106 protein-coding genes (2 of these 106 only partly in view) are annotated in these 115,343 nt (G+C 61.9%); 65 read left to right on the top strand and 41 right to left on the bottom strand.

What is annotated here, in order from left to right; genetic code table 11:
- A protein-coding gene (locus RI103_RS21530) for a M48 family metallopeptidase (RefSeq protein WP_310817482.1) crosses the window boundary here: on the top strand, positions 1–813 show its 3' end. Its footprint begins 822 nt before the window's first position; 813 of the gene's 1,635 nt are visible here — the last part of the coding sequence; its start codon lies off the left edge, out of view; it ends in the stop codon at positions 811–813.
- A 364-nt stretch (positions 814–1,177) separates the two neighbouring features.
- Positions 1,178–1,354, top strand: a complete 177-nt coding sequence (locus tag RI103_RS21535; protein WP_310817483.1) for a hypothetical protein — start codon at positions 1,178–1,180, stop codon at positions 1,352–1,354.
- Positions 1,355–1,406: 52 nt separating this feature from the next.
- Here the strand turns inward: RI103_RS21535 and RI103_RS21540 are convergent, their stop codons facing one another.
- The 4 genes from RI103_RS21540 to RI103_RS21555 all read right to left on the bottom strand — a co-directional run bounded on the left by RI103_RS21540 (position 1,407) and on the right by RI103_RS21555 (position 3,577).
- The gene (locus RI103_RS21540) at positions 1,407–1,856 is read right to left on the bottom strand and encodes a hypothetical protein (protein WP_310817485.1); all 450 of its coding nucleotides are present in this window, start codon (positions 1,854–1,856) and stop codon (positions 1,407–1,409) included.
- A gap of 15 nt (positions 1,857–1,871) precedes the next feature.
- A complete protein-coding gene (locus RI103_RS21545; protein ID WP_310817486.1) occupies positions 1,872–2,585 on the bottom strand; it encodes a M35 family metallo-endopeptidase in 714 nt (237 codons plus the stop codon).
- Positions 2,578–3,108, bottom strand: a complete 531-nt coding sequence (locus RI103_RS21550; RefSeq protein ID WP_310817487.1) for a hypothetical protein — start codon at positions 3,106–3,108, stop codon at positions 2,578–2,580. Before RI103_RS21550 ends, RI103_RS21545 begins: the two co-directional genes overlap by 8 nt.
- Before the next feature lie 148 nt (positions 3,109–3,256).
- Positions 3,257–3,577 carry a hypothetical protein gene (locus RI103_RS21555; RefSeq protein ID WP_310818644.1) on the bottom strand — a complete coding sequence of 107 codons (321 nt, stop codon included), beginning with the start codon at positions 3,575–3,577 and terminating at the stop codon, positions 3,257–3,259.
- 114 nt (positions 3,578–3,691) lie between these two features.
- Here RI103_RS21555 and RI103_RS21560 point away from each other — a divergent pair, with 114 nt between their 5' ends.
- The gene (locus tag RI103_RS21560; protein WP_310817488.1) at positions 3,692–3,871 is read left to right on the top strand and encodes a hypothetical protein; all 180 of its coding nucleotides are present in this window, start codon (positions 3,692–3,694) and stop codon (positions 3,869–3,871) included.
- 103 nt (positions 3,872–3,974) lie between these two features.
- Positions 3,975–4,235 (top strand): hypothetical protein, encoded by a 261-nt coding sequence (locus tag RI103_RS21565; protein WP_310817490.1) that lies wholly within the window; start codon positions 3,975–3,977, stop codon positions 4,233–4,235.
- Between the two features lie 55 nt (positions 4,236–4,290).
- Here RI103_RS21565 and RI103_RS21570 read toward each other — a convergent pair whose 3' ends face one another.
- The 3 genes from RI103_RS21570 to RI103_RS21580 form a co-directional block, all read right to left on the bottom strand.
- Positions 4,291–5,628, bottom strand: coding sequence for an ATP-binding protein (locus RI103_RS21570; RefSeq protein ID WP_310817492.1), 1,338 nt, complete (start codon positions 5,626–5,628; stop codon positions 4,291–4,293).
- 108 nt (positions 5,629–5,736) lie between these two features.
- Positions 5,737–6,459 (bottom strand): WHG domain-containing protein, encoded by a 723-nt coding sequence (locus RI103_RS21575; protein WP_310817494.1) that lies wholly within the window; start codon positions 6,457–6,459, stop codon positions 5,737–5,739.
- Positions 6,456–6,722: a hypothetical protein gene (locus RI103_RS21580; protein WP_310817496.1), complete on the bottom strand. Its 267-nt coding sequence runs from the start codon at positions 6,720–6,722 to the stop codon at positions 6,456–6,458. The genes RI103_RS21575 and RI103_RS21580 overlap by 4 nt, the downstream gene beginning before the upstream one ends.
- Before the next feature lie 233 nt (positions 6,723–6,955).
- Here RI103_RS21580 and RI103_RS21585 point away from each other — a divergent pair, with 233 nt between their 5' ends.
- From RI103_RS21585 to RI103_RS21605, 5 genes are all read left to right on the top strand, one after another.
- Entirely contained in the window at positions 6,956–7,162 is a 207-nt protein-coding gene (locus tag RI103_RS21585) for a hypothetical protein (protein WP_310817498.1), read from the top strand.
- Between the two features lie 315 nt (positions 7,163–7,477).
- Positions 7,478–8,989 (top strand): sugar ABC transporter ATP-binding protein, encoded by a 1,512-nt coding sequence (locus RI103_RS21590; RefSeq protein WP_310817499.1) that lies wholly within the window; start codon positions 7,478–7,480, stop codon positions 8,987–8,989.
- A 17-nt stretch (positions 8,990–9,006) separates the two neighbouring features.
- Entirely contained in the window at positions 9,007–10,032 is a 1,026-nt protein-coding gene (locus RI103_RS21595; RefSeq protein WP_310817500.1) for an ABC transporter permease, read from the top strand.
- Between the two features lie 85 nt (positions 10,033–10,117).
- On the top strand, positions 10,118–11,056 hold the full coding sequence (locus RI103_RS21600; protein ID WP_310817501.1) for an ABC transporter substrate-binding protein: 939 nt from the start codon (positions 10,118–10,120) through the stop codon (positions 11,054–11,056).
- Positions 11,057–11,164: 108 nt separating this feature from the next.
- Positions 11,165–12,463 carry an L-fuconate dehydratase gene (locus tag RI103_RS21605; RefSeq protein ID WP_310817503.1) on the top strand — a complete coding sequence of 433 codons (1,299 nt, stop codon included), beginning with the start codon at positions 11,165–11,167 and terminating at the stop codon, positions 12,461–12,463.
- A gap of 173 nt (positions 12,464–12,636) precedes the next feature.
- Here RI103_RS21605 and RI103_RS21610 read toward each other — a convergent pair whose 3' ends face one another.
- The 3 genes from RI103_RS21610 to RI103_RS21620 form a co-directional block, all read right to left on the bottom strand.
- Entirely contained in the window at positions 12,637–13,707 is a 1,071-nt protein-coding gene (locus RI103_RS21610; protein WP_310818531.1) for a rhodanese-like domain-containing protein, read from the bottom strand.
- 193 nt (positions 13,708–13,900) lie between these two features.
- The gene (locus RI103_RS21615) at positions 13,901–14,557 is read right to left on the bottom strand and encodes a peroxiredoxin (RefSeq protein WP_310818532.1); all 657 of its coding nucleotides are present in this window, start codon (positions 14,555–14,557) and stop codon (positions 13,901–13,903) included.
- Positions 14,558–14,883: 326 nt separating this feature from the next.
- Entirely contained in the window at positions 14,884–15,726 is an 843-nt protein-coding gene (locus tag RI103_RS21620; protein WP_310817505.1) for a DMT family transporter, read from the bottom strand.
- 230 nt (positions 15,727–15,956) lie between these two features.
- Between RI103_RS21620 and gcvA the strand changes: the two genes are divergently transcribed.
- The 8 genes from gcvA (at position 15,957) to RI103_RS21660 (ending at position 23,559) form a co-directional block, all read left to right on the top strand.
- Entirely contained in the window at positions 15,957–16,865 is a 909-nt protein-coding gene (gcvA, locus tag RI103_RS21625; protein WP_310817506.1) for a transcriptional regulator GcvA, read from the top strand.
- 267 nt (positions 16,866–17,132) lie between these two features.
- Positions 17,133–17,228, top strand: a complete 96-nt coding sequence (gene kdpF, locus RI103_RS21630) for a K(+)-transporting ATPase subunit F (RefSeq protein ID WP_007176795.1) — start codon at positions 17,133–17,135, stop codon at positions 17,226–17,228.
- On the top strand, positions 17,225–19,033 hold the full coding sequence (gene kdpA, locus RI103_RS21635; RefSeq protein WP_310817508.1) for a potassium-transporting ATPase subunit KdpA: 1,809 nt from the start codon (positions 17,225–17,227) through the stop codon (positions 19,031–19,033). Before kdpF ends, kdpA begins: the two co-directional genes overlap by 4 nt.
- Positions 19,034–19,118: 85 nt before the next feature.
- Positions 19,119–21,182 (top strand): potassium-transporting ATPase subunit KdpB, encoded by a 2,064-nt coding sequence (kdpB, locus tag RI103_RS21640; protein WP_310818533.1) that lies wholly within the window; start codon positions 19,119–19,121, stop codon positions 21,180–21,182.
- 19 nt (positions 21,183–21,201) lie between these two features.
- Positions 21,202–21,783, top strand: a complete 582-nt coding sequence (gene kdpC, locus RI103_RS21645; protein WP_310817509.1) for a potassium-transporting ATPase subunit KdpC — start codon at positions 21,202–21,204, stop codon at positions 21,781–21,783.
- A 20-nt stretch (positions 21,784–21,803) separates the two neighbouring features.
- Positions 21,804–22,502 (top strand): response regulator, encoded by a 699-nt coding sequence (locus RI103_RS21650; protein WP_310817510.1) that lies wholly within the window; start codon positions 21,804–21,806, stop codon positions 22,500–22,502.
- A 195-nt stretch (positions 22,503–22,697) separates the two neighbouring features.
- Positions 22,698–23,021: a hypothetical protein gene (locus RI103_RS21655; RefSeq protein WP_310817511.1), complete on the top strand. Its 324-nt coding sequence runs from the start codon at positions 22,698–22,700 to the stop codon at positions 23,019–23,021.
- Positions 23,022–23,151: 130 nt separating this feature from the next.
- Positions 23,152–23,559, top strand: a complete 408-nt coding sequence (locus RI103_RS21660) for a universal stress protein (RefSeq protein ID WP_409077018.1) — start codon at positions 23,152–23,154, stop codon at positions 23,557–23,559.
- Positions 23,560–23,577: 18 nt separating this feature from the next.
- On the opposite strand, the gene RI103_RS21665 is transcribed toward RI103_RS21660, so the two are convergent.
- Positions 23,578–24,543: a D-2-hydroxyacid dehydrogenase family protein gene (locus RI103_RS21665; protein ID WP_310817513.1), complete on the bottom strand. Its 966-nt coding sequence runs from the start codon at positions 24,541–24,543 to the stop codon at positions 23,578–23,580.
- A 138-nt stretch (positions 24,544–24,681) separates the two neighbouring features.
- Positions 24,682–25,608 carry a LysR family transcriptional regulator gene (locus RI103_RS21670; protein WP_310817514.1) on the bottom strand — a complete coding sequence of 309 codons (927 nt, stop codon included), beginning with the start codon at positions 25,606–25,608 and terminating at the stop codon, positions 24,682–24,684.
- Positions 25,609–25,952: 344 nt separating this feature from the next.
- Between RI103_RS21670 and RI103_RS21675 the strand changes: the two genes are divergently transcribed.
- Both RI103_RS21675 and RI103_RS21680 read left to right on the top strand, forming a co-directional pair.
- Positions 25,953–27,284 (top strand): MFS transporter, encoded by a 1,332-nt coding sequence (locus RI103_RS21675; RefSeq protein ID WP_310817515.1) that lies wholly within the window; start codon positions 25,953–25,955, stop codon positions 27,282–27,284.
- A gap of 85 nt (positions 27,285–27,369) precedes the next feature.
- The gene (locus tag RI103_RS21680; protein WP_310817516.1) at positions 27,370–28,119 is read left to right on the top strand and encodes an Asp/Glu racemase; all 750 of its coding nucleotides are present in this window, start codon (positions 27,370–27,372) and stop codon (positions 28,117–28,119) included.
- A 15-nt stretch (positions 28,120–28,134) separates the two neighbouring features.
- On the opposite strand, the gene RI103_RS21685 is transcribed toward RI103_RS21680, so the two are convergent.
- Together RI103_RS21685 and RI103_RS21690 are read right to left on the bottom strand one after the other, a co-directional pair.
- Positions 28,135–28,536: a nuclear transport factor 2 family protein gene (locus RI103_RS21685; protein ID WP_310817517.1), complete on the bottom strand. Its 402-nt coding sequence runs from the start codon at positions 28,534–28,536 to the stop codon at positions 28,135–28,137.
- Between the two features lie 37 nt (positions 28,537–28,573).
- Positions 28,574–29,695 carry an alkene reductase gene (locus tag RI103_RS21690; RefSeq protein ID WP_310817519.1) on the bottom strand — a complete coding sequence of 374 codons (1,122 nt, stop codon included), beginning with the start codon at positions 29,693–29,695 and terminating at the stop codon, positions 28,574–28,576.
- Positions 29,696–29,872: 177 nt separating this feature from the next.
- Here RI103_RS21690 and RI103_RS21695 point away from each other — a divergent pair, with 177 nt between their 5' ends.
- From RI103_RS21695 to RI103_RS21750, 12 genes are all read left to right on the top strand, one after another.
- Complete coding sequence (locus RI103_RS21695; protein ID WP_310818534.1) at positions 29,873–30,478, top strand: TetR/AcrR family transcriptional regulator; 606 nt, start codon at positions 29,873–29,875, stop codon at positions 30,476–30,478.
- 109 nt (positions 30,479–30,587) lie between these two features.
- A complete protein-coding gene (locus tag RI103_RS21700) occupies positions 30,588–31,481 on the top strand; it encodes a LysR family transcriptional regulator (RefSeq protein ID WP_310817520.1) in 894 nt (297 codons plus the stop codon).
- Positions 31,482–31,583: 102 nt separating this feature from the next.
- On the top strand, positions 31,584–32,258 hold the full coding sequence (locus RI103_RS21705) for a histidine phosphatase family protein (protein WP_310817521.1): 675 nt from the start codon (positions 31,584–31,586) through the stop codon (positions 32,256–32,258).
- 21 nt (positions 32,259–32,279) lie between these two features.
- Positions 32,280–33,299 (top strand): phosphotransferase, encoded by a 1,020-nt coding sequence (locus RI103_RS21710; RefSeq protein ID WP_310817522.1) that lies wholly within the window; start codon positions 32,280–32,282, stop codon positions 33,297–33,299.
- A gap of 48 nt (positions 33,300–33,347) precedes the next feature.
- Positions 33,348–34,112, top strand: coding sequence for an SDR family oxidoreductase (locus RI103_RS21715; protein WP_310817524.1), 765 nt, complete (start codon positions 33,348–33,350; stop codon positions 34,110–34,112).
- A 67-nt stretch (positions 34,113–34,179) separates the two neighbouring features.
- Positions 34,180–35,424, top strand: coding sequence for an acyl-CoA dehydrogenase family protein (locus tag RI103_RS21720; RefSeq protein WP_310817525.1), 1,245 nt, complete (start codon positions 34,180–34,182; stop codon positions 35,422–35,424).
- A gap of 417 nt (positions 35,425–35,841) precedes the next feature.
- On the top strand, positions 35,842–37,485 hold the full coding sequence (locus RI103_RS21725; RefSeq protein WP_310817527.1) for a fatty acid--CoA ligase: 1,644 nt from the start codon (positions 35,842–35,844) through the stop codon (positions 37,483–37,485).
- A 22-nt stretch (positions 37,486–37,507) separates the two neighbouring features.
- Positions 37,508–37,972, top strand: a complete 465-nt coding sequence (locus RI103_RS21730) for a MaoC family dehydratase (protein ID WP_310817529.1) — start codon at positions 37,508–37,510, stop codon at positions 37,970–37,972.
- Positions 37,973–38,019: 47 nt separating this feature from the next.
- Positions 38,020–39,735, top strand: a complete 1,716-nt coding sequence (locus RI103_RS21735) for an alpha/beta fold hydrolase (protein ID WP_310817530.1) — start codon at positions 38,020–38,022, stop codon at positions 39,733–39,735.
- 67 nt (positions 39,736–39,802) lie between these two features.
- A complete protein-coding gene (locus RI103_RS21740) occupies positions 39,803–40,222 on the top strand; it encodes a phasin family protein (protein ID WP_310817531.1) in 420 nt (139 codons plus the stop codon).
- 71 nt (positions 40,223–40,293) lie between these two features.
- Positions 40,294–41,127: a poly(3-hydroxyalkanoate) depolymerase gene (gene phaZ, locus RI103_RS21745; RefSeq protein WP_310817532.1), complete on the top strand. Its 834-nt coding sequence runs from the start codon at positions 40,294–40,296 to the stop codon at positions 41,125–41,127.
- Entirely contained in the window at positions 41,124–42,413 is a 1,290-nt protein-coding gene (locus RI103_RS21750; RefSeq protein ID WP_310817533.1) for a DUF445 domain-containing protein, read from the top strand. The genes phaZ and RI103_RS21750 overlap by 4 nt, the downstream gene beginning before the upstream one ends.
- A gap of 40 nt (positions 42,414–42,453) precedes the next feature.
- Here the strand turns inward: RI103_RS21750 and RI103_RS21755 are convergent, their stop codons facing one another.
- Complete coding sequence (locus tag RI103_RS21755) at positions 42,454–45,189, bottom strand: LuxR C-terminal-related transcriptional regulator (RefSeq protein WP_310817535.1); 2,736 nt, start codon at positions 45,187–45,189, stop codon at positions 42,454–42,456.
- A 245-nt stretch (positions 45,190–45,434) separates the two neighbouring features.
- On the opposite strand from RI103_RS21755, the gene RI103_RS21760 reads away from it, so the two are divergent.
- The 11 genes from RI103_RS21760 to RI103_RS21810 all read left to right on the top strand — a co-directional run bounded on the left by RI103_RS21760 (position 45,435) and on the right by RI103_RS21810 (position 58,117).
- Positions 45,435–46,691: an acyl-CoA dehydrogenase family protein gene (locus RI103_RS21760; protein ID WP_310817537.1), complete on the top strand. Its 1,257-nt coding sequence runs from the start codon at positions 45,435–45,437 to the stop codon at positions 46,689–46,691.
- Between the two features lie 52 nt (positions 46,692–46,743).
- Positions 46,744–47,859, top strand: coding sequence for a DUF5938 domain-containing protein (locus RI103_RS21765; RefSeq protein WP_310817538.1), 1,116 nt, complete (start codon positions 46,744–46,746; stop codon positions 47,857–47,859).
- A gap of 66 nt (positions 47,860–47,925) precedes the next feature.
- On the top strand, positions 47,926–49,167 hold the full coding sequence (locus tag RI103_RS21770; protein ID WP_310817539.1) for a thiolase family protein: 1,242 nt from the start codon (positions 47,926–47,928) through the stop codon (positions 49,165–49,167).
- A gap of 72 nt (positions 49,168–49,239) precedes the next feature.
- A complete protein-coding gene (locus RI103_RS21775; protein ID WP_310817540.1) occupies positions 49,240–50,844 on the top strand; it encodes an AMP-binding protein in 1,605 nt (534 codons plus the stop codon).
- A 131-nt stretch (positions 50,845–50,975) separates the two neighbouring features.
- On the top strand, positions 50,976–51,725 hold the full coding sequence (locus tag RI103_RS21780) for an electron transfer flavoprotein subunit beta/FixA family protein (protein WP_310817541.1): 750 nt from the start codon (positions 50,976–50,978) through the stop codon (positions 51,723–51,725).
- Between the two features lie 18 nt (positions 51,726–51,743).
- Positions 51,744–52,691 carry an FAD-binding protein gene (locus RI103_RS21785; protein WP_310817543.1) on the top strand — a complete coding sequence of 316 codons (948 nt, stop codon included), beginning with the start codon at positions 51,744–51,746 and terminating at the stop codon, positions 52,689–52,691.
- Positions 52,692–52,706: 15 nt separating this feature from the next.
- Positions 52,707–54,497, top strand: coding sequence for an acyl-CoA dehydrogenase C-terminal domain-containing protein (locus tag RI103_RS21790; protein WP_310818535.1), 1,791 nt, complete (start codon positions 52,707–52,709; stop codon positions 54,495–54,497).
- 64 nt (positions 54,498–54,561) lie between these two features.
- Complete coding sequence (locus RI103_RS21795; protein WP_310817544.1) at positions 54,562–55,329, top strand: OmpW family outer membrane protein; 768 nt, start codon at positions 54,562–54,564, stop codon at positions 55,327–55,329.
- 56 nt (positions 55,330–55,385) lie between these two features.
- Positions 55,386–56,213, top strand: a complete 828-nt coding sequence (locus tag RI103_RS21800) for an SDR family oxidoreductase (RefSeq protein WP_310817545.1) — start codon at positions 55,386–55,388, stop codon at positions 56,211–56,213.
- Positions 56,214–56,437: 224 nt separating this feature from the next.
- The gene (locus tag RI103_RS21805) at positions 56,438–57,478 is read left to right on the top strand and encodes an alpha/beta hydrolase (protein ID WP_310817546.1); all 1,041 of its coding nucleotides are present in this window, start codon (positions 56,438–56,440) and stop codon (positions 57,476–57,478) included.
- Between the two features lie 78 nt (positions 57,479–57,556).
- Positions 57,557–58,117, top strand: a complete 561-nt coding sequence (locus RI103_RS21810; protein WP_310817548.1) for an SRPBCC family protein — start codon at positions 57,557–57,559, stop codon at positions 58,115–58,117.
- A gap of 22 nt (positions 58,118–58,139) precedes the next feature.
- Here the strand turns inward: RI103_RS21810 and RI103_RS21815 are convergent, their stop codons facing one another.
- On the bottom strand, positions 58,140–59,099 hold the full coding sequence (locus RI103_RS21815; RefSeq protein WP_310817550.1) for a LysR family transcriptional regulator: 960 nt from the start codon (positions 59,097–59,099) through the stop codon (positions 58,140–58,142).
- Positions 59,100–59,228: 129 nt separating this feature from the next.
- Between RI103_RS21815 and RI103_RS21820 the strand changes: the two genes are divergently transcribed.
- Positions 59,229–60,395, top strand: a complete 1,167-nt coding sequence (locus RI103_RS21820; RefSeq protein ID WP_310817551.1) for a mandelate racemase/muconate lactonizing enzyme family protein — start codon at positions 59,229–59,231, stop codon at positions 60,393–60,395.
- A 166-nt stretch (positions 60,396–60,561) separates the two neighbouring features.
- Here RI103_RS21820 and RI103_RS21825 read toward each other — a convergent pair whose 3' ends face one another.
- Positions 60,562–61,491, bottom strand: a complete 930-nt coding sequence (locus RI103_RS21825) for a LysR family transcriptional regulator (RefSeq protein ID WP_310817553.1) — start codon at positions 61,489–61,491, stop codon at positions 60,562–60,564.
- A 145-nt stretch (positions 61,492–61,636) separates the two neighbouring features.
- Between RI103_RS21825 and RI103_RS21830 the strand changes: the two genes are divergently transcribed.
- The 8 genes from RI103_RS21830 to RI103_RS21865 all read left to right on the top strand — a co-directional run bounded on the left by RI103_RS21830 (position 61,637) and on the right by RI103_RS21865 (position 72,089).
- Positions 61,637–63,052, top strand: a complete 1,416-nt coding sequence (locus RI103_RS21830; RefSeq protein WP_310817554.1) for an MmgE/PrpD family protein — start codon at positions 61,637–61,639, stop codon at positions 63,050–63,052.
- Positions 63,053–63,061: 9 nt separating this feature from the next.
- A complete protein-coding gene (locus tag RI103_RS21835) occupies positions 63,062–64,402 on the top strand; it encodes an MFS transporter (protein ID WP_310817555.1) in 1,341 nt (446 codons plus the stop codon).
- A 43-nt stretch (positions 64,403–64,445) separates the two neighbouring features.
- Positions 64,446–65,864 carry an MmgE/PrpD family protein gene (locus RI103_RS21840; protein ID WP_310817556.1) on the top strand — a complete coding sequence of 473 codons (1,419 nt, stop codon included), beginning with the start codon at positions 64,446–64,448 and terminating at the stop codon, positions 65,862–65,864.
- Positions 65,864–67,231, top strand: coding sequence for an MmgE/PrpD family protein (locus tag RI103_RS21845; RefSeq protein WP_310817557.1), 1,368 nt, complete (start codon positions 65,864–65,866; stop codon positions 67,229–67,231). The genes RI103_RS21840 and RI103_RS21845 overlap by 1 nt, the downstream gene beginning before the upstream one ends.
- Before the next feature lie 184 nt (positions 67,232–67,415).
- Positions 67,416–68,807 (top strand): MFS transporter, encoded by a 1,392-nt coding sequence (locus RI103_RS21850; protein ID WP_310817558.1) that lies wholly within the window; start codon positions 67,416–67,418, stop codon positions 68,805–68,807.
- 27 nt (positions 68,808–68,834) lie between these two features.
- On the top strand, positions 68,835–70,334 hold the full coding sequence (tcuA, locus tag RI103_RS21855; protein ID WP_310817559.1) for an FAD-dependent tricarballylate dehydrogenase TcuA: 1,500 nt from the start codon (positions 68,835–68,837) through the stop codon (positions 70,332–70,334).
- A gap of 27 nt (positions 70,335–70,361) precedes the next feature.
- Complete coding sequence (locus RI103_RS21860) at positions 70,362–71,465, top strand: NAD(P)-binding domain-containing protein (RefSeq protein ID WP_310817560.1); 1,104 nt, start codon at positions 70,362–70,364, stop codon at positions 71,463–71,465.
- Between the two features lie 372 nt (positions 71,466–71,837).
- On the top strand, positions 71,838–72,089 hold the full coding sequence (locus RI103_RS21865; protein ID WP_310817561.1) for a hypothetical protein: 252 nt from the start codon (positions 71,838–71,840) through the stop codon (positions 72,087–72,089).
- Between the two features lie 136 nt (positions 72,090–72,225).
- Here RI103_RS21865 and RI103_RS21870 read toward each other — a convergent pair whose 3' ends face one another.
- From RI103_RS21870 to RI103_RS21900, 7 genes are all read right to left on the bottom strand, one after another.
- Positions 72,226–73,986, bottom strand: a complete 1,761-nt coding sequence (locus tag RI103_RS21870; protein WP_310817562.1) for a winged helix-turn-helix domain-containing protein — start codon at positions 73,984–73,986, stop codon at positions 72,226–72,228.
- Complete coding sequence (locus RI103_RS21875) at positions 73,983–75,272, bottom strand: MFS transporter (protein ID WP_310817564.1); 1,290 nt, start codon at positions 75,270–75,272, stop codon at positions 73,983–73,985. Before RI103_RS21875 ends, RI103_RS21870 begins: the two co-directional genes overlap by 4 nt.
- 323 nt (positions 75,273–75,595) lie before the next feature.
- Positions 75,596–76,099 carry a lipocalin-like domain-containing protein gene (locus tag RI103_RS21880; protein ID WP_310817565.1) on the bottom strand — a complete coding sequence of 168 codons (504 nt, stop codon included), beginning with the start codon at positions 76,097–76,099 and terminating at the stop codon, positions 75,596–75,598.
- A gap of 206 nt (positions 76,100–76,305) precedes the next feature.
- Complete coding sequence (locus tag RI103_RS21885) at positions 76,306–78,543, bottom strand: xanthine dehydrogenase family protein molybdopterin-binding subunit (RefSeq protein ID WP_310817567.1); 2,238 nt, start codon at positions 78,541–78,543, stop codon at positions 76,306–76,308.
- A gap of 24 nt (positions 78,544–78,567) precedes the next feature.
- The gene (locus RI103_RS21890; RefSeq protein ID WP_310817568.1) at positions 78,568–79,566 is read right to left on the bottom strand and encodes a xanthine dehydrogenase family protein subunit M; all 999 of its coding nucleotides are present in this window, start codon (positions 79,564–79,566) and stop codon (positions 78,568–78,570) included.
- An 11-nt stretch (positions 79,567–79,577) separates the two neighbouring features.
- Positions 79,578–80,126, bottom strand: a complete 549-nt coding sequence (locus RI103_RS21895) for a 2Fe-2S iron-sulfur cluster-binding protein (RefSeq protein WP_310817569.1) — start codon at positions 80,124–80,126, stop codon at positions 79,578–79,580.
- Positions 80,127–80,408: 282 nt separating this feature from the next.
- Positions 80,409–81,356: a phosphodiester glycosidase family protein gene (locus tag RI103_RS21900; RefSeq protein ID WP_310817570.1), complete on the bottom strand. Its 948-nt coding sequence runs from the start codon at positions 81,354–81,356 to the stop codon at positions 80,409–80,411.
- A gap of 320 nt (positions 81,357–81,676) precedes the next feature.
- Here RI103_RS21900 and RI103_RS21905 point away from each other — a divergent pair, with 320 nt between their 5' ends.
- Positions 81,677–82,426 (top strand): DUF4258 domain-containing protein, encoded by a 750-nt coding sequence (locus tag RI103_RS21905; RefSeq protein ID WP_310817572.1) that lies wholly within the window; start codon positions 81,677–81,679, stop codon positions 82,424–82,426.
- Positions 82,427–82,512: 86 nt separating this feature from the next.
- Here the strand turns inward: RI103_RS21905 and RI103_RS21910 are convergent, their stop codons facing one another.
- From RI103_RS21910 to RI103_RS21930, 5 genes are all read right to left on the bottom strand, one after another.
- Positions 82,513–82,953, bottom strand: a complete 441-nt coding sequence (locus tag RI103_RS21910; protein WP_310817573.1) for a YciI family protein — start codon at positions 82,951–82,953, stop codon at positions 82,513–82,515.
- Positions 82,954–83,058: 105 nt separating this feature from the next.
- Positions 83,059–84,303: a citrate synthase gene (locus RI103_RS21915; protein ID WP_310817576.1), complete on the bottom strand. Its 1,245-nt coding sequence runs from the start codon at positions 84,301–84,303 to the stop codon at positions 83,059–83,061.
- A 106-nt stretch (positions 84,304–84,409) separates the two neighbouring features.
- Positions 84,410–84,799 (bottom strand): VOC family protein, encoded by a 390-nt coding sequence (locus tag RI103_RS21920; RefSeq protein ID WP_310817577.1) that lies wholly within the window; start codon positions 84,797–84,799, stop codon positions 84,410–84,412.
- A 26-nt stretch (positions 84,800–84,825) separates the two neighbouring features.
- Entirely contained in the window at positions 84,826–86,142 is a 1,317-nt protein-coding gene (locus tag RI103_RS21925) for an MFS transporter (protein WP_310817578.1), read from the bottom strand.
- Between the two features lie 55 nt (positions 86,143–86,197).
- Positions 86,198–86,956 carry an SDR family oxidoreductase gene (locus RI103_RS21930; RefSeq protein ID WP_310817579.1) on the bottom strand — a complete coding sequence of 253 codons (759 nt, stop codon included), beginning with the start codon at positions 86,954–86,956 and terminating at the stop codon, positions 86,198–86,200.
- Positions 86,957–87,267: 311 nt separating this feature from the next.
- On the opposite strand from RI103_RS21930, the gene RI103_RS21935 reads away from it, so the two are divergent.
- Positions 87,268–88,230 carry a D-glycerate dehydrogenase gene (locus tag RI103_RS21935; protein ID WP_310817581.1) on the top strand — a complete coding sequence of 321 codons (963 nt, stop codon included), beginning with the start codon at positions 87,268–87,270 and terminating at the stop codon, positions 88,228–88,230.
- A 52-nt stretch (positions 88,231–88,282) separates the two neighbouring features.
- On the opposite strand, the gene RI103_RS21940 is transcribed toward RI103_RS21935, so the two are convergent.
- A complete protein-coding gene (locus RI103_RS21940; RefSeq protein ID WP_310818536.1) occupies positions 88,283–88,420 on the bottom strand; it encodes a winged helix-turn-helix transcriptional regulator in 138 nt (45 codons plus the stop codon).
- 242 nt (positions 88,421–88,662) lie between these two features.
- Here RI103_RS21940 and RI103_RS21945 point away from each other — a divergent pair, with 242 nt between their 5' ends.
- Entirely contained in the window at positions 88,663–89,067 is a 405-nt protein-coding gene (locus tag RI103_RS21945; protein WP_310817582.1) for a cupin domain-containing protein, read from the top strand.
- 277 nt (positions 89,068–89,344) lie between these two features.
- Here the strand turns inward: RI103_RS21945 and RI103_RS21950 are convergent, their stop codons facing one another.
- Genes RI103_RS21950 through RI103_RS21960 form a run of 3 tightly spaced genes read right to left on the bottom strand, consistent with a single transcriptional unit; the run spans position 89,345 to position 93,301 of the window.
- Positions 89,345–91,585 (bottom strand): xanthine dehydrogenase family protein molybdopterin-binding subunit, encoded by a 2,241-nt coding sequence (locus RI103_RS21950; protein ID WP_310817584.1) that lies wholly within the window; start codon positions 91,583–91,585, stop codon positions 89,345–89,347.
- Between the two features lie 26 nt (positions 91,586–91,611).
- On the bottom strand, positions 91,612–92,619 hold the full coding sequence (locus RI103_RS21955; RefSeq protein WP_310817585.1) for a xanthine dehydrogenase family protein subunit M: 1,008 nt from the start codon (positions 92,617–92,619) through the stop codon (positions 91,612–91,614).
- Between the two features lie 13 nt (positions 92,620–92,632).
- A complete protein-coding gene (locus RI103_RS21960; protein WP_310817586.1) occupies positions 92,633–93,301 on the bottom strand; it encodes a 2Fe-2S iron-sulfur cluster-binding protein in 669 nt (222 codons plus the stop codon).
- A gap of 769 nt (positions 93,302–94,070) precedes the next feature.
- On the opposite strand from RI103_RS21960, the gene RI103_RS21965 reads away from it, so the two are divergent.
- Entirely contained in the window at positions 94,071–95,063 is a 993-nt protein-coding gene (locus RI103_RS21965; protein ID WP_310817588.1) for a LysR family transcriptional regulator, read from the top strand.
- A gap of 137 nt (positions 95,064–95,200) precedes the next feature.
- Here the strand turns inward: RI103_RS21965 and RI103_RS21970 are convergent, their stop codons facing one another.
- The 4 genes from RI103_RS21970 to RI103_RS21985 all read right to left on the bottom strand — a co-directional run bounded on the left by RI103_RS21970 (position 95,201) and on the right by RI103_RS21985 (position 99,399).
- Positions 95,201–96,172 (bottom strand): ornithine cyclodeaminase family protein, encoded by a 972-nt coding sequence (locus RI103_RS21970; RefSeq protein WP_310817589.1) that lies wholly within the window; start codon positions 96,170–96,172, stop codon positions 95,201–95,203.
- 48 nt (positions 96,173–96,220) lie between these two features.
- Entirely contained in the window at positions 96,221–97,564 is a 1,344-nt protein-coding gene (locus tag RI103_RS21975) for an MFS transporter (protein ID WP_310817590.1), read from the bottom strand.
- A gap of 76 nt (positions 97,565–97,640) precedes the next feature.
- Complete coding sequence (locus RI103_RS21980; protein WP_310817591.1) at positions 97,641–99,197, bottom strand: M81 family metallopeptidase; 1,557 nt, start codon at positions 99,195–99,197, stop codon at positions 97,641–97,643.
- A gap of 64 nt (positions 99,198–99,261) precedes the next feature.
- Positions 99,262–99,399: a hypothetical protein gene (locus tag RI103_RS21985; RefSeq protein ID WP_310817592.1), complete on the bottom strand. Its 138-nt coding sequence runs from the start codon at positions 99,397–99,399 to the stop codon at positions 99,262–99,264.
- 170 nt (positions 99,400–99,569) lie between these two features.
- Between RI103_RS21985 and RI103_RS21990 the strand changes: the two genes are divergently transcribed.
- The gene (locus tag RI103_RS21990) at positions 99,570–100,373 is read left to right on the top strand and encodes a class II aldolase/adducin family protein (RefSeq protein WP_310817593.1); all 804 of its coding nucleotides are present in this window, start codon (positions 99,570–99,572) and stop codon (positions 100,371–100,373) included.
- Positions 100,374–100,397: 24 nt separating this feature from the next.
- Here RI103_RS21990 and RI103_RS21995 read toward each other — a convergent pair whose 3' ends face one another.
- The 3 genes from RI103_RS21995 to RI103_RS22005 all read right to left on the bottom strand — a co-directional run bounded on the left by RI103_RS21995 (position 100,398) and on the right by RI103_RS22005 (position 103,867).
- Positions 100,398–101,348 carry a LysR substrate-binding domain-containing protein gene (locus RI103_RS21995; RefSeq protein ID WP_310817594.1) on the bottom strand — a complete coding sequence of 317 codons (951 nt, stop codon included), beginning with the start codon at positions 101,346–101,348 and terminating at the stop codon, positions 100,398–100,400.
- Between the two features lie 80 nt (positions 101,349–101,428).
- Entirely contained in the window at positions 101,429–102,721 is a 1,293-nt protein-coding gene (locus RI103_RS22000) for an MFS transporter (RefSeq protein WP_310817595.1), read from the bottom strand.
- Positions 102,722–102,958: 237 nt separating this feature from the next.
- Positions 102,959–103,867 carry a LysR family transcriptional regulator gene (locus RI103_RS22005; RefSeq protein ID WP_310817597.1) on the bottom strand — a complete coding sequence of 303 codons (909 nt, stop codon included), beginning with the start codon at positions 103,865–103,867 and terminating at the stop codon, positions 102,959–102,961.
- Between the two features lie 102 nt (positions 103,868–103,969).
- Between RI103_RS22005 and mdlC the strand changes: the two genes are divergently transcribed.
- The 4 genes from mdlC to RI103_RS22025 all read left to right on the top strand — a co-directional run bounded on the left by mdlC (position 103,970) and on the right by RI103_RS22025 (position 110,127).
- On the top strand, positions 103,970–105,589 hold the full coding sequence (gene mdlC / locus RI103_RS22010; RefSeq protein WP_310817598.1) for a benzoylformate decarboxylase: 1,620 nt from the start codon (positions 103,970–103,972) through the stop codon (positions 105,587–105,589).
- A 53-nt stretch (positions 105,590–105,642) separates the two neighbouring features.
- Positions 105,643–107,094 carry an aldehyde dehydrogenase gene (locus RI103_RS22015; RefSeq protein ID WP_310817599.1) on the top strand — a complete coding sequence of 484 codons (1,452 nt, stop codon included), beginning with the start codon at positions 105,643–105,645 and terminating at the stop codon, positions 107,092–107,094.
- 399 nt (positions 107,095–107,493) lie between these two features.
- Positions 107,494–108,765 (top strand): MFS transporter, encoded by a 1,272-nt coding sequence (locus tag RI103_RS22020; protein WP_409077032.1) that lies wholly within the window; start codon positions 107,494–107,496, stop codon positions 108,763–108,765.
- 225 nt (positions 108,766–108,990) lie between these two features.
- Entirely contained in the window at positions 108,991–110,127 is a 1,137-nt protein-coding gene (locus RI103_RS22025; protein WP_310817602.1) for a porin, read from the top strand.
- Positions 110,128–110,611: 484 nt separating this feature from the next.
- Here RI103_RS22025 and RI103_RS22030 read toward each other — a convergent pair whose 3' ends face one another.
- A complete protein-coding gene (locus RI103_RS22030; RefSeq protein WP_310817603.1) occupies positions 110,612–110,911 on the bottom strand; it encodes a hypothetical protein in 300 nt (99 codons plus the stop codon).
- A 991-nt stretch (positions 110,912–111,902) separates the two neighbouring features.
- Between RI103_RS22030 and RI103_RS22035 the strand changes: the two genes are divergently transcribed.
- From RI103_RS22035 to RI103_RS22055, 5 genes are all read left to right on the top strand, one after another.
- Positions 111,903–112,712, top strand: coding sequence for an AraC family transcriptional regulator (locus RI103_RS22035; protein ID WP_310817604.1), 810 nt, complete (start codon positions 111,903–111,905; stop codon positions 112,710–112,712).
- 108 nt (positions 112,713–112,820) lie between these two features.
- Positions 112,821–113,858: an aminotransferase class I/II-fold pyridoxal phosphate-dependent enzyme gene (locus RI103_RS22040; protein ID WP_310817605.1), complete on the top strand. Its 1,038-nt coding sequence runs from the start codon at positions 112,821–112,823 to the stop codon at positions 113,856–113,858.
- 98 nt (positions 113,859–113,956) lie between these two features.
- Complete coding sequence (locus tag RI103_RS22045; RefSeq protein ID WP_310817606.1) at positions 113,957–114,340, top strand: nuclear transport factor 2 family protein; 384 nt, start codon at positions 113,957–113,959, stop codon at positions 114,338–114,340.
- 178 nt (positions 114,341–114,518) lie between these two features.
- Entirely contained in the window at positions 114,519–115,013 is a 495-nt protein-coding gene (gene phaP / locus RI103_RS22050) for a TIGR01841 family phasin (RefSeq protein WP_310817607.1), read from the top strand.
- Between the two features lie 160 nt (positions 115,014–115,173).
- Positions 115,174–115,343, top strand: partial view of a hypothetical protein gene (locus tag RI103_RS22055; RefSeq protein ID WP_310817608.1) — the 5' portion only. 346 nt of this gene lie beyond the right edge of the window; 170 of the gene's 516 nt are visible here — the first part of the coding sequence; its start codon is at positions 115,174–115,176; its stop codon lies off the right edge, out of view.

Consider the following 115,343-nt stretch of genomic DNA (forward strand, 5'->3'; position numbering starts at 1 on the left):
ATCGGCGAACTGCGCGACGCGGTTGCGCAATACACGTCCGCGCGTGCGGGCGCACAGGCGAGCGTCGCGGAGAATCTCTTCGACGCCCGCGCGGTGATCGACGACCAGATCTCGGCTCAACTTGAAACCTTGCACGACGATCACGGCGATCCAGCGGCTCGCGAAGATAATCTGACTGAACTCGTGCGCCCGATGCTCGGAGACAAACGGCCCGACCCGCGCATCGAGCCGTGGAACGCTGCGCGCAAACGCGGTTCTACGCCACTCATTCTGGCCCACTACAAATCCATCTCCGACATGCAGGATCTGCAGGCCGCAGGCAACTATTCGCAAGCACTGCAAGTCGCGACGACGATCGCATCCGGTCCCACAGCGGACCACGCGTACCCCGTGTTTCTGTTGTCGAATCTGATGGCACTGTCGCGGTCGGGCCAGCCGGATGCGCAGACGCAAGTGCTGCGGCGCAATCTGACTTCACGCGACCGCTCATGGGCGGTGCAGACCAATCTTGCCAATCGCATAGGGCAGAAAGACCCGAAGCAAGGCGAAGCGTTTTTGCTGCAACAGTTCGATTATTTCGGCCGGACGTCGGTGACCTGGCCCAGCGTTGTCGCGTGGTATCGCGAGCATGGGGATATCAACCGCGCCAAGCAGTTGGCTACCACGTGCTGGACGGAGCATCCGGAAATGCGTGCTGCCTGCGTCGCCGCTTCGCAGGCACCCGCGCAAAAGAAGAGCGACGATCAGGCGGGCGGGTTCAGCAAGGCGGTCGACAAAATGCTCGATCAGGCGAAGGGGCTGTTGCCGAAGTGATGGATAGAGTCGTCTCTCGATTGTTGACTGTCGCCTTGTCAGATTGAAACCGACTACGAAAGAGGGGCGCCGACTATTCCAGCGCGCTCTGATTTGCCGGCGGTCACCTGACCGTCGACATTCTCTCGCCCTCAGTTTCCCGAGACCAACGGTATTGCCGCCGGCGAAGTCTGGCCAGAGTTTTACAGTCACCCGGTGCGGGTGCGGTGCCAGCGCCCGCTGATCGCGTGCTCGCATATCAGGAAAGGCCGCAAGCTGTGGACTATGGCATGGTGATCATCACGCGAGATAACTCGTTTTTTTGGTGCGGGAAGCGCCACGACAATGAGAATCGGCGGCAAGCCGGTGGCGGAAGTGAGAAGTAGTGAGCGCGTTCGGTTATATGTGCCGGCTGGTGATCACATCTTCAGCGCGAAACATGTCTATGCTGCCGCGCAAGGATGTTGAAGCGATCATCAAGCCGGGTGTGACGCGTCACAGCCGGCCAACGATTCACTCTTCAGGCGATATCGGCCTTGATCCGACATTGCCGGATGAGTGAGGGAAAAACGTAACAGCTACAACAGAAAACCCCGCTGAAGCGGGGGCAAACACTACTGCCCGTCGCAACAATCATTCGGACAACCAGGGCTAATCTCGACGGTGACTTCCCGGCTCTCAGCACCTGCCTGACCGGGATTGGCGACTGGATAGATCTGCGTTTTGACCTGAAGCGGGGCGCTTACCAGTCCGTCAGCCAGTGCGTCTTGTGCGACCGTCACGGCGCGCTTCATGGCTAGTGCGTTGGTGTTTCTTTCCGCTTGTGACGCGCTACCGACCACCGTAACCCACTTCTGTATAGCGTATTTCGCGTTCGCTTTCGACACCCATTCGCCAAGTCGTACCCGTTCCGCCACATCAACCTTGTGGCTGTTCATGCCGAATGCGATGTGAATCTGTTCGGAAGGTTGATTTTGAGGACCGTTGCATTCCGCGTGGGTATCGAAGCAAACGACAAGCGCTGTAATGAGTAAAGAAATGCGAATCGCTGTTTGCGAAGCCATATTTTTTCTTCCTTTTTAGACGGCGAAGAGTGGTTCGCCGTAGATTACATAGCCAGCAAGCGTATCCGCATTGCGCAATGCCTGATCGGGGTGATTCCTGGCCCATTCCGCAGAAACCGGATCAAGCCCATATCTGGCATCGCCGCTGCCGAACGTATCACTAAAATGCGTCACCTCGTGAATGAGGGTGGACAAACGTGAGTCACCGTACATATTCTGATCGCGTAGGCCGTCACAGAACTTCATGCCAATGCTCACAAGCCTGCGCTGCGTGTTAGGACCACAGACGTGAGCCGCTTCCCTGTCGACGTTCTTCAGATTTGGACTACACCCTAACAACTTGTCCAGCTTCGGATCAGAACGCACCAGGCTTGTGGGCGCAAGAGATTTGAGTGTTGCCAGATGACTTGTGAAGCCGGTTGTGAGGTATCGCCGCGTATTTTCATCGCTTCGGTTGAACCAGTACTGCATGCGTTCCTTCGTTGCGGCGTCATAGCGGCTTAGATCCACTAGCCGACGATCAACGGCGGAGATTGCCCACGCTAACAATTGTCGCGCAATCGCCCTAAATTCCTTGTCGATCATATTGGGGCAGATTGGTGTGGTATCAATTGACACATAGACCATTGAACCGGGATTGGTATTTGTAACCGCGCCAGAGTGAACTTCGAACCACTCCTCGTTTTCATATTCACGGAATCCGTAACTCTTGTTACCCGCATCACTCATTTTTAGCTTCTCCTGTTGTATAGAGACTTATTTCTTCTGTTCCGCCAGTAGTGGTCCGCTTCGTTTTACTCAGGCTATTGGTTGTACCGGCGACTACTCGCCCACGACTCGTGACGATGCGATAGCGTGCGTTAGGACGTGGACCGTGTGCGTGATCGAGCAAGGTAAATTGCTCGTCATACTGGGTGGCGCGCGCGGGTTCGCGCGAGGAATCAGCGGTTCTGGCAGCGCTCGAAGCGTTAGCGTCCTCATGAATAAAGCACCCAACATCTTGACCCGCAAAAAACTCGATTCTTGCCACACGGGCATAGCACTCGATCGCCTTAGATACAACTTGGGTTTCGTGGTCGCTCATCCCTTCGCCGGTGTCAAACCTCGGCCACGAACCTTTGCAGTTGCCGGACGTTGCATGGTCGCCGCGAAGCGCGATCTTTTTTCCCTTGTCGTGAAGGTTCGCTCTTAACGCCAGAACTTTCCCGCCCGTGGTGGCGGGGTCGCCAAAAATGACTACGGGAATACGCATCAGGTGCCCCCGCTATTTTCGAGTGTTAGCTGCCCCGCGTCATCGGTGTTGATTCGCCGTGTGCGCCCCCCGGCGTCAAATGTGGTCCATTTCCGTTCCTGCTGATGCGACATTTCCCAAGCCTTCCGAAGTGGACGAACACGACCGGTCACCAAAGCAACCGGCGCGAAGGCGGCGGCTCTTTTGCCGGGCGAATCCGAAGGATCAGCGCTAACTGATGCAGGCAAACATCAGCCAACTCCGAAAGAAGGGCCGGATTATGCGATGTTGCATCGCGACGCGCATCTGATCGCAAACGTTTAGAAAAAACGGGCACACGTCGCGCGCCGAGGCGTGCCCAGATTTTTCGAGGAAACGCATCCAGGGCGGGCAGACCCATTTGAAACGGCCAGATCGACTCCGGACGAAAACCAGGCGCGGCAATGCTGCTATCGGGCCGGGGCGGTGCCGATCGCCAGCTTTCGCTCATTCAGCGCTAATTCCAGGCGCTCAATATGTCCTTGTGGCTGGCCGAGTTACTTCGCAAGGAACAGGTCGCCGCCGTTTATCCCGCGCTTGAACATCGAACGGTTGAGGACCTGAAATGAGCTTTCATCCATCTCTTTTGTTTTTTCTGGGCGTCGGCCTGTGTGGCATGACCGTCGCCGGCTTGTTAACGATCGTCGTGGAAAAAATCGGTGCCGCGTTGACTTCGCGGCACCGAACTGCTGACACGGATTCACGGACGACATCGGATTTGATCTGGCCGGCGACGCCGCGATAGTACGGACTTTATCGGCATACCGTTGAGCTGGGCTGCACGGTCGATGCTTTCCACACAATGTCCCCGGCCCAGAATGAAGCTGCAACTCCGAAGGAGAGTAACCATGAACACGATTTTCCGCACTACACTGCTCGCCGCCATGGTCGTTTTGCCGACCGCGGCGTTCGCACAACCTGTCGCGCAAGTCGATGAAATGCAAATCGAGATGGTGACTTATGAAGTTGTCGGTATCGATTCGCCGCCGATGTCCTCACACGCCGCTCCGGTCATCGGCAACAGTGGCACGCATGCCAGCGCACTTCCAGCCGAATTGTTGCGTCCAGGCTCTGACGTGGGCTTGAAGTCGATCTACGTTCGTCACTGAAGCGACGTTGGGTGCGAACGTCCCCGGCGTCTTCGGCCGCCGGCTAGACCACGCCTCAAGCAGCACCGTCCGGTTCAATCGGAAAACTGACCGTCGCAACGATGCCAGACTGTCCATCGTTGCGATTTCGCAGCGTCACGGTCCCGCCATACCGCGTGACGATCGCCTTTACAATCGACAACCCAAGCCCACTGCCTTCAATCTCCGTATTGGCCCGAAAGAAACGATCGAACACTCGGGGCAGCAGGGTTTCGTCGATACCTGGACCGGTGTCCGTCACTTCGACATCCACCATTCCGTTCTGCACACGGGTCGACAAATCGATTGTGCCGCCGTCGGGCGTATAGCGGACCGCATTGCTGACGAGGTTCTTGATAACCGTGCCGACGTCGAGTTCGATTGCGTGCACACTGGCGGTGGCCATTTCGTCCGCGCCGATATCGATGCCACGCTGCATGGCAATGGGCAGCACATCGGAAATGGCGCTGACCACGGCGGCTGCAATGTCGACGCTGACCATCGCACGTGTCAAGGATTGGCCGACGGGCGGCGCGTCCGCGCGTGCGAGCCGCAACAACTGCGAAATCAGATTGCTGCTTCGTGTTATGCCGCCTTGGAGCGCGCGAAACCGTTCCTGATTGCTTGGCACGATATCGCGTTGCAAATTATCGGCCTGCAATTGCAAGGCGGTAAGCGGCGTTCTCAACTCGTGCGCCGCATCGGAAATGAATTTGCGTTCGCTCTCGATGGAGCGGGCGAGTCGCTCGATCATCAGATTGATCGAACGGATGAACGGCAGCAGTTCGGTTGGCACACCCGCGAGCGGCAGCGCTTGCAGATGGTTCACATCGATCACGCGGACCTCGTTGCCAAGCCGGTTCAGCTCCCGCAACGAACGACTCACGACGAAAATAACAGCGGCCCAGACGAGCGGAATCAGCACGACGATCGGCCATAGCGTTTTGGTCGCTGCGGCCTCCTCGATCTCATGACGCACGGACAGGCGCTGCGCGACCTGGACAGTCTGAGCGCCGTCGCGAGCCGTGTAGATCCGCCACCGTTCGCCATTGACGAGTGGCGACGAGAAGCCCGTGGCGGCATCGCGCGGCAGAAGCAACGAAGGCTCGGTAGACCGCGCGGGCTGTGTTTCGCCTTCTTTCCAGATGACGATGAAAATATCGCGGGCGTCTTGCGATCCGCGCGCGGGGACTGTGGGAATGCCGTCGCCGAAGCCGACTCGCAAACGCGATGCGACCTGTTCCATGCGCAGGTCGAGCACCGCGCTCATACCGGCCACGCAGAACTGGTAGGAGCTCACGCCCTGCAGAATGGCGAACAGGCTGACCACGGCGCCGATTGCGATAACGAGTTGGTTGCGGAGCGATTTGAGCATGGATGTGAACGTCAGGGGGAGCGAGTGGCCGGGCCGCGAGAGGAAGCATGCCTTCCTGTCATCGACTTCAGGATGAACGTTGCTTCATCGTGATGAGGGGCATCGAGTTCATTTGCGGCCCTTGCCCGCGGGCTCGGCGGGAACGATCTGGACGTGCTCGATCGCGGCTTCCACGAGATCTTCGGCGCTTCGTATGCCTTCGGCGGATGCGGCCAGCGCATTCAGGCGTCCGTCGATCAGAAGCAACGCGAGCCCGTGAACGTAGGCCCAAGCCGCGGTCATGGCGATGGCCTGGGCAGCGGTGATTCGGCCGAACGCGGTTTTATCCTCGTCCGCGCACTCGGCCGGCGCGCTGAATACGCCGGCCAGGGCGCGCGCCGACACTTGGCGCGCCTGCGCGAGAGCAGGGCGCGCCGCGTCGAGCATTTCGTTGCGCGACATGAGGTGCAGCAAGTCTGGATTGGCCACCGCGAAGCTGACATAGCCGCGAGCGATGGCTTTGCGCTGCGCCTGGCCCGCTTCGATACCGTCCGCCTGCTCCGCCATGGAAGCGGCGAGCCGCCGGTGCCCGCTGGCAGCCAGTTCGCTCAGCACCCCAGCCGTATCGCCGAAATGATGTTGGGGCGCCGTATGCGATACGCCAGCCTCGCGCGCGATGGCGCGCAACGTCAAGCCACGAATGCCGTCGCGCCGTAGGACGACTTCCGCAGCTTCAAGCAACGCGTGGGGTAGCGCGCCGTGATGATAGGGCTTGTTGTGTGCTGATTGGTAGGCTTGGGTTGTGGCTTTGGGCGGCGCGGATGCTTTGCGGCGTGACGATGCTTCTTTCATGGTTGTGAATTGCGGTCGATATTTTTACAGTGAAAAGATATGTTCACCGGCTGAAAGGGAAAAGTCAAAATCTTCGCGCGATCCAATCGCACCGGTTCGCCAGGGCGCTTCGCTTTCGGCATCCGGGCAACCGCGCGATGTTTGACGACATGCCGGCGCGTTTCGCCGGCCACGCCGACCAGCAGCAGGAAGATCGAACCGGTGGCCGCGGCACTCGCGCTCGCCACAGAGATATCTATCAGCCATTCAAGCACGTCAGACATGGGTCATCCCCTTCGTTACCGTGACGACGAGGGTATCGGGCTTGAATTAGCGATGAATTAGCACGGTTTCAGGCTGCCGTAAGCTTCGCGACCTGCGGCCGATGCACGGCGAGGCCATGGTACGCGCCGCTAGACGACCTGGACCATTGCCGGCCAACCTGGTAGCATCACGCGCAGAGACGCCGTGAGAGTCGGCGGCCCTGCAACACGCTGGACATCGAGATAGATTGGGTATGGAAAAGAAACGATCGCGGATTCGCCGGGAAGCGCTATGCCCGCCGATTGGCGCGCTGCTGTGCTACCGGGCGCGCATCGTGCGCGTCGTCGCCGAAGCGCGCGGCCAACGGGCGATGATCGAATCGCTCGACACAGCGGGCCGCACTTTTGTCAGCACCGTGAAATGGAACAGCCTGCGCGAGCTCGGCGCTCAACTGTTCTGATAGTGAAGGCCAGCGCATCGGCCTGAAATCGGCGACAAGTCAAATAGTGAGCAAATAGTGGGAAGCTGACGTGCGACGCATTCGCCTCATGATATTAGGGAATGCCTAACCTTGAGCCTGCGAGGTCCAGCGTCGTAAAATCGTGGCACATCGATTTGAGGGCCCAGCAATGTGTCTGGCTTCTCGTTGCGATTTCAACCGCGCTTTGCACCGTGATACCTGGCGGCGCCCGGCCAAGCGGCGCTCCACGCTTTTTCGATCCGCTCCTCGCAATGAGGCAAGCGGCGCTCGCGGAATTGTCATTCAATCCGCGTCATGAACCCGCTCATTTCCGTCAAACGGCTCAGCAAGCGCTTTCCCGGCGTGAGGGCGCTTCATGAAGTCCAGTTCGACCTCGTGGCGGGGGAAGTCCACGCGCTAATGGGTGAAAACGGCGCCGGCAAGTCGACGCTGATGAAAATCCTCGCCGGCGTGTACACCCGGGATACCGGCGAAATCCTCTACGACGGCCAGCCGGTCGATTTCCAGAGCCCGCGCGAGGCGCAGGCCGTGGGCGTCGGCATCATTCATCAGGAACTCCAGCTGATGAACCATCTGACCGTGGCGCAGAACATGTTCATCGGCCGCGAGCCGCGCGGGCGCTTCGGCCTGTTCCTCGACGAAGACAAGCTCAACGCGCAAGCGCACGACATTCTCGCGCGCATGCATGTGAATCTCGACCCGCGCGCGGTGGTCAGCACGCTTACCGTCGCGAAGCAGCAGATGGTGGAGATCGCCAAGGCTTTGTCCTTCGATTCGCGCGTCCTGATCATGGACGAACCGACCTCGGCCCTGAACGACGCCGAGATCGCCGAGCTGTTCCGTATCATCCGCGAGCTGAAGAACCGGGGCGTGGGGGTCATCTACATCTCGCACAAGATGGACGAGCTGAAGCAGATTGCCGACCGCGTCACAGTGTTGCGCGATGGCGAATATGTGGCCACCGTCGTGGCCAAAGACACCAGCGTGCAAGCAATCATCGGCATGATGGTCGGGCGAACCTTGACCGATGCCGCGCCTTCCCAGCACATCGCCAACCAGGGCGAAGTCGCACTCGAAGTCACCAATCTGAACGCCGGCCCGCTGGTCAGAGACGTGAGCTTCGCGCTGCGCAAGGGCGAGATACTGGGCTTTGCGGGCTTGATGGGCGCCGGTCGCACCGAAGTCGCGCGCGCGGTGTTCGGCGCCGATCCGATCGAATCGGGCGAGATCGTCGTGAAAGGCGTGAAGGCGACGATCAGGAATCCGAGCGATGCAGTGGCGCGCGGCATCGGCTATCTCTCGGAAGACCGCAAGCGTTTCGGCCTCGCCACGGGCATGAGCGTCGAATCGAACATCGTGATGTCCAACTTGCGCAAATTCCTGTCGCTGAACTTTTTTCTGCGCCGCACGCAGATACGCAAGACCGCCGCGCATTTCATCAATCTGCTCGCCATTCGCACGCCTTCCGCGACGCAGGAAGTACGGCTGCTCTCGGGCGGCAATCAGCAGAAAATCGTCATTGCGAAATGGCTCGAGCGCGACTGCGACGTGCTCTTCTTCGACGAGCCGACGCGCGGCATCGATGTCGGCGCCAAGAGCGAAATCTACAAGCTGCTGCGCGCGCTCGCCGACCAGGGCAAGGCAATCGTAATGATCTCGTCGGAACTGCCGGAAATCTTGCGCATGAGCGACCGCATCGTCGTGATGTGCGAGGGCCGCATCACCGGCGAACTTCCGGCGACGGGAGCCACCCAGGAGCGCATCATGCAACTGGCGACGCAACGCGAACCCCTAAACGCGGCGTGAGCCGCGAGAGATCTCTCATGACATTGCAATCGGATACGTCGGCGCTGGGGAATAAAAAGAGAGCCTCGGGCCTTCGAGCCCGCGTCTTCACGCCGACTGCTTTGCAAAAGCTGCTCGCCTTCGGGAGCCTGATCCTGCTGTTGGTGTTTTTCAGCTTCGCGTCGCCTGCTTTCATGCAGATGGACAACATGCTCGGCATTCTGCAGGCGACGGCGGTCAACGGCGTGCTGGCGATCGCCTGCACGTTCGTCATCATCACCGGTGGCATCGATTTGTCGGTCGGCACGTTGATGACCTTCACGGCGGTCATTTGCGGCGTATTCCTGACCTACTGGCATTTGCCGATGTGGACCGGCGTGCTTGCCGCGATCGGCACGGGCGCGATCTGCGGGACTGTTTCGGGCACCCTCACGGCGAAGATGAAGATACCGCCGTTCATTGCCACGCTGGGCATGATGATGTTGCTCAAAGGGCTGTCGCTCGTCGTCTCCGCCGACAAACCGATCTATTTCACCGACACCGAAAACTTCTACATGATCTCGCAGGATTCGCTGATCGGTGACCTATTGCCGAGCCTGCCCGTTCCGAACGCGGTCCTGATTCTATTCTTCCTGGCTGTGGTGAGTTCGATCACGCTCAATCGCACGGCGCTCGGCCGCTATACCTTCGCGCTCGGCAGCAACGAAGAAGCGGTGCGCCTGTCCGGCGTGAATGTCGACCGGTGGAAGATCGCCATTTACGGCCTGAGCGGAGCGATTTGCGGCGTCGCCGGTCTGCTCATCGCCTCGCGCCTGAATTCGGCGCAACCGGCGCTAGGCCAGGGCTACGAACTCGAAGCGATCGCGGCTGTCGTGATCGGCGGGACCTCGCTGAGCGGTGGCGCGGGCACGATTCTGGGCACGATCATCGGCGCGTTCATCATGAGCGTGCTGACCAACGGTCTGCGCATCATGTCCGTCGCGCAGGAATGGCAGATCGTGGTGACCGGCCTCATCATCATTCTCGCGGTCTACGGCGATATTTTGCGGCGCAAGAAAAGCTGACGCGACGCGGGGCAGGATAAGGAATGGAGCGCCATAAGCTCCCCAACGGCTGAAGTCGATAGCCCATCTTAGGAGGAGAAACACCATGTTGAAAAGAAAACTAATCGGTGTCGTGGTTGGTGTTGGCGCTCTCATCGGCGGGACGAGCGTGACGTATGCGGACACCTACATCCCGCTCATTTCCAAAGGCTTCCAGCATCAGTTCTGGCAAGCCGTCAAAGCCGGCGCGGAACAGTCGGCCAAGGAGCACAACGTCAGGATCACGTTCGAGGGCCCGGAAACCGAGGCCATGGTCGACAAGCAGATCGACATGCTTTCGGCCGCGCTTGCCAAGAAGCCTCAGGCACTCGGCATCGCCGCGCTCGATAGCAAGGCGGCTATTCCACTGTTAAAGCGCGCACAGGCCGGCAAGATACCCGTGATCGCTTTCGACTCCGGCGTGGACAGCGATATTCCACTGACGACGTGTGCAACGGATAACCTTGCCGCGGCCGCCCTCGCCGCCGACAAGATGGCCGAGGCGATCGGCAATGCCGGCGAAGTCGGCGTGATCGTGCACGACCAGACGAGCCGCACGGGTATCGATCGCCGCGACGGCTTCCTCAATGAAATGAAAACGAAGCACCCGAACATCAAGATCGTCTCGGTCCAGTACGGCGGCGGCGACCATTTGAAGTCGGCGGAAATCGCCAAGACGATGATTCAGGCCAATCCCAATCTCAAGGGCATTTTCGGGGCGAATGAAGGCTCGGCCGAGGGTGCCGCCATCGGCGTCAAGGAATCGGGCAAGAAGCTGGTGCTGATCGGCTACGACTCGGGCAAGGAGCAGAAGGACGACATCAATTCGGGTTTGATGGCCGGCGCCATTACGCAGAACCCGGTCGGCATCGGCAAGTGCGTGGTCGACTCCGCGGTGAAGGCGCTGAAGGGAGAGAAGCTGCCCAAGAAAGTCGACACGGGCTTTTACTGGTACGACAAGACCAATATGACCGATCCCAAGATCGCAGCAGTACTCTACGATTGACCGTCGTCTGTTAAGCGTCGAGAGGGAAGGGTCGCGGCGTCGTTCGATACCACGACCCTCTTTGCATTTAGAACGAAGTCGATGGCTGTCGTAGAGGAGCGTGTTCAGATGCCCACGATCACCAAACTGTCCGTCCGTGACATTCGGTTTCCCACTTCGCGTTCACTGGATGGTTCCGACGCGATGAACGCCGCGCCGGATTACTCCGCCGCCTACGTGACGCTCGAAACCGATTCGTCCGACGCGCTCACTGGCCACGGCCTCACCTTCACGATCGGACGCGGCAACGAAATCTGCGTGACCGCGGTGGAGGCGCTTGCTCCGCTGATCGTCGGCAAACGGCTCGAGGATATCGCGGCGAACATGGGCGCTTTCTGGCGCGCGCTGACGTCGGATAGCCAGTTGCGCTGGATCGGTCCGGACAAGGGCGCGATTCATCTGGCGACCGCCGCTGTCGTGAACGCGGCCTGGGATTTGTGGGCCAAAGCGGAAGGCAAGCCTGTGTGGAAGCTGCTCGTCGACATGAGCCCCGAAGAACTCGTGCGGTGCCTCGATTTCCGCTACGTGACCGATGCGATCACGCCGCAGGAAGCCATCGCGATGCTGCATCGTCATGCGACGACGCGGGCCGAACGCGAACAGGAAATGCTCACACGGGGCTATCCCGCGTATACGACGTCGGCGGGCTGGCTCGGTTACGACGACGACAAAATTCGCCGGCTCGCGCGTGAAGGCGTCGCGCAGGGCTGGACGCACTTCAAGCAGAAGGTGGGCGGCAATCTCGAAGAGGATATGCGCCGCGCTCGCATCCTGCGCGAAGAAATCGGCGAGGATCTGAAGTTGATGATGGACGCGAACCAGGTATGGGATGTCGACGAAGCGGTCGCGAACATGCGGCGCCTGGCGCAATTCGATCCGTGGTGGATCGAGGAGCCCACGAGTCCCGACGACATTCTCGGCCACGCGGCCATCCGCGAGCGGATTCGGCCTATCGGTGTCGCGACGGGCGAGCACTGTCATAACCGGGTGATGTTCAAGCAGTTGCTGCAGGCGCAGGCCATCGACTTCTGTCAGGTCGATAGCTGCCGCCTGGGCGGTCTGAACGAGGTGATCGTCGTCCTGCTGATGGCGGCGAAATTCGGCGTGCCAGTGTGCCCGCATGCGGGCGGTGTCGGTTTATGCGAGTACGTCCAGCATATTTCGCTATTCGACTATATCTGCGTGTCCGCGTCGCTGGAAAACCGGGTGCTCGAATACGTGGATCATCTGCATGAGCATTTCGTCGATCCTGTCGTGATCCGTAGTGGCCGTTATATGCCGCCGCAACGTCCGGGTTACAGCATCGAGATGCATGCGGCGTCGCTTGATCAATATGACTTTCCGGAGGGGGCTGCGTGGAAGGAGTGAGGCACTGGCTCCCCTGGCTCCCCTGGTTCGACGATTAACGCAACCCAACCTGCGGCTCGAAGCCGGGTTTCGCGCACAGCGCGAGCGTCTGCCGCGAAACCGCCGCGCCCGCGGCGCGCGGATACGCGGTAAACGGCTCGTTGCGAAGATCCTTGAATCAGTCGAAGACACCGCTACATACTGCCGTTTTCAACGACGCGCCCCTCCGCGCGCCAGCGCAGCATGCCGCCGGCAAGGTTGGCAACCCGCTCGAACCCGGCCTGCCGCAGCATGACCGTGGCTTGAGCCGACCGTCCGCCGGCCCGGCAGACCGTGACGATCGGGCGGTCCTTCGTGAGTTCGGCGGCGCGCCCGGAGAGCTCTCCCAACGAAATGAGCCTGGCTGACGGGATACGCCCCAGCGGTCCATTGAACTCGTCGGGCTCCCGCACATCGATGATCTCGACCGCGCGCAGATTTTCCTCGAGCCACTGCGCGTTGATTTCCCAGATGCCTGCGAAGCTGCATGTCAGCGGCGCCCAATCGGGCTCCGTCATCTGCGCGGGGACGCTCGTCGCCAGGCCGCATTTCAGGTTCGCGGGCACGGCTATGTCGATCTGCTTCGGATGCGGCAGGTGCAGGTTCTTCATGTAGCCGGTGAAATCGTCTTCACACAGTTCACCGCCAAGGCGTGGATTGAAGCGCCGCTCCTCGCCCACACTCGTGACCGTCAAACCGCGGTAGTCGTGTGCCGGGTAGAGCAGACACGCGGCGGGCAGTGTGAAAATCTGCCCATGCACCGCGCGAAACATGGCGTGCGCGTCACCGCGCTGGAAATCCGTGCGGCCAGTGCCTCTGATCAACAGGCAATCGCCGGTGAACGCCATGGTCTCATTGTCGAGTACGAGCGTGACGCAGCCATCGGTATGACCCGGTGTCGCGCGGACCGTCAGGTATCTCGCGCCGAACTCGACTTTGTCGCCGTGGCTCAGATAGCGGTCCGCGCCTTCGGCGCCGCTCGCGGCCGATATCGCAATCCGGCTGCCTATGCGGCGATTCAACATCCATGCACCGGTTACGTGATCGGCGTGGACGTGGGTGTCGATGGTGTAAAGCAGATGCAATCCGAGTTCTTCGATCAGGGCGGCATCTCGGCGCACCTGTTCGAATACCGGATCGACCAGCACCGCCGCTCGCGTCGTGCTATCGGCAAGAAGATACGTGTAGGTCGACGATTGCTGATCGAATAGCTGCCGGAAGATCAACACGATTTCGCTCCGCGGCCCGCTCCTGCGAGCGCTTGAAGATGACGGACCGCGCGGCCTCGCCAACCGCCGTGCAGGCAGTTAAATCGGACGCTGCCCCGCTCAGAAGGCCGGGCGCATCGATGCGCCCGGACTCACGTCGGGCGCCGGACTTCGCACTGTCCGGCGCTCGCCGCTCCAATCAAGGAGCGCTTTACTTCGGTTGCGCAACGTACCGCAGATAAGGCTTCACGGTTTTGAAACCCTGCGGATATTTTTGCATCGCGGCATCGTTGGAAACGGATGTGGGAATGATCACGTCTTCACCCGGTTTCCAGTTCACCGGCGTCGCCACCGTGTGCTTTGCGTTGAGTTGCAGCGCATCGAGCAACCGCATGACTTCGTCGAAATTGCGGCCGGCGCTCATCGGATAGACGAGCATGGCTTTGACCTTCTTGTCCGGTCCGATGAGAAACACCGAGCGTACGGTGGCGTTGTCCACTGCGGTGCGCGGGCCGCCGCCGCTCGCTTCGGGGTGGATCATGTCGTAGAGCTTCGCGACCTTCAGATCCGCGTCGCCGATCAACGGGTAGCCGACCTCGTGGCCCTGCGTCTCGGCGATATCCTTGACCCACTCCGTATGATCGCTGACGGGGTCGATGCTGAGCCCGATAATTTTCGTGTTGCGCTTATCGAATTCTGGCTTGAGGCCCGCCAGGTATCCGAGTTCCGTGGTGCAAACGGGCGTGAAATCCTTCGGATGCGAAAACAGGACCGCCCAATGGTCGCCAATCCATTCGTGAAAATGAATCGTCCCTTCGGTGGTTTCCGCGGTGAAATCGGGAGCGTCTTCTCCTAGTCGAATCGACATCATCAGTCTCCTTAAGTTGGGTGCACCAGGATTCGAGTGCCGCGGTCGGAGCGACGCTCGCCGGGCTACCTGGGTTGAATGGCGATGGGTCTGGCTCGAGATCTCCTCCAGCCGGTTGCACCGTACCGCGCTGGAGGACCATCTACGGGTGCAGCAGATTCAGAGGCTCGCCGAGTTAGCCGTGATGCCGGACAGACATCGGGACGCGCTGCGGGTCGCACCTATAGCGTAGAACAAAAAAGACTTTCGCAGTTGGCAGACTGTAGGGAGAATCCGCCGTGCCGGCAAAAAGCTTGCCTGCATTCAGAAGAAAGGAACTCGCCGCATCAAAGCCCCAGGCAAACTGCCCCGGCCGCGACGATCACGCATGCGAGCCAGCGCCATCCAGTCACCGCTTCCCGCAGGAACATGCGCCCGATCAGCACCGCGAACACCACGCTGGTTTCGCGCAGCGCCGATACCGTGCCCATCGCGCCCGACTGCATCGCCCAGATCACGATGCCATACGCCGCGATCGACACCAGGCCGCCGGCGAGCGACGAGCCGACGGCAATGGGCTCCGCTTGGACCCGTGTCCACAGCGCCGCGAGCCCGCGCATCGCGACGAACAGCACCGGCATCAGCCAATAGAACAGAAACATCCATGCGGTGTAGGCGAGCGCCTGGCCGCCGGATAAACGCACGCCGATGCCGTCGATCACGGTATAGAGCGCGATCGACGCGCCGGTCGCCAGCGCGGCCAGTGCGCCCGGGCGCGACACGCGCCCGCCCTGCAGCGCGAGCGCGATGATGCCGCCCGAGATCATCGCGATCCCGAGAGCGTGCACGGGGCCGATCGTCTCATGCGCGAAGAGTGCCGCGCCGAGCGTGACGAGCAGCGGCGACGAGCCGCGCGCGATCGGATATGCCTGCGCCAGATCGCCACGGCGATAGGCCCGCACGAGGCTGACGTTGTAGACGATATGCACGAGCCCCGATGCGACGATATATGGCCAGGCTGCGTCGGCGGGCCACGGCGTGAACAGGACCACGAGCGTGGCGACCGCCGCGATGGCGATGCTCATCCACGTCATGGACAGGAACCGGTCGCGGTTGCCATGCAGCATCGCGTTCCAGCTCGCGTGGAGCAGGGCGGCAAAGAGGACGAGACCGCCGGTATAACTGAGCATGCAGGTTCAACGCCGGAAAGAGTGCGGGAGATCATGCTCCACGTGCGCAAGCGCCACGTGCGAGCGCGAGATGTCAGCGGACCGGCCGCGCTGGAAAATGCCTTCCAGGTCCGCTCGGCGGCTGGTGACCGCCCACGCCAGGATCGGCGGCACAGCAAGAAGAATATCTATCTTGTCGGCGCGCGACAAACCAGATAAATTGCGGACTCGCGTTAGATAAACTCTTGCGAATGAAGCGAAACTTGCCGCCTCTCAATGCATTGCGCGCCTTCGAGGCCGCAGGCCGTCTCGGCAGCTTCAAGGAAGCCGCCGCGGAACTGCACGTGACTCACGGTGCCGTGAGCCAGCACGTGCGCGCGCTCGAAGCGTGGCTCGGCGCGTCGTTGTTCGAGCGGCACAACCGGCGCGTCGCGTTGACGCCGGCGGCGAAGGCCTATCTGACGGAAATCGGTCCTTTGTTCGAGCAGCTCTCGCAGGCCACCGCGAGATATGGTTTCCCCGAAACGGTCTCCCGGACGCTGTCCGTGAATGCGCCCGCGACATTCACATTGCGTTGGCTGGTGCCGAGACTGGCGAAATTCCGCGCCACGCATCCCGATGTGGACGTCAGGGTGGAGACGTCGAACGAGTCGCTGGAAAGTCTGAAAGAGACCTTCGACATCATCGTCCGGGGCGGCCCGGACACGTTCTATGGCTATTCGATGCGGCCTTTCCTGTCCGAGGAGCGAATCCCGGTTTGCAGCCCGGCGCTCATGCAGCGACTGCCGCTTCGAGCGCCCGACGACTTGCGGCAGCATACGTTGCTGCATACGTCGAGTCTTCCGCGTGTTTGGCCGGACTGGCTGACGAGTGCCAGGATTCCCGCACTCAGGCCGGCTGCCGCGCTGACCTTCGACCATTTCTATCTGACGTTGCAAGCGGCCGTCGACGGGATCGGCATCGCGATGGGGCCGACCGCGCTGGTCGCCGACGATCTCGCGGCCGGCCGGCTCGTCGCGCCATTCACCGGCCCACGTCTGCCGTCACGGAGCTATTGCACTTATGTTCCGGATGGGAAGTCGGCGGATGAGCTGATCGTGTTGTTCCGCTCGTGGCTCGAGTGCGAAGGCATGCGCTCACAAACGGAGACGGCCCCTTAGACGCGGCCTCACCGCGGCCTCGCGATGTCCAATCTGGCCATCCACGCACAACGTTTCCTCACACCAGGTCTACGTTTTTTACGAAACTCCGCGCTCTCTTAACAGTGCGTTTACGCGGAGTCTCCTAAATTCGATGGTGCGGAAATCCGTTGTGGGAGGCCACGCCATGGATCTGCTTTACCTCATTGCAATCGTTGCATTCAGCGGCCTCGTGGCCGCGTTCGTGGTTGGCTGCGACAAGCTTCGCCGTGCGCCGGGAGGCCGTCCATGACTACCTGGATGACCTGGCTTGCGGCGGCCTCGACGCTGATTCTGTTCGTGTACCTCGTCTACGCTTTGTTGCGCGCGGAGGCACTCGAATGAACTTCAACAACCTGTTTCAGCCCGGCGTTTTCATCGTCGTGCTGATCGCGCTCGCCATTCCACTCAGCCGCTACATGACGGGGGTGGTCGACGGTTCGTCCGTCGTCGTTCGCCGCATTGGACGGCCGGTCGAAACGATGGTGTACAAGCTGGCGGGCGTGGACCCCGAGGCTGAGATGTCGTGGAAGCATTACGCGCTAGCCGTACTGGTGTTCAACACGCTCGGCGTGCTAGCGGTGTATGTTTTTCTGCGCATCCAGCAATGGCTGCCCGCCAATCCGCAAGGCTTCGGCCCCATGACGCCGGACGCGGCCTTCAACACGGCAATCAGCTTCGTGACCAACACGAACTGGCAGGACTACACGCCGGAATCCACGGTCAGCTATCTGACGCAGATGGCGGCTTTGACGGTGCAAAACTTCTTGTCGGCCGCCACGGGTATTGCGGTCGTGGTCGCATTGATTCGCGGCTTTGCACGTCATACGACAGCGACGATCGGCAACTTCTGGGTCGATCTGACGCGTATCACGCTGTATATTCTCGCGCCGCTCGCGACTGTAATCGCACTCGTCTTCGTCAGTCAGGGGGTGATCCAGAACTTCGAATCGTACCAGGACGTGCCGACCCTGCAGGCCACGACCTACCAGACCCCGAAGACCGATGCCCAAGGCAACGCCGTCAAGGACGCGAAGGGCAATCCCGTGATGGTGGACAACAAGGCCGACAAGCAGACTATCGCAATGGGTCCGGTTGCGTCGCAGGAAGCGATCAAGATGCTCGGTACCAATGGCGGCGGCTTTTTCAACGGCAATTCGGCGCACCCGTACGAGAACCCGACGCCGTTCGCCAACTTCGTGCAGATGATCGCGATGCTGCTGATTCCGGCTGCGTTGTGCCTCGTGTTCGGCCGGATGGTCGGCGACCGGCGTCAGGGCTATGCAGTACTCGCCGCGATGACGATCGCTTTCGCGGTGGCCTGCTGGGGTGAGATTGCATCGGAGCAGAGCGGCAATCCGTTGTATTCGACGCTGCATGTCGACCAAAGCGCGTCGGCCACGCAGTCCGGCGGCAACATGGAAGGCAAGGAAACCCGCTTCGGAATCGCGCAATCGGGCATCTTCACGGTCGCGACCACGGCGGCTTCGTGCGGCGCGGTCCTCAATACGCACGATTCGCTCACGCCGATGGGCGGCTTCGTCCCGCTGCTGCTGATCGAACTCGGCGAGGTGATCTTCGGCGGTGTCGGCTCGGGCCTCTACGGCATGCTTGTGTTCGCGTTGCTGGCGGTGTTCGTGGCCGGGTTGATGATCGGGCGAACGCCGGAATACATCGGCAAGAAAATCGAATCGTACGAGATGAAGATGGTGTCGATCGCCGTGCTGCTGACGCCGCTGCTCGTGCTGGTCGGCGCGTCGATCGGCGTGCTGGCGGCCGCCGGCACGGCGGGTATCTCCAACCCAGGGCCGCACGGCTTCTCCGAGGTTCTCTACGCCTACAGTTCCGCGGCCAATAACAACGGCAGTGCGTTTGCCGGCTTGTCGGTGAATACGCCGTTCTATAACTCCACGCTCGCCATCGCCATGTGGTTCGGCCGCTTCGGCTCGATTGTGCCGGTGCTGGCGATCGCCGGCTCGCTCGCCGCCAAGAAACGTATCTCCGCGACCGCCGGGACCTTGCCGACACACGGCCCACTGTTCGTCGTGCTGCTGCTCGGCACGGTGGTGCTGGTCGGCGCGCTGACGTATGTGCCGGCCCTCGCGCTCGGCCCTGTCGTCGAACATCTGATCATGGTTGCAGGACATTGACTGAGAGGACAGCATGACTAACGGACTCCAACCACCGGTTCATCAGCCGGGCAACATCGGTCAGGCACGCAACGCCGCGCGCTCGATGTTCGACCCGGCCATTGCCCGGCCGGCGCTGGTCGATTCGTTCAAAAAGCTTGCGCCGCGCCACCAGTTGCGCAATCCGGTGATGTTCTGCGTGTACGTGGGCAGCATTCTGACGACCGTTCTCTGGATCGCCGCGCTCGCGGGCCAGGCCGAGGCGCCTGCCGGTTTCATTCTCGCGATCGCGCTCTGGTTGTGGTTTACCGTGCTGTTCGCCAACTTCGCGGAGGCGCTCGCGGAGGGACGCTCGAAAGCCCAGGCCGCGTCGCTGCGCGGCGCGAAGCGCGACGTCATGGCGAAGAAGCTGCAAGACTCCCATCCCAAGTCACCCATCCGCATCATGACCGCGACCGATCTGCGTAAAGGCGACGTCGTGCTGGTCGAAACCGGCGACGTGATCCCGGCGGACGGCGAGGTGATCGAAGGCGTGGCATCGGTCGACGAATCGGCGATAACCGGCGAATCCGCGCCGGTGATCCGCGAGTCGGGCGGCGACTTTTCGTCGGTGACGGGCGGCACGCGCGTGCTGTCGGACTGGATCGTCGTGCGGGTCAGCGTGAATCCGGGCGAGGCGTTCCTCGACCGCATGATCGCGATGGTGGAAGGCGCGAAGCGTCAGAAGACGCCGAATGAAATCGCGCTGACGATTCTGCTCGTCGCGTTGACGCTCGTGCTGCTGTTCGCGACCGCCACGCTGTTGCCGTTCTCGATGTTTTCGGTCGAAGCGGCGAAAGCGGGACATGTCGTCACGATCACCGCCCTGGTCGCGCTGCTGGTGTGTCTGATTCCGACCACCATCGGCGGGCTGCTGTCGGCCATCGGCGTGGCGGGCATGAGCCGCATGATGCAGGCGAACGTGATCGCCACTTCAGGGCGCGCGGTGGAAGCGGCCGGCGACGTTGACGTGCTGTTGCTCGACAAGACCGGCACCATCACGCTCGGCAACCGCCAGGCGTCGGCTTTCACGCCGGCGCCTGGCGTCACCGAGGAAATGCTCGCCGACGCCGCGCAACTCTCCTCACTCGCGGACGAAACGCCGGAAGGCCGCAGCATCGTCGTGCTCGCGAAGCAGCGCTTCAATATCCGCGAACGCGACATGCACGCGTTGCAGGCCACCTTCCTTGCGTTCAGCGCGCAGTCGCGCATGAGCGGTGTCGATCTGCCCGACCGCCAGATTCGCAAGGGCGCGGCCGATGCGATCAAGCAATTCGTTGAAAACCATGGCGGCCGCTTTCCCGCTGAACTGACGGCGGCGGTCACGGAAATCGCGCGGCGCGGCAGCACGCCGCTGGTGGTCGCCGAGAAAAGCCATGGCGAGAGCGCCGCACGTTGCATGGGCGTGATCGAGTTGAAGGACATCGTGAAGGGCGGCATCAAGGAGCGCTTTGCCGAACTGCGCAAGATGGGCATCAAGACCATCATGGTGACGGGCGACAACCGGCTGACCGCGGCAGCCATCGCCGCCGAAGCGGGGGTGGACGATTTTCTCGCGGAGGCCACGCCGGAAGCCAAGCTGACAACAATTCGCACGCATCAGGCCGAAGGGCGCCTCGTGGCCATGACCGGCGACGGCACTAACGACGCCCCCGCGCTCGCGCAGGCGGATGTCGCGGTGGCCATGAACACCGGCACGCAGGCCGCGAAGGAAGCGGGCAACATGGTCGACCTCGATTCGAATCCGACCAAGCTGATCGAGATCGTGGAGATCGGCAAGCAGATGCTGATGACGCGCGGCTCGCTCACCACGTTCTCGATTGCCAACGACGTCGCCAAGTATTTCGCCATCATCCCGGCGGCATTTGCGACCACTTATCCGCAGTTGCGCGTGCTCGACGTGATGCATCTGAGTTCGCCTTCGTCGGCGATTCTGTCGGCGGTGATTTTCAACGCGCTGATCATCGTGGCGCTGATTCCGCTTGCGCTCAAGGGCGTGAGGTACCGGCCGTTGGGCGCCGCGTCGCTGTTGCGCCGCAATCTTCTGATCTACGGGCTCGGCGGGATTCTGCTGCCGTTCCCGTTCATCAAGCTGATCGATATGGTGCTGAACGTGTTCGGCTGGGTTTGACCGCAACGGAGTGGAGATCATGAAAACGCTGATTCGCCCGGTACTCGTCCTGTTCATCCTGATGACCGTGATCACGGGCGTGATCTATCCGGTCGTCGTCACGGCCCTCGGGCGCGGTGCCTTCGCGGCCCAGGCCAGCGGCAGTCTGATCGAGAAGAACGGCAAGCCGGTCGGCTCGACACTGATCGGTCAGCAGTTCGACGCGCCGTACTATTTCTGGGGACGCCTGTCGGCCACCAGCCCCATGCCGTACAACGCGCAGAGTTCGGGCGGCTCGAATCTCGGGCCGACCAACCCCGCGCTCGCCGACGAAATCAAGGGCCGTCTCGATGCCTTGAAAGCCGCGGGTAACGACATGTCGCAACCGGTGCCGGTGGATCTGGTGACGTCCTCGGGCAGCGGGCTCGACCCGCAAATCAGCCCGGCCGCCGCAGCCTATCAGGTCAAACGCGTGGCGAAAACGCGGGGTCTGACCGTCGATCAGGTTCGCGATCTTGTCGCCGGCAATACGCAGGGGCGGCAGTTCGGCATTTTCGGCGAGGCGCGCGTGAACGTGCTTCAGCTCAATCTTGCGTTGGACGACCTCAGGCCCATGCATTGACGTCGACGCTCGCGGCCTCTATGAGGGACCCCACCATAACAGTCGTTGTGATAGACGATGACAGAACCATAAGCCGGTTCATTCGCGCGCACCTCGAAGCGGACGGGATGAGCGTGTTCGGAGCGCAGACCGGTGCAGAAGGCCTGGCGCAGGCCGCGACGCGGCTGGCGGATCTGGTCATTATCGATCTGGCGTTGCCTGACATGGACGGCCTCGACGTGATCCGGCAGTTGCGCGCCTGGTCGGCGATGCCGGTGATCGTTCTGTCGGCGCGCAGCCGCGAGGAAGACAAGGTCGCCGCGCTCGACGCCGGCGCCGACGATTACCTGACCAAGCCGTTTGGATTGCCCGAGCTAGGCGCACGGATTCGTGCCCACTTGCGCAGGCAAGCCGCATGCGGGAGGCGCGGCTCGCCGCAGGTCCAATTCGGCCTGGTCACGGTCGATCTTGGCGAGCGGCAAGTGCTGCGCGATTGCCGTGTCGTCCATCTCAGTCCCATCGAATACCGGCTTCTCTCAGCGCTGGTGCGTCATCCGGGGCGGGTATTGACGCATGCACAACTGCTCGGCGAAGTATGGGGTCCGTTGCAAACCGATAACCACCATTACCTGCGCATCTACATGGGACATCTGCGGCACAAGCTCGAAAGCAATCCGGCGCGCCCCGAGCACATCATCACCGAATCGGGCGTGGGATACCGGCTGGTCGGCGTGAGGTGAAATTCACACAATATTTACGGCATCTCCAGCAATCGTTGCGTGGTCTTTACTGCGCACTTCGTATAGTGGGTGACTGGCTTTGCGCTGCAAAGAGAAGAACCGATCTATTGGAGTCGATATGGCATTCAAACAAACGAAGGGTAGCGTGACTGTCGAGTTCGGCGTGTGACATCCATGACTCCCTCAAGAAACGCAATGATGTTCAGGGGCCTGTGCAAGGTGGTGGCCATCGCCTTCGTCACCAACCAGCTTCTGACGACGATTTTCACGTATTTCGCGCAGCAACTCGCGTCCGCGCCACCGCATGAAGCCGTTTGGCTTTTCAGCTGTGTGACTTGCGGGATGGTGACGTTATGGCTGCAGGCCGACGCGCGGCGCGCATTCGGCTTGGCGCGCGCGACGGGATTCGTGAAGAAGGGCGGCGCGGGCATGCAGGACGTGCAGATCGCGCAGGATTGCCCGAAGCGGTGGCTGGTCATCCTGCATATCGAGTTGAATCCCGCGGCGATACAGAGCTAGCGGGGCGGCACGTCGAGTTGGCCGTATCGATGTCATTGCGCCCTCAAGGTCTCGTACTTTTACACCGCATTAACAGTGCTTTAGCTAAGCTGAAAGCGGTACTCACCTCCAGGAGTTCTGGATGATACGAATGCTGATCCCCGTCCTCGACCGCGGCGGTGCGGTCGAAGCTGCGCGCTATGCTGCGTTCATGTTTATCGAGCACGGCGTCACGGAGGTCGAACTACTCGAAGTTCTCGAGCCCGTCGCACAAGGGCGTGCGGCAGCTTTCCACACCTGGAGTTCACTGGTGCGCGACGAGAAGCACGCCATGCTGACGGCTTTGATCGACGCTCGAACCATTCTCGATGAAGCAGGGGTGCCATACCGCTGGAAGCGCGTCTTCGGTCACCCCGCCAAGGCGATTGCCGACTATGTCGCCACGACCCGGCCCGACGTCATGGTGATCGACGCCAGTCGTATGGGTTTCTTCCGCAGGCTCGCCATGCTCGCGTCTTTATCGAGGCGAACGGTCACGCCGGTGACAATGGTTCACTGAAAAGCACCATTTCCTCCGTTAGCCTTGCGCGGAACCTCCGCTTTCATCAAGCCACTGAACGATATTGCGTACCGTATCGCCATAGAAAGTGCGATATAGCTCCTTCGATACATATCCGACATGAGGCGTCGCGAGCACGTTGGGCAACTCGCGCAGCGGATGCGGATTGTCGAGCGGTTCGACGTCGTAGACGTCCAGCGCGGCGCCGGCAATCTGACCGGTCGTGAGTGCCGAAAGCAGGGCAGCGGAGTCGACGATCGGACCTCTCGACGTATTGATCAGCCGGCTCGTGGGTTTCATCTGCGCGAATTCCGTTGCACCGACCAAACCTGCGGTTCGCTCACTGAGCCGCACATGGATCGACAGGAAATCTGCCGTGGAGAACAGCACGTCTCTGCTGACTCGCTGCACGCCCTTTTCCGCGGCGCGTTCCTCGGTGAGGTTCTGGCTCCACGCGATGACGTTCATTCTGAATGCCCGCCCGATGATACCGACAGCCGAGCCGACGCGGCCAAGACCCAGCAATCCGAGCGTCTTGCCCGAGAGTTCATCGCCAAGCGAAAGCTGCCAGCCTCCCTGACGCAGTGACTGGTTCTCGAGCGGAATATTGCGGGCCATCGCGAGAATCAGCGCCCACGTCAGTTCGATCGTCGGCGTGGACGAATAGCCCGTGTGACGAATCTCGATGCCGCGTTCCGCAGCCGCATTCTGATCGATCGACGTATTCCCTGCGCCGGTCGAGGCAATCAGCTTCAGGTTCGGCAGGCTTTCGATGATCTCGCGGGGCAACGGTGTGCGTTCCCGCATCACGCAGACGACGTCGAATGGCTGCAGGCGCTGGATCAGGAGCTCGATATCGGCGACGTGGTCATTGAATACCGTCACGTCCGCGCGGTTCTCGAGGGGCGACCAGTCTGCCATGCTCAGCGCGACGTTCTGATAATCGTCGAGGATCGCCACCTTGATAGGGGATTGGGGGTTCATGTTGCGCACTCCAGGAGTTGATACGCTTGGTACCGTGATCTGAACTTCGGAACTGAATGCTATGAAACCCGGCTGACGACGTAAATCAACAACTCGCGACGCCACCCATCGCCAACCGCGATGGCGCAGTCGGTGCGCTCACGAGTCGTTCCGATGATGCGCTTCGAGGTGATCGACCAGCATGCGCGCAGGAAGCGGCAGGGTGTCAAAATTGCGCGCAATGATTGAGAGCGGCCGCAGCGACCAGGGTTCGTCAAGCTCGACGACGCGAAACGGCGCCGAATGCACATAAGGTGTCACGCTTCCCGTCGGGAGCACGCCGATGCCGAGTCCCGCGCTGACCATGTTGCGCACGCCCTCGAAGCTTGTCACCTCGATGCGTACGCGTAGCCGTCTGCCGTCACGTTCAGCGGCGGCGCGACACAATTTGGAAATGGACGTCCCGTACGGCATGCTGACGAAGTCGTCCTCCAGCACCTGCGCGAAGCTCACGCTTGCGCGCCCCGCGAGCCGATGATCCGCCGGCACGATCACGACCAGCTTGTCCACGCTGTACGGGCGCCACTGCAGATCGCCGAGGGAGTCCTCGGTGGCCGCGCAGATGCCGAGATCGGCGACGCCGCTTGCGATCGCCTGCACGACCTCATCGCTCGACTTTTCGACCATGTCGATCCCCACGTTCGGATTGGCGCGTAGAAAGGAGCGCAGCACGCCGGGCAGATACTGGACCATGGCGGTAAAGTTCACATAAATGCGCGTATGGCCCCTCAATCCCGCCGAATATTCGGACAGTTCGTCCGAGATTTGCTGCAGGTGCTCGCCCAGCCGCTTGGCGTGATGATAGAGCGCCTCGCCCGCAGGTGTAGGTTGAACACCGCGGCTATGCCGGTATAGCAGCGGCGTGCCGGCGTCGTCTTCGAGATCCGATACGCGCTTGCTGACGGCCGATGCCACGATGTGCGTGCGGGCCGCCGCCGCGGCGATGCTGCCTTCCTCGATGACCGCCACGAAAATGCGCAGGGACTCCATGTCGAGTCGCAACGGCCGATCTGCTGAAACGCGCATCCTCACTCCTTCTGGTGGAAAATCCGGCCGGTTGGCACCCATCGCGTTTGGCGATGCCTGTATTGAACATTGGGAAGTTTTCAATAAGCCCGGCAACCGGCATCCTGTGTGTCATGGAGGCGATCCTCGCAGATCAGCTCAGGACGCGGGGCCGCCGGCGTGCATCGCGATTTTATGTCGAGGGTGGCGGCGCTGTCCTGGCCAACGCCGGTGGAACATGGTACACCGCCGTCAATCGCAGGATATGTTGCAGCGCCGCGCGTACCGGCGCTGTGAGGCCGGACCGCCTGAAAACTCTGTTGAAAATATGAAGGAGACGAGAGATGGAACAGAAGCAGCTAGCTATGAGTTCGCGAACCCACTGGTACGACGGTCTCACGACGATGCACTGGCGTGTACTGAAAGCCAGTTTTCTCGGCTGGATTTTCGACGGCTACGAGGCACTGGCGCTCGTCGTTGTTCTTGGGCCGATGCTGCATTCGGTGCTGTCGCCCGCGCAAGCCGCGTCCCCCACGACTTACGCCGGTCTGGTAATCGGCATCACGTTGCTCGGCTGGGGAGCTGGCGGTCTGATCGGCGGGATTCTCGCGGACTATGTCGGACGCAAGCGGATGATGCTCTGGTCCGTATTTCTCTATGCCATGTTTTCGGGGTTGACTGCGTTCTCGCAGACTTTCTGGGTGTTGTGCGGGCTGCGTTTCCTTACCGGCCTCGCAATGGGCAGCGAATGGAGCACGGGCGTTGCGCTGCTGTCGGAAACCTGGCCGGAGCGGGCTCGCGCGAAAGGGGCCGGCTTCCTGCAATCGGGCTTCGGCTGGGGCACGCTGATCGCGGCGGTCGTGTGGTATGCGCTTTCGTCAATGCATCCGTTGGGTGCCGAAACCTGGCGGCTGATGTTCGTGCTCGGCGCAGTCCCGGCGTTCTTTGTGCTGTACATTCGCCGCGGAGTCAACGAGTCGGAGAAATGGCAACGCGCGGTGCGCGAGAAGCGCTGGAGCGCGACGAGCGCCGGGCAGGTTGCAGGCGACGCAGCCGCATCCGGGAAGCGGCCGTTCACGCTCACGCAGCTGTTCAATGAGCCCGAAGCGCTGCGCCGCACGCTGCTCCTGCTCGTGCTGTCGATCGTCACGACCGTCGGCTGGTGGGCCATTTCAAGCTGGCTGCCGACCTTCACCGTTTCGCTCGCCAAAGCCGAGGGGATCCCCGACGCGTTGTCGTGGGGCTCGAAGATATCGATCGTCTACACCGTTGGCGCGATTGTGGCCTACATGATCGCCGGTTTCGTGGTGGATGCCATCGGGCGGCGGGCCTTTCTGTCGCTGACGTTCGTCGGTTCGCTGATCACGACGTTCATCACATACAAGCTGACGACAAGCGTCGAAGCAATGATGGTCGTGGCGCCGATCAATGGTTTCTTCACCCTGGGCTGTGCCTATGTCTGGATGGCGATCTACCCCTGTGAGCTCTTCGGTTCCAGCGTGCGTTCCACTGCGATCAGCTTTGTGTTCAATGCGGCGCGCCTGATCGCGTGGGTCTTCCCGATCATCGCGGGCAGCATGATCAAGTCGTTCGGTGGTGTGTCGCAAGCGGCGTTGGCACTTGGCTCCGTGTATCTGCTCGGTATCGTGCTGCCCTGGTTCTTGCCCGAGACGCGTGGCGCGGGCATGCCGGACTGAGGCAGAGATCTTCCGCGCCGATCAGGATGTCATGAGAATCCTTTAATAGTTTTGGATGCCTAACGTTATTTCGGAGATTTGAAAAATGCCTCAAAATTTTCGTATTGGACAGATCGTTCCAAGTTCGAATACGACCATGGAAACTGAGATTCCCGCCATGTTGCGTGCCCGTGAAGCCATCCGCCCCGAGCGGTTCACTTTCCATTCGAGCCGGATGAGAATGCACAAGGTCACGAAGGAGGAACTGGTCGCGATGAACAAGGAAGGCTTGCGCTGCGCGGCGGAACTTGCCGACGCTCGTGTTGATGTCATGAGTACGGCGTGCCTGGTCGCGATCATGGCGATGGGGCCCGGCTATCATCGTGAAACTGAACGCGAACTGTTGGAGGTTGCGCGTGCCAATCATTGCCTCGCGCCAGTCATGACGTCCGCGGGAGCTTTAGTGGAAGGTCTGAAGATCATGGGCGCTCGTCGGATTTCGCTGATGGCGCCGTATATGCGCCCGTTGACTGATCTGGTTGTCGCTTACATCGAAAATGAAGGAATCGAGGTCATCGATTCGCTCTGCTTTGAAATTCCCGACAACCTCGAAGTCGGTCTGCGCGATCCGATGCAACTGGTCGACGACGTTCGGCGCCTGAACACGGAAGGCGCGGACGTCGTGGTGGCGTCCGCGTGCGTCCAGATGCCTTCATTGCCGGCGATCCAGCGTATCGAAGACATGTTGGGAATCCGCACCGTCTCGACTGCTGTGTGCACGGTGCGGCGCATGCTGGATCATCTCAAGCTGGAGCCGGTTGTCCCCGGCGCGGGCGCGTTGCTTTCCGGCGCGTGATCGGCAACGGCCGAATCAGCCCGGAAAACTAGTCCCGAACATGGGCAGGCCGCTATTCGATTCGGCTTCGGTTGCCTCGTCCTGCAGCACGTCCCAATGCTCGGCAAGCACGCCGTCCGCGATGCGCAGGATGTCGGCAGCAATCCATGCGGCGGGACGCCCATGACCTGAAAAGCGCCCGTGCACGATCACGTAATCGCCATCCGCGACGATCACGCCGGGTTCGTATCGCAACGTCGGAGGTACGGTCTTGACCAGGTTGAACAGACCGTCACGCCCCGGTGCAATATGCGCGCTGTGCTGGATATAGTCGGGCGACCAGAAACGCTCGGCGGCGGCGTAGTCGCGTCGGTTGAAAAGCGTGTCGAACGCTTCGAGTACAAGGGCCTTGTTGGCTGCTTCGGTCGTGCTGGTCATGATGGTTCTCCTGAGAGGTGGGTGGCGTGCCGGCGCGTCATGCCGGCACAGCCTGAAAAGACGGATAGTCGGTGTAGCCCTCGGCTGTCGCGCCATAAACCTTCGGCCAGTCGATTTCGGCAAGCGGCGCATCGGCGGAAAAGCGCGCCGGCAGATCCGGATTCGCAATGAACGGTCGGCCAAAGGCGACCATATCGACCAACCCTGCTTCGACCAGCCGATTGCCGCGTGCACGATCCATATCCACGCTAGCGATGATGTTGCCGCGGTAGAGGTCGCGGAAGTGGCGGAACATGCCGTCTCCGGCCAACGCGGCCAGCGGCGTTGCCGACAGGTCGGCCATTGCGCCCATCAGCAGCAGATGAGAGAGATCGAATTCGTTGAGCCGGCCGATGACATATTCGAAAGTGGCAAGCGTTTCCTCATTGGAAACGAACGCGCCGGTCTCCGATGTTGCAGGTCCCGTCTTGATGCCGGTGCGCTGCGCCCCGACTGCCTCGACCACCGTTTCCACGACCTCGAATAGAAAGCGCGCCCGGTTCTCCGTCGAACCACCGTATGCATCAGTACGCAGATTGGTGCGAACGTTGAGGAACTGATTGAACAGGTAGTGATAGCCGCCCTGGATCTGCACGCCGTCAAAGCCGGCCGCGATCGCATTACGCGCAGCGTGGCCAAAATCGGCAACCGTGCGGCGGATCTGGTCCCTTTCCATGGAGCGCGGGACCACCGTGTCCTTGCGGCCGTCCGCCGTCACGCTCTGCTGCTCGGGATTGACCGCGGAAGCGGACAACGGCGCCTTGCCGCCGTGGAAGTCCGGATCCCCCAGCGAACCGGTATGCCAGAGTTGCGCGGCGATCCGGCCGCCCGCGCGATGCACGGCGTCCGTCACCACGCTCCAGCCACGCACCTGGGCTTCGCTCCAGAGTCCGGGCACGTCTGCCCAGCCGACCGCCTCGGGGCTCACGAAAACGCCTTCGCTGACAATCAGCCCCACCGAGGCGCGCTGCGCATAGTACTCGGCGTGCACGCCTGTCGGCACAAGCCCGGAATTGGCTGCGCGCATGCGCGTCAGGGGCGCCATGACGACGCGGTTGGGCAAATCGAGGTTTCCCAAGCGGATTGGTTTGAGCAGGGGCTGATTGGTGTCCATGTTCATGGATATTTCCTACGACGTTTGAAGGGTTCACCCAACATGATGGTGATCGACATCGAGTTTGATGGCCCGATCATGAAAAGTCAATGTCGATCACCATTGTATTTCTCGAAGACGGCTATAATCGCGCTGACAACGGCGTGGGAGCATTGAACGATGGGCGTTTCAAAACAGCAGGCGATGCAGAACCGAAAGACCATCATTGCGGCTTCGGAGAAGTTGTTCCGTGCGCATGGAATCGACGGTGTTGGTCTGAGCGCGCTGATGAAGGCCGCGGGCTTTACGCAGGGCGGGTTCTACAATCACTTCGAATCGAAGGAGGCGCTGGCCGCCGAGGTTGTGGCGACTGCGATGGACAAGTCCAACCGCGACCTGCAGGAAGCGATTGCCGTGCCGGTCGAGCCGGGCGGGAACCGCTTGAAGCGACAGCTGGACTTTTACCTGTCCGGGACGCATTGCGACGATATCGAACAGGGTTGCGCGATAGCCGGCCTCACCGCGGACGTGCGCCGACTTGGCCATGAAGCACAGTCGCCCTTTGCAAGCGGCCTGCAGACGATGCTTGAAACGTTGACAGCGCTCGTCGCGGAACAGCGCGCCGAAAGCGGAGATACGGACGAAGCGCGCCGCGAGGCAATTGCGCTCTACAGCGAGATGGTCGGTGCGCTCATCCTGGCGCGGGCAGTAGCCGGCGCCAATCCCCTGCTCGGAGAGGAAATACTGAACGCCAACCGTCAGACGCTTCTCAGGAAGTTCGCGCTGGAAGCGGGGCAGGACAAGCGCTGACTTCCGGCATGATGAAGCGCATTGGACCGCGCGAACTCATGCGGGAAGGAGTCGGGATCAGCGTGCGAAAGAGGGAATTTCACTTGAGGTAGCGTCAAGGAACCCGAAAATGCGTCTATCAAAGATTGATCTAAATCTGTTTGTTGTTTTCGAAGCAGTCTATAAAACGCGAAACCTGACGCGTGCAGCGGAGATGCTATTCATCACCCAGCCTGCTGTCAGCAATGCATTGGCGCGTATGCGCAAGGCGTTCGACGATCAGCTCTTTGTAAGCACGCCGGCCGGCATGGTGCCGACACCGGTTTCCGAGAACATCATTGGGCGCGTCCGCGATGCGCTACAACTGCTCGACTCGAGCACCCATGCCGGAGAATCATTCGATCCGGCGTCGTCCGAACGGACATTCCGACTCAGCATGAACGACCTGACTGAGGCGTTGCTGCTCCCCGCGCTGGAGGAAGTTCTGCAGCGCCTCGCACCTGGCATACGCATCGAAAGTTATTTCACGACGCGCAGAGAGGTGCCTGAAGCATTGGCGAGTGGCGCGGTCAATCTCGCGATCGATGCACCTTTGATTGACGACCCATATCTCGAGCAGGAGCCTTTGAGCCGCGACCGCTATGCATGCATGCTGCGGCACGACCACCCGTTTTCGAAGAAGAAGCTAAAGATCGATGACTACCTCGGTTTCGGTCACATCCACGTGTCCAGCCGGCGGCAGGGACCCGGTCTCGTCGACGCGGAACTCAACAAGCTCGGTCTCAGGCGCTCGATTCAGACTCGGGTGCAGCACTATCTGGTCGCCCCCTTGATCGCGATGCGGACCGATCTCGTCCTCACCGCACCTCTTACGCTCCTTCAGCGTTATGACGCACGTGTCCTGGAGTTGCCATTCGATCTGCCCAGTCTCGAGTCGCATTGCTACTGGCACCGGAGCGTCACGGGGGATCCGGCGCATCGCTGGCTGCGCGAACAGATCGGCCGTCTCATGCGGGTAGCGTAGACATCAGGTGTCACGAAAATTTATCGTCAGCTATCACTACAATAAATTTCCTGAATGAAGCGAGGCTCGGTATTGTTCTAGCCATGTTTAGACGAGGATGGCATGGCGGAACTCTACCTTGTACGGCATGGTCAGGCGTCGTTCGGCGCGGACAACTATGACGAGCTATCACCTTCCGGTTATACGCAATCACGCTGGCTCGGGGAGTATTTCGCGCACAGCAAACTGGCGTTCGATCGGGTTGTCATCGGCACGATGCGACGGCATGAACAAACCGCTGACGAAATTCTCGCAGCGATGCGAGGTTTGCAAGTCGAGGTCGTGCAAGACGCGGGTTTGAACGAATACGACTTCCAAGGTTTGTTTGCAGCGCTCGGCGAAGACGGGTTTTCACCGGACCCTTTGGCTGACGATTCGAAAAAGAGCTTCTACAAACGGCTCAACAAGGTGCTGCAGCTTTGGTCCGAAGATCGCTTGCCCGGGCGAGTTCCCGAAACATGGCGACAGTTCCAGGCGCGCATCGAGGGCGCGCGTCTCGCAATCCAGCGAGTTGGCGGCAGGCGGGTTCTGGTGGTGAGTTCCGGTGGGCCGATTGCGGTCTTTGCCCAACAGATTCTGCAGGCGCCGGCGGCCGCCGCCATTGCGCTCAACCTGCAGATTCGGAATAGCAGCGTTTGCCAATATGTCTTCAACGACACCGCCATGTCGCTAGTCAGCTTCAACTCGCTGCCTCATCTCGATCCTATCGAGAGGCGCGAATTCGTCACCTACGGTTGATTCGAATGGGACTCCTGCAACATGATGAATACTGGCCTTCAATTCGATGTCGAAAAGCTCACGCGTTATTTGACGGCGCACGTGCCCGGGTTTCATGGGCCGTTGTCCGTCGAGAAATTTGTTGGCGGACAATCCAATCCCACTTATCTCCTGAAAGCGCATAGCGGCAACTATGTCTTGCGGCGTCAGCCGCCCGGCGTGCTGCTCAAGTCCGCGCATGCGGTCGACCGTGAATTCCGCGTGCTAACGGCCCTCGGTCAAACGCCGGTCCCTGTCGCGCGCGCATTGCACCTTTGCGAGGATCGTGAGGTCATCGGCAGCATGTTCTACGTCATGAGTTTCGAGGGCGGACAGATCTTCTGGAATCCTGCGTTGCCGGAAGTGGCCGTTCAAGAGCGCGGCGCCATTTATGACGCTCTGCTGGGGACGATGGCCGCACTCCATGACGTGGATGTCGAAGCGGTTGGCCTGGCCGACTACGGTCGCCCCGGAAACTATTTCGCGCGCCAGATCGACGTATGGACCAAACAGTATCGCGCAGCGCAGACCGACGTGCTGGAATCCGTCGAGGCACTGATCGATTGGCTGCCGGCGCACTGCCCCGTCGAAGCCGGAAAGCCTTCGCTCGTGCACGGCGATTTCCGTATCGACAATCTTATTTTCGAGCGTGGCTCATCACAGGTTCGCGCGGTTCTCGACTGGGAACTCTCGACGCTCGGCAATCCTCTGGCCGACCTCGCTTACTTCTGCATGTGTTTGCGACTCCCTCCGCACGGTCACATCGCCGGGCTTGAAGGGTTGAATAGAGCAGAGTTGGGCGTGCCGGATGAGCCGGCGATCATCGAACAGTACTGCCGGCTGCGAGGAATCGCGTCGATTGAGAACTGGAACTTCTATCTTGCGTTCAGCTTCTTCCGGCTCGCTGCCATCGCGCAGGGCGTAAAGAAGCGGGCGTTAGGCGGCAATGCGTCGAATGACAAGGCTCGCCAGGTTGGAGAGATGGCTGGAGCGCTCGCGAAGATGGGCGTTGAGCTGATCTGACAGCAGGCGCAAGACTGGAAATCTGAAAAAAATACATGGAGGCAGATTGTGACTACCAATTTATTTAATCTGAAAGGAAAGATTGCACTGGTGACCGGTGCAAGCCGAGGAATCGGTGAGGAGATTGCCGGGTTGCTCGCCGAGCAGGGCGCACACGTCATCGTATCGAGCCGCAAGCTGGAAGATTGCGAGGCGGTGGCGAGGGCGATCAGGAACGCGGGTGGCAGCGCGGAGGCAAAACCCTGCCACGTTGGCCGTGTCGAGGACATTCTCGCGATCTTCGAGCATATCCGTGCGCGGCATGGTCGTCTGGATATCCTGGTCAACAACGCGGCGACGAATCCCTATTTCGGCCACATTCTCGATACCGATCTGGCGTCGTTCGAAAAGACGGTGGAAGTCAACTTGCGCGGTTACTTCTTCATGTCCGTGGAGGCCGGCAAGTTGATGCGGGAGAACGGCGGCGGCGCGATTGTCAACACGGCTTCCGTCAACGCGTTACAGCCGGGCGACAAGCAAGGGATCTACTCGATCACGAAAGCCGCTGTCGTCAACATGACGCGGGCATTCGCGAAAGAGTGCGGGCCGTTGGGGATTCGGGTGAATGCGCTGCTCCCAGGCTTGACCAAAACCCGATTTGCCGGGGCGCTGTTCGACGATCAGGCCACGTACGAAAGCTGGCTGTCCAAAATTCCGCTGCGCCGTCACGCGGAGCCTCGCGAGATGGCGGGTACCGTGCTTTATCTGGTCTCCGATGCCGCGAGCTATACCAATGGGGAGTGCATTGTCGTCGACGGTGGACTGACGATCTAATCACCAGGTCGATGCACGGTATTGGACGATGCATCGACGACATTTACCAGGAATCAGGAAGATCAAAATGGACTTTTCATATACCCCGAAAATGGAAGCGCTGCGCGCGCAGGTGCGCGCATTCATGGACACGCATATCGTTCCGCGCATCCGGGAATGGCACGAAGAAGTGAGCGCGGGTCAATATCCCGTCTCCTTCATGGAAAACTTGAAGGAGCAGGCGCGTGCGGAGGGCCTCTGGAATCTTTTCCTTCCGCATCTGCGGGATGACGAGCCCGGCACGCGGCTGACCAATCTCGAGTACGCCCCGTTGGCTGAGATCATGGGGCGCGTTTCGTGGGCGTCCGAGGTCTTCAACTGCAATGCTCCGGACACGGGCAATATGGAACTGCTCCATATGTTCGCCACACCGGGTCAGCGCGAAGAGTGGCTCGAGCCTCTCCTCGACGGCAAGATCCGCTCGGCGTTTGCAATGACGGAGCCGGCAGTGGCTTCCTCGGACGCGACCAATATCACCACGTCGATTCGGCGTGATGGAGACGACTATGTCATTGATGGCCGAAAGTGGTTCATCACGAACGCGGCGCATCCGAACTGCAAGCTCTTCATCGTGATGGGAAAGACGGATCCTGACGCACCGGCCCACCGTCAGCAAAGCATGATTCTCGTGCCTCGCGATACGCCGGGCGTCAAGATGATCCGGAATATCACGGTGGTCAATCACGTGGCGCCGGAAGGACACTGCGAGATCGAGTTCAAAGGCGTGCGCGTACCTCGGTCGAATCTGCTCGGCGAAGAGGGCAGCGGCTTTGCGCTCGCCCAGGCGCGTCTTGGACCGGGACGGATTCACCACTGCATGCGTTCCATCGGCGCCGCTGAACTCGCGCTCGAATTGATGGTGGAACGCGCCCAGGCGCGCACGGCATTTGGCAAGGCGCTGCATCAGCACGGTACGGTCGCCGAATGGATCGCGAAGTCGCGGATCGAAATCGATCAGGCGCGGCTGCTGGTTCTGAAGGCCGCGTGGATGATCGATAACGTGGGCGCGAAAGAAGCACGCAAGGAAATCGCGATGATCAAGGCGCTCGTACCGGGCGTTCATACCGCCGTTTGCGACCGGGCGATGCAGGTGTTCGGCGCGATGGGCTTGAGTCCCGATACGCCTCTCGCGGACAGCTGGACTTGGGGACGTGCGCTGCGCTTTGCCGACGGCCCGGATGAGGTTCACCTGCAGAGCATCGCTCGCATGGAAATCAAAGCCCAGCGGTACGAGCCAGGTAGCGCAAACCCCTACCTGATGACGTCCGAGTAGCGCATAGGCCGAGCCTTTTCCGACATCCTCCGCGGGCGACGCAACGTCGCCCCAGCTCTACACGCCGAAGCATCGCGATCTCGCCGAAAGCCTTCGGCATCCTGACGACGCGAAGCAGGCGATCCACGCCCGCGTGGTCCATCTGGTCCGGTCCATTCTGGCTGAGGCCGATCTGCTCATCGCCGTCGACTGATTTCCCCGGCCTGGCGGCGCTCCGAGCCGCCGGCGTGCTTCGCACGCGCCCGTAGTTTTCCCGCGGCGTGCCGGCCGCACCCCATCGATCTCCCCCGTTCAGGGGATAGTCCCGAATGTCCGATCGCCGCGATCATGGCACTACTCGGGGATGCCACCGTATGCGAGATGCAACGACGAGCCGGTGCCAGCCCGCTATCCATATACCGACGTGAGGAGACACAGATGCAGGACACCGTACAGAACGCGACGCCATCCGCCTATGCCTATCCATTGTTGATCAAGCATTTGCTGCACACGCCGTTCGTGCAGGCGCCGAATCAGGAAATCGTCTACCGCGACCAGCTGCGGATGACCTACAGCCAGCTGCAGGAACGGATCGCGCGGCTCGCCAACGGTCTGGCCGGGCTGGGCGTGGGCCACGGCAACACGGTCGCGGTGATGGACTGGGACAGTCATCGCTATCTGGAGTGCTACTTCGCCGTGCCGATGATGGGCGCCGTGTTGCAGACGGTCAACGTGCGGCTGTCGCCGGCGGAGATTGTCTACACGATCAATCACTCGGGTGCGGAAGTGCTGTTCGTTCATACCGATTTTCTACCCGTCGTCGAAGCGATCAAAGATCAGCTCGAAACGGTGCGCAAATTCATCTGGATCGACGAGCCGGATAGCGAGGCTTGCGAGCACACCATTGCGTTCGTGACGGAATACGAAGCGATGTTGGCGGCAAGTGCAACGACTTACGACTTTCCAGACTTCGACGAAAACACCCGCGCCACGACGTTCTATACGACGGGTACGACGGGCCTTCCCAAGGGCGTGTACTTCTCGCATCGTCAACTCGTTCTGCACACCATCACGCTGATGGGGGCGCTCGCGAGCCCGGTGTCGGGGCAGCGCTTTCATCGCGGTGACGTTTATATGCCGCTGACGCCGATGTTTCATGTGCACGCCTGGGGCATGCCGTACATCGCGACTGTACTGGGCGTAAAGCAGGTCTATCCCGGCCGCTATATACCGGAGCGGCTGGTGAAACTGGTGCGCGACGAGGGCGTCACGTTCTCGCATTGCGTGAGCACGATTCTCCACATGCTGCTGAACTGCCCGGACGCGGAGTCCACGGATTTCAGCAAATGGAAGATCGTGATCGGCGGAGGCGCGCTGCCGCACGGCATCGCCCTTGCCGCGATGGAACGCGGCATCGACGTGTTCACCGGCTATGGCATGTCCGAAACCTGTCCCGTGCTGAGTCTCGCGCAGCTTCCGGCGGGCTACGAACAGCTCGACACCGAAGAGCAAGTGCGCCTGCGCTGCAAGACCGGTCTGCCGGTTCCGCTCGTCGACCTGCGGATCGTCGACGATGCGTTGAACGATGTCGCGCACGACGGCAAGGCCTATGGCGAGGTTGTCGTGCGTGCCCCGTGGTTGACCCAGGGATACTTCGGTAATCAGGAAGCGTCGGAACAGCTCTGGGCGGGCGGCTATCTGCACACGCAGGACATCGCGAACATCGACACGACCGGCAATCTGCAGATCACCGACCGCATCAAGGACGTGATCAAGTCCGGCGGCGAGTGGGTCTCGTCGCTCGAGATCGAAAGCCTGATCTCGCTGCATCCAGGTGTCTCGGAAGTGGCGGTGATCGGCATCAAGGACGAGAAGTGGGGCGAAAGGCCCGTGGCGCTGGTGGTGCTCAAGGCGGGCGCCGCGCTCACCGAGGACGACATCAAACAGCACGTTCTCAAGTTCAGTCACACCGGGCGGATCTCGAAGTACGCGGTGCCGCAGATCGTCAAATTCATCGACGCGCTGGAGAAGACGAGCGTCGGCAAGATGAACAAGAAGTGGCTGCGCGAACAGTTCGCGTAACCGGTCACGAGGAGCAATCACGATGAGCATCAAGGACTATCGCATCGCGACGATCGACGACTTCGTTGGCCGCGAGCTGGGTGTGTCGGACTGGGTCACGGTCGATCAGGCGCGTATCGACGCGTTCGCGCAATGCACGGGCGACAAGCAGTGGATCCACGTGGACGTGGAACGCGCGAAGCGCGAAAGCCCGTTCGGCGGCACGATCGCCCACGGCTATCTGACGCTCTCGCTGCTGGCCGCGCTGGCCATCGAGATCGGTCTCATTCCCGAGGACGCGTCGGCCGGCCTCAACTACGGGCTGGACAAGGTGCGCTTCATGACACCGGTGAAGGCCGGCGCGCGGGTGCGCAACCGCGTGACCCTCGCGTCCGTGGAAGCGAAGGGCGGCGGCCGGATCATCGTGAAGACGATGAACGAACTGCAGATCGAAGGCGAGGACAAGCCGGCGTTGATCGCCGAATCTCTGGCGATGCTCGTGGCATGAACTCTACAACTGTTGACAATCCAAAGCGTCGTTCGAGGAGCATCAAGATGGCGGAGACAACTGACAACGCGTCGCGAAACGATCCGACGGACGATCTCGCGGCATCGGCCGCCGAAGGCATGCTGGGCCCCAACCCGTTCGTCGGGCTGCGCCCGTGCGACATTCTGGCGACCGCGCAGCAGATCGGCACCCAGGCGCTGCGGCAACCCGCGCTGGTCGTCGAGCAGGAAGCGGCGCTCGTGCGCGAACTGATCGCCGTGCTCTACGGTAGCGCCCGCGACGGCGAGGAATCGAGTCCGCCGCGCGACAGGCGTTTTGCCGACCCCGCCTGGCGCGACAACTCGCTCTACCGCGTCACGCTGCAGAGCTACCTGGCATGGCGCAACGCGCTTGCCGGATTTGTCGAGCGCTCGGCGCTGGATCCGAAATCGAAGGAGCGCGCGCAGTTCGTGATGTCGCTTTTCACGGAAGCGCTGTCGCCGACAAACACATTGTTCGGCAATCCCGAGGCATTGAAGAAGATTGTCGACTCGGGCGGCGCGAGTCTCATGGGCGGCATGAAGAACCTCATGACGGACTTGCTGCAGAACCAGGGCATGCCCGCGCAAGTCGACAAGGCCGCGTTCCAGGTCGGCAAGAATCTCGGTACGACGCCGGGCGCCGTGGTGTTTCGCAACGAGGTGCTCGAGCTGATCCAGTACACGCCGGCAACCGCGCAGGTCTACAGCCGCCCGCAGTTGATCGTGCCGCCGCAGATCAACAAGTTTTATGTGTTCGACCTGTCCGAAGGCAAGAGCATCGTGGACTACCTGGTCAAGAGCGAGTTCCAGGTGTTCATGGTGAGCTGGCGCAATCCGACCGCGGCGCAGAGCCACTGGGATCTCGACACGTACGTCGGCGCGCTCCTCGAAGCGATCGCGGCGGTGCGCGACATCACCGGTAGCGACGATGTCAATCTGCACGGCGCGTGTTCCGGTGCGATGACGATCTCCGCGTTGCTCGGCCACCTCGCAAGCCGCGGCGAAACGACCGTCAACGCCGCGACGCTGATGGTCGCCGTGCTGGACAACAAGGCCGACTCGCAGCTCGGCCTCTTCGCCACGCCCGAAGCCATTGCGGCGGCGAAACAGAACAGCCTGTCGAAGGGTGTGCTCGCCGGCGAGGAGATGGGACGCGTGTTCGCATGGATGCGGCCCAACGATCTGGTGTGGAACTACTGGGTGAACAACTACCTGCTGGGCAAGACGCCACCCGCGTTCGACATTCTCTACTGGAACAACGACGCGACCCGGCTGCCGGCGCGCATGCATGGGCAACTGCTCGACATCTTCGTGGGCAATCTGTTCAGCAGGCCGCGTGCGCTGTCGGTGCTGGGCACGCCGATCGACCTGTCCGGCGTCACGTGCGACAAGTACGTGGTGGCGGGCATGACGGATCACATCACGCCGTGGAAAGGCGTGTACAACACGGCGCGGACGTTCGGCGGCGACACGCGGTTCGTGCTGAGTTCGAGCGGCCACATTCAGAGCCTGATCAACCCGCCCGGCAATCCGAAGGCGAAGTTCTTCCTCAACTCTAGCTTGTCCGCGAATGCCGACGCATGGCTGGCCGGCGCGCAGGCGCAGAAAGATTCGTGGTGGGGCAATTGGGCGGAGTGGCTGCGCGAGCGGTCCGGCGAACGGCGCGCGGCGCCGGCCGCGCCCGGCAACGAGCGGCACCCGGCAGGCGTCGAGGCGCCGGGAACCTATGTGATGGAAGCATGATGCACAGCCTTTCGGCCGGGTGATGGCCGTCCTTTTCCTGATGCAATTTTTTTTTGGAGAGTCGATCATGGATTCAACCAACGCTAACAGCATTTTCACCGAGTACACGAAGCTCATCGGTCAGTTCAAGCTGCCGGGTATCGACGCCGCCGCGATCCTCGAGTCGCGCCGCAAGGACATCGAGGCGCTTGCCGAAGCCAACACCACCGCACTCGCGGGCTTCCAGTCGCTTGCCAGCAAGCAGGCGGACATTCTGCGGACGACGCTCACCGAACTGCAGTCGCTGGTTGGCCGCTTGAGCGCGTCGGGCGGTCAGCCCGCAAAAGCCGGCGAAGTGGTTCAACAGGCACTGCACAAGGCGCTGACCGACATGCAGGAACTCGCGGACACGGCGTATCGCGCGCAGTCGGACAGCGTTGCGGTGGTCACGAAGCGCGTCGCGGAACACGTCGAAGAGTTGAAGACGCTGCTGCAGCCGAAGAAGTAAGGCGGGCTCGCGTTGCGACGCGCCCAATCCCCGATGTCGTGCTCCACCAGAGGGTCGTCCGGATGATAGATATGGAACCCACTCCCGCGTCCGTCGGCGGCATGCAAATCCAGATGGTCGATGTCAACGGCCAGTTGTTGCGTGTCGCGACACGGCAGGGCAGCGACGCGTCGCCGCCGCTGCTCATTTTCAACGGCATCGGCGCCAACCTCGAACTGGTGGAGCCGTTCGTCACCGCGCTCGACGACGTGAGCGTGATCATCTTCGACGTCCCCGGCGTGGGCGGCTCGCCCGCACCCGTCGTGCCGTATCGCTTCTCGACCCTGTCCGTGCTGAGCGAGCGGCTGCTGTCGCGGCTCGGCTACGACGGGCCCGTCGACGTGCTCGGCGTTTCGTGGGGCGGCGCGCTCGCGCAGCAATTCGCGCGTCTCTATCCGGTACGTTGCCGCCGGCTGATTCTCGCGGCGACCTCGCCGGGCGTCGTCATGGTGCCGGCGAAACTGTCGGTGTTGTCGAAACTGATCGGCCCGCGCCGCTATACCGATCCAGCCTATCTTCAGGAGGTGGGCGCGGAAATCTACGGTGGTGCGTACCGGCGGGATCCGTCGTTGCTGCGCGATCACTCCCGGCACATTCAGGCGCCACGGGGCCGCGGGTACCTCTATCAGCTGCTGGCCGCCGCGGGCTGGAGCAGCTTGCCCTGGCTCGGCGCGTTGCGCCAGACGACGCTCGTGATGCACGGCAACGACGATCCCATCGTCCCGCTCACCAACGCGAAGATTCTCGCCGCCCGCATCCGCCAAGCGACGCTGTATGTGATCGACGACGGCCACCTGTTCCTCGTCACGCGCGCCAGGGAGGTGGCTCCCGTGGTGCGCCGGTTTCTACGGCAGGAGGCGGGTTGAGTGCCGTCGCGAATGGCGACGAAGGCGCGCGGCGTGCCGCGGCCGCTGCGCCGGAATACCTGAAAACGCAGCGCCTGAAGCGGATGCGGCGAACCGCGACGTGTTTGCTCGCGGTGCTGATCGCGCTGCTGCTCATGTCCGTCGTCTGGCAGGGCGAGTATCCGTGGCTGGCATGGTTGCGCGCGTTCGCGGAAGCGGGCACGGTCGGTGCGATCGCGGACTGGTATGCGGTCGTCGCGCTGTTCCGGCGTCCGTTCGGTTTGCCGGTCCCGCATACGGCCATCATTCCGCGGAACCAGCAGCGGATCGCCGAGAGTCTCGGCAACTTCGTCGAAGAGAATTTCCTGACGCCCGAGCTCATCATCGGCAGGCTGAGCGGCCACAACGCCGCGCGGGCGCTGGCGCAGTGGCTCGCCGTGCCGGCCAATAGCCGGGCGATCGCCGAGGTCGTCGCGGATTCGCTGCCGGGCTTGCTGAACGGGATCGACGAAGCGAACGTCGAACGCTTCTTCGAGCGTACGGTGATACCGCAATTGCGTACGCTCGACGTGTCGCGTGCGGCCGGCAGCGTGCTGCAAGTGCTGACGGACGGGGGCCGCCATCAGCCGCTGCTGGACCGCGGGCTTCAGGCGCTGGAGAAGTGGCTGACGGCCAACGTGGACATGATCAAGGCCAGATTCAGCGCGGCCTCGAGATACACGCCCGTGCAGCTCGATGCATACATCGTCAGGAAATTCGTCGAAGGCATCGTCGCGCTTCTTCATGACGTGACGGCGAATCCCGATCACGAGCTTCGCCAACAGTTCGACGACGCGGTGCAGGATCTGATTGTCCAGTTGCAGACCTCGGCGGTGCATCGCCGCGCCGGCAAATCATTGATGCGCGACTGCATTCGCTACTTCAGGAACGGCGACAACTATCGCGTGCTGCTCGACTACGTGTGCACACGCGTGAGCGCCGATCTCGCGCACGAGCATTCGGCGCTGCGCGGCGCGCTGGCGGGCATGCTGGTCTCGCTCGCGAGGAGCGTGGACAGCGAGCCCGCGATTCAGCACAAGCTGAACGCCTGGTGGCTCGCGCTGGCTCACGAACTGGTCGTGCGTTATCGGCGCGAGTTGTCGGCGCTGATCACCGAGGTCGTAAAAAGCTGGAACGCGGATGAAGTGAGCGGGAAGATCGAAGCGGAAATCGGCCGCGATCTGCAATACATCCGGATCAACGGCACGTTCGTGGGCGGCATGGTCGGCGTGCTGCTCCATGCGGCCGCGCTTGTCGTCACGCGGTGAAACGCATGGACCAGGGCTCGTCAGATGCGCAATCAGCCCGCTAGCCGTGCTGCACGAGTCCCAGCGCCTGCGCGCGCGCAACGGCTTGCGCGCGCTTGTCGACCGCGAGCTTCATGAAGATGCTCTTGACATGAGACTTGACGGTTTCCGGCGCGATGCCGAGGGTGCGCGCGATTTCCTTGTTCGACTGCCCGTCGGCAATCAGCTCGACAATGTTGCGTTCGCGCGCGCTGAGCGATTCCCGTTCGGTGTCCCGCGCGGGTTTGCTGGCGGGCTGGTAGAGCGCCCGCCAGCCGTCGAGCAGGCGATCGACATAGCACAGCAGCGCCTTCGTCTGCGCGCTCGCGCGCGTGTCGTCGCGAACGGCCTGCAGCAGCGCGCCGATTTCCGGAAACAGGTCGATGATCGACTGGTAGATGCCCGCGGCCGCACCTTCCTTGAGCACGCCGCGGAAGATCTCGACGGCGCGGTCGCGTTCGTCGGCGCCCAGACAGATCAGGGCGAGCACGCTTCGCAGGCGTAGCGCGAGGTAGTGCTCGTGCCGTGCCTCGACGACCTGCAACGCGGCTGTCACGATTTCAATGCCGTCTTGCGTCCGCTTCTGGGCCATCGCGAGATAGGCGGCCGCGAGCGAGCGGTAGGTTCCGATCTCCGGCGAGACGGCAGGCGAACCAGCGGGGCCGGGCGCGGCGAGATGTTCCAGTTGCGCGACACATCCCGCGGCTTCCGAAATGCGTCCTTCCAGCAGATAGAGCCGAGTGCGTTCGACGAGGCCACCCGCGATCAACCGGTTCCAGTGGCGAGCATGGCCGAGCGCCTCGCCCTGATTGAGCAGCGCGTAGGCCTGCACGGCATTGGAACGCGCGGCTGCGATCCGGATGAGCATCCGGTAGGCGATCAATGCGCTGTCGAGCAGGACCGCCAGATCGATCACCGGCATCAGATCGACGAGCAATGCCTCGGCCTCGTCGAGCCGGCCCTGCTCGTAGCGGATCTGCGCGATCATCGGCGCGCATAGCGCGGCGGAGATGGATTGCGCACCGGAATGACGCTCGGCCAACTGCATCGCCTCGCTGAAATACCGCTCGGCCAGGCCGAAGTGCATCTGCTGCATCTCCGCATGGCCGAGCAGGCACAGCCGGTAGGTCGAAGCGAACACATTGCGCTGGTCCTCTTCGATCGAATAGGGGATCCACGGCGTCGCGTACAGCGCTTCGAGGTTGCCCGCCTTCCAGTGGCTGAAGCGCACGACGTTGGAGGCGACATTGGTGCTCCAGATATCGGTCGACGGCCGGTCTAGGCACGGCTGCGCGATCGCGAGCGCCCCTTGCGGATCGTCCTGCAGCGCGACCACGACCGAGCGGATCACCCGGCATTCCCAGCGGATGCTGTCGGGGTCGGCATTCGCGTGCGCATCGCGCTCGATCGCATCCAGCATGGCGAGCGCATCGCTCGAACGTATCGCGAGCGCCATGCCCCAGGCGATCGCCAGCGTGACCTCGACCTGTCCGCGCATCAGGTGCGCCGGAAAATGGCGCTGCCAGCCGAGCAGTGTCAGCAGGTCGCCTTTCTTGACAAGCGCCATCGCGCAGTTGCCGATCAGGGTGATCGCATCGTCCGTGTCGCCCGCGGCGATCGCGTGCTTGACAGCGTGTGTCCAGATTTCCTGCGACGCATACCACCGGCACGCGCGCCGATGCAGATCCGCCAGTTCGTCGCCCGACTGCGCGCCCAGCCGTTGGCGCAAGTACTCGCCCAGCAGCGGGTGATAGCGGAACCAATGCCCTTCGAGATCCATCGGCTCCAGCAGCAACTGGCGTGCGGCGATTGCTTCCAGCATGCCCTGACTCGCCTTGATGCCGGTTACCGCCTGGCACAGCGGGGCAGTCAGCCGATCGAGTATCGCCGTGCGCAGCATGAAGGCGACCATGTCGTCGGGCAAGCGCATGAGCATGTCTTCGAGGTAGGCGGCGAAGGGCCGTGAAGCGCCGGACGCCACACTCGACTCCCCGCCCGGCCTGGGTTCTTCGCGCGACAGCACCGACGCGGAAATGCGCAACGCCGCCGCCCAGCCCTCCGTGCTCGCGTGCAGCGATTTCACGCCGGGCGTGCCCAGCCTGCCAGGACATTCGCGTTCGACAAAGCACCGTGTCTCGTCGAAATTGAAACGCAGTGTCGACGCGTCGATTTCCAGCAGTTCGTTTTGCGCTCGGAGCCTCGCGAGCGGCAGCGCGGAATCCGCACGGGTGCAAACAATCACATGCACGTGCGACGGTGCGTGCGTGATGAAGAACGACATGGCGTCGTGAATCGCCGGGAGGCTGATCAGATGGTAATCGTCGAGGAACAGGCACACCTCGTCCTCGACTTCCACGAGGTCGTTGATCAGCGTCGAGACGACGGCGTGCGCGGGGACCAGAGAGGTCCCGGCCGTCAGGCCGATCGCTGACGCGCCGACGTTGTTGCAGGCATGCCGCAACGCCTGGGCGAGGTGATGAAGGAAGCGCGCGGGTTCGTCGTCTTCGTCACCGAGCGACAGCCACGCTACGCGCGCGCCGCTTACGCGCAGCCGGTTGAGCCAGGTGATCGCCAGCGAGGTCTTGCCGAAGCCGGCGGGCGCCTTGATCACGGTGAGCCGTCGGTCCTCTGCCTGAGCCACCAGATCGAACAGGCGCGGACGATCGATCAACCCCGGCGGCAGGCGCGGTGGCAGAACCTTCGTGGCGAGCAGGAGTGGCAGCTTCTCGGAGGGCATCGGTTCCTCGGTCAGACGCATGAACTGCTTCGGGCATTTGGGTTCTCCCTGGGTGTCCTCCCCCGTCCATGCGATCGCGCTCCCCTGTACGGGGGATATTGCGCGGCGCTTCGCGGGTACACCATGGTTTCCATAGAGGACATCGAAGTGCAACCGGACCAACCTGCAGCGCGCCGACCGGCTACTGCGTGACGGTCAGTCGAGCACGCCCGGGACCGGTACGTCACCGAGGAAATGATACGCCCAACCACCTCCAAGGAGGAGACATGTCGACCACATCAAATCACGTTGCAACGCACAAACTCGGTCCGCTAGGTGCTGAGCCCGAATTGTCCGAGATGGGACAGATGGTGCAGCAGACTGTCCATCGTTACGCGGAAGAGGTCATGCGCCCCGTCGGCGTCAAACTCGATCGCATGACGCCGGAGGAAGCCATTGCTTCGGGGTCGCCCTACTGGGATGCCCGCAAGAAGTTTGTCGAGTTGGGGTTTGGTGTCGACAGCCTGTTTGAGCTCGAACCCGCCGAGCGAGCCAAAACCATGTGCATCCTGTTCGAGGAACTCGGCTGGGGTGATTCCGGACTCGCCATATCGTACGGTGCCGGCTTGCTCCCGGCGCTGATGAGCGCGCTGTCAGGCAACGCGTTTTGCCGGGCGTTGGCGCCAGATGCGAAGCTCGGCTGCTGGGCCATCACGGAACCCGATCATGGCTCCGACATGCTGGACGCGAACGGCATGATCCTGCATCCGCAGGGAACCTACGGCCGGCCCAACTGCGTGGCCACGCTGCGTGGTGACGAGGTGATCATCAATGGGCAGAAGTCGGCATGGGTGTCGAACGGCATCGTAGCGGATGTCTGCATTCTCTACTGCGCGGCGGACAGTGGTGCAGGCGTGGAGACGAGGCGCGGGGCGGTGATCGTCGTGCCGATGGACGCCCCTGGTGTATCGCGTGGCAAGCCGCTCGACAAGGTCGGACAGCGCGCCCTCAACCAGGGCGAAATCTTCTTCGAGAGCGTCACGCTTTCCAGGGATCACATCCTCGCCGGCCCGGATCAATACCTCGACGCCGTCTATGCCATCCACTCGCTTGCCAACGCGATCATGGGCACCGTGTTCACCGGCGCGGCGCGCGCGGCCTACGAACTTGCTCTGGCCTATGCGCATGAACGCAAGCAGGGCGGCTTGCCGATCATCCGTCATCAGTCGGTGGCGTCGCGGCTCTTTCATATGTTCAGGAAGGTGGAAGCGGCTCGTGCTCTCGCGCACCGTGTCGTGCACTACAACTTCACGACGCCGCATCCATCGCTGCACGCAGCGATGACGGCCAAGATCACCGCGACCCAGACCGCGTTCGAAGTCGCCAACGACGCACTTCAGATCTTTTGCGGCAACGGCCTCACGCGCGAGTATCCGATCGAAAAGATCTGGCGTGACGCGCGGGCGTCGCTGATCGAGGACGGCTGCAACGAAGTCCTCGCGATCAAGGGCGGCTACTACCTGATTGATCCCGAGCTGCTTTGAATCACGCGCCCGGTGCAAAGGACTGCGATAGCAACTTCCAGGAGACGACGACATGGCAACGACATACGAAGTGGTGCTCTACGGAGCGAGTGGTTACACGGGCAAGCTCACGGCGTGGAAGCTGGCCGAACGCGGGATTCCGTTCATTGCCGCGGGGCGCAGCAAGGAACGGCTGCAAGAGGAGATGTCCAAGGTGCCGGAACTCGCCGGACATGACTACCAGTGCGTCGGCGTCGAGCACGAAACGAACGCGCTGACAGAACTCTTCAAAGGCCGGAAGGCGGTCATCAACATTGTCGGGCCGTTCATGCAGCTCGGCCGCCCGGTGGTCGAGGCCAGTCTCGCGGCGGGTTGCCACTATTTCGACACGACGGGCGAAACCGACTGGATGTCCATGTTGAAGCGCACGTACGGCGAGGCGTTTGCCGCAAAAGATCTGGCGCTGTGCCCGGGCAATTCGTACATGTGGGCCGAAGGCAATCTGGCGGCGGAGATCGCGCTGGAAACACCGGGCATCGACACGCTCGACGTGATCTACCTCGGAGATTCGGAAGTCAGCGTCGCGTCGACGATGTCGTTTCTGCGGATGTGCACGCAGCCGCAGTTCTTCCTGCGCAATAAAGAGCTTGTGCAATGGCCCTGGGCGACGCCGTATCAGGTCCATGTGCCCGGTGAACATGTGCTGCTGAACGCGCTGCCTTGGGGCGGCGGTGGCGAACCGATCTGGTACGAGGGCGATCCGCGTGTGCGCAATTGCCAGACGCTGGTGTCGTTCAGAAATCAGGAGCGTTTCAATGCGGTCGTCGGCTTGCTGAAGAAGTTCGAGGAGGAGTGCCGCCATCTCGACCCATCCAGACAGGAAGAAGTCACCAACGAATGGGGCAAGGCCGTCACGCAAACCGAACCCGCCCGTGAGAATCCCGATGTCAACCGTTGCACGCTGTCATGCCAGGGACGCGGCAACGTGAATTCCGTCAGCGTGATTCTGCGCGGCAATTCTCCCTATGCGCAAACCGGCGTGCTGGGTGCGGAAGCAGTACGCCGCATTTTGCGAGGGCAGTTGCATGCGGTCGGCTTCGCTTCGCCAGCGCAGGCGTTCGGCGCGCGCAATCTCCTCGCAGCGCAGGCCGAGGAAGGCTACCTGAACTACGAAGTGAAGAGCGTTTGACCAGATGTGGATCGGAACGCGCCGCGTTGCATCGTCGCGCAGCCAATGAGCGAGGGAGAAGTGAACATGAGCAAGGAAGTGTACGTCGTGGGCATCGGGATGACGCCCTTTGGCAAACATCTGGACACCAGCGTGAAGCAGATGACGTGCAAGGCCGTGGAGGACGCGCTTGCCGATGCGGGTTGCGACAAAGGGCAACTGCAAGGCGCGTTCTTCGGCAACTCGACGCAGGGGCACATGGACGGCCAGCACATGATTCGCGGCGAGCTTGCCTTGCGCGCGATGGGCGTGCACGGATTGCCCGTGATCAACGTCGAGAACGCATGCGCGAGCGCCAGTACCGCATTCCATCTGGCGGTGAACTACGTGAAGGCGGGGGCCGCGGATATCGTGCTCGCCGTGGGCGCCGAGAAAATGTTTTCGACCGACAAGGCGCGCACGTTCAGCGCGTTCGACGGCGCGTGGGACGTGCACGACACCGAGAATGGCAGGCGCAGGCTGCTCGAGATGGGACTAGGGATTGAGCCACCCGAAGGAAGCGTCTCGGAGAAGCCCTATAGCGTGTTCATGGATATCTACGCGTCGATGGGGCGCATGCACATGCGCGAATTCGGCACCACGCAACGGCAGATTGCCGCTGTGTCCGCCAAGAACCACGGGCACTCGGTGCACAATCCGCTCGCCCAGTATCGGCAGGCCTACTCCGTGGAAGAAATTCTCAGCGCGCCCCCAATCACCTATCCGCTGACGTTGCCGATGTGCTCGCCGATCAGCGACGGCGCGGCCGCGGCGATCGTATGCAGTGAGGCCGGCCTTGAACGGCTCAAAGGTGGGCGCACCCGTGCCATTCGCGTGCTGGCTTCCGTGCTTCAGACCGGCAGCGACCGGCCGGCCGCCGCGCTCGACCAGCATCTGGTCCGGCTCGGCTCCATCAAGGCCTATGAACAGGCCGGCGTGGCGCCGCGGGACGTTTCGGTTGCCGAAGTACACGATGCGACCGCGATCGGCGAAATCATCCAGTCCGAAGTACTCGGGCTGTGCGAGCCGGGCATGGGCGGCGTGGCGGCGGAGCGCGGCGACACCTCGATCGGCGGGCGGATTCCGATCAATCCATCCGGCGGCCTGGAATCAAAAGGGCATCCAATCGGCGCGACCGGGTTGGGCCAACTCTACGAACTCGTTACGCAGTTGCGCGGCGAAGCGGGACAGCGCCAGGTCGAGGGCGCGCGTATCGCACTTGCGGAGAACGGCGGTGGTCTGTGCGGCGTGGAAGAAGCCGTTGCCAGCATCACGATTCTGGGACGTTAGCGTTGAGAGCGTGACGGCCGGCGGAGATCCGGCACGCACACGATATCGAACACCATGAGGAGACACCGTGCCATGAGCACCAGACCAGACACCATCCTGGCGGCGCTGATCGCCAATCGCGTCGACACCATGCCAGATCGGGACGTACTCACGATCGAGGGAGCCGGTGTGCGGCCCGACGAAGTGCGCACCTACCGGCAACTCTGGGATAACGGCCAGCGTCTCGCTCAAGTGCTGATCGATCGTGGTCTGCGTCCCGGAGAGCACTTCGCGTTGCTGATGGCCAACCATGCCGAGTTTATCGAAGCCATGGTGGCGGCATCGATCTCGGGCACCGTATTCGTGCCGATCGATCCGCGCACCAAAGGCGACAAGCTCGCCTACATGCTTGAGCACGCACAGTGCAGAGGCGTTATCGCCGCCGACTACGCGCTCGACAATCTCGCCGCCGTGCGGGGAACGCTGACGCAACTGTCGTGGGTGATCGGGCTCGAAACGGACGAAGGCGCGAGGCCGCTTTCCGAGGTTGCCGATGTGCTGTCCTACCGCGCGTCACGACCGCAGCAGGTGCCTGATTTGCCCATTCTGACGCGTGACCCCGACAGTCCGATGCAACTGATCTTCACGTCCGGCACGACCGGCGATCCGAAGGGCATCGTCATGACGCATCTGCGTTACTGCGCAACCTCGGCAGTCGTGCCGACGATGTTCGGTTACGCCGCCGACGAACGCCCCTACTCAGGACTCTCGCTGACTCACGCCAACGCTCAGGTCATTACGTTGGGTGCGTCGCTCGCAACCGGAATGCGGGCCGTGCTGTCGCGCCGTTTCACGAAGTCCCGGCTGTGGGACATCACACGCAAGTATCAGTGCACGACCTTCACGCTGCTCGGCGGAATGACCACGGCGATCTACAGCGAACCGGCCAGGCCAGACGACTCGGACAACCCGGTGCGCTTCGTGGTTTCCGCTGGGATGCCCGCGGCAATCTGGGCCGAGTTCGAGCAGCGCTTCGACGTGCGAATCGTCGAGTTCTACGGCGCTGCGGAGGGCGGCCTCACGGTCAGGCAGGTCGGGGCCGGGCCAGTCGGCAGTATTGGCAAGCCGGTGCCCACGCTCAAGCACCGCATTGTCGACGACGACGGCCGCGATTGCGCACCAGGCGTGCCGGGCGAATTGCTGTTCCGGCCGGCGGACGGATCGCCGTTCAAGGTCGAATACTTCGGCAATCCGGACGCATCCGCGAAAAAAAGCAAGGACGGCTGGCTGCACATGGGCGACGTCGTGCGTGAGGACGAGAACGGCTGGCTCTTCTTCGAATACCGCAAAGGCGGCGGAATTCGCCATAACGGTGAATTCATCAATCCCGCGCCGATCGAGAAGGTGATTGCCGAGTCAGGCGTAATCGAGGACGTCTATGTGTACGGGGTCGCGGCGTCATCCGGTGCGCCAGGCGAGAAGGACGTGGTCGCGGCCGTGGTGCCGAAACGGGCGGCCGACTTCGACCCACAGCAGATGTTCCGCCTCTGTCGCGCGAAGCTCGAAGCGAGTTCGGTGATCTCCTTCCTGCAGGTCGTGCCCGAGATTCCCAAGACTGCGTCGGAAAAGCCACTGGAGCGCCATCTCGTCGAAATGTTCGGGCAGCGGCGCGACAGCGTTTTCACCGAGATCCCATGACGGCTCCCGCAAGGGAATCGAATACCGCGCACGTGTAGTCGAGATCGCATCGGCGGACCGTGTCCCATGCACCTGAATCGAGCGGCTCGTCGCCGGTCGGGTGGAACGTTTTTGCCAACAAGGAGTAGGCAATGAAAGTACTTGTGCCTGTCAAGCGCGTCGTCGACGCCAATGTGAGGGTTCGTGTGAAGGCCGACGGCAGCGCCGTCGACATCGCCAACGTGAAGCTGTCGATGAACCCGTTCGACGAGATCGCCGTGGAGGAGGCCGTGCGTCTGAAAGAGGCCGGTGCAGCCACGGAGGTGGTCGTGGTCTCCTGCGGCGTGCAGGCGTGCCAGGAAACGCTGCGCACCGCGATGGCGATCGGCGCCGACCGCGCCATCCTCGTCGAGACCGAGGCCGAACTGCAGCCGCTCGCCGTGGCCAAGCTGCTGAAGGCGCTGGTCGACAAGGAGCAGCCGCAACTGGTGATGCTCGGCAAACAGGCCATCGACGACGACGCCAACCAGGTCGGCCAGATGCTCGCCGCGCTGCTTGGCTTGCCGCAGGCGACGTTCGCATCGAAGGTGGTCGTGGAAGCCGGGAAGGCGACGGTGACGCGCGAGATCGACGGCGGCCTCGAAACGATCGAGGTCGACCTGCCTGCCGTGATCACCGCCGATCTCCGGCTCAACACGCCGCGTTACGCAACGCTGCCCAACATCATGAAGGCGAAGAAAAAACCGCTCGATGTCGTGACGCCCGATGCCCTCGGTATCGACGTCACGCCGAGGCTGACGACGCTCAAGCTGGCGGAGCCCGCGAAACGCGAGGCGGGTATCCGCGTCGCCGACGCCGCCGAGCTGGTGGACAAGCTGAAGAACGTCGCGCGTGTGATCTAGAGACAAGAGGAGATGAACATGTCCGTACTCGTTATTGCAGAACATGACAATCAAACGCTCAAGGCGGCGACTCTGAGCGCCGTCACTGCCGCCGCCGGCCTCGGCGACGAAATCCATGTGCTCGTGGCTGGATCTCAATGCGGCAGAGTCGCCGAACAGGCGGCCGGCATCGCAGGCGTGGCCCGCGTGCGCGTGGCTGACGCCGCGCAATACGAACACGCGTTGGCGGAGAACCTCGCCACGCTCATTGTCGGATTGGCTCCCGGTTACAGCCATCTGTTCGCGCCGGCCACCACGTCCGCGAAGAACGTGATACCGCGCGTGGCAGCCCTGCTCGACGTCGCGCAGGTCTCGGAGATCGTGGCGGTGGAGTCGGCGGATACGTTCGTGCGCCCCATCTACGCGGGGAACGTGCTGGCCACGGTGCGAAGCGCGGATCGCATCAAGGTCCTGACGGTTCGAACCACGGCCTTCGCCGCGGCGCCGGCCGAAGGTGGCGCCGCGGTGATCGAAGCGCTCGCGCCGGCCGCGGAGGTTTCGGCTTCCCGCTTCGTGAGTCAGCAGTTGACCCGTTCCGAGCGTCCTGAACTCACCTCCGCGCAGCGCGTCATCTCAGGCGGTCGGGGCATGGGTTCCAGTGAGAGCTTCGCGCTTCTCGACGAGATCGCCGACCGGCTCGGCGCGGCAGTCGGCGCATCCCGTGCCGCGGTGGATGCCGGCTTCGTTCCCAACGACTACCAGGTGGGCCAGACCGGCAAGGTCATCGCCCCGCAGCTTTACATCGCGGTGGGCATATCGGGTGCGATCCAGCATCTGGCCGGCATGAAGGACTCGAAGGTGATCGTGGCGATCAACAAGGACGAAGAAGCACCCATCTTCCAGATTGCGGACTACGGCCTCGTCGGCGACCTCTTCAAGGTGCTGCCGGAGTTGTCGCGTGAACTGGACAAGCAGCAACAGAACTGATTCCAGGAGTCAATGATGACCACCTATATTGCGCCATTGCGCGACATGCATTTCGTGATGAACGAGTTGGCCGGGCTCGACGCTTTATCGTCGCTACCGGGCTGTGAGGACGCGACGCCGGAACTCGCCGGCGCCGTGCTCGAGGAGGCCGCAAAGTTCGCCACGGAAGTGCTTGCGCCGCTCAATAAGACCGGCGACGAGCAGGGCGCGCGCCTGAGCCGCGATGGCGTCATCGCGGCAGACGGCTTCGGGGCGGCCTATCAGCAATTCGTCGAAGGAGGCTGGAACGGGCTCAGTGGCGATCCTGACTACGGCGGCCAGGGTCTGCCGGAACTGCTGCATGCGGCAACCGTGGAGATGTGGAATTCCGCCAACATGTCGTTCGCCCTGTGCCCGCTGTTGACGGCGGGCGCCACCGAGGCATTGCGACTGCACGGCTCACAGGAACTCAAGGCCGGCTACTTGCCGAACCTCATTGGCGGCGAGTGGACCGGCACGATGAACCTGACCGAATCGCAAGCCGGTTCGGACCTTGCGGCCGTTCGTGCGAAAGCCGTTCCTGAGAGAGATCACTACCGCCTGTATGGCCAGAAGATCTTCATCACGTGGGGCGACCATGACATGACCGGCAACGTCATCCATCTCGTGCTGGCGCGCACGCCCGACGCGCCCGAAGGCGTGCGCGGCATTTCACTTTTTCTGGTGCCCAAGTTCCTCGTGAACGCCGACGGCTCGTTGGGACAACGCAACGATGTTCACTGTGTGTCTCTCGAACATAAGCTCGGCATTCACGCGAGTCCGACCTGCGTGATGAGTTTCGGCGATCAGGACGGCGCGATCGGCTATCTGGTCGGCCAGGAAAACAAGGGACTCGCGCATATGTTCACGATGATGAACGAGGCCCGCCAGAAGGTCGGCATTCAAGGACTCGCGATGGCCGAGCGCGCGTATCAACAGGCGCGTGAATACGCGAAAGAGCGGATTCAGGGCAAGCCGGCCGCAAGCAAGTCGAGCACTGCCGTGGCGATCATTCAGCATCCGGACGTGCGGCGCATGTTGCTGACCATGAAGGCTCAGGTGGAGGCGATGCGAGGGTTCGCCTACGTGATGGCGGCGAACGCGGACTACGCGCACCGGCATCCCGACGCGACGGAACGCAACCGCTATCAGACCCGTGTCGATCTGCTGATACCGGTGCTGAAGGGCTGGTGCACTGAAGTGGGTCAGGAGATCGCGTCGCTCGGCGTGCAGGTGCACGGCGGAATGGGCTTCATCGAAGAGACCGGCGCGTGCCAGTACCTGCGCGACGCCCGCATTTCAACGATCTACGAGGGCACGACGGGCATCCAGGCAGCGGACCTTGTGGGCCGCAAGCTTGCCATGGACCAGGGGGCGGCAATGGCTGAGCTGATTGCGCAGATGCGCCAGCTAACGGCTGAACTGGACCGAAGCGCGGATACGCGCCTTGTTCCGGTCGGAACCGCGGTGGCCGCCGGCGTGCAGGCGCTGGAGGAGGCCACCGCGTGGATGCTTCGAGCCCTGGCGAAAGACGTGGACGAAGCATTGGCCAGTTCGTTCGACTATCTGATGCTCACCGGCTATGTGTGCGGTGGATGGCAGATGGCGCGCGCCGCGCTGGCCGCGTCGAAAAAAAGCGCTGCGGGCGAAGATCCGGACTTCCACGAGGCGAAGCTCGCAACGGTACGGTTCTACGCCGACAAGATACTGCCCAAAGCGAACTCGCATCTGGAGATGATCCGCTCAGGCGCGTCCAGCGCGACGGACATCGCTGTCGAACAATTCTGAGCCGGGTTTTCAAACGAGTCGACAGAACAACAAGTCCATATCAGTTCGTCATGCAAAATATAAAATGGAGGAAAAGGTGAAGAAAGTCAGGTATCTGCCCTTGTTGACGGGGGTAATGTGCGCCGGCGCACTGGCCCAGAGTGCGGGCAGTTTCATTGCGACAGGCGGCGCCACATGGATCGACTATGGCATGTCGTCGGCAACGCCATTGCAAAGCACTTCGGCGGCCGGCACCTTTACCTCATCAGGGACGACTGGCCAGATACACAATACCTGGACGGTCGAGACGGCGTTCACCTATTTCATCACGGACAACATCGCGATCGATCTGGCTACCGGCGTGCCGCCAAAGCTCAAGCTCTACGCCCAGGGCACGGTGACGCCGTTCGGCCCCGGCGGTCCGTCCCTCGGGCTGGGCAATCTGCAACCGCTCGCGACGACCAGAGCGTGGCCGCCAATTCTGTTCCTCAAGTACTACTTTGGCGCGGCGCAGGCGAAAGTGCGTCCCTTCCTCGGCGTGGGTGTCAACTACACGTGGTATACGTCGGTCCAGCTCAATCCGACATTCAATGGTGCGTTGCACACGGTCGCGGGGCCAGGAGGGGACGTCAAGGCATCGCTGAGCCCGTCGTGGAATCCTGCATTCAACGCGGGCGTCTCCTATAACTTAAGCAAGAACTGGTACGCCACGGCATCCGTGACGTATATGCCGCTCAAGACGAACGCGACCATCACTGCCGTCGCGGCCAACGGACAAACCGTGCTGACCAACAGGACGCGTATTACCGCCAATCCGTGGATCGGTTTCGTGGGGATCGGATATCGGTTCTAGCTGAATTGTTCAGTGATGCCCTCTTCGGTGCAAGGGCGTACAACCAGGAGAGAAACATGCTGGTCACTCGATACCTGGCGAACGACCTGTTCGCCGGCAAGACCGTTTTCGTCACAGGCGGCAGCAGCGGCATCAATCTCGGCGTGGCGAAGAACTTCGCGGCCTTGGGCGCCCAAGTCGCCATCTGCGGCCGCACCCAGGAAAAGCTGGACACGGCTGCAACGGAACTGCGCGCACTCGGCGCCACGGTCTGCCCCATCGTTGCCGACGTGCGCGATTTCGCCGCGCTGGAGGCGGCTTTCGCCATGAGCAGAGCGGAACTGGGTCCCATGGACGTGCTGGTCTGCGGCGCAGCCGGCAATTTTCTGGTCCCGGCGGAGAAGCTCTCCCCGAACGGCTTCAAGACGGTTATCGACATCGATCTGCTTGGAGCCTTCAACGCGTCACGAGCGGCCTTCGAGCAGTTGAAGGAGACGCAGGGCGTCATCATCTATATTTCCGCGGGCATGGCGTACATGCCGCACGCCTTCCAGGTGCATGTGGGCGCCGCCAAGGCGGGCATCGATATGTTGATGAGAAACCTGGCGCTGGAGTGGGGGCGCTATGGTATTCGCACGAATAGCATCGTCCCCGGACCCATCGAGGGAACCGAAGGCATGAAGCGGCTGTGGAGCGCGGAGCGACACGAAGACTTCGTCAACGCCATTCCGCTGCGGCGCATGGGCACGGTGGACGACATTGGCCAGAGCGCGGTGTTTCTCGCTTCGCCGCTCGCTTCCTACATTTCCGGCTGTGTAGTCGTTTGCGATGGCGGCCAGAACCTGGCCGGTTCAGCGCTGTTCAACATGGGCGCGGAGCAGATGCTGCGTGCTCAGGTGAGGTGAAATGGCGGTGGACTTCAGAACGCGCAGCGTCAGCCGTCGTCGACGGCATTGCCACTGTGGAGATTGGTTTGAAAAGGCTTAAGTAGATTGAGTGGCAAATCCTCAGTAAGCGAATCCTAAACACAATAGTATGACTATCAGTTAGCTACCGAACATACGGGTCGTAAGCACAGTGCAATGTTTCCTGGATCAGCTTCAAAAAACATCGACAAAAGAGAGAGATCATGGCCGCGAAAAAGAGGGCTGCGCAGGCTAGTGCAGTGGCTGACGTCGACTATGTGCTGACTGTGCGTGCGAGGGACGAAGCGGGAGCATTTCATCCGGAAGTCGGGAAACCGTCGTATCTGATCATTGACGGCGATAAGAATATAGAAGACGGTACGCCATTGGACGATCCCGATGACTGGTGTCAGCGTGTCATTGCAGATGGATCCTGGAAGAACGGAGATGAACAGCGAGGGGATATCCTGTTTTTCGTCCATGGTTACAACGTGGATGAAGGCGAGATTCTTGAGAGACATCGCAGAATAAAGAGAGACCTGAGAAGTTTCGGATATCGAGGAACCGTTGTCTCTTTCGATTGGCCCAGCGATAACAAGGCGCTGGCCTATTGGGAAGATCGACACCGCGCAGTAGCTACGGCGTTGGCACTCGTCGATGCGGGTATCAAGTTGCTTTCTGCAAAGCAGACGCCCACCTGTCCGGTCAACATTCATGTCATTGCGCACTCGACGGGGGCCTATGTTGTTCGTGAGGCGTTTTGCGACGCGGACAATACAGCCTTGCCGAATCAGAGCTGGCTCGTGAGCCAACTCGTATTCATTGCCGGGGACGTTTCCGCGGATAGCATGACTGCAAGTGATCCTGGTTTTGCATCCGTCTACCGTCACTGTGTACGGTTGACAAATTACTCGAACCGTTACGACCTGGCCCTCGACATTTCGAATGTGAAGCGAGTTGGCATTGCGCCGCGCGTCGGTCGGATCGGCCTGCCAGACGGTATTCCGCAAAAGGCTGTGAACGTTGACTGTTCAGACTACTACCAGAGTCTTGCATCATCGAAAGCCATGCAAAAGACAGATCAACCTTACCAGCCGCCATTTCTGGGCTTCCAATCCCATACCTGGTTTTTCGGAAACCGCGTGTTCACCGAGGACCTGTTCCACGTGATCATTGGGACAGACCGATTCGTTTCACCGCTACGCGCACTGATTGGATCTCAGCTTGTACTGCAAAACGGCTCAGCGCCTGATACTCATCATTGAAGCGGTGGGATGTGTTTGGGAGCACATAGCGTTCGACCTCAGCGACTCTGTGGCTCCTAACGCGATATAACAAGCGATATGAGAAACCGTACACGGTTAGTCACGGCCATATCGGCCCTGCTTGTCGCCATTGCGTTGCTCTTTATCCCATTGCCGCAGCGGCTCGGGCTCGACACGCGCATCGTTACGGTTGCGTCGATTCAACGCCCCGCCACAGCCGTGTTCGACTATGTCACGACGCCGGCTCACTGGCCAGCCTGGCATCCGTCATCGCTCGCGGTCAGCGGCTCGGTCGACCATCCACTCAATCTGGGCGAGCAGGTGACGGAGGAATTCCGTGTAGCGGGCAGGCGCGGCCGCGTTGTGTGGACGGTCGCTGAACGGGAGCCTCCGGCCAGGTGGACGATAGAAGGAAAGATTGATGGCAAACCGGCTGGCACCGTCACTTATTCGCTGACATCGACTGCGGGCGGAACTCGCTTCGAGCGTGACTTCACTTATCGCGCGCCGTCGTTGTGGTTCGCGCTATTCAACTGGCTTGTGCTGCGCGCGCGGATTCAATCGGAATCCGATACGGCGGTTTCGCGACTCAAGGGCATTCTGGAAGCGGCGCCGCAGGCTTCGCGTGCTGGTCGTTGAGACAGTTGGCTGGACAGATGACTCACGCCTTGCGGCCCGCTCTCTTTTTTTGGTCGTAAAGCACAGCGCCAGTTTCAACCGGAATGAACGGAGCCTGAAAATGGTCGATCAGAAAATCGATGAATGCCCGGGCGCGTGCCGTCTGGTTCCGGTGGCTGGGATAGTAGACAAACAGGTCGGCCGACGGCAGCACCGTATCGGGCAAAACCAGTTTTAGCCGCCCGCTTTGAACGTACTTCGCCAGATCCCATTCTGAACGAATCAGAATCCCATGTCCGTCGAGCGCCCACTTCAGCACAATATCGCCATCGTTGCTTGAAAGCGCGCCTTTGACCTTCAGCGCTTCAGTGTGGTCCCCCTGCATATACCGCCACACGCCATAGGCATCGTCGTTCTGGCGATGAACGATGCAGCGATGCCGAACCAGATCCTCCACGCGCTCCGGTGTCCCAAATCGTTCAAGGTATTTCGGCGAGGCGCAAAGAAAACGCCGATTGCTCATGATGCGCCGGGCGCTGAGCCGGCTGTCGGGGAGCGTTCCAAAGCGGATTGCCATATCGAACGCTTCCTCGACCAGGTCGATGGGCCGGTCGGTTACTTCAAACTGGATCTCCACATTGGGAAAGCGCTTCGCGAATTCGGACACAAGCGGCGCGATGGTCGTGCGCCCAAAGCCGAGTGTCGCATTGACACGCAACAGTCCTTGAGGATCGGAACGAGCCCCGGATATCTCATCCTCCATCTGCCGGACTTGGCCGACGATCTGTGTCGCGTAGCGCAGGTAAGTCTCGCCCTCAGGAGTCAGGCTGACACTCCGCGTTGTCCTGTTGACTAGCCGCGCCCCGAGTTTTTGTTCCATTAGCCCCAGGCGTTTGGTCGCGGCCGGTGGGGTGAGATCGAGCGCCCGAGCCGCCCCCGACAAGCTTTTGAGTCTGGCGACGAGGATGAAAAACTCGAAATCGGATGCCGAATCAGTTGACACGTTGGTTGTTCACCTAAAGTAAAAAATTAAATGAATCTAAGCGAATTCTAATCCCTCGTTTCGCGGATAAGCTAGTTTCCATTGCAGCCAGACGCATGCGATACGTGCTCAAACTCAGGAGATACCGTCGTGAGAATCGTTGAAATCCGCGAAAAGACCGTTCCGATCAGTTCCCCCATCCGTAATGCCTACATTGACTTCCGCAAGATGACGCTGAGTCTCGTCGCCGTGGTGACGGATGTCATCCGGGACGGCAAACCGGTGGTGGGTTACGGCTTCAATTCCAACGGCCGCTACGGCCAGGGCAAGCTGATGCGCGAGCGCTTCATTCCGCGCATTCTCGAAGCCGACCCCGCCACGCTCGTGAACGATGCGGGCGACAACCTCGATCCGCACAAGATCTGGGCGACCATGTTCACGAACGAAAAGCCGGGCGGCCACGGCGAGCGCTCGGTCGCGATCGGTACGATCGACATGGCGATCTGGGACGCGGTGGCGAAGATCGAAGGCAAGCCGCTGTTCCAGCTGCTGGCCGACCGTTACGGCAATGGCCAGCCCGACCGCAAGGTTTTCGTATACGCGGCGGGCGGTTATTACTACCCGGGCCAGGACCACGGGAAGCTGAAAGACGAAATGCGCAGCTATCTCGACCGCGGCTATACGGTCGTGAAGAAGAAGATCGGCGGCGCTTCGCTCGATGAAGATCTGCGCCGCATCGACTCGATCCTGAGCGTGCTGGGCGATGGACAGAAACTCGCGGTCGACGCCAATGGCCGCTTCGACCTCGACACGGCGATCCAGTACGCGAAGGCGTTGTCGCAATACGACCTGTTCTGGTACGAAGAGCCGGGCGACCCGCTCGACTTCGAATTGCAGGCGACGCTGCGCAACTACTACGACAAGCCGATGGCGACGGGTGAGGATCTGTTCTCGATGCAGGACGCCCGCAACCTGATCCGCTATGGCGGCATGCGTCCGGACCGCGACTGGCTGCAGTTCGACTGCGCACTGAGCTACGGCCTCGTCGAGTACCTGCGCACGCTCGACATGCTGCATCAGCACGGCTGGTCGCCGAGCCGCTGCGTTCCGCACGGCGGCCATCAGATGTCGCTGAACATCGCGGCCGGACTTGGCCTGGGCGGTAACGAATCCTATCCGGACCTGTTCCAGCCTTACGGTGGCTTCCCCGACGGCGTGAAGGTGGAAAACGGCTTCATCACGATGCCCGATCTGCCCGGCATCGGCTTCGAAGGCAAAGCCGATCTCTTCGCCGAGATGCAAAAGCTGTCCGCATAAGCCGTCTAGCGGCAAAACGCGCCGACAAAAAAGTGTCGGCGCGGCGTTCATATAAATATAAAAACGGACGCTGGTGAAATCAGTCCGTTCCCGTCGCAGCGGTAGATCCCGCTGCGGCGGCTCGACCTGACTATCAACCAGGGATGCCGGGGCGTCCTCGATACCGTCAGGCAGGTTCGTGCAGGATCGACGAATCGAATGGCGCCATTCTGCGCAGCGCGAGACGAAAGTCGCGTGCGATCGACGAAAGCGCGGCATCGCGCCGGCGAATCAGACCGATGGTTCGTGCGACTGTCGGATCCACCAGTGGCCGGATCGCGATGCGCGCGTGCGCATCGCGTGGCGCCGCGCAACGCGGAATGATGGAGATGCCGAGCCCCGCTTCAACGAGCCCCAATGACGTGGTCAGATGCTCGATCTCGATCAGCCGGTCGGGGCGCCAGTCGATATCCCTGAGCGCGGCGTCGAGCATGCGCCGGTTTCCGCTCGACGTGCCCGAGACGATCAGCGGCCATGGCCGCAACTCCGGCCACGTCACATGTTCACTCGCGGCGAGCGGATGATCCGCGGGACATGCCAGCACGTACGGATCGACAAGCAGTTCGTCGATGGCAAGCTCAGGCGATTCGTTCACGAGAAACGCAATGCCAAACTCCGCCTCGCCGATCGCGACACGTTGCACGACCGTCGCGAGGTTAGCCTCGATCAGCCTGAGCCGTACTTCGGGACGCCGCTTGTGATAACTGCCGACGATTTTCGGCAGCATGAATTTGGCGACCGTTGGAATGCACGCGATCGTTAATTGACCAGTGCGGATACGTGTCGCTTCGCTCACGAGTTCGAGCGATGCATCGAGTTCACGCAACACACCCTGCGCGCGCGGCAACAGCAATTCGCCGGCACTGGTGAGGGCGACGGTGCGCGTGGTGCGTTCGAACAGCGTGGCGTCGAGCGCTTCCTCGAGTCGTTTGATGCGTCGCGTCAAAGCGGAAGCGGACAGGTTCAGTTCGATCGCCGCATCGTTGAACGAGGCGTGCGACGCGACCGCGACGAAAGCCCGCAATGCGTCGAGATCGACACCCGGAAAACGGTTCATCTGCACCCCGCTGACTCTTGCATGTGACGCAATAATAATCACGTCGCGTGCAATTCACAAACACGTCCTGGCTGCGGATACTGAGCGCACGACATTTCCGTGCAACCTGATTCGCGCGCTTGCATCCAACACGGCGGCCAAAACGATGAACCAGCATACCGACGTAGGCACAAACCCTTATACCGGCGGCGTGGCCGCATTCGTTGCGGGCTTGCGGTATGAAGCGATACCGGACGAGGTGCGCGCGCGCATCAAACTGCTGATCCTCGATTCGCTGGGCTGCGCCATTTTCGGCGCCGGGTTGCCATGGAGCCGCATTCTTGCGGATACCTTGCAGCGCGTCGACAGCACGCCGGGTTGCCACGTGTGGGGCATGCCGTTGCGTTTGTCCGCGCCGCACGCGGCGCTCGTCAACGGCACCTTGATCCAGAGTTTCGAACTCGACGACGTGCATCGCGTCGGCGTGCTGCACGTCGGGGCGGTGACCTTGCCGGCCGTGCTCGCGGTCGCCGAACTGCTATCTGCCGACGCGCCGATGTCAGGCCGCGAATTCCTGCGTGCCTGCGTGGCGGGCTATGAGGTCGGTCCGCGCGTGGGCATGTGCATGGGACCGGAGCACATCGCGCAAGGCTGGCATTCCGGCGCGACGGTCGGCGTATTTTCGGCTGCGGCGGGCGCGGCAGCCGCGCTGCGACTCGACGTGGAACAGACGGTGCACGCGCTCGGCATCGGCGGCACGCAGTCGGCGGGGCTGATGGCCGCGCAGTTCGGCGCGATGGTCAAACGCATGCACGCGGGCCGCGCCGCGCAAAGCGGCTTGTACGGCGCGTTGCTGGCGCAAAACGGTTTCACCGGCATCGTCGACGTGTTTGAAAATCCGTACGGCGGATTTTGCAGCACGTTCTCGCGTTCGTCGGACCGCTTCGATCTGACGCAACTCGTGGACGGCTTCGGCGAGCGCTTCGAGACGATGCGCATCGCGCTCAAGTTCTACTCGTGCGTGGGCAGCAATCACACCACACTCGATGCGATCCGCGCGATGCAGGCGCGTCATCCGTTCGGCGCGGACGATATCGAGCGGATCGTCGTGCACGGTTCGCGCGTCACGGTCGATCACGTGGGCTGGAAATACGTGCCCCAGGGGCTGACTTCCGCGCAACTGAACCTGTCGTATTGCGTCGCAACGCTGCTGCTGGAAGGCGACGTGTTCGTCGACCAGTTCAGCGAGGACAAAGTCGCGGACCCGCAGCGCATGGCGTTGGCCGAACGCGTGCAGGTGGTCGAGGACCCTGCGATCACGGCGCGCGGTTCGATGCTGCGGCATATGGTGCGGGTCGAGGTGCTGTTGCGCGACGGCACGCGGCTGGAAGAAACGGTCGAGGCGCAGCGCGGCAGCGAACATGCCTTCGCGAGTGAAGCGGATATCGTCGGCAAGATGAGAAAGCTCGCCGCGCATCGGATCGACGCGCGGCAGATCGCGCGCATCGTCGACTGGGTGATGCACGCCGAAGATCAGCCGGACGCGAGCGAACTCGCGCGGCTCCTCGCGAGCGCTGCCTGAGGAGCCATCGTGGCCGCCACCGCGCACACCCTCCCGTTGTCCGCTACGCCCGCCGCGCGGCGCGAGCGGTTGCGGTCGATTATTGGCGGCAGCGCGGGCAACGTCATCGAATGGTATGACTTCCTTGCGTATTCGATCTTCTCGATCTACTTCAGCAAGGCTTTTTTCCCGGGCGGCAATCAGACCGCGCAACTGCTGAACGCGGCGGCCGTCGCGGCGATTGGCTATGTCGTGCGGCCGCTCGGCAGTTGGGCGATCGGCGCGCTCGCTGACCGGCACGGGCGGCGCGTGGCGTTGAGCATATCGGTGGCGATGATGAGCGTCGGCTCGCTGATCATCGCCTTGACGCCGACGTATGCGTCGATTGGCGTGGCCGCGCCCGCGGTGCTGGTTTGCGCGCGTCTGCTGCAAGGTTTCAGCATGGGCGGCGAAGCGGGCACGAGCGCGACCTATCTGAGCGAAATGGCGCCCACGGGCCGGCGCGGTTTCTTCGTCGGCTTTGTGCAGGTGACAGTGGTGATGGGGCAACTGTTGGCGCTCGCGCTGATGCTCGTGCTGCAACGGCTCGTGCTGACGCCCACTCAACTCGAGCAGTGGGGCTGGCGTATTCCGTTTGCGATCGGCGGCGCGCTGGCCGTCTTTGCGCTGTATCTGCGGCGCGGCATTGCGGAGACTGATGCGTTCGAACGCGAGGGCGGCGCCAATGCCGACATGCAGACGCAGCGGGGCAGTCTGCTGGTGCTGCTGATCCAGCACCGGCGTCAGACGCTGTGGACGATCGGCATCAGCATCGGCGGCACGGTCGCGTTCTACACATTCACGATCTATCTGCAGAAGTTCATGGTCAACACGACCGGCTTCAGCCGCGATACGGCGACGCTGATCGCAACGGCGGCGCTGGTGATCTACATGGGCTTCCAGCCGCTCTTCGGCCTATTGTCCGATCTGCTCGGACGACGGCCGGTCATGATGATCTTCGGTGTAGGCGGCACGTTCCTGACCGTGCCGCTGATGCATGCGCTCGGCACGACCCATAGCGCTCTCACCGCGTTTGCACTAAACCTCGCGGCGCTCGGCATTCTCAGCGGCTTTTCGTCGATTCACTGGCTCGTCAAATCGGAGCTGTTCCCTGCGAGGGTTCGCGCGCTCGGCGTCGGCCTGCCGTTTGCGATCGTGTCGTCGGTGATGGGCGGCACCACGGAATATCTTGCTTTGCGCTTCAAGCACGCGGGCCACGAATCGTGGTTCTTCTACTACGTCAGCGCGTGCGCGGCGGTGTCGCTGCTCACGTACGTGCTGATGCCCGAGACGCGCCATCGGTCGGTGATCGACGAAGAAGCGCGTCAATAATGTGATCACGCAGGTGCTCACCAAGATCAACGGAGACGCTTTCATGCAGCCGGCTTCATCCGCTGGACGCACCGCTGCGCAGTTGTTGTCGGAGTACGCGCTCGGCGTGCGCTTCGAGCAGTTGCCCGCCGGGATCGTGCGGCTCGCCAAAGACTGCCTGATCGATGCGATCGGCGCGGCGTTGTACGGACACGAAGTGGAAGCGGGCAAGGCCGCGCTGCGCTATGTCAGCCACGCGGCCGCGGGTCCGTGCGCGATCCCTGGCACGAGCCGGCGTGTCGCGCCCGAGGCGGCGGCGTTCGCGGGCGGCGTGCTGGTCCACGCGGCGGAACTCGACAGCTTGCGGCAACCCGGCGCCGGCGTTCATCCCGGCGCGTCGCTGGTGCCGGTTGCACTGGCCGCCGCGCAGGCTTACGGCGCGTCGGGACGCGAATTGCTGGCGGCGCTCGTCGCCGGTATCGAGGTACTGTTTCGCATCGGCACTGCGACAAAACATTCAGCCGAAGCACGCGGCTTTCATGCGCCGGGTCTGACGGGACCGTTCGGCGCCGCGATCGTCGCGGGCAAGCTGGCTGACGTGGACGCGGATGCGCTGCGTCGCGCCTTGGGCATTGCCGGCTCGTTGAGCGGCGGATTGCTCGAATTCGCGAAGTCCGGCGACGGTGGTCTCGTCAAACGTCTGCACCTGGGGCGCGCGGCGCAATCGGGGATCGTCGCCGTGCAACTGGCGCAGGCGGGCTTCGACGGACCGTCGACGGTGCTCGAAGGGCGCTACGGTTTTCTGGAGGCGTATTGCGAGGCCTCGGACGCGACGCGTCTGACCGAGGGGTTAGGCACGCGTTACGAAACGCCGACGCTATGCCTGAAGCGCTACGCGTGTCACATCGTGGCGCACACGCCGGTCTACGCCGCGCAGCAATTGCGCGCCGCGCACGATATCGACGCGCGCCGTATCGTCGCGATCCGGATCGAGGGCGCACCGCGCCTTGCTGCGAATCACGATATCAAGCGGCCCGCCAATCAGGTGCTTGCGCAATACAGCGTGCCGGTTTGCGTGGCGGCGGCGCTGCTGCACGACGCCGACGATCCATCGACCTTCGGCGACCGTCTGTTGCAAGACGAAGCCATCCGCGAACTCGCGCAGCGCGTGACGCTCGTCGCGACCGACGCCACCGGCCTTGCCACCGTCACACGCATCACGCTCGATAACGGCACGACATACGAACTGGCGCAGTCGGATTTCCCGGGCTGTCCGTCCACACCGTTCACGCCGGCCCAGTTGCGCACCAAGTTCATGCGGATGACGACGCGGCTGGGCGCTGCGGCGCACACGTTGTTCGAGCGGCTGGACCGGGTGGAAGAAGAAGCGGATCTGCACTGGCTCGACGCGGCGCCCGCCCATTCGCCCGACTCTTTGCAGCGGGCGTCGCCCGATCTATCGCTTGTAAAAGGAGACCGCTGATGAGCATCGCGAAATCGCTGGGCGAACGCATCGCGGCGTTCACTTCCGCCGACGTGCCCGACGAAGCATTGCGCTGGGCGCGCATCGGCATCATCGATACGATCGGCGTGACGCTGGCGGGTTCGGCGCAACCGTGCGCGCGGATTGCGCGGACCGTGGCGGCACCCTCGAACGGCGCCGCGCTCGTGTTCGGCACGCGCGAACGGATGAAGCCCAGCGACGCCGCGCTTGTCAACGGCACGGCCGCGCATGCGCTCGACTTCGACGATTGCAGCAATACGCTGGGCGGCCATCCTTCCGCGCCGATCCTGCCGGCGCTCTTCGCGCTCGCCGAAGAAGTGCGCGCGAGCGGCCGGCGCCTCGTTACCGCTTACGTGGCGGGTTTCGAAACGCAGGCTCGCATCGCGCGCGCCGTCAATTTTCATCATTACGACAAAGGCTGGCATCCAACGGCGACCCTCGGCGTGTTCGGCGCGTGTGCCGCGTCGGCGCATCTGCTCGAACTGGATGCAGTGCGGACGGCGACCGCCTTGTCGATTGCCGCGTCGTTTGCCTCGGGCATCAAGGCCAATTTCGGCACCATGACGAAGCCGTTGCATGTCGGTCACGCGTCGCGCAACGGCTTGATCGCGACGCTGCTGGCGCGCGAAGGTTTCAGCGCCGGCGACCAGGCCTTCGAACACGCCCAAGGCTTTTTCAACGTCTACAACGGCGCGGGCCATTACGACGCCGAGGCGGCGCTGACGCATTGGGCCGATCCGCTCGACATCGTCGAACCCGGCATTGCGATCAAGCAGTATCCGTGCTGCGGCAGCACGCACCCCGCAATCGACGCGATGCTGATGCTCGTCAGCGAGTACGGACTGAAGCCGGACGATGTCGACTCGGTCGTGTCGTGGACGCATCCGCGCCGTCTTCAGCATACGAACCGCCCGCAGCCGGCCAGTGCGCTCGACGCGAAATTCAGCGTGCAGTACTGCGTGGCGCGCGCGCTTGCACAAGGGCGCGTGGTGCTGTCCGATTTCGAAGGCGACGCGTACGCCGACCCGGCGATTCGCGCGCTCATGTCGAAGATCGTGGCGGAGCCTGATCCTTTGGCGGACCAGCAGGCGGATCATTTCGGCGCGGAAGTGGTCGTTCAGTTGCGCGACGGGCGGCGTGTGTCGAAACGCGTCGCGCGCGCGGCGGGCCGGACCTCCGCCAATCCGCTGCCGGACGCGCGGATCGAAGCCAAGTTCCTCGACTGTGCGAATCACGCCCTGACGCCCGATGCGAGCCGCGACGCGCTGGGCATGCTTTGGCGCATCGAGTGTATGGAAGACATCAGCACGTTGAGCGCTTTATTCGAGGCAGGTTTGCGGCACTGACGCAGGCGTCGCGATGCGTAGGACGCGGCTTTATTCGAACGAGCAAGACAATCGCGCGGCTATGACCGCGGGCGGCTTTGCATGGGACCAGAGTAAGCGCTAAAGCGCTAACTCTGATCGACAGCTTTGCATGGGACCGGAGTAAGCGCTAAAGCGCTAACTCCGGTCGACAAAGGAGACAGGCATGAACGATTCACTCGTCGCCGCGCGCGTCGACCGTTTGCCGAACTCGCGGATGCATCGCGAATGGATGTTCCTGTTCGCGATTCCTCTCTTTTTCGATAGCTGCGATATCAACACATTCGCGTCGGCCGCGCCCGCGCTGATCCGCCATTGGCACATCGCAATCAATGAAATCGCGCTGATCACGTCCGCGAGTTTCATCGGCATGTTCTTCGGCGCGACGCTCGGCGGTTTGCTGTCCGACCGCCTCGGGCGCAAACGCTCGCTGATGGTGTTCGTGCTGATCTCGTCGCTCGGTTCGCTGGCCACGGCGGTCGTGCCGAGCGTGCCGTATCTGTTCGCGGCGCGGGTCGTCACCGGCTTCGGCATTTCCGCGGGCATGGTGACGGTGATGACCTATATCGCCGAGTTGTTCCCGGCGCGCTCGCGCGGCACCTGGCAATCGTGGGCCATGGTCATCAACCTGTGCGCGATTCCGCTGACCAACTTCGTGGCGCGGCTGCTCGTGCCGTACGGCCCGGACGGCTGGCGCTGGGTCTTCGTGTGGGGCGCGCTTGGCGTCGCGTTTCCACTGATCGCGAAACGGCTTCCCGAATCGCCGCGCTGGAGCGCGCGAGCAGGGCGCTTCGACGAGGCGGAAGCCGCGCTCGCGGCGATGGAGGCAAGGAGCGTCGCCGAAGGCAACGTGCTGTCGACTCCCGAAGTGGTCGTGCGGCCGCCCGAAACGCGCGAGCCGTGGATGACAATGTTCAACAGCGTCTACCGCCGCCGCACGCTCACGCTCTGCGCGATCTGGCTGTTGCAGACAATCGGCTTTTACGGTTTTGAAGCGTGGGTGCCGACCTTGCTCGTGCATCACGGCATCACGATTGCGCGCAGCCTCACGTATTTCACGCTGATCAACGTGGGCGCGCCGCTTGGCGCATTGCTCGCGGTCTATCCCGCTGACCGTTTCGAGCGCAAACATCTGATCGCGCTCGTCGCGCTCCTGATCGCGGGATTCGGCCTGCTGTACGGGCTGAGTTTCACGCCGGTGCTGATCGTGACGTTCGGATTCGCGGTCGGCATGCTGACGCAGACCTTCGCGACACTGCTCTATTCGTACACGCCCGAGCAGTTTCCAACTGGCGTGCGCAACAGCGCAACGGGCCTCACGTATGGCGCGGGCCGGATCGCGAACGTCGCCAATGCCTTCGTGATCGCGGCGATCTACACGAACTACGGCTATGTGACCGTGTTCATGTACATCGCGGGCGCGTGGTTCCTGACCGCGTTGATCACGCTCGTCTTCGGCCCGCGGACCACCGGCCGCAGCCTCGAAACCCTGAATCCGGTCGTGGACGAAGTGGACGCGGCGTCGCTGACGCCGCTCGCCGAATACCCACGACGCTAGATCACACTCGAACTGGAGAGCCAACTGATGACCCTCGACGAACTCAACGATATCGACGTGCTCATAATCGGCGCGGGAAACGCCGCGGCCAATGCGGCGCTGGCCGCACGCGAAGGCGGCGCGCAGCGCATTGCGCTGCTCGAAAGCGCACCGGAGGAAGCGCGCGGTGGCAACTCCGCGTTTACCGGCGGCGCGTTCCGTTTCGTCTACGAATCCGTCGACGACCTGTTGAAGCTCGCGCCGGATATCGCGGAACTGGATCTGCCGAATATCGATTTCGGCACCTACACGCGCGAGCAGTATTTCGACGATATCGGCCGGCTAACCGAATTTCGCGCCGACCCGGAGCTGACCGACGTACTGATCGGCAATAGCTACGACGCGGCGTTGTGGCTCAAACGGCATGGCGTGCGGTTTCAACCCGCGCTGGGGCGGCAGGCGTTTCGTGTCGAGGGCAAGTTCCGTTTCTGGGGTGGCCTGGCCTGTCACATTCTGGGCGGCGGCACGCATCTCGTCGAGACGCTGCATCATGCGTTGAAGGACGCGGGTATCGGCGTGCTGTACCGCACGCAGGCAATGGGCCTGTTGCACGGCGACGGGCGCGTTGAAGGCGTGCGCGCCATGCATGAAGGCCGGCAGGTCGACATTCGCGCGAAGGCGGTGGTGCTCGCATGCGGCGGTTTCGAGTCGAGTGCGGAGATGCGCGCGCGCTATCTCGGACCGAACTGGGATCTCGCGAAAGTGCGTGGCACACGCTACAACACCGGCTGGGGTCACAAGATGGCGATGGAAATCGGCGCTGCGGTAACGGGGCACTGGTCGGGCGCGCATGCGGTGCAATGGGACATGAACGCGCCCGAGTACGGCGATCTGACGATTGGCGATCGCTTCCAGAAACATAACTATCCGTTCGGGATTCTGGTGAACGCGAAGGGCGAGCGTTTTCTCGACGAAGGACTCGATTTTCACAGCTTCACGTACGCGAAATATGGGCACGAAGTGTTGCGCCAGCCGGGTCTTTTCGCGTGGCAGATCTTCGATCAGAAAGTCGTCAAGCTGCTGCGCGACGAGTACCGGATTGCACGCATCACCAAAGAGACGGCGAACACGCTCGAAGAACTCGCGCCGAAACTCACGGGCGTCGATCCGGAAGGTTTTCTGCGCACCGTGCGCGCGTATAACGAGGCGTCGCGGCCTGATGTGTCGTTCAATCCGAACATCCACGACGGTCTGCGCACGCGCGGGCTCGCCATCGACAAAACCAACTGGGCCAATCGGCTCGACACGCCGCCCTATGAAGCCTATGGCGTCACCACTGGAGTGACTTTCACGTTCGGTGGACTAAAGGTGTCGACGGACGCCGAGGTGCTCGACACGTCGGGCACGCCGATTCGCGGGCTGTTCGCGGCGGGCGAGATTGTCGGCGGTCTTTACTATCACAACTATGGCAGCGGCACGGGACTCGTCGCCGGCGTGGTGTTCGGGCGGCGCGCCGGGGCAGGCGCGGCGCGGCTGGTTGCGCGCTGATTCGGAAGCTCTCGGGGACTCACTACGATGCTGCTTATCGATAACGATTGCGTGGCGCGCGTGCTGACGATGCGCGATTGCATCGACGTACAGGAACGCGCGTTTGCCGGTTTGCCGGATGGCGCGTCGATAGGACGCCCGCGTATCGACACGTATGTGCCGACGCAGCGCGACGACGGCTATTACCGTTTCGGCTCGGTCGATGGCGCGACCGGCGGCATTCTGGCGGTGCGTCTGAAATCGGACGTGATGGTGTGGCCGCGTGACGCCGACGGCCGCGCGGGCAGCGAGCAGAAGTACTGCGTCGAGCCCGGCACCTATTGCGGACTGGTGATGCTGTTCAGTACCGAGAACGGCAAGCCGCTTGCGATGCTCAACGACGGCCACCTGCAACACATGCGCGTGGGCGGCGCGGCGGGGCTCGGCACGCGGCTGCTCGCTCGTGAGGACTCGCATGTCATTGGCATGATCGGCTCGGGCGGCATGGCGGAAACGTTTCTCGAGGCGCTGGCGGCAGTGCGCGACATCCGCCGCGTGCGGGTCTTCAGCCGTCGCGAGTCGAACCGTGTGCGTTTTGCGCGAGATATGGCGGCGAAACTCGGGATCGAAGTCAACGCCGTCGGCTCGGCCGAAGAGGCCGTGCGCGGCGCCGACATCGTCGCCACTTGCACCGACAGCATGACGCCTGTGCTCGACGCCGGCTGGCTGGAACCCGGCATGCACGTGGTGGCGCTCACGCCGCGTGAATTCGACGCCAGGGTCGCGAGTCGCTTCGACGTGAGCATCGCGCAAGGCCATGAACGTCTGCCGATGCAGGAGAGCGAACGCTTCAGCCAGCATGTATCGGGCAGCCCGAATGCGTTTATCGGTGGCAGCGGCGAGGAGCGGGCGCATCTGCCGGTGTCGCGCGGAGAGAGGGTGGATACGACGGGCTGGCCGGTCTACACCGACGTGATTACCGGCCGCGCGACCGGCCGCACGGATGCCCGGCAGATCACGTTCTATTACACGGTGGGCAACTGGGGCGTCCAGTTTGCGGCGGTGGGTGGGCACGTGTATCGGGAAGCGTCGCGATTGGGTCTCGGCATTGCGTTGCCGGATCACTACTTCCTGCAGTCCATCAGAAATTGAAAAGAGGCTGCCTCGGCTCGCACATAGACCGGCGCAACCGGCGCGAATGAACCGGACGTATGTTCTCTGCGGAATGCGCAGAGAATTCGCCGCATGTCCCTTTCGCGCAGCCTCGTTGGCCATCCTCCGCAGGCGTTCTTGAATACTGCATCCGCAGTGATACGCCTGTGGCAGCGCCACCATGCCGGTTCCTCAATCTGGCCCGCGTTAACAATTTCTTTAGACTAAGTCGATGGTGCGGGAGACGCTCTGATCGCAGGATTGACAAAGCGATAGCAACGCGACGCCGCATGTTCGCGGGAGTCGTCCGGGATCGCCTTACGGCCGGTCTTACGCTGACCGTTTCCGCACTTGTGGGAAGGAGAAATTGACATGAAAACGATTCGAATCGTCGCGCTCTGCGCGATCGGCATGTTCCTCGGACAGGCGTGGGCGCAAGACAAACCCGTGCCGTCGGGAACCGAAACGTCTGTTCAGGACGTGGGTGGCGTCACTGACGCGTCGAGAGGTGAAACGGGAATGGCAATGAGTCCAGCACGGCAACAGGCCTATCCGGACCTCGGCGGCGCCCGGCAATCCGGAGACCCAAGCCGTTTCGTGAGCAATACGTTCCGCCACCATTGACTGCCGCGCAACCGCTGCGCGCGACTGCCGTTCCGCACGATGAGTACCCGCGCATACGCTCATCGCGCGTAACGGTGGCAGGTTGCGGCTCCGACCGGATGCCGCACGGCGGATGATGTTGGGGCGACGTGCCGGCTCAGTAGCCGATACGCTTTTCGACGCTGCGGAATCGCCCCGTCGACCGATAGCGATGGAACCACGCATTCGTGCGAAGCTCGCACAGGCGCGGCGAATGTTCGGCAAGCGCAACGTCGAGCCAATGAAACATCTCGTCCGGCTGGTCGAGCCTCGCGTAGATTTCCGCAAACAGAAACGGCGACGTATAGCGCCTTTGACGCCTCGTCATCAGATCCTGCAAATACCATTGAAGAACCTTTTTGTGGCCCCCGGACTCCCAGACCGTGCGAATAGTCTCTGCGCGAGCGAATTCGCCGCACCGAGTGAGCGCATCAATGGTCGCTTCGACTGCTTCCTCGTATTGCCCCTGCTGTTCATAGGCGGTCGCGAGTAGCTGATAGACAAGCGGGGAGCGATTGCCATGCCCAGCGTTCAGGCACTCACGAATCACTTCGTCGTATTTGCCCGCCTGTACGAGCCCGAATACACGTGATCCTTCGAAGCCGAGCGGGTCGACCTTTTCGGCACGCTCGAACTGGGCTCTGCCTTCCGCTTCCCGGCCAAGCACCAGCAGGAGTCGCGCATACAGGCGGCTCGTTTCGGCGTGGCTCGGGTTCAGGCGCAACGCCTCGAGGAATTCCTCTTCCGCCCGGTGCCAGTCCCAGTCATAGAAGTAGTGCACGCCCGCCAGCGCCTGGTGAGCCTCGGGAAGATTGGCGTCCAGTTCCAGTGCCCGCAGCGCCGCCTGCCGCGCTCGCGGGTGGCCCTCGGACGGTGCGCAGACTCCGTGCGTCGCCGCGGCACCTAAAACGTTCGACATCCCCACATATCCGAGCGCGTAAGTCGGGTCCCGCTCGATCGCCAGTTCGAAGTAGCCGCGCGCGCGAACGAAGTCCTCGTCGCTCAGCGCGTGATGCGCGGCAAAGCCCGCATCGAAGTGCACGCGGCGAGTCCAGTAGAAACGGCCGCGCAGATACGCATCGTGCGCCGCGGGATCGACCGGCAAACGCCTTGCCAGCCTGTGCCGCTGCTGTTCCGCAAGCGCGGGCGATACTTCCTTGGCGAGCGCCGTTCCAACTTCTTTCTGGATTTCCAGCGCTCCGCTTGCAATCGGCTCATACGCGCGGCTCCAGATCTGCACCTGATCGAAGCAGCGGATCAGTTGCGCCAGAATGCGAATCCTCATGCCGTCCCGCTTGAGCGCACCTTCCAGCACGTAGTCGATCGACAACTCGCGCGCGATCTCCGCGATACTCTTGCTGACGCGTCGGCAGTGGGCGGCGGTCGTCCTCGAAATGACAAGGATGCGCTCCGGATCGAGCATGCCGATACTGGCGGAGGTTTCGTCGGCCAGCGCATCGCAGAAACTGTCCTGGCCAGGATCGCAGGTCTGGTTTTCGAACGGCAGAACCAGTATCCGCACGGCTTCCTGCAGGGCAGGCACGGATTCCTCGCGCACGGGCCGCACGTTGTTCAGGCGATAGCCTTTGCCTTTGACCGTGATGATGTACTGCGGGTTGACCGGATCGTCCTGAAGCGCGACGCGGATTTTCCGGATTGCCGTATTGATGCAGTTGTCCGTTTCGCGAAACGCATTTGCGCCCCACAGTGCTCTCACGATATCCGCACGCGTGACGAGTTGCCCGTTGCGGGATGCCATCAGGATCAGCAATTCCATCGGCAGACGCTCGAGGCTGACCTTTTCGCCCGCGCGGCGCAATTCGTAGCGCTGAATGTTCAGTTCGACATCCGCAATCCGGACGGATTCTGGCGTGTTCATCTGCGCTCCTGCCATCGCGAGTTGCGGTTCACGGCGACGACGTCGGCGCGCCGCCGCTCGCGCTTCATGCCGAATGAAGCCGCGAATGCAAACGTTGAGCACAACACAATGACGAGCGCGGGCGCGGGCATCCAGTGCAGGCCGGAAACGAGGGAATTCGCCGCGAGCGGCGTCAGTCCCAGCGACGCGGCCAGTCCGAGATTCATGGCCGTGGCAACGCCGCTGAATCGGACGTCGATGGGGAACAATTCCGCAATCGCGCACGCGAAGGTTCCGTTGGCGAAGGAGCTGACGACGCCGGCCATCAGGAACAGCGCAGGCAGGCTCGCGTAGTGACGGGCGGCCGCAATGAAAAAGAAGGGCGCGAAAAGCGCGGACAAGACGGTTCCCGACCTGAACACGTAACGGCGCGGCAACAGGTCGCCGACGTGCGACGTCACGAGAATGCAGGCGGCCACGACGATCAGGTAGCACGTCTGGGCACTGGCGATCTGCTGCGTGTCGTATTGAAGCCTTTGCAGATAACTTGGCGTGAAGCCGATAAAAATACCACCCGACGCGCCCGCCAGCAGAGACGCGCCCGTACCTGTCGCCAGGGGAGCGAAATGGTTGCGAAACAGGACGGCAAGAGGTTCGCGATGCCGCGCGCCAATGGCCTGCGCGTACTCGTCGGTCTCCGCGAGCGTGCGGCGCAGTGCAAAGCTCAGCAGCCCGACCATTCCACCCAGCAGGAAACCGATCCGCCATCCGAACGCGTTGATCTGCCCGGGTGTGAGCGCCCATTGCATGGCAAGGTTAATGCTCGTCGCCAGAAGCAACGCAAGGTTGACCGCGACGAACACGATGCCGCACAGAAGCCCCGGTCTGCCGCGCGCGCTTTCGACGGCGTAGACGATTGCACCTGGCAACTCGCCGCCCAGGCATAGACCCTGGATAAGCCGCAGCACGAGAAGAAGTGCCGGCGCAAGCGCGCCCGATGCCGCATATGAAGGAAGTATTCCGATGAGAAGCGTCGAAACGGCGGCGATCATCGCCGACGACACAAAGACGAGGCGTCGGCCGTGCGTGTCGCCGAACCGCCCAAGAAGGATGCCGCCCACGGGCCTGGAAAGGTAGCCGATGGCCAGCACCGTGAACGACAGCGTCTCCGCCGGCACGCCAGTTCCTGTCGGAAAGAACTCGCTGCCGATGCTTCTTGCGAAGAATCCGAAGATGACGAAATCGAATACTTCGAGCGCCCCTCCCGTGCTGGCGACCAGAATGGTCCAGCGTTGGTGCGCCGTCATCGACTCTGTTCGGATTAGGGGCGAATCGTCGAGCATGGAAATCCCTGATATTACCAGGCATCACTACCGTTTTAAGCGGACGCCGCGTTCGAGAGACGCGTTCAGCCACCACCCTGTCAACCCGGCTTCGGCGACGGCGCGTGATCAGTCTGGCTTAAATATGATGGACGACAATTCGCGTACGAGGAAGGTCTTTAGATTCGCCTTGTGGTTCTTACTCGACGTGTGCAGCACTCGCAACCCGGCGCTCGGCGCGAGGTCCGCGATGGCGTTCCCGATCTCGCCGCTGGAGGTTCAGCGTAGGCACTTTCGTGTTCTGCTACTTACTTCATCCGTTGCCACACGACTTTCGATGCACCGTAACCGAAGCTCCCGGGCGTGATGTAGGTGAGCCGGTCGCCATCGAGGGTGAATGGGCGCCGTTGAACATCGCCGTCCCAGTTCGGAAAGGTACTTTTCTGAATGTGGAAAACAATTACCTGTTCGGCCGGATCGACCGTATAGGTGCCGAAATGCGCGAAGTTGCCTTGGGCGATGCGTTGGTTCTCTTCGGACGTACCCGATAAGCGGTTACCCGATGCGAACTTCGGCAAATCCGCACGAACTCCGAGCAGAACATAGCGGCCGTCGCTGCCGAAGATCAGCTGGCCGTACGGATGCGGACCGAGCACTTCGACTTCACTGCCGCTTCTTGAAACGGTCAACGAAACCAAAGACCACGAACCTGCCACGCCGGGCGCCGCCTGGGCAAAAGTCTTGGGGATGGCGAGACATATTGCGAAGGCCACCAGCGCGGCGGCCCGCAGGGTTTGGAGCATGGGCTTCATGGCGTTCTCCGGCACACGAGAGGGCGGCACCATTCCCTTCGATTCTCGGCGTGCCATGCCTCGTTGTCCCCGATCACCAGAAGCGAAGACAAGCTAGTAGGATAGCTTTCCCGGCCACGACTTCCAATGAACATTGGAAGCCGAAGTTGACACTGGCCGGACAGGGCTGCGACCCTTGCGCGCCTCTTTCGCCCTTTGCTCTGTCCTCAAGCCATTTCCGCGCTCAGCAGATCTTCGATCATGATCGGCAACTTCCGCACGCGCACGCCGGTTGCATGATGGGTCGCGTCGGTAATCGCCGCCGCGATGCCCGCAAGGCCGATCTCCGCAATCCCGCGAGCGCCGAGTTCGTTGAACACGGTGTCCGGATGATCGAGAAAGGTCACGTCGAGTTCCGGCGTATCCGCGTTCGACGCGATGATGTAATCGGCCAGGTTGCTGTTGATCGGTGCGCCGGTCTGCCTGTCGTACGTCGTGTGCTCGAACAGCGCCATGCCGACGCCCATCACGACTGCGCCTTCGATCTGGTTGCGGGCGGCGCGCGGGTTGACGATGCGTCCTCCGTCGATCACCGTGACGACGCGGCTCACCCGCAACCGTGCGATCTCCGGCTGCCACGTGACTTCGGCGAAGTGCGCGCCGTAGGAATAGATGGAGAAGCGCTTCTTGAGCGGATCGTCGAAGCCGCCCTTGGCGCTGCCGCTGCCCGACGCCGCGCGCATTTTCGCTGCTTCGAGAATCTGGCCGAACGGCACGCCGCGCTCCGGCGCGTCGCCCTTGCGATGCACGTGTGCGGCGCTGAACGCGAGCGTATCTTCGGCCGCACCTTTGAACGGCGAACCGTCGACGGCCGCCGCACGCGAGAGTAACAGCTTGATGGCCGCACGCACAGCATCGAGCACGGCGGGAATCACCGATGCAGTCGCCGCGCTGCCACCCGAAACCGGTCCCGGTGGCAATACGGAATCGCCGAGACCAACCTCGATGCGCTCGAGCGCAATGCCGGTCTCTTCCGCGACCAGTTGCGCGAGCACCGTGTACGTGCCGGTGCCGATGTCCTGCGTGCCGCACACCACGCGGGCGCTGCCGTCCGCTCGAAGATCGACGTCCGCGGCAGCGGAAAAGCGCAACCCGGGCCAAACGCAGGCGCCGACGCCCCAGCCCAAAGTCAGGCCGTCGCGCTGCATCGATCCGGCGCCCGGCTTGCGTTGCGACCATCCGAACCGTTCGGCGCCAGTGCGCAAACATTCGACGAGATGCCGTGAAGAGAACGGCAAACCCGTGCTTTCGTCGACGCGCGGTTCATTGCGCAGCCTCAATTCGACGGGATCGAGGTTCAGCACGTGCGCCAGTTCGTTCATCGCCGATTCGATTGCGTACAGCCCGGGCACGGCGCCTGGACCGCGCATCGACGTCGGCGAGCCGACGTTGCGGCGCGCGAGGCCGGAGGTCACGCGCAGATTCGGCGTGCTATAGATGAGCGGCGTGACTTCGCCGCAGCCTTCCTCGTATTCGTCGGCGATGGCGGTGTGGTTGACGTAGTCGTGCCGCAACGACGTGAGCGTGCCGTCGCGTTCAGCCGACAGCCGCACGCGCTGCTGCGTGACGGGACGGTGGCCGACATTCTGGAACATCATCTTGCGGCTCACGACCAGCTTCACGGGACGGCCGGTCAGGCGCGTCGCCGCCGCCGCGAGCAGCGTGTGCGGCCACACCCACAGCTTGCCGCCAAAGCCCGATCCGAGATAGCGGGAGATCACGCGGATTTTTTCCTTCGGCACGCCGAGCATCTGCGAGAGCGTGCCCAGGTGGACCGAAATGGCCTGCGTGGTCTCGTAGAACGTGTAGTTCTCACCATCCCATTGCGCGATCGACGCGTGCAGTTCGATCGGGTTGTGCGTTTCCGTCGGTGTCACGTAGGTTGCGTCGAGCGTCGCCGGCGCAGCGTCGAACGCACGCTCCGGGTCGCCGCGCTCGCTCTCGACTTTGGGCTTGTCGTCGGCCTCGAGTTCGTCGCTCACGTCGTGCGGCGTGATTTCGTAGCCGGCCCCGATTGCCGCCGATGCCGCGCTCGCGGCCTCGAAGGTATCGGCGATCACGACGGCAATGTACTGGCCGTAATAGCGGATGATGTCGTCCTCGAAGGGCGGCCGCGCTTCGTCGACGTAGCCGGTGTCCATCGAGTTGCCGGAGAGCCGGTAGAAGCGGCCGATATTGCCTCGATGCAGCACCGCGTGCACGCCGGGCATGGCCTCGGCGTCCGCGATGTCGAGCGACACGAGCCGGCCGCTCGCAATCGTGCTGCACACCGGCACGGCAATCAGCAGATCGGGCAAATCGACATCGGAGGTATAGGTGGCGCTGCCGCTGACCTTCAGCGGTCCGTCGACGCGCGCATGGGGCTGTCCGATCACGGACAGCACGGAGTCGGGCAAGGTGGACATGGTGCGTTCCTCTCGATCGGCGGTTCAGGTCGTGGCCTGGGTCAATGCATGGACGATGCAGCGGCGCGCCAGCTCGACCTTGAAGCCGTTCTGGCTTTGCGGCTTCGCGTTCGCGAGCGCGGCGTCCGCGGCCTTGCGGAAGGTCGCGGCGTCGGGCGTTGCGCCGCGCAGCACGGATTCCGCTTCGACCGCATGCCACGGCCTGGTGCCCACGCCGCCGAGCGCAACGCGCGCATGCCCGATGCGTCCGCCGTCGAGCGTCACGACCACGGCGGCCGAAGCCAGCGCGAACTCGTATGACGCCCGATCGCGCAGCTTCAGATAAACCGAGCGCGCTCCCGCTGGTAGAGGCGGCAGTGTCACGTGCGTGATAAGGTCTCCTGCGCCGAGCACGTTCTCGCGCTGTGGCGTCGCGCCTGGCAACAGGAAGAAGTCGTCGATCGCGATGCTGCGCGCGCCGTCCGTCCCTTCGACGTAAATGGTCGCGTCGAGCGCGGTCAGGGCGACGTTCATGTCCGACGGGTTGGTGGCGATGCAGGCGTCGCTGCCACCGAGAATGGCGAGCGTGCGATTGAATCCCTGGATTGCCGGACAGCCCGAGCCCGGCTCGCGCTTGTTGCATGGCATCGCGGTGTCGCGAAAGTACACGCAGCGTGTGCGCTGCAGCAGGTTGCCGCCGGTCGTCGCCATGTTTCGCAATTGCGCCGACGCTCCCGCGAGCAGCGCCTGCGACAGCACTGCGTACGGTGCGCGGATCAGCGGATGCAACGCAAGGTCCGCATTTCGCGCCGTCGCCCCGATCTTCACGCCGCCGTCGGGCAGCGCTTCGATACGGTCTAGCGGCAACCGGCTGATGTCGACGACGCGCGTCGGCCGCTCGACGTTGAGCTTCATGAGATCGAGCAAGGTCGTGCCGCCTGCGAGAAAGCGCACTTGCGCGCCTTGCTGGGCCGTTGCTGAGGCCGCGCCCGCCGTGATCGCGTCACGCACGCCGTCGGCGCGCGACAACTTGAAGATTTCCATGATGGCGCTCCTCAGGACTGGCCGCGCACGCGCTGGATCGCCGCGACGATGTTCTGGTAGGCGCCGCAGCGGCACAGATTGCCGCTCATCGCTTCGCGCACTTCGGCGTCGCCGGGCCCGACCGCTTCATCGAGAAGCGCGACCGCGGACATGATCTGGCCCGACGTGCAGTAGCCGCATTGATAGCCGTCGCATTCCACAAACGCGGACTGCATCGGATGTAGCGCGTCCGGCTGACCGATACCTTCAATGGTGGTGATCGCGTCGCCGGCGTGCGTGCCGGCCAGCGACAGGCACGCATTCACGCGCCGTCCGTTCACGTGCACCGTGCACGCGCCGCATTGGCCGTGGTCGCAACCCTTTTTGGTGCCGGTGAGGTGCAGATGCTCGCGCAGCGCGTCCAGCAGTGTGGTGCGCGGATCGAGCGACAGCGTGTAGAGATTGCCGTTGACGGTCAACTCGACAGGCATCGTCGCGTTCGCGGAAGGCTGGCGGCCGGGTCGGGCTGCGTCGGGGTCGGCGCTCTGTTGCGTGGTGGGGGAGGCGGTCTGTTGCATCATGCGTTCTCCTCATGGCGAGAGCGGCCACAAGCGGCGTGGCCGGGCGGCAGACTGAAGCAGGAACTGGATCCATTGGCGACCGCTCGCCGGGTCGCAGGGCATTAGGCCGGCGAGTATCTGAAGACGCGTCACGCGCGCCCGGTCGATTGAGCAGCAATCCTGATGCCCAGGCGTGTCGTGCCTGAAAATTAGCAGATTTTTGTGTGCATGCCAGAAAAAAACCGGACACGTAAGCGCCCGGCCATTTTGAGGGAACCGGCACAATATCAGACGTTATACACCTTAGAACGGCAACCCCGGCACTTCCGGCAGCTTCAACGCATGCACGCCGAACGCCGACGCGTCGAGCCGTTCCGCGCCGCCACTCGGCGTATCGACGATAAACGGCACGCCGATCTGATCGGCGCGCACCAGTTCGGTCGAGCCGCCGCCGTCGAGATTGATCGCATCATCCGCGCCGATCGCCTTCATCAGTTGCGCCGATTGCGCGTTGGTCGTGCCCGTCGAATAACCCGCGACGCGCCCATCGATCACGACGAAATAGAGAAAGCGCCCCTGATGCGACAGGCCGACCAGCGTGCGCGGATTCGGATTGAGCGGGTCGCCTTCGTTCGGGCTTTGCGCGCTGATGTCCTGGCCGCTTTTCAGCAGAATCGCCGAGCCGGCGACCGCCGTATCGATGAGCTTCAGATCCTGCGCCGAAATCTGCGGCGCTTCGGCGATATATGCGCGGCCCTGCCGCGTGATCGCGAGTACTGCTTCACTTTGCGTCGGATCATTGGTCAGCGGGCTCACAATCTGGCCGTGCGACACCAGCAAGCCGATGATCGACTTCGGCTCGGGCGTTGTCGCGCAGCACGGCGCGAAAAAGTTCGCGTTGATTGCGAGCCGCACGCCGGTGCGCGCGGCGAATTGCGAAATCGTCTCCGACGTCGTCATCAGCGGGCCGCTATGCCCGGTCGTCTCGACGCTCACGCCCGGCGCGCGCAAATCAATGCGCATCACGTACGCGCGGCTCACGGTTGGCTTGCCGCCCGCAGTCGCGGGATTCGACGGCACGGTCGCGGTTTCGGCATCGACGCCGATATAGACGGGCGAGTAGCCGCTTTGCGTGATCTGCGTGGTGGGATCGGGTACGTCGGCTTGCACGCTGGCCGAAGCGAGGCCAATGATCGCCGCGGCGGCGAGTACTTTCAGCGTTGCTGAGACGGGGAACAGGGCACGCGTCATCTCTCAAGTCTCCATTTACGGCGGCGACGAGGTTGTCGCCCTTACCGTGCCGCAGACGTTAGAGACGCGATATGACCACCACGTGATTTCTTTTTTTCATTCGGCTTTCGACAATGGGCGGCATGTACGCCGAAAAAAACATTTATGAAAGAAAAAAACTCGGGCTCGTTTGTCTAAAGGCACGAAGTCGCTGCAACGATACACACATGGCTTCATCATCGTCAGCGGCTTCTGGCGATAATTCCAGGCTATAGTAATTACCCGCTCTTGCCGTAGACTTCGCACCATTGGTTGCGAACTGACGACCCTCGACGACAACCATGTCCAGCCAGGTATTTGGGCCTGAATTCCGAGAAGCGCTCTGGTCCGCATATGACCAGAAGTGTTTTTATTGCATTCGACTGATCTCGCTTGAAGAGATGCAGATCGATCATGTGATTCCTGAATCTCTGCAAAAAGATAGCGCTGCCTTATCGGCGACACTCGGCCGATACTGTCTGGATGCCAGCTTTGACATCTGCGGCTATGAGAACCTTGCCCCGTCCTGCCCGACTTGCAATAAGCGAAAATTGCATAACCCTTTCCCGATCGGTCAGATCGCTATTTTTCTGACGCAGATCGCTGCAAAGGTATCGTCCGTAAAAAAGAATGTATCGGGACTTGAGAAAGCGAGGACGCTGAACTCCATACTGCGCTCGGTTGCCAATGCGATCGACAAAGGGCGATTTTCCAAAACCGAACTCCGGGAGGCTTTGGAGAAGGAAGGCTATCTCGACTTCATGGTTGGAAGCGGCACGTCCGGCACGATCCGCAATAGTCCGGCCTGGGCCGTAACGCCCAAACACACGGAAATCCGTTACTCTCGCCACGCCTTGCAGCGTGTGGCTGAAAGAGGACTCATTCTGGATGAGCTTGAAGTGGCATTGCGTGGCGGCACCGCTAGAGCGAGCCGTTCGCTCGCCAACGGACGGGTCGTCTATGAACTCGGCACGCCGAGCGGTCTCCGGATTGTCTACACGATTTCCGACGATGTGCTTAGCGTCATTACCGCATACCGGCGCGCACGTTAGATGAAGTAGTTGGCACACCCTCAGGTTGCCGCTCCCTGCCGGGCCTGAGGGTTTGCGACGCAGGCCGCGCTACGTCGCGAACCTTGTCAACTATGCTCTTTGCCTTGATTGGATTCGATTTGCAGCCGCAGCCGCTCTTCGTCCTCCTGAAGCTCGGGCGTGAACGCCTCACCAAAGTCCGCGGCCTCGAAGAACGGGCGAATTTCGATTTCCGAGTCGCTTGGCATGGGGTTCGGGCAGCGGCGTACCCATTCGATCGCTTCGTCCATTGATTGCACTTGCCAGATCCAGTAGCCCGCGATCAGTTCCTTGGTTTCCGCGAACGGACCGTCGACGACGGTTCGGTCCTTGCCGGAAAACCTCACGCGTACGCCCTTCGAGCTCGGTTTCAGTCCATCGCCGCCGAGCATGATGCCGGCCTTGACCAGTTCTTCGTTATATCGGCCCATCGCCCCGATAAGTTCCGTGTCCGGCATTTGACCAGCTTCGGATTCGGCGGTCGCCTTGACCATGACCATGACGCGCATTGGGTTTCTCCTGTCCAAAGATGACTTTCAGTTTCTCTCGGAAGGCATTCGGTGCCTTCAACACCACGACGAACGAATGCGGGCGAAATCGACAGGCAAACCTCCTCAGCGCTCAACCGCCTTGAACACCCGATTCTTCTCGAGCGTGGCCGGATCGAGCGTCTTTTCGCCATCTTCCCCGGACAGCGTGGGGCCGGCGTCTTCCAATGCGCGCCCGGTATAGCGGCCCCGTGGCCGGATGACCTTGCCCACCCGTAGCTGCTCGATGCAATGCGCGAGCAAGCCCACGCTTCGGGCCGTTGCGAACAGCGCGAACGACGCATCGCGTGGCAACGCCAACTGCGCCGCCAATGCGGCAAGCGCAACGTCGATATTCGGCTTGAGGCCGGTCAGTTCAACCACCTTGTTGATGAACGAAGTGAGCTCTGGAGGCGGATTCAGCACCTCCAGCAATGCGGCCGCCCGCGGATCGCCGTCCGGATAGAGATGATGCCCGAACCCCGCGATGGGAATGGCCGACTGCAAATGATGGACGACGACGTGCTCCGCCCCGAGTCTTCCGACGTCGTCGAACACGGCCCGCACGCGGCCTGACGCATCGCCATGCAACGGTCCGGAGAGGGTCGCGAGCCCCGTGAGCAGGCATCCCGGCAGCGATGCGCCGGTGGAGGCGGTAATTCTGGCGGCGAACGCCGAACTCGTAGTCTCGTGGTCGGCCACGAGGACCATGGCGCGGCGGATGAGTTCGGCGCCGTCGCGGTCCTGGCCCCAGCCGAGCGCGAGCCGTTCATGCACCGTATGTGCATTCGCATCGCGTTGCGCGCCAAATGCTTGCGCGATGAGCGCCACCAGCCGGCCAGCCTCGACATGCAGTGCGCCGTCAGTGCGTCCGAGGGTCGAGTGGCCGCAGGCCGCGAGTGCCGCCAGCGATATGAACGCGCATTGCCTGCCTCGTTCGTCGCCTTGTAGCGGCACGTCGCCGGTTTCGAAAGAGACGGGCGCGCGCGCATTCCAGAGAATGGCCGCCACGTCTTCGAGTGTCGCAGTGTCCGAAAGCCGGATGCAATCCCGTCCCCGGTAATACGGCCGACCTTTCGAGAAGGTGGTGATGCCGCTGTAAATGCAGGGCTCGGCACCGAATATGGTCCCGGCGGCGAGCGCCTCGCGTTTGCGTCCAACCTGTTTTTTGCGGCACAGGCCGGCCACATCTTCCGCACGATAAAGGCTCTTGCGCGGATCATGGGGATCCGGCATGACCGCGATGTTGCCTCGACTGACGTACGCATAGACAGTCTGCGCTTGCACGCCGAGTTGTCGAGCGGCTTCAGTCAGCGTGATCCAGTTTCGCATGGGATGGCAACCAGGTGATGCAGCGGAACGGGCAGCAGGGCGGTTACGATGCGGATCGTGCCTTGCCTGTGAGCGCAACCGGTCGAGCGTCAATAGTGACGTTTTTTCAGGTAAAAGTCATCTCGGCGGGTCGCCGCTCCAGAATCTCGACGAGAATGTCCCCCGGCGAACGCACGAAGCAGGCTCTGACGCCTGGGCGGACCTGCTTGATCGGCTCGACGATTTCCGCGTCGCAGCGCGACAGATGCGCGAACGCGGCATCAAGATCGTCCACGACCACGCCGAAATGGTCGATGCCCTGCTTCTGCTCGCCATGAGGGCGGGAGCTTTGGGCGCTCGTCAGCGATGTGATGAAGAGGTTGATGCCGCCAATGCGCAAATCCACTCGCCCCGGGCGACGCACGATCTCGGCGTTCAGGCAGCGCGCAAACCATGCGGCGGTGGCTTCGGCGTCAGCCGAGCACAGTTGCAGATGATCCCACTTGAATTCAATCATACGATTTCACCGGATAGTCAGAAGCGTCACAGTTCGATGCGGGAAAGCTTCCCCAGCAGCACGGAGTAGGAGAGCGTGCCGAGCAGGCATATCGCGCCCATCAGGTTGAGGGCCCAGTAGAAGTGGCCGGTGTGCTGGGTGATGTAGCCGATCATGAGCGGGGTGGTGACGCCCGCGATGTTGGCCGCGAGGCTGGTGATGCTGCTGGTCAGTCCCACGTACTGGCGAGGCGCGATTTCGGAAACGGCCGCCCACGACATCGAACCGACACCTTGCGCGAAGAATGCGATGGTCAGGATGGCTATCACCAATTCGTTCGACTCGACGAAATTCACGAGCACGATCGACGCGCCTAGCAACGTGCCGATGATAAGCGGCGCCTTGCGCGCAGTGGAAAGCGACACCCCGCGCCGAATGAAGAAGTCCGAGAGGAAGCCGGCCACGAGAATGCCGAGCGTCGCGCCGATAAAAGGAAGTGCCTGGAAGATCCCGACCTTGATCATCGACATGTGACGCGCTTCGATCAGATACGTCATGAACCACGTGGTGAAGAAAACCAGCAGGGTGTTGTTGCAGAACTTCCCGAGGCAAATGGCGAGAACCTGCCGGTAACTGAGCAGCTTGAGCGCCATGCGCCAGTCGAATTTCTCGCGGGGCTTGCGCGCCGCCGTGGCACCTTCGTTGATGTATTGGAGTTCGGCCGCATTCACGCCCGAGTGCTGAAGCGGATCGCGATAGACCCGGTACCAGAGAAGACTGAACAGAATGCCGAAGCCACCCGTTACGTAAAAGACCGTACGCCAACCGTACGCGGCGGAGATCCACAGCAACAAGCCGGTAAACAAGGGCGTCCCAATGTATTGCCCCATGACATAGACGCTGGTTGCGAAGCCGCGCTCCCCGGCGGGAAACCACAACGTCACGGCGCGCGCGTTAGAAGGGAAAGCCGGTGCCTCCAGCGCGCCGATTGCGAGCCGCGATCCGAGCAGCATGTGGTAGCCGGTCGCCAGACCCTGCGTCAGTGTGGCGAACGACCAGCCGACGAGAGACATGGCATAGGCGAGGCGCGAGCCGAGAATGTCGGTCAGCACGCCGCCGGGCACGAGCCCGATGGAATAGGCAAGGCCGAATGCCGCAAACAGTTCTCCCATCTGCATCTTGTTGAGCGCGAGGCTCTTAGAGAGGCCCGGTGCAACGATGCCCAGCGCCGATCTGTCCACGTAATTGAGGATGGTGGCCACAAGCAGCATCGAGAGCACGACGTACCGGACCCTGGTGCGTTTGGTGGTATCCGCGTAAGCCGGGTTTCGCGCCGGCAATGTTTGTTCGTCTACGACTTTCATCGGTGTCTCCATAGCATTGGCTTGTTGTTCTTTTTCTATTTGGCGTAAGGGCGATTTATCCGCGGCCGACGAATGGCATGGTGGTCGCCATGACGGTCATGTTGAGTACATTGGCGTCGAGCGGAAGACTCGCCATATGCACGACCGCATTCGCAACGTGCGTCACATCCATTCTTGCTTCTGGCGCGAGGCGCCCATCCGCTTGCAGTACGCCGCGGTTCATGCGTTCCGTGAGGGATGTGGCCGCGTTGCCGATATCGATCTGGCCGCAGGCGATGTTGAATGCGCGTCCGTCCAGCGCGATCGATCGGGTGATGCCGGTGACGGCATGTTTTGTCGCCGTATAGGCGATGGTATGCGGCCTCGGCGAGTGCGCGGAGATCGAGCCGTTGTTGATGATTCGTCCGCCTTGAGGGGACTGCGCTTTCATCAAGCGATAGGCGGCCCGGGCGCACAGAAAGACGCCGGTCAGATTGGTGGCCACGACATCGTTCCAGAAATCGACCTCGTAGTCTTCCAACGGGACGGCTCCCGCGTTGCGGCCTGCGTTGTTGAAGAGCACGTCGAGCCGGCCGAATGTCTCGGCAATGCGCGAAAACGCGTGCTCGACCGATGCCGCGTCGGCAACGTCGGCCTGGAATACATGCGCTTGTCCGCCGGCAATGCCGATTGTCTCCTTCGTTTCCAGCAGCGGCTCGGCTCTGCGCCCGATCAGCGCGACGCCGAATCCCGCGTTGGCGAGCGCCACGGCGGTGGCGCGGCCGATGCCGGAGCCGGCGCCGGTCACGGCGGCAAATTTCTTCGTTGCAGGCATTTCACTCCTCTCGACAGTTCGGTTGAACACGGGAAGGAGAGTTGCATCCGCGCCGTGCGTCGAGCAATCTTGATTCATTGAATCAACATCTGAGAGCCTTGCCGATGGGGGGCGCACCAGGGTTTTCCTGATGTGCGCGTTGGCGGCAGCACGCGGGACCAAGCATAGAAGAAAACGGATCGCAACGCGCCGGCGCGTCGAGACGAATAGGGGGCGTATCGTTTTCGACTAGTTGATTCATCCAATCAACATTGACGGTCCGGTCCGCGGTTTCGTAGTCTCTCGACGTCTGTCTACTCAAGGAAAAACAAATGCCGGAAAATAACCGCACCAGGCTATTGATTGCGCGAAAGGTTCCCACAGCGGTGGCGATTCGCGCCGAGGCCGAATTCCATGCGTTCGTGACCGAATCCGATATGGATGCGTGGTCTGTCGTCGACTTTTGCAAGAAACACGAAACGCCGGCTGTACTGATCGGCAAGAAGTCCGGTTTACAAGCGGAGCACATTGCCGCGCTGCCCTCGACAGTCAAGATCATTGCGAACGCGAGCGCGGGCTTCGATCACATGGACGTGGCTGCAGCTCGCGAAAGGGCAATCGTCGTCACGAACGCACCCGATGCGTTGACCGAATGCACGGCCGATTTCTCCATGCTGCTCGTGCTGGCGGCCTGTCGCCGCGCGTCGGAATACGAACGAATCATGCGCAACGGATGGGGCAAATCATTCGGAATGACCGAGATGCTGGGTACGCGAGTCAATGGCAAGACGCTCGGCATTGTCGGATTCGGGCGCATCGGACGGGCGGTCGCCAAACGTGCGCAGGGTTTCGGCATGCGCGTGATCTATACGGACATCAACCGTGCGGCGCCGTCGCTGGAAAATGGCGCGACGTTCTACACCAACCTCGACGAAATGTTGCCGCACTGCCAGGTGCTGACGCTGCACGTGCCGGGCGGCGGCGTCCCGTTGATGACGAAAAAGGAGTTCGGGCTCCTGCCCACGGGTGCGGTCTTCGTCAACGCGGCGCGTGGCGGACTGGTGGACGAAGATGCGCTCCATGCAGCGCTGACTTCGGGGCATCTGTTCGGCGCAGGTCTGGACGTGTACCGGAACGAGCCCGATGTCGACAAGCGGTTCGCGGGACTCGACAACGTATTCCTGACGCCCCATATGGCCAGCGCCACGATTGAGACACGTGACCAGATGGGTTTTACGGCGCTCGACAATGTTGCCGCCGTGCTGGAAGGGCGGCCTGCCTTGAATCCGGTCTAACCTTCGCCTTTCCGAATCAGAGCAGGCAATGGGCGAGTGGCGCAAGCATGTTTCAACCACTCGTCCTGGTCATCATCTTCTGGCGCACGCCGCTCACCTTGTCGCGCAGCCGCGAAAAACGCAGCTCGCCGTGCGTGCCGAGTGAGTCCATTACGAGGATCGTCCATTTGTCGACGATCTCCTCGACGATGTGGCGCGCGAGATGATTGGTTTTCTTTTGTGGGTCCTCATCGCGGTGAAGGCCGTCGTAGCAATTTGTTTCCGTAGGGAAAGTATGGAACCGTCAAGTGCCTTCTTGCGACCGCCGGATGTGGCTGAAATAATCGTTGCGTATGTCAGATCGATGTGCGCGGCTGCATTTTCTTCAGTCACCGCTGTCGTGTACGCGGCTATTTGATTTTCCGTTGTGTTGAGATTAATTTGGAGTACAAGGTGTTTAATTTCTTTGACATTCAAAAAATTATCAGCAGCTTCCCTGACGAGGCGGATAGCACAATCGTCGACACCTACCTCACCGACGAACCGTCTGCAAGCTCAAGACTCTTTCGTGTTTATTATCCGATACCTCGCCACTACCACGAAACGTGCGAAGAACATCTGTACCTTCTGACCGGGAAGGTCAGTTTTGCGATTGAGGACGAGGCGCCCCGCGTTCTTACCGCGGGCCAGTTGGTGACCTTTGAGCGGAACACCGTACACGCAATCACTGAAATTCTGGAGTCACCGGCGGTCTTCTTCACAGTGGACGCTCCGCGTCGTGTGCCGACCGACGTTGTGTACGTGAATCCAGATGACGCAAATATTCGACCTTTTGTGACTCATCTGGAAGATATCTAAAGGCTGACGCGTGGTGGAGACCAATCGGCGTTCCATTGCGAATCGGGGCAACGGCAGGCACTCGTGCTAGTGCGCACACGAAAATGATAGACGCCATCAAGGCCTGGCTAGCACTTGCCAGGCCTGCCAGTCGGTGCAGGAGTAATCCTTGCGCAGAAGTGGGAGAAGAAGACCGGGACTGAATCGTCCCGGTCTTTGTGCGTTGCCTTGCCCGGGCAGAGGCGATTGCGCTGCTGGCTGTGTGCCAGCAGCGCCTCTGTCTGAGCCGACGGGTCGACTACGCGGATACCTGAGAAGCCAACAGATCTTCGAGCCGAATCGGAAGATTACGCACCCGTACACCTGTCGCGTGATATACGGCGTTTGCGATTGCAGGCGCAATTCCCGCCATGCCGATTTCTCCGACGCCGCGCGCTCCGAGCGGATTCAACGCGAGATCCGGATACTCGAGGAACGTCACGTCGATCTTCGGCGCATCGGCATGCGTGGTCATCACATAGTCGGCGAGGTTGCGGTTGATCGGGGCGCCGGTGCGCGTGTCGTAATTCGTTTCTTCGAACAGTGCCATGCCGACGCCCATCACGACGGCCCCTTGAATCTGGTTGAGGGCCATGCGTGCGTTAATGATCTTGCCGCCGTCGATCACGCTTACCACGCGGTTGATGCGCAACCGTGCCGTCTGAGGCTGCCACGTCACCTCGATGAAATGCGCGCAGTATGAGTGGATCGATACGCTGGCCGCGTCGGGATCGTCCTGGCTCGCACCTGAACGGCCCCTTCCCACCACCATGTTGATCTGTGCCGGCGCGAGGATCCGCTCGAACGCTACGCCCGCCCCGGGTGAGGTTCCTTTCCGGTAGACCATGCCTCGGTCGAAAGCGAGCTCACTGGTCGGCTGACCCTTGAACGGCGAATTGTCTGCCTGGGCTGCCGCGGCCAGAAGTTGTTGGACCGCTGCCTGTGCCGCTTGCGTGGCGGCCGGAACGAGCGATGCGGTAGCCATCGATCCGCCGGACATCGGACCGGGCGGCAAGCGCGTATCGCCGAGCACCACGGAGACGCGCTGGAGCGGAATGCCGGTCACATTGGCCACCAACTGAGCCAGGATCGTGTAGGTTCCCGTTCCAATGTCCTGGGTGGCGGTGGATACGCGCGCCGTCGCATCCGCGTGAAGTTCGACGATGATTTCTGTCGCGAGGCGCCTCGCGGCCCATGACCCCGCTGCGACGCCCCAGCCAACCACGAGTCCGTCACGACGCATCGACCCGACCGCCGGAGTGCGCTGCGCCCAGCCGAATTTTTCCGCGCCGAGTGTGAGGCATTCCTTGAGGTGCCGTGATGAAAACGGCACATTCAGGCTTTCGTCGATCGCGGGCTCATTGATCAGGCGTAACCGGACCGGGTCCATATTGAGCTTGATGGCGAGTTCGTCGACAGCCGATTCGATTGCGAACAGTCCGGGGACGGCACCCGGGCCACGCATCGAGGTGCTGGGCGCGATATCCCGGCGCGCGTAGGCCGCGGTTGCGCGCAAGTTGGGCGAGCTGTAGAGGTAGCCAGTGGTCTCGCCACAGTTCTCCTTGCGCGTTTCCCGGCGGGCGGTTTGATAAACGTAGTCCTGCTGGAACGACGTGAAACGTCCTTCCGGCGTAACCGACAGGCGCATGCGCTGTTGCGTGTTGGTGCGGTGCCCCACGTTGTGGAACATCATCTCGCGGCTCACCACCAACTTGACCGGCCGCATCAGATTGCGGGCCGCCGCTGCCGCGAGTAACGAGTGGGACCACGGAAACAGTTTGCCGCCAAATCCCGACCCCAGGTATTTCATGATGACGCGCACCTGGTCTTGCGATACGCCGAGCATCTGCGCCATGACGAGGCGGTGATTGACGATTGCCTGCGAGGTTTCGTAGAAGGTGTAGTTCGTGCCATCGAACATGGCCACGGTCGCATGCAATTCGATCGGGTTGTGCGTCTCAATCGGCGTCGTGTAGGTGTGGTCCAGCTTCCGCGCATCGGGAGCGGCCGCGAACGCGGTAGTCACGTCGCCTCGCTGCGTGTCGACGCTCGGTGTTTCCTCTGCCGACATTTCGACGCGGACGTCGGGGCGGCTGGAGGAATACGTTGCCTTCACCGCCCGAGACGCCGCGGTTGCCTGCTCGAACGTGTCCGCAACCACCAGACCGATGTACTGGCCGTAGTAGTAGATGTTGTCGTCGTCGAACGGGGGGCGCTTTTCGTCGATTTTCGTGTCAGGCGCAAAAGCGACGCGATAGAACTTTCCGATGTTCTCGCGTGTGAACACAGCATGGACACCCGGCATGGCTGACGCGGCGGCGGTATCCAGACGCGTGATGCGCCCCTTGGCGATCGTCGCGCAAACCGGCACGGCATAGAGCATCCGGGGCAAGTTGATATCCGAGGTGTAGGTCGCCGTGCCACTGACCTTGAACGGCCCGTCAATTCGAGTAAATTCGCCGCCGATGATCGGCTGCGTTTTATTGTTAGCGAGTTGCATGTTCTCTCCGCTTCACGAGCGTTGCGTCAGGCTGTCTGGGTGGCAAGTGTGAGCGCGTGCTGGATGCAGCGTTTTGCCAGTTCCACCTTGAAGCCGTTCTGGCTCTGTACCCGCGCTGACTGGAGTGCTGCTTCGGCTGCTGCCCGGAACGCCGTGGCGTCAGGGGCGCGGCCGAGTAGCTGGGCTTCCGCCTCTTTCGAGCGCCACGGCTTGACGCCGACGCCGCCCAGCGCGATTCGGACGTGGTCGATCTTGCCCGACGCGACGGTCATGACGACCGCTGCCGAGGCCAACGCAAATTCATACGACGCGCGGTCGCGCAGTTTCAGATAGACGCTGCGACTGCCCGGCGCGGGCGCCGGGAGCGTCACATGGGTAATGAGCTCGCCCGGATTGAGCATGGTTTCGCGTTCGGGCGTGGCCCCGGGCAACAAAAAGAATGAGTCAATCGTAATGTCCCGCTTACCCTGCGCGCCTTCGACATGGATCGTAGCCTCGAGTGCGGTCATTGCCACGCTCATGTCGGAGGGGTTCGTTGCGATGCAGTGATCGCTCGTCCCGAGAATGGCCAGGTTTCGATTGAACCCGTCAATCGCGGAACACCCCGTGCCGGGCTCGCGCTTGTTGCACGGCATGACGGTGTCGCGAAAGTAGACACAGCGTGTGCGCTGCAAGAGGTTGCCGCCGGTCGTCGCCATGTTTCGCAATTGTGCCGATGCACCGGAAAGCAATGCTTGCGACAGGACCGGATAATGCGTCTTGATCAGTGGATGATTCGCGAGGTCGGAATTGCGTACCGTTGCGCCGATAGTGACGCCACCACCGTCGATGGGCTTGATCTGATCGAGCGGCAGGCGATGGATGTCGATCACCTGGGTTGGACGTTCAACGTCGAGCTTCATCAAATCGAGCAGCGTCGTACCTCCCGCCAGGAAGCGCGTCGACGCGCCATTTTGCGGATTGCCGGCCGATGTCTGCGCGAAGTCGATTGCCTGTCTCACATCGGACGCGCGTTTGAGCTGAAAGGATTCCATGCATACGCTCCGCTTAAACTTTCCGTCGAACTTGCTGGATGGCGGAGACGATGTTCGAATAGGCGCCGCAGCGGCAGATATTCCCGCTCATGGCTTCTTTGACATCGTCGTCGCTGTGGCCGTAAGGCTCATTGAGCAGCGCGACCGCGGACATGATCTGGCCTGACGTGCAGTACCCGCACTGGAACCCATCATGTTCGACGAAGGCTGCCTGCATGGGATGCAGCGCGCCCGGCCGGCCGATGCCTTCGATTGTCGTGATCGCCTCACCCTCATGGGTGGCGGCAAGGCTCAGACACGAATTCACTCGTTTGCCGTCGACATGGACCGTACATGCGCCGCACTGGCCATGATCGCAGCCCTTCTTGGTACCGGTCAGATGCAGATCCTCGCGCAAGCAATCGAGCAGCGTGGTGCGTGGGTCGATATCCACGTCGTGGATCGTGCCGTTGACATTCAGCCGGACATGCACCTTGGCGCCATCCGCGACCACGTCCGTCGCGGCCGTTGCGGCGGGGGCGGTGCTATCGGTCTCCGCGAGGGCAACAGAAGGAAGTTGTCCCATGCCTATTGCAACGCCCGCAGTACCCACGCGGCCCAAAAAGGATCGGCGCGTTGGGCGTTCCAACAACGACGCAGGATCATCCTCGCCGGTGTCCAGTTTCTGAGGCTCTTTGTTCACGAATCAATATCTCCGCTGAAGCATGGATGGGGATGCGAACGTTGCTTTGCTGTTCGGCATGCGTCATGGCCATCATACAAATTTGAACTGACGCGAAGATGGCCGTGAACTGACGGATATATGGCGAAGGGGGCATTTCATTGGGCTACAGCGGCGAGTTCCTTGATAAATCGCGTCGTTTTGGCGCAGCCCGGATTGCTATGTCATAGCGGATAGATCTGCATGCAGAGCATGCTGGCAGGACATGGAGCAATGGAGTTCACGCATCGCGCGCGCGTTAATGCTCATGTTAAGAGTGAAGTTAGGCGAACTTAACCCGCGTCGCATATTGATTGGTGATACTCCGTCACGCCCTATGCCGTTGCGTGCTCGCAGATTGGGCGAGGCACGCTTGCGCGAGCGCTGCCCAGCATGACCACTACGAGATGATTCGCACGGGTTCACGGCAATCGGAGCGCAATGGCCGCGATTTCGGGGCTGGTGACAACAGTCCATGAATCGGCCCGGCCGCTAACAAGACAACTATCCGCCTGTCGTTGCATTCCAGCGAAGAAACCGAGCGTGACGGGACGCTCTGGGTGACCCGTCCCCGTGAAATACCGCAACTGTGTTTTGCTGAAATCTTTCTCACGTTGCAGTTTCTCCCCTGCTGGCGCACGATTACCAGGCCCGATGGGCAGGAATCGCTCACGTCAGGCGTAAAAAAATAATGGCGGTCAATAAAGCCACGGACTACCATCGTCGGATTGTTGCACTCACGCCCAAGTCAATGATTTCGACCGAGGACCTGCATTTTTTCATTACGCTTGCGAGCGCGGTGTCGTTGGCGGATGCCGCACGCAAACTCGATGTCACGCCGCCCGCGGTCACGCAGCGACTTCGTCTTCTGGAGAACCGGTTGGGCATGCGGTTAATCGACCGATCGGGCCGGCGCATGGTGCTCACCGATGAGGGTGAGCTGCTTGCGGTACACGCGCGCCGGATCTGCGATGACATCGGCAATTTGTCAGACACGTTGGCGTCGCGGCGCGGCACGGTGGCGGGACATCTGCGCGTGATCGCGCCGCTCGGTTTCGGGCAGCGTTACGTCGCGCCCGCTATTGCGCAGTTTCGTGCCCTCTATCCCGAAGTGAGCGCAAGTCTGATACTGTCCGATCGCCCCGCGCGCATTTCGGATGACACGTGGGACCTGATGGTGCATATCGGCGAGTTGCGCGATTCGTCGCTCATCAGCCGGCGCCTCGCACCTAATCGCCGCATCCTGTGCGCGGCGCCGAGCTATCTGATGCGTCGCGGGGAACCACGGCATCCGGAGGAACTGCTCACGCATGACTGTATCGCGCTGCGCGAAAACGACGAAGACGTGACGATGTGGCGCTTCACGCCGAAAGACCATGGCACACCGGCGAACGTCCGAATCGAGCCGATGCTGACGAGCAATGACGGTGGCACCGTGCGTGATTGGGCGCTTGCCGGGCTTGGCATCATTGCGCGCTCCGAATGGGACGTCGCGGAGCATCTGCATGCGGGGCGGCTCGTCCCGCTGCTCGAAGCGTGGACGCAGCCGGACGCCGATATCGTCGCGCTGATCAACTCACGGCATGGACGCTCGTTGCGCGCTCAGCGTTTTCTGGATCTTCTCCATGCGTCGACGTTGCAACAACCCTGGTTGCCGCGCCCTGGCAGTGAACAAACCCGGAGCGGCACACGCGCACACGACCTGGGTGCTGCTGGATTGACGGCTCGCGCTAACGCCGCTTGACCGGATGTGGCCGTGAACGCGCGCGACGCCGCCTTGATTCGCTCACTTCCGATAGTCGGTTTGCAACTTATCCAGCTTGCGTTTGATGCGCCGATCTGAGCGGCGCGAGTCAGATCGACATCCGGCGACCGATGATGCTACCAGGGCCACGCCAGCGAGGTCGCCGTACCCGTTTCGCAGGCACGCTCGTAAAGCAGCCGCGCGACTGTCAGATCCTGCAGGGCGATACCGGTCATGTCGAACAGGGTGATGTCCTCAGGTTGCCGTTCTATCCCGACCTGGCCGGTGATCAGATCGCCGATCTCGATACATGCAGTGTCAGGCGCCCATTGCGTCTCGCCGATTTCGCGCGCCTGAGTGCGGTCGTCGACAAACAGGCGCACGCGCGGCAGCAAACCTTCTGGAAGTTCGCGTTTGCCTTTGGTGTCCGCGCCGACGCAGTTGAGGTGAGTGCCGGGTTGCACTGCCTGCGCCTCGAAGAGCGGCCCCTTGCCCGGCGTGGCCGTGATTACCACATCGCTGTCAGCCACCGCGGCGTTGCGGTCGGTCGCATGCAGGACTTCGCAAAGCCCGGCGAACTGCGCTTCAAACGAAGCGTCGCGCTCGCCGTCTACGGTGACATAGCGAACGCAGGAAAGCTGTTCGAGCACACGTAAAGCGAACCGGACCTGCACTTGTGCCTGTACACCCGTGCCGAATACGCACAGGCGAGCGCTGTTCGCACGCGCGAGGAGGGTCAAACCCAGGCCGCCGGCAGCACCCGTGCGCATGGTCGTGATTGCATTGCCGTCGATGACGCACACAGGCCGGCCGGTCGTCGGATCGATCAGTAGAATGGTGGCCTGGTGCGGTTCGCCGCCAAGGCCGCGGTTGGCCGGCCAAAATCCCGCCGCCTTGAATCCGAGCAGGCCTTGCGACTGTACGTCGCCCGATTTGATTCCGAATACGCCGCCGGTCACGAGTGGCTCCCTCACAACAGGAAACACCCGGCCCTCGCCCTGGCTGTGAAGAGCGAACGCTTCCCGTACTGCTTCCACTACATCGTCAGGCTTCAGCAACGCCTCGACCTGATGTTTGTCGATCAGGATCAGCTTGGCATCATTACGCATGGTGATACACCTTGATTCTTGAGAATGGTAAATGCAGCGCGTCCGGCGTCAGGAGGCACTGCCTTGCGGCGCGCTCGCCGGCTGCAATGCCGCACGGCTCGTGCGCTCGACCAACAGCACCATGATCGCGGACAGGCACATGAGTCCCGCAACACCGAGCATCGGCACACGATAGGAGCCGGTAAGGTCGTGCAGCCAGCCGGTTGCGTAGGGACCGAGGAAACCGGCCAACGTGCCGATCGTGTTGATGAGGCCAATGCCCGATGCGGCCGCGGCATTGCTGAGATAGCGCGGAGGCAACTGCCAGAACGATGCGTGCGGCGTGTAGACGCCGACCGCGCCGAGCGTAAACGCGGCCATGGCCTCGTATGGCGACGACAGGAACAGCGCAGCGGCGAACGACAAGCCACCGATCGCCGTGGGAATCGCCACGTGCCAGGCGCTGAGTGTGGTACGTCGCGCATATTGTCCCCACAAGAGGATGGTCACCGCCGACACCGCGAACGGAACAGCGGTAATCATTCCAACCTGGAAGACCGTATATTTGACCGCGAACATGTGGGAGAACTCAGCGACGATCTGCGGCAGGAAGAATGACAGCGCGACGACGCCGATATTGATCCCGAAGTAGATCAGTCCGAATGCGAGCACGCGCCGATCGAGCAACGCCAGCCATGCGCTTTTCGGCGACACCCGCTCGGCTTCCTGCCTCTCCACGGCGAGCGCCTGGCTCAGTTCGGCGCGCTCGTCGACCGTCAACCACCGGGCCTCGTCGGGCCGGTCTCTCATGACAATGAACGTGATGACACCTAGCGCGATCGCCGGCAATCCTTCTATGAAGAACATCGAGCGCCAGCCGGACCAGCCGAAGAGATGCGTATGCTCCATCACGAAGGTTGAAATCGGTGCGCCCAGCATGTTCGACAGCGGGATGGCGAGAAAGAGCAGCGACATCAGCCACACCCGCTCCTGACGCGGCAGCCAGAACGTGACATACAGGACCATCCCCGGAAAGAATCCTGACTCAGCGATGCCGAGGAGAAAGCGCAGCGCGTACAGCGTGTGAGCGCTGTTGACGAAGGCGGTCAGCGAAGCGATCACTCCCCAGGTGACGAGAATCCGCGTCATCCACAGCCGCGCGCCGAATCGCGCCAGCAGCAGATTGCTCGGCACGGCAACCAGAATGTACCCGGCGTAGAAGAGGCCGGCGGCCAACCCGAACTGGGAGACCGACATGCCGAGTTCGCGATTCATCGTCAACGCCGCGTAGCCGACGTTTGCCCGATCCATCTGGTTGACCATGTAGAGCAAAATCAGCAGCGGCGCGAGGCGCCAGATGACCTTCCGCGTGGTCTGCGGTCTGATGCGCGTCGCACTCAGCGTATCGTTCATTGGGAAAATCCTCTCGTGCAACGGTGCGTGCCTTGCGCGCGCAGTGAAGACCGGAGATCTTCGCGGGGCAGTTCGTTCATCGCGGTTCGCTCCTCGGCAGGACCGTACGGACCGTCGGAGTCCAAACGGGAATGTCGTCCAGCGGTATCGCGGGCCGCGGCAGCTTTTTGAAATCGAATCGTGCGAGGATCGGGGAAGTCAGACCTGGCGCATCGACGCTCACGATTTGCGCGTCGGAAAAGAACTCGTCGAATGCCGCCCTGAAATGTCCGCGCGACTTCAATGCGACGACGCGCGCTTGCGCAATGTCGATGCCGAACATCTCGAAGAACATCGGCTCGTGACACTGATGCCGCTTGCTGATGACGATGACCGTCACGCCGCCGATCTGCAGCGCGGCGCACGGCCCAAGGTCGAAGCTGCAGCCCGCCAGTTGTCCGCGTCGGCCGACGCCTTTGCCGTCGTGCAGCTTCAACACTCGGGCCGGCGCGCTGAACTGCTCCGAATACACGGTGGTTTCAGCACGATTGAAACGCGCAACGAACGTTTGCGTGGTGCCCGCCATGTAGGCGTCCGTCACCAGGTCGGGATCGGTGATGACGCCGAGAATCGCATCCTGCACCTCGTGCTGGAGTAGCGCCTTGAGCACGAACGGCGTGTTGCCGCGCCCGCCACCGCCCGGGTTGTCAGCCACGTCGGCGAGTAGCAGGGGCATTAGCGTTGGATCGTCGCTCGTCGCTTTGGCGAGGCGGACCGCTTCGTCCAGAGGAGTCAGCGTCGGCGTGAATGCGGCACGCTCTTGCCAGGCATACGATGCAAGATCGTTTGCGACTTGTTGCGCGAGCGGCGCATCTCCGCGCGTCGTCACGAGTACCGTCAAGCCGTTCTTCGGCGTGTCCGCAAACGCAAAGCCGCCGACAATCGAGACGTTCACGATCCGCGGGTCGTCCAGCGCTTCCGCGCGCCGGATCATCTCCGCATACGGTCCGGTTCCGGGGGCCGTCAGCAACTGGGTCGGTGGTGCGCAGACGGGCATGCGCACGTGCGCGACAGCCGTGCGCATGCCGTTCAATAATTCCGTGAGAATGCGGGCGGCGTCGGCGCCGCGCTCGGCCATATCGGTGTGGGGATTGCGACGGTACGAGACCAGCGCGTCGACGGCGTTCACCATCCGGTCGGACACGTTCGCGTGCAGGTCGACGGTGGCGACGATCGGTACCGTGGGTCCGACGATATTGCGTACGAGGGTGAAAACCGCGCCGTCGGGGTCGTCTTCTTCTGTCGTGATGGCGGCGCCATGCTCACAGATATAGACAGCATCGAGCGGTAGTGCCGCACGCAAGCGCTGTTCGAATTCGCGCAGCGTGTCGGCGAAGAATGCGTGTTCGACAGGGCCGCCCGACTCTGCGTTGGCAAACAGGATCGGCACGGGTGTCCACTGGGAGATCGCATCCATGGTTCGAACGAATGCAGGAATTTCCGGCGTCATCACCGGCGCTTCCTTGCGGGCGTCGTCCAGTAGTGAGGCGTCTTGCAAGTAAGCGCGCGAAACGAAATCGGCGCGCGTGGACACCGGCGCAAACCGGTTCGACTCGATCGCGAAGCCAAGAATGGCGATGCGCGGGTTTTTCATCTGTTACTCCTCATCGCCGGCGTCACCCAGATCGGCATCGCGCGCTGGTGTTCTCGGCGGGTCATCAACGCATCATTGCGTTTCTCTCGACGACGCGGCGATTGGCCGCCAGCATGCAAGCGTCGATACCTGAATTGGCATGCTCGCCGAAAGTATTGGTGGCCAAAATGCCATGCGGGTTAACGTTCACTGATTGCTTCATTCACGTTGGAGTTAACCGTTTCGCACTTAAGCAGAGGACGCGGTCGGCGAACTTGGGCAAGCGGACCGCGCGTTGTGAGCGCAAGAAGCAAACTTGTGACAAATCGTCGATGGACCATGCCGTCCGTGCGGCCGAGAATGAATGCTTCAACCAGCACGAAGGAGCATGTCATGGGCCACGCGGAAGTCCGCGAGTTGCAGATTCCCAAGCCAATTGGCGGACGCTTGCCGGAGCCGCCGGTATTCGCCAGCCTCGACGATGAACGGCAGCATCGCAAGCTCAAACTCGCTGCGGCCTTTCGCATCTTCGCGAGATTCGGGCTCGCCGAAGGCATAGCCGGACATATCACGGTCCGCGATCCGGAGTTTCACGACCGCTTCTGGGTCAACCCGTACGCACAGCATTTTTCGTCGATCCATCCCGACGATCTCGTTTGCATCGACGAGGATGCCAATGTTTATCACGGGACCGGACCCGTGAACGCCGCTGCGGCGGCGATTCACTGCGGCATTCATGCCGCGAATCCGGATGTCGTTGCAGCGGCCCACACGCACACGCCTTTCGGTCGCGCGTTTTCCGCGCGCGCACGGCTGCTTGCTCCGCTCAATCAGGAAGCCTGTCTTTTCCACGAAGATCACGTGCTGTTTCGTGGCGACGTCGTCGTGCTCGCCACCGAAGAAGGTCGCCGGATCGCCGAGACGATGGGCACGAAGCGCGCCGCCATTCTGCTCAATCATGGCCTGCTGACTGTCGGTTCATCGGTCGATGCCGCGGCGTACCGCTTCATTGCAATGGAGCGTTGCTGCCAGGTGCAGTTGCTGGCCGAGGCGGCAGGCCCTATCGAGCCGCTATCTGACGAGGACGCACGGACAACGCGCGCGCAACTGGGATCCGACTACGTCGCATGGCTCAACTTCCAGGGGCTCTATCAGCAACTCCTGCGCGACAACCCCGATCTGCGCGAACTCGCGTGAACACGGACGTCCTCGCGGACGTGCTCAGTGTGGCGCAAGCGTCGTTTCGAAGGCTGCCGTGCGCTCGCGGTGGCAGCCTTCGCGATAGTCGCGCACGGCCGCACTCAACCATTGATCGAAGCGTTTAAGCGGCTCCCAGTCACGTTTCTGCTCGGGAAACGAGTAGTAGACCGTCTCCGGATTCGGAATTGAATGTGGATGCACCTGGACGAGTGCGCCGCTGCGCAGCTCCCGTTCGATCAGGATACGCGGAAGCAAGGCCACGCCCAGTCCGGAAATCGCGGCGTTGATTGCCATGATGAACATGTCGTAGTGCTGGTTCGCCGCGCTATGCTCGATGGTCTGCGTGGACGCGCTTTCGGACCATGCAAGCCACGCGCGCGGAAGATCGCGGGTGTGAATCCAGGGCAGCGCGCCGATTTTTTCGCTGCTCAGGCTATCGTGCCTGCCGGCCAACCCCGGCGCACAGACTGCCAGAATCTTGTCGTCGCTTACGAGCGGCCGTCCTGGCATGGCGGGCCACAGGCTCTGTCCGAAATAGATCGCGGCATCGAAGCTCGAATTGTCGAAGAACGTCGGCTGGTCGCGGCCCATGATGTGAAGTTGCAGGTCCGGATTGAGCGCGTAGAAATCATGCAGACGCGGAATCAGCCATTGAGACGCGAACGTGACGCCGACGGCCAACTGGAGCTTCACTTCACTTTGCTTGCGCATCAGTTCGAGCGTATCGCGGCGAATCTGGTCGAGATGGACGCGGATCCGCCGCGCGTACTCCGCGCCCGCCGGCGACAGTACCAGCCGCTGACGTACCCGCTCGAAGAGCGGAATGCCCAGATGCGCCTCGAGCTCATTCACCTTTTTGCAGACCGCGCCATGCGTCTGCGACAGCTCGGCTGCGGCCTTGGAAAAACTTTCGTGTCGCGCCGCGGCTTCAAAAGCTTGCAGCGCACTGAGACTGGGAACACCGCGGCGCATCGGGAATCCTTGCTGGCGAGAAGAAATGGGCAATGGATCCTTCGATGATAGTCCTAAGGACGGTGAGGCGCAGACCATGGCTATTCGCTGACAAACCGCGGCTGGCCGACTTTGCGCCAACGGGTCTCGAGCAGCGTGACCGTGATCGAGGCGATCACCATCGTCGCGGCAATGCCGACAAAGGCGAGCACGAACGTGCCGGTCGTATCCTTTACCCAACCGATAAAATACGGCAGCAAAAATCCTGACGATACCCCGATGCTCGTGATCAGCGCGATGCCGGCCGCTGCGGCGCGATCGGTGAGGATGCGGCTGGGCAACTGCCAGAAGGTGGTGATGCTGCAGAAGCAGGCAGACGCGCCAATCGATAGCGCAATGATCGACTGATAGGGAGACTTCAGCAGCAGGGCCACCGAGAGCGCGGCCGCGCACACCAGCAGGGGGCCGGCCACGTGCCGGGCGCCGACGTCGTGGCGGCTCACCACGCGGCCCCAGATCAGCATCGCGATGACGGCAACGCCGAATGGAATGGCCGTGATCAGCCCGATATCCATGAGGCTGTACTTCACCCCAAAAGAGCTTTCAAACGTCTTGATGACTTGCGGCAGGAAATAGAGCAGGCCGATGATGCCGGCGTTGGTGCCGAAGTAGACGATACCGAGCGCCCAGACTTTCGGATTGCCGAGCGCCTTCCAGGCGCTGGACGGCGAGGTGGCGGCCGCTGCCTCGGCCCGTTCGGCGGCTAGCGCCGCGGCGATTTCACTCTTTTCCGCAGCGGAAAGCCAACGGGAGCGGGACGGGTCGTCCGTCAGCCAGAAATAGGCAATCCCGGCCAGGATCATCGCGGGGAAGCCCTCCAGCAGAATCATTGCGCGCCAGCCGGTGATACCGAACACGTTCGCATGCGCCATCAGCCAGGTGGACACGGGCGCCCCGAGCACGCCGGTCAGCGGGATGGCGGTCACGAACAGGGACATCATCCATACGCGGTTACGCGCCGGCATCCACAGCGTGAGGTAATACACCATGCCCGGAAACAGGCCAGCTTCGAACGCGCCAAGAAAGAAGCGGGCGATATAGAGCCAGCGGGAGTCGGGGACGAAGCTCGTCAGCGAGGAGAGCAGACCCCAGCTCAGCAGAATGCGCGTCATCCACAGCCGCGCGCCGAACCGATGCATGCACAGGTTGCTCGGCACTTCGAACAGGATATAGCCGAGAAAAAACAGGCTCGCGGCGAAGCCGTATTGCGCCGTCGTCATGTGAAGCTCGGCGTTCATGGTTAGCGCCGCGTAGCCGATATTGGCGCGGTCAAGCTGGTTCGCGATATACATCACGATCATCAGCGGCGCGAGCCGCCAGGCGATCCGTTTCATCAAGCGATCGGAAATCGCAGGTTTGCGCGGCCCAAAATCCATGGCTTCCTCCAGAATTACCGTTGCCAAATGCTGTCGAGGATGATTAAGCGCCCTGACCGAGGGTACGACAATGCACGAAAAATATTGACTTTGTGAGCAAACGTCACAGGGTAGAAAGGGCGCGTTCCGCAGGCATGTTGTCGGCCGGGCGAGTGTCTGTGCCGGTCGGGATCATCGGCGGCGCCGCGCGTGCGATCAGGTCTGGGACGCGGTCAACATCCGCAGCTGCTCCAGCAACTTCACTGCTGGGCTAGGCAAAATTCCCTGACGCCGTCGGAAGGCCGTCAACGTGCGGCGTCCCACCAGGCCGGCAATCGTTAGCGTATCGAACACGCCGGCTGCGGCCTCGGTGTCGTACATCGGCGTGGCCATCCAGCTCAGAAATCCCGCGCGCGTCACGAGGCTTTTCAGCACGGTGATCGAGCGCGTCTCGACCGCGATCGGCGGCATGCCGAGCCCGTGCTCCGCAAACACATGTTGCATGTGCTCGAACGGACCCGTGCCGCGCGGCGGCACGCACCACCGCTGATCGAGCGTGTCGGCGAGGCGCAGGTCCGCTTTGCGCCGCAGCGGATGATCGAGCGCGGCGACCACGTAGCTCGTGTCTTCCCACCGGCAATCGGTAATCGCCGTGATCTCGTCCGTGTCGGGCACCGCCATGCTGAGCGCGAGGTCGATCTCGTGCTTCATCAGGCTATCGGCAAGCCGGTCCCACACACCCTCCATGATCTCCACGCGCAGATTCGGCCAGCGCGCGAGCACGCCGCTCACCGCGAGCGGCAGCACGAGCGTGGCGATGCTCGCCACCGCGCCGACACGGATGGTGCCTTTGGCGAGACCGCGCATCGCGTCGATTTCCTCGCGCGCGTGCTCGGCTTCGCGTTGCAGCAGGGTGGCGTGCGGCAGCAGCGCGCTGCCGATCGCAGTAAGCTGCATGCCCTTCGAGTGTCGTTCGAACAGCGGCGCGCCGACCTGATCCTCGAGCCGTTTGATGGTGCGGCTCAGCGCGGGTTGCGTGACGTGCAGCGCTTCCGCCGCACGGCCAAGACTGCCGCTCGCGACGATGGTGGCGAACGCATGTAATTGCTGGAGGTTGAAAGTCATGCTTAAAAGTAATGTCTTTTCTCAAAAAAGGCAATTTCCAATCAACCTCGCGCTTCCGATAATGAGCCATCAAGAAACGGCGCTCATCGACAGGAGAGAAGTATGACCAGCAACGCGCCCCGTTCAGAGGCATCGAGAACCGCCCCATCCGTACCGTTCACGGTGCGCCACGCCGTGATCGATCTCATGCGCCGACTGGGCATGACGTCGGTATTCGCCAATCCCGGCTCGACGGAATTGCCGCTGTTCCGCGATTTTCCGGACGATTTCCGCTATGTGCTGGGCTTGCAGGAAGCCGTCGTGGTCGGCATGGCGGACGGTTACGCGCAGGCGAGCCGCAACGCGTCGTTCGTCAATCTTCATTCGGCGGCGGGCGTCGGCAATGCGATGGGCAACATCTTCACGGCGTTCCGCAACCGCACGCCGATCGTCATCACCGCGGGTCAGCAGGCTCGCTCGATTCTGCCGTTCGACCCGTTCCTCGCGTCGACGCAGGCCACCGAATTGCCGAAGCCGTACGTCAAATGGAGCATCGAACCGGCGCGCGCCGAAGACGTGCCGCTCGCGATCGCGCGGGCTTATCACGTAGCCATGCAGGAGCCGCGCGGACCCGTGCTGGTGTCGATTCCCGTCGACGACTGGGACCGTCCCGCCGAGCCGGTGCCGGAGCGTGTGGTCAGCACGGAAACGCGGCCTGAGCCGTTCGTACTCGCGCAGATCGGCGCCGCGCTCGATGCCTGCGAGCGGCCGGCTTTCGTGGTGGGCGGCGCGGTCGATCGCGCCGGCGGCTGGAACGAAGTGGTGAGCCTCGCCGAACGCCACAACGCCCGCGTGTTCGTCGCGCCGATGACGGGCCGCAGCGCTTTTCCCGAGGACCATCGCCTGTTTGCCGGCTTCTTGCCGGCCATGCGCGAGAAGATCGTCGAACTGCTCGGCGGCCACGATCTGATCTTTGTGATCGGCGCGCCGGCGTTCACGTATCACGTCGAAGGATACGGCCCGCATATACCCGAGGGCGCAACGCTATGCCAACTGATCGACGATCCCGCGATCGCGGCGTGGGCGCCGCTCGGCATCGCGGCGGTCGGCAACATCCGTCTCGGCGTGGCCGATCTGCTGACGCGGCCCGCGCCGAAGTCGCGCGCCTTGCCCGCGCCGCGCCCGGCGCGGCCGCGCGCCGAGCCGTCGCCGTTGATGTCAATCGAGTTCGCGTTGCAGACGCTCGCGGAAGTGCGCGACGCAGACGACATCGTGGTCGAGGAAGCGCCGAGTTCGCGCCCGGCGCTGCAGAACTATCTGCCGTTCACGCACAGCGGCACCTTCTACACGATGGACAGCGGCGGTCTCGGCTACGGCATGCCGGCTGCTGTCGGCGTGGCGCTGGCCAAACCCGGTACGCGGGTGATCGGCCTGCTCGGCGACGGCTCGAGCATGTATTCGATCCAGGCGGTCTACAGCGCCGTGCAGATGAAGCTGCCGATCACCTTCGTGATCCTGAACAATTCACGCTACGCCGCGCTGCAGGACTTCGCGCCTGAGTTCGGCTTCGGTCCCGCCGATCCGGTGCAGGGTACCGATCTGCCTGGACTCGATTTCGTCGCGCTGGCCGCCGGCATGGGCTGCCAGGGCGTGCGCGTGACCGAAGCGGAACGCCTGCACGACGTGTTGCGCGATGCGTTGGCTTCATCGACACCGAGGCTGGTTGAAATCGTGGTGGCGTGAGCTTCAGCGCGAACCACGTACGCACTGATAAAACTTTCCGCAGGAGACAAACGATGCAAAGCATTTCAATGCTGATCAACGGCGCGTCCGTGCAAGCCAGCAACGGCGCGACCTTCGAACGCCGCAATCCGCTCGATGGCGAAGTGGCGACGCGCGCGCCGGCAGCGACCGTCGCCGATGCGGTGGCGGCCGCCGACGCCGCAGCCGCCGCGTTTCCTGCATGGTCGGCCATGGGGCCGAGCGAGCGCCGTGCGTTGTTGATGAAGGCCGCGCACGCCCTGGAAACTCGCAGCGAGGCATTCGCCAAGATGATGGCGGCGGAGACTGGCGCGTCGGCAATGTGGGCGGCCTTCAACGTCCATCTCGCCGCGGGCGGCTTGATCGAGGCGGCGGCGTTGACCACGCAGATCGGCGGCGAACTGATTCCGTCCGACGTCCCCGGCAGTCTCGCGATGGGCGTGCGCCAGCCGGCCGGCGTCGTTCTCGGCATCGCGCCGTGGAATGCGCCGGTGATCCTCGCGGTGCGCGCGATTGCGTTGCCGCTCGCGTGCGGCAATACCGTGGTGCTGAAGGGCTCGGAAGTCTGCCCAGGCACGCACGGCCTGATCATCGAAGTCCTGCAGGAAGCAGGCTTGCCGAAGGGCGTCGTGAACTTCGTCACCAATGCGCCGGCCGACGCGGGTGTGGTGGTCGAAGCGTTGATCGCGCATCCGAAAGTGCGGCGCGTCAACTTCACCGGCTCCACACATGTCGGCAAGATCATCGCGTCGACGTGCGCGCGTTATCTGAAGCCGTCGGTGCTGGAGTTGGGTGGCAAGGCGCCGTTGATCGTGCTCGACGACGCCGACCTGGACGCAGCGGTCGACGCCGCCGCGTTCGGCGCATTCGCCAACTCGGGGCAGATCTGCATGTCGACGGAACGCATCATCATCGATGAGCGGATTGCCGATCGGTTCGTCGCCCAGCTTGCGCAGAAAGCGCGTGGACTGCCGCTCGGGGATCCGCGCAAGGGACCGGTGGTGCTGGGTTCGGTCGTCGATATGAGTACCGTGGAGCGCTGCAATGCGCTGATCGACGACGCACTCGCCAAAGGTGCGACCCTCGTCTGCGGCGGCAAGGCCGACAGCACGCTGATGCCCGCCACGCTACTCGATCACGTGACGCCGGCCATGCGCATCTATGCCGATGAATCGTTCGGGCCGGTGAAGGGCATCGTGCGCGTGCAGGGCGAAGACGAAGCCGTGGCCTGCGCGAACGACAACGAATATGGGCTGTCGTCGGCGGTGTTCAGCCGCGATGTGGCGCGCGCGATGAACGTCGCGAGGCGCATTGAAGCGGGGATCTGCCACGTCAACGGGCCGACCGTTCACGACGAAGCGCAGATGCCTTTCGGTGGGGTGAAAGGCAGCGGCTTCGGGCGCTTCGGCGGCCAGGCGGGGATCGCCGAATTCACCGATCTGCGCTGGATGACGGTGCAGACCACGCCGCGGCATTACCCGTTCTGAAGCGCCGGGCGAAGTAGCTGTAGTTGCGGCTACGGCTACGGCTTTAGCGGAAGCCGCGAGCCCCTAGTGCTTGCAGCGAATCCTCGCATCGAAAAGCCATGCATGCACGTCATGAGTTTTGCGCGAAACGGCAATGTCGAAAGCCGCTTGCGTGCTCGCATACTGACGATGCAGCGTGACCACGACAACATGACGACAACGACGCGTCGAGAAAAGTGCGGCGGCCAGACCGCAGACAAAACAGGAGACAGCTGAATGACAAGTTATGTACCACCAGCCGGCGCGGCGAGCGCGGCAGGCGCCGCCGACGTGCCCCTCGCCGGCCATCAGGCAGGTATCGAAGAGGGCGGTCATACAGTCGATATTGGCCGCACGCTTGACGAAGGTCCCTACACCACGATGCAGAAAATCGTGGTGTTGCTCGCCGCGTTGTCGATCGTGCTCGACGGCTTCGATAGCCAGTTGATCGGTTTCGCGATTCCAGTGTTGATCAAGGAGTGGGGTGTCACGCGTGCCGCGTTCGCGCCGGTGGTGGCGGCCGGTCTGATCGGCATGGGTATCGGCAGCGCCTGCGCCGGTCTGCTGGCGGATCGTTTCGGCCGCCGCTGGGCAGTGATCGGCAGCGTGCTGGTGTTCGGCGCCGCGACCTGCGGCATCTGCTTCGCGCCGGACATCGTGACGATCGCGGTGCTGCGCTTTATCGCCGGTCTCGGCATCGGCGGGGCGTTGCCCAGTTCGACGACCATGACCGCCGAATTCACGCCGGCTCGTCGCCGTACGCTGGCGGTCACCGCGACGATCGTTTGCGTGCCGCTCGGCGGCATGGTCGCGGGGCTGTTCGCGCATGAGATTCTGCCCGCCTACGGCTGGCGTGGCTTGTTCCTGGTCGGCGGCGTGTTGCCGCTGGTGCTTGGCGTCCTGCTGATGTTCACGTTGCCCGAGTCGCCGCGTTTTCTCGCGCGGCGCCCACAGCGGTGGCCTGAACTCAAACGCCTGCTCGGCCGGATGTCGCGGCCGGTGGCGAGCGGCTGCGTATTCGCCGACGCGCGCGAGCAGGCCGCCGAAAAACATACCGGTTTCACCGCATTGTTCCGTGAAGGCCTCGCTCTCGACACGGTGGCGATCTGGGTCGCGTTCTGCCTGTGCCTGCTGGCCGTCTACAGCGCCTTCAGCTGGCTGCCGACGATGCTCAGCACGCAAGGCCTGTCCGTCTCGATCGCGGGGGCAGGACTCACCGCGTACAACCTGGGCGGCGTCGTGGGCGCCTTGCTGTGTGCGGTAGTGATCGCTCGCGGCGGTTCGCGACGGCCGCTGATTCTCTGCAGCGCGGGCGGCGCGGCGAGTGCCTTACTGCTGCTCGGCGTGAATATTTCCGAGCACACCGGCTTGCTGATCTTTGGTCTTGGCGTGCACGGCCTGTTCGTCAATGCGGTCCAGTCGACGATGTTTGCGCTGTGCGCCTATGTTTATCCGACCCGCGTGCGGGCAACCGGCACCGCATCGGCGCTCGCATTCGGCCGGCTCGGTGCGATTGCGAGCGCGTTCGCCGGCGCGGTGGTGATCACGGCCGGGGGCGCATCGTCGTACCTGTGGATGCTCGGCATCGCAATGGCGATCGTGATGATCGCGTTGATGGTAGTGAAGCGTCATATTCCCAAGCCCGGCGTTTGACGAAGCCGGTGTCCCCGGAGGCGGCGAGCGGACGCGGCGTGCCGTTCTCCGCGATCTGAAGCAATCAAACTTGCACCGTTGATGGGTGGCTCGCACAGCGCCGGGGATCGTCATGCCTGTAATTAGTATCGCTACATAAGAAACGCCTCGTATGACGTGCGCGTGGCGCGCTGCGCGCCAACGCATGGATTCATACGAGGTACTCATCAAGGAGAAGCGGAGAACATGAAAAACAAACTCGCATTGGGCGGTGTGCTGCTCGGGATCAGCGCTACATCGTTCGCGCAGAGCAGCGTGACGTTGTATGGGATCATCGATACGGGCATTGAGCTGGTGACGCATGCGAACGCGGCGGGCGATCGCGTTGTGCGCATGCCGGGCATTACCGGCGAATTGCCGTCGCGTTGGGGCATTCGAGGCAAAGAGGGATTGGGCGGCGGCCTGTCAGCGGTATTCGTGCTGGAGAGCGGCTTCAATACGAAGGGCGGCACGCTCAATCAGGGCGGACGGATGTTCGGACGGCAGGCCTATGTCGGATTGGAGAGTCCATATGGCACGCTGACTTTCGGCCGGCAGTACACCATGACTTACTGGGCAATACTGGATTCCGATCTGCTCGGTCCAGACATCTACGGCGGAACTGGATCATTCGATCAGTACATGCCGAGCGCCCGCAGCGACAACACGATTGTGTATAAAGGCACCTTTTCGGGCTTCACGTTCGGCGCGACTTATTCGTTCGGTCGCGATTCGGCGGGCACCGGTAATTCGCCGGGGCAGGGCACGTGCGCCGGGTCGATTCCGGGCAGTTCGCAAAGCTGCCGCGAATGGTCGGCCATGCTGCGTTACGACATGAACGGCTATGGCGTTGCGGGCGCCTACGACGAACAACGCGGGGGCCCGGGCGCGGCTGCAAACCTGTATGACGGCACGGCACCCTTCGCGTTGACCGACTCGGGCGACAAGGACGTGCGGATGCAACTCAACGGCTACGGGCACATCGGCCCGGTAAAGCTAGGTGCGGGCTGGCTCGGACGTCACGTCGAAACCGTGTCCCCGGCGTTGCCGGACGTGCGCTCGAATCTGTACTACCTGACGGCGGCATATGACCTGATGTCCGACCTTATCGTCGACGGTGGCGTGTACCGCATCGTCAATCGGGCCGACGACACGCGAGGCACGATCACCGCGCTACGCACCACCTATCTGCTGTCGAAGCGCTCCGCGGTCTACCTGCAGGGCGCGTATCTGTTCAACAGTCCTCATGCCGCGTACACCGTGAGTCAGGGCGGCGGGGGCACAACGCCGGCGCCGGGGATCGGGCAGCTTGGTGTCATGGCAGGTATCCGCCACTCGTTCTGAGATACCGGTTCGCGGACCTCATAGAGGGGAGCGGCGCTAACAGATCCAGAGGTCGGTCATCAACGGCGGGATGCGCGGTCGCAGCGTGGATAGTGCCGGGCTTGGCGCGCGCGGAATGACAAGTTGTCCATCGCAAAGCCGGTCGGACGTGAAGAGGGGTCTTTCACCCTTAGTTACGCGGGCGACCGGCATACGGCCCGCTGTCCTGATGCTGTCCACTGCCGACGATCCTTGCACACGCTCCACGCGGTTGCCCACCAGTCCATATCCGGCACCGGTCTGGCCTTGATAGTAAATCCACCAGCGACCCTCCTCGAATTTCATGAAAAGCAATGCGCGAGGCGACTCGGGCGTCCCGTAGCCCTCATGTGTCAAGGCGCCGGCCAGCTCGGATTGACTGGAGCGCTTGCCGTTATATTCCGATTGAAAGTAGCCGCCGCCGCCCGTCACGTGATAAACGCGGTAAGTCCTGTCGTCTATCTGATCAACGAGTAGCGAACAACCGGAGAAATCGGGTGTAAAGACAAATTTTTTTTGCGCTGGCGAGTACCGGTATGTCGCAAGAACTGCCTTGTGGCAGCCAGTAAGCGGGAATCGGGTCGTCGTCAGACGCGGCGTTCGTCGGTTCGATCCTGACCACTCCGAGTTGCCCGCCTTCCATTCGATGCAAATCGATGGCATTGACCTGATCACGAACCGTAAATACGCCTGCGGTGGTCATGTAGTTTTGCGTTACGAACGCTCTTGTGTCTTGCAGAAAAAAGCGATTTATCCCGTTGGCCATGAAAGCTCCTGTCGTCCTGTCGTCCTGTCGGCTTGGAGTGACGCGTTGTCCGACGTCGGCCAAAGCTCGCTGGCTATCGGCCCTGGACCACGTGCGCCTACTTGAAAGCAGAACAACTCGGCGCACCGGTTTATTCCAGCAGTGCGAGCCTCAACGCGGAAGTCGACGCTAACTCTCCATCCATCACGGACATGCGAGTAGTTCCGGCGAGCAAAGAGAATTCCTGCGCGCCGGCGGACGACGAGAAATGATTACCCGCAGATCAGAAGCAGTGCCGGCAAGGAGGCGAAGATCGAAAGAGTGTCCCTGGCAAGACTGCTTCTGTTTCGGACCATCGCACGGAGACGCGATTTGTTCGAGAGACGGCCGTCAATTAACTCGAGGTCGTCGTTGGGTGCTGCTTTGCATCGTCAGTTATTTCGCTGGATCACTTGAGGTTGAGGTACCAGCGAACGGGGAGCGAGGCATCGGTGTGCCGTCCACAAAAGCAGTCGCGCAGCGCACGGCAAACTCATAAGCACAGTTCTGACTTGCGAACTGCCCAAGATCACCCAATGAGGTGGATTCGCCGTCTTCCTTCAAGATGCAGGCGCGGGCGACGAACGTGTTGCCGTATCTTATGCTCGACGGCTGAATCGCCGCGCCACGGTGATATAGAACCACAGGTGCCCCCTTCGACACGTCAACAATGGAAAGGGTAGTGTAATGTTGTCAATTCCGAAGCTGTTGACCGTTACCTTTCTCCACGGAACGCTTAAATGTGACGAAAGATGGGGAATGGCGCTTGAAATATTTGCTTCACATGGACTGGTGAGCGTTCCGCGCAACGTTTTTATGGGTTACCCACGTAGGTCTCACGAAGGCTTCAACGTGCTTTCGATGCTCTGGTTCGAGTCAGCGCAGCCAAAAAGGAAACTAAGATAATGAGGGCCTCACAGCGCAACTTTCGGGGCTAGTCTCCAAGGTGCCGGCGGCGAACCGGAGATGAGTTATGCCCGAAGAAGTCCAGTACAGTCACTCGACCGACATCCCTGGTTTGATCCTTAGCACGGCCCGGTTTGCCGAGTTTCGCTTCGAACCGCACTATCATCTCGACTGCCATATCGCACTCATTGCCGACGGAGTGCAGCGTCAATCATTCCGTGGGGAATCCCTGTTGCTTACGCGTGGCGCAATTCAGCTTATGCCTGCAGGCGAGGTTCATGACGGTATTGCGGATGCCGACGAGTCGTACACGCTGCAAACGTTTCGACTGTCGGCCGCGTTGCTGAATGGATTCGGGGAGGAAATCACGGGCAAGCACTATTTCCCCTCTCAGGCCGCAGTGGTGCTGCAAGATAGCCGCCTCGCGGATCACTTGCTCAAAATGCACTCAAGCCTTCAGCAGGGCATGAACGATCCAATCATGAACGAAACGCACGTTCTGGAATTGCTGGAGTCACTGTTTGCCCGCTTGAAGCAACCCTCCCCGCAAGCTATCTCCGGTGCCTTGTCGTCTCAGCAACTGCGACTTGTTCGGGAATTCGTCGAGGCGCATATTGCCGACAAGATCGTTCTGGAAGATCTGTCTCTTCTTGTCGGCCTCGATCGATTCCGGTTCTTGAAACTGTTTAAACGCACTATCGGCATGACGCCTCACGCCTGGTTACTGCGCATGCGGCTGGAAAAGGCGGTGGCGTTGCTCAACGCGAACAGGAACATGCCGATCACTGAAATTGCACACGCCGTTGGCTTCTTTGATCAAAGCCATTTCACGCGCGCGTTTCGCGAGGCGTACGGCGTGACTCCCGCTCGCTTCTGACGGTGGCGCAGCAATTTTTTACAAGGCGGTTTGGTGACAGATTGGTAGCCTTCGGTTTCTGGCCTCGCGCCCATCCGGCGCGGCCTCCATCTAAGGCAGAAGCACCGAATGACTACTTTCAGCTTTCTCGACGACTACAGCGAAGGCGCACATCCTGACATCCTCCACGCGCTGACGGACTCCAACTACATCCAACAGGCAGCTTACGGAGAAGACTCGTACTCCGCCGAGGCAACGACCCGGATCAAGGCCTGCTTGGGCGACACGTTCGACGGAGCGATCCACTACGTCGCAAGCGGGACCATGGCCAATATCGTTTCGATATCCAGCTGCCTGCGTCCGCACGAAGCCGTCATTGCAGTGGACTCCGGACATATCGTAGTTAGAGAGGCTGGTGCTATTGAGGCCACTGGGCACAAACTCATCGTCGTTCCCGCTGTAGACGGGAAGCTCACGGCCGCCACTATTGAGGCCGCGCTTGCCAGCAATGCTCATTTTCCGCATATGGCAAAGCCTCGACTTATCTATCTGTCGAATGCAACCGAAATTGGCACCGTCTACTCCCTTGCGGAGTTGCGGGAGATATCGGCGCTCGCAAAGGAACGAGGCCTCATTCTATTTCTCGATGGCGCGCGACTGGGCGCGGCATTGGCGTCGAGCAAGAGCGACGTGACATTGGCCGATATTGCGTGCCTCGTTGACATTTTCTGGATCGGCGGAACCAAGGTAGGTGCGCTTCTGGGTGAAGCAATTGTGGTTTGCAATGCTGCGTTGACGGAGGATTTTGCCTTTCATGTCAAGCAACGCGGCGGCATGTTAGCCAAAGGGCGGCTACTGGGTATCCAGTTTCAGGAACTATTTGGCGGCAAAAATCTCTTCCTCGAAAATGCAAAGCACGCCAATGCCATGGCGGCAAAGCTCGCCTCTGGGATCGTGTCTGGCGGTTACGCTCTCGAGGCGGAAACGGCTACGAATCAAGTATTTGCAATGTTGCCCGATTCTGTCATTTCCGCTTTGAAGCGGCGCTTTGCTTTCTACGTTTGGCGAAAGTCGGATAACGATCATTCTGTGATTCGCCTGGTCACGTCCTGGGCCACACAAGAACACCAGGTCGACGCGTTTTTGGCTCGGCTCGCGCAACTTTGAAGGCAGGCCGATGGCTGCCTTTTCGTTTACCCCCAGCCCCTGGTTTATTCCGCGAGGTACGCTATGGGTAGATTGTGACCGGTATCTGGAGGCACTCCATGCAGGAACAGAACATACGTGAAGCCCTGAATGCGCACTGGCGCGCGTCGGCAGTCGGCGATCTCGACGCGGAACACGCCATTTACGATGACGATGCCATCTGTGACTATCCCCAATCAGGTGAACGGATCCTCGGGCGAACTAATTTGCAGGCACTGCGGAGCCATCATCCAGATAAGCCGTCAGGTTTCGATGTCAGGCGAATTCAAGGGGAAGGTAATCTCTGGATCACGGAATACACCATCGCCTACAAGGGGCGAGCGGCTTGCACGGTAAGCATTATGGAGTTCCGCAATGGCAAGGTCGTTCACGAGACCCAGTATTTTTCTGATCCCTTTGAGGCACCGGGTTGGCGGAGCCGATGGGTTCAGCAGATCGCGTGACGTCGCCTTGCGCGGTTCGCTAACAGGACCTCGCGGCGAAACTGATTGACTTTGCGGCATTCCCCCGTACAATGAATTTTGTTGCAGCGCAGCAATCTACCTTTCGCCCCCGTCGCGCGCGGTTTTGTTTTCACTCAGAGCCCTCGCACTCTTGCCGCCTTACCCTTACGGAGCAGTGATGAGCACTCTTATTCCCCAACAATTGGTAGCCGCCCAGCAGTCCGGCCTGGACACATTTTTTGGCTTGGCGAACAAGGCATTTGAAGGCTTCGAAAAGCTGGTCGCATTGAATTTGCAAGTCAGCAAGGCCGTTCTCGCCGAAAACCAGGCAATCCTCGCCAAAGCCCTTTCATCCAGCAACCCGGGTGAGCTGTTCGCACTGCAAGCGAGCCTTTCCCAGCCTGCCGCGGAAAAGCTGGTCGCATACGGCCGCCATGTTCACGAAATCGTGTCCGGCGTTCAGAGCGAAATCTCAGCCGTCGCGACAGCACAGGGCCAGCAGTTCCAACGGGACGCACAAGGGTTCGTCGAGAACCTCCAGAAGAACGCGCCGGCAGGAAGCGAGTCAGCTGTTGCCGCGTGGAACTCGGTTTTGTCGGCAGCCAATGCGACCTACGAATCGGCCAACAAGGCTGCAAAACAGTTCGTGTCGACAGTGTCCACGGTTGAGTAAAACTCATCGTCTCACTTAGATCTTCTGCGTCAGCGAATGCGAACTTCGGTTCGCATTTCTTCTTTCTGAACTGGATCTGTCCAGAAGCGAAGAATGCTGCGAATGGTTGCGCTGGAGGAGTCCCCGCTCTGGCCAGGACGAAATGAACGGACACATTGCAATGGACGACCGATTTGATAGACGAGAACTGCTCCTTCATCTTGGTGACATTCTCGACGCTTTGAACTGTTTAGCGAGGACGAATGAACCGGGCGCATTGGTGGCGCATCTTATGCAGGGAAACGATTCATTGCAGGACTTCGAGTTCCTTCGGACGCTTGCGCCAGAAAT

Source organism: Paraburkholderia sp. FT54 (assembly GCF_031585635.1).
Taxonomy (GTDB): domain Bacteria; phylum Pseudomonadota; class Gammaproteobacteria; order Burkholderiales; family Burkholderiaceae; genus Paraburkholderia.

Coding starts and splice junctions, on each gene's coding strand:
- RI103_RS22040 (WP_310817605.1), top strand. CDS start 112,821: ATGACTACTTTCAGCTTTCTCGACGACTACAGCGAAGGCGCACATCCT.
- RI103_RS21980 (WP_310817591.1), bottom strand. CDS start 99,197: ATGAAAAACCCGCGCATCGCCATTCTTGGCTTCGCGATCGAGTCGAAC.
- kdpF (WP_007176795.1), top strand. CDS start 17,133: ATGACTACCTGGATGACCTGGCTTGCGGCGGCCTCGACGCTGATTCTG.
- RI103_RS21655 (WP_310817511.1), top strand. CDS start 22,698: ATGATGTTCAGGGGCCTGTGCAAGGTGGTGGCCATCGCCTTCGTCACC.
- RI103_RS21790 (WP_310818535.1), top strand. CDS start 52,707: ATGACCACCTATATTGCGCCATTGCGCGACATGCATTTCGTGATGAAC.
- RI103_RS21935 (WP_310817581.1), top strand. CDS start 87,268: ATGCCGGAAAATAACCGCACCAGGCTATTGATTGCGCGAAAGGTTCCC.
- phaP (WP_310817607.1), top strand. CDS start 114,519: ATGAGCACTCTTATTCCCCAACAATTGGTAGCCGCCCAGCAGTCCGGC.
- RI103_RS21880 (WP_310817565.1), bottom strand. CDS start 76,099: ATGAAGCCCATGCTCCAAACCCTGCGGGCCGCCGCGCTGGTGGCCTTC.
- RI103_RS21710 (WP_310817522.1), top strand. CDS start 32,280: ATGATGAATACTGGCCTTCAATTCGATGTCGAAAAGCTCACGCGTTAT.
- RI103_RS21915 (WP_310817576.1), bottom strand. CDS start 84,303: ATGCGAAACTGGATCACGCTGACTGAAGCCGCTCGACAACTCGGCGTG.
- RI103_RS21650 (WP_310817510.1), top strand. CDS start 21,804: ATGAGGGACCCCACCATAACAGTCGTTGTGATAGACGATGACAGAACC.
- RI103_RS21995 (WP_310817594.1), bottom strand. CDS start 101,348: ATGCGCCGCGGTGTTCCCAGTCTCAGTGCGCTGCAAGCTTTTGAAGCC.
- RI103_RS21660 (WP_409077018.1), top strand. CDS start 23,152: ATGCTGATCCCCGTCCTCGACCGCGGCGGTGCGGTCGAAGCTGCGCGC.
- RI103_RS21780 (WP_310817541.1), top strand. CDS start 50,976: ATGAAAGTACTTGTGCCTGTCAAGCGCGTCGTCGACGCCAATGTGAGG.
- RI103_RS21720 (WP_310817525.1), top strand. CDS start 34,180: ATGGACTTTTCATATACCCCGAAAATGGAAGCGCTGCGCGCGCAGGTG.
- RI103_RS21690 (WP_310817519.1), bottom strand. CDS start 29,695: ATGAACATGGACACCAATCAGCCCCTGCTCAAACCAATCCGCTTGGGA.
- RI103_RS21550 (WP_310817487.1), bottom strand. CDS start 3,108: ATGCGTATTCCCGTAGTCATTTTTGGCGACCCCGCCACCACGGGCGGG.
- RI103_RS21805 (WP_310817546.1), top strand. CDS start 56,438: ATGGCCGCGAAAAAGAGGGCTGCGCAGGCTAGTGCAGTGGCTGACGTC.
- RI103_RS21810 (WP_310817548.1), top strand. CDS start 57,557: ATGAGAAACCGTACACGGTTAGTCACGGCCATATCGGCCCTGCTTGTC.
- RI103_RS21595 (WP_310817500.1), top strand. CDS start 9,007: ATGACATTGCAATCGGATACGTCGGCGCTGGGGAATAAAAAGAGAGCC.
- RI103_RS21755 (WP_310817535.1), bottom strand. CDS start 45,189: ATGCGTCTGACCGAGGAACCGATGCCCTCCGAGAAGCTGCCACTCCTG.
- RI103_RS21680 (WP_310817516.1), top strand. CDS start 27,370: ATGCCTCAAAATTTTCGTATTGGACAGATCGTTCCAAGTTCGAATACG.
- RI103_RS21840 (WP_310817556.1), top strand. CDS start 64,446: ATGCAGCCGGCTTCATCCGCTGGACGCACCGCTGCGCAGTTGTTGTCG.
- RI103_RS21585 (WP_310817498.1), top strand. CDS start 6,956: ATGGAAAAGAAACGATCGCGGATTCGCCGGGAAGCGCTATGCCCGCCG.
- RI103_RS21665 (WP_310817513.1), bottom strand. CDS start 24,543: ATGAACCCCCAATCCCCTATCAAGGTGGCGATCCTCGACGATTATCAG.
- RI103_RS22025 (WP_310817602.1), top strand. CDS start 108,991: ATGAAAAACAAACTCGCATTGGGCGGTGTGCTGCTCGGGATCAGCGCT.
- RI103_RS22015 (WP_310817599.1), top strand. CDS start 105,643: ATGCAAAGCATTTCAATGCTGATCAACGGCGCGTCCGTGCAAGCCAGC.
- RI103_RS21735 (WP_310817530.1), top strand. CDS start 38,020: ATGGCGGAGACAACTGACAACGCGTCGCGAAACGATCCGACGGACGAT.
- RI103_RS21910 (WP_310817573.1), bottom strand. CDS start 82,953: ATGCGCGTCATGGTCATGGTCAAGGCGACCGCCGAATCCGAAGCTGGT.
- RI103_RS21760 (WP_310817537.1), top strand. CDS start 45,435: ATGTCGACCACATCAAATCACGTTGCAACGCACAAACTCGGTCCGCTA.
- RI103_RS21985 (WP_310817592.1), bottom strand. CDS start 99,399: ATGAAGCAATCAGTGAACGTTAACCCGCATGGCATTTTGGCCACCAAT.
- RI103_RS22035 (WP_310817604.1), top strand. CDS start 111,903: ATGCCCGAAGAAGTCCAGTACAGTCACTCGACCGACATCCCTGGTTTG.
- RI103_RS21605 (WP_310817503.1), top strand. CDS start 11,165: ATGCCCACGATCACCAAACTGTCCGTCCGTGACATTCGGTTTCCCACT.
- RI103_RS21770 (WP_310817539.1), top strand. CDS start 47,926: ATGAGCAAGGAAGTGTACGTCGTGGGCATCGGGATGACGCCCTTTGGC.
- RI103_RS21600 (WP_310817501.1), top strand. CDS start 10,118: ATGTTGAAAAGAAAACTAATCGGTGTCGTGGTTGGTGTTGGCGCTCTC.
- RI103_RS22030 (WP_310817603.1), bottom strand. CDS start 110,911: ATGGCCAACGGGATAAATCGCTTTTTTCTGCAAGACACAAGAGCGTTC.
- kdpA (WP_310817508.1), top strand. CDS start 17,225: ATGAACTTCAACAACCTGTTTCAGCCCGGCGTTTTCATCGTCGTGCTG.
- mdlC (WP_310817598.1), top strand. CDS start 103,970: ATGACCAGCAACGCGCCCCGTTCAGAGGCATCGAGAACCGCCCCATCC.
- RI103_RS21620 (WP_310817505.1), bottom strand. CDS start 15,726: ATGCTCAGTTATACCGGCGGTCTCGTCCTCTTTGCCGCCCTGCTCCAC.
- RI103_RS21825 (WP_310817553.1), bottom strand. CDS start 61,491: ATGAACCGTTTTCCGGGTGTCGATCTCGACGCATTGCGGGCTTTCGTC.
- RI103_RS21560 (WP_310817488.1), top strand. CDS start 3,692: ATGAGCTTTCATCCATCTCTTTTGTTTTTTCTGGGCGTCGGCCTGTGT.
- RI103_RS21740 (WP_310817531.1), top strand. CDS start 39,803: ATGGATTCAACCAACGCTAACAGCATTTTCACCGAGTACACGAAGCTC.
- RI103_RS21795 (WP_310817544.1), top strand. CDS start 54,562: ATGGAGGAAAAGGTGAAGAAAGTCAGGTATCTGCCCTTGTTGACGGGG.
- RI103_RS22005 (WP_310817597.1), bottom strand. CDS start 103,867: ATGACTTTCAACCTCCAGCAATTACATGCGTTCGCCACCATCGTCGCG.
- RI103_RS21580 (WP_310817496.1), bottom strand. CDS start 6,722: ATGTCTGACGTGCTTGAATGGCTGATAGATATCTCTGTGGCGAGCGCG.
- RI103_RS21950 (WP_310817584.1), bottom strand. CDS start 91,585: ATGCAACTCGCTAACAATAAAACGCAGCCGATCATCGGCGGCGAATTT.
- RI103_RS21545 (WP_310817486.1), bottom strand. CDS start 2,585: ATGAGTGATGCGGGTAACAAGAGTTACGGATTCCGTGAATATGAAAAC.
- RI103_RS22045 (WP_310817606.1), top strand. CDS start 113,957: ATGCAGGAACAGAACATACGTGAAGCCCTGAATGCGCACTGGCGCGCG.
- RI103_RS21830 (WP_310817554.1), top strand. CDS start 61,637: ATGAACCAGCATACCGACGTAGGCACAAACCCTTATACCGGCGGCGTG.
- RI103_RS21565 (WP_310817490.1), top strand. CDS start 3,975: ATGAACACGATTTTCCGCACTACACTGCTCGCCGCCATGGTCGTTTTG.
- RI103_RS21850 (WP_310817558.1), top strand. CDS start 67,416: ATGAACGATTCACTCGTCGCCGCGCGCGTCGACCGTTTGCCGAACTCG.
- gcvA (WP_310817506.1), top strand. CDS start 15,957: ATGAAGCGAAACTTGCCGCCTCTCAATGCATTGCGCGCCTTCGAGGCC.
- RI103_RS22020 (WP_409077032.1), top strand. CDS start 107,494: ATGCAGAAAATCGTGGTGTTGCTCGCCGCGTTGTCGATCGTGCTCGAC.
- RI103_RS21975 (WP_310817590.1), bottom strand. CDS start 97,564: ATGAACGATACGCTGAGTGCGACGCGCATCAGACCGCAGACCACGCGG.
- RI103_RS21675 (WP_310817515.1), top strand. CDS start 25,953: ATGAGTTCGCGAACCCACTGGTACGACGGTCTCACGACGATGCACTGG.
- tcuA (WP_310817559.1), top strand. CDS start 68,835: ATGACCCTCGACGAACTCAACGATATCGACGTGCTCATAATCGGCGCG.
- RI103_RS21990 (WP_310817593.1), top strand. CDS start 99,570: ATGGGCCACGCGGAAGTCCGCGAGTTGCAGATTCCCAAGCCAATTGGC.
- kdpC (WP_310817509.1), top strand. CDS start 21,202: ATGAAAACGCTGATTCGCCCGGTACTCGTCCTGTTCATCCTGATGACC.
- RI103_RS21725 (WP_310817527.1), top strand. CDS start 35,842: ATGCAGGACACCGTACAGAACGCGACGCCATCCGCCTATGCCTATCCA.
- RI103_RS21700 (WP_310817520.1), top strand. CDS start 30,588: ATGCGTCTATCAAAGATTGATCTAAATCTGTTTGTTGTTTTCGAAGCA.
- RI103_RS21845 (WP_310817557.1), top strand. CDS start 65,864: ATGAGCATCGCGAAATCGCTGGGCGAACGCATCGCGGCGTTCACTTCC.
- RI103_RS21955 (WP_310817585.1), bottom strand. CDS start 92,619: ATGGAATCCTTTCAGCTCAAACGCGCGTCCGATGTGAGACAGGCAATC.
- RI103_RS21870 (WP_310817562.1), bottom strand. CDS start 73,986: ATGAACACGCCAGAATCCGTCCGGATTGCGGATGTCGAACTGAACATT.
- RI103_RS21705 (WP_310817521.1), top strand. CDS start 31,584: ATGGCGGAACTCTACCTTGTACGGCATGGTCAGGCGTCGTTCGGCGCG.
- RI103_RS22000 (WP_310817595.1), bottom strand. CDS start 102,721: ATGAAACGGATCGCCTGGCGGCTCGCGCCGCTGATGATCGTGATGTAT.
- RI103_RS21970 (WP_310817589.1), bottom strand. CDS start 96,172: ATGCGTAATGATGCCAAGCTGATCCTGATCGACAAACATCAGGTCGAG.
- kdpB (WP_310818533.1), top strand. CDS start 19,119: ATGTTCGACCCGGCCATTGCCCGGCCGGCGCTGGTCGATTCGTTCAAA.
- RI103_RS21900 (WP_310817570.1), bottom strand. CDS start 81,356: ATGACGCGTGCCCTGTTCCCCGTCTCAGCAACGCTGAAAGTACTCGCC.
- RI103_RS21925 (WP_310817578.1), bottom strand. CDS start 86,142: ATGAAAGTCGTAGACGAACAAACATTGCCGGCGCGAAACCCGGCTTAC.
- RI103_RS21765 (WP_310817538.1), top strand. CDS start 46,744: ATGGCAACGACATACGAAGTGGTGCTCTACGGAGCGAGTGGTTACACG.
- RI103_RS21615 (WP_310818532.1), bottom strand. CDS start 14,557: ATGTCGATTCGACTAGGAGAAGACGCTCCCGATTTCACCGCGGAAACC.
- RI103_RS21575 (WP_310817494.1), bottom strand. CDS start 6,459: ATGAAAGAAGCATCGTCACGCCGCAAAGCATCCGCGCCGCCCAAAGCC.
- RI103_RS21885 (WP_310817567.1), bottom strand. CDS start 78,543: ATGTCCACCTTGCCCGACTCCGTGCTGTCCGTGATCGGACAGCCCCAT.
- RI103_RS21865 (WP_310817561.1), top strand. CDS start 71,838: ATGAAAACGATTCGAATCGTCGCGCTCTGCGCGATCGGCATGTTCCTC.
- RI103_RS21890 (WP_310817568.1), bottom strand. CDS start 79,566: ATGGAAATCTTCAAGTTGTCGCGCGCCGACGGCGTGCGTGACGCGATC.
- RI103_RS21775 (WP_310817540.1), top strand. CDS start 49,240: ATGAGCACCAGACCAGACACCATCCTGGCGGCGCTGATCGCCAATCGC.
- RI103_RS21785 (WP_310817543.1), top strand. CDS start 51,744: ATGTCCGTACTCGTTATTGCAGAACATGACAATCAAACGCTCAAGGCG.
- RI103_RS21875 (WP_310817564.1), bottom strand. CDS start 75,272: ATGACGGCGCACCAACGCTGGACCATTCTGGTCGCCAGCACGGGAGGG.
- RI103_RS21860 (WP_310817560.1), top strand. CDS start 70,362: ATGCTGCTTATCGATAACGATTGCGTGGCGCGCGTGCTGACGATGCGC.
- RI103_RS21670 (WP_310817514.1), bottom strand. CDS start 25,608: ATGCGCGTTTCAGCAGATCGGCCGTTGCGACTCGACATGGAGTCCCTG.
- RI103_RS21570 (WP_310817492.1), bottom strand. CDS start 5,628: ATGCTCAAATCGCTCCGCAACCAACTCGTTATCGCAATCGGCGCCGTG.
- RI103_RS21590 (WP_310817499.1), top strand. CDS start 7,478: ATGAACCCGCTCATTTCCGTCAAACGGCTCAGCAAGCGCTTTCCCGGC.
- RI103_RS21965 (WP_310817588.1), top strand. CDS start 94,071: ATGATTTCGACCGAGGACCTGCATTTTTTCATTACGCTTGCGAGCGCG.
- RI103_RS21730 (WP_310817529.1), top strand. CDS start 37,508: ATGAGCATCAAGGACTATCGCATCGCGACGATCGACGACTTCGTTGGC.
- phaZ (WP_310817532.1), top strand. CDS start 40,294: ATGGAACCCACTCCCGCGTCCGTCGGCGGCATGCAAATCCAGATGGTC.
- RI103_RS21555 (WP_310818644.1), bottom strand. CDS start 3,577: ATGAGCGAAAGCTGGCGATCGGCACCGCCCCGGCCCGATAGCAGCATT.
- RI103_RS21800 (WP_310817545.1), top strand. CDS start 55,386: ATGCTGGTCACTCGATACCTGGCGAACGACCTGTTCGCCGGCAAGACC.
- RI103_RS21540 (WP_310817485.1), bottom strand. CDS start 1,856: ATGGCTTCGCAAACAGCGATTCGCATTTCTTTACTCATTACAGCGCTT.
- RI103_RS21895 (WP_310817569.1), bottom strand. CDS start 80,126: ATGATGCAACAGACCGCCTCCCCCACCACGCAACAGAGCGCCGACCCC.
- RI103_RS21685 (WP_310817517.1), bottom strand. CDS start 28,536: ATGACCAGCACGACCGAAGCAGCCAACAAGGCCCTTGTACTCGAAGCG.
- RI103_RS21920 (WP_310817577.1), bottom strand. CDS start 84,799: ATGATTGAATTCAAGTGGGATCATCTGCAACTGTGCTCGGCTGACGCC.
- RI103_RS21930 (WP_310817579.1), bottom strand. CDS start 86,956: ATGCCTGCAACGAAGAAATTTGCCGCCGTGACCGGCGCCGGCTCCGGC.
- RI103_RS21905 (WP_310817572.1), top strand. CDS start 81,677: ATGTCCAGCCAGGTATTTGGGCCTGAATTCCGAGAAGCGCTCTGGTCC.
- RI103_RS21695 (WP_310818534.1), top strand. CDS start 29,873: ATGCAGAACCGAAAGACCATCATTGCGGCTTCGGAGAAGTTGTTCCGT.